This is a genomic window from Curtobacterium sp. Leaf261 (assembly GCF_001422205.1).
Lineage (GTDB): Bacteria > Actinomycetota > Actinomycetes > Actinomycetales > Microbacteriaceae > Curtobacterium.
On record NZ_LMMJ01000001.1, the window covers coordinates 746604 to 861946 of the forward strand.

A 115343-nucleotide genomic window follows, 5' to 3' on the forward strand; every position below is an offset into this window, starting at 1 on the left:
TCGAGCCCGGCGAGGAGCCGGTCCGTCGGGATCGGGATGCGGTGGTGGTCGGTGCCGAACTCCTTCGCGACGATCGAGGAGTACTCGAACTCGTCGCCGGACTCGCCACCGTGCGACTCGAACCCGATGCTGAACGTCGCGAGGTCCCGTTGGCCGAGCTCGGCGAGGAGCGCGACGACGAGTGAGGAATCGATGCCGCCGGAGAGCAGCACCCCGACCGGCACGTCAGACACCATCCGGCGCTCGACGGCGGTGCGGAGGCTGTCGATGAACGCGCGCTCCCAGTCCGTGCTGGTCCAGTCGGCCTTTGCGGGGTCGCGGGTGAACGACGGCGCCCAGTACGTGGTGTCGACGAGGTCGCCCGTCGGTTCGTACACCCGGACGGTCGCCGGCGGGAGCTTCTCGACGCCCGACAGGATCGTGCGGGGTGCCGGGACGATGGAGTGGAAGGTCATGTAGGACGCCAGCGCGGTCCGGTCGATCGACGTGTCGACGTCGTTCCCGGCTGCGCGCGAACCGTCGAGGAGCGCGGGCAGGGTGGACGCGAACCGGACGCCGCCAGGGACCGGCGACACGTACAGCGGCTTGATGCCGAGCCGATCACGGGCCAGCACCAGCCGGCCCGTGCGGTGCTCCCAGATGGCGATCGCGAACATGCCGAGGAACTTGTCGACGAAGCCCCTGCCCCACTCGGCGTAGGCCTTCAGCACGACCTCGGTGTCCGATGTGCTCTGGAAGGTGTGGCCGAGTCCGTGCAGCTCGTCGCGGAGGGCCTCGTAGTTGTAGACCATCCCGTTGAAGGCGATCGTCAGACCGAGGGCTGCGTCGACCATGGGCTGCGCGCCGGCCGTCGTGAGGTCGATGATCGCGAGGCGGCGGTGGCCGAGTGCGACGGGTCCACGCGCCCAGAGTCCGTCGCCGTCCGGACCGCGGTGCACCATGCACCCGGTCATCGTCGCCACGACGCCCACGTCGGCCGCTGCCCCGTCGAACCGGAGCTCCCCGGCGAGTCCGCACATCAGTTGCCTCCGAGTGGCGTCGCTGCCGCGGCTGCGGCCCCGATGATCCAGGTGTCCTTCGCGCCGCCACCCCGCGAGGAGTTGACGACCATGCTGCCCTCCGGCGCCACCCGGGTCAGGCCGAAGTCCGCGAGCGTGCTCTGCCCGGGCTCGGTGCCCGTCAGGTACACGAACGCGCGCAGGTCGACGTGCCGCGGCTCGAGCCCCGTCGGTGTGAGCGTCGGGTGCGACGACAGCTGCACGACCTCCTGCGCTACCCACCGGTGCGGGTCGGTGGCGATCTCGTGCCGACGCTCGGCGACCTCCGGCGCACTCGCCGCCGGTCCGATGAGGACGCCGCGGCCGCCTTCGCCGTCGACGGGCTTCGTGACGAGCTCACCGACGCGGTCGAGCACGGCGAGCCGCTCACCCTCGTCGCTCGTGCGGTAGGTGGGCACGGACTCGAGCAGGGGCTTCTCCTCGAGGTAGTACCAGATGAGGTCCGGCACTGCGACGTACATCGCCTTGTCGTCGACGAGCGCGTTGCCGGGGGCGTTGGCCAGGAAGACGTCCCCGGCCTCCGCCACGTCGAGGATGTGCGCGCCGAGGTCCGGGTCGTCGTCGGTGCCGATCTCGACGATGTTGCCGTCGGAGCGGAGGTAGAGGGCGTCGAGCCGCTGCCCGGTCCGGGAGTCCACCACCAGGTCGTCCTGGACGGCGAGGTCCGCCGTGGTCAGGAGGACGAGCCCCGCCCCGTCGGCGAGCGCCCGGTGCTCGTACCACGCGCCGGCGGTCGGGCCGTCGCTGACGAGGGCGGCGACGGGGTCCGTGACACCGCGCGCCACGGCCGGCGCGAGCAGCGTGTCGCGGAGCAGCGGGAGCGCCGACGACGGGTCGAGGAGGCCGTCGGGTCTGGGGGCGTCCGGGATGACGTCGTCGATGAGCCGGCGGACCGCCATGGCGAACGCCGCGCCGCTCGGCGAGCGGACGTTGTCCTCGAGCACCCGCCAGCCGCCGAACTCGTTCCGGACGAGGTCGAAGCCCTGGATCGGCGCGTGCACGGTCCCGGCCGGCAGCCGCTCGGCCTCGTCACGCCAGCCGGCCGCACCGACGATCTGGGACTCGGCGAGCACACCGTCGCGGACGACCCGGCGTTCGCCGTACGCGTCCTGGAGGAACGCCTCGATCGCGCGGGCCCGTTGCGTCAGTCCCGCCGCCAGCTGGGACCACTCGTACGCGCTGACGATCCGCGGGACGAGGTCGCACCCGAACGGCTGCCGCGTGCCGTCGACCACGAAGCCGAGCTCGTTCGTGCTGCTCCAGGCGTCGCGGACCCCGCACCGGTCGATCGTGTCGGCGGCGGTCCACCGCGCGAAGTAGGTCGCGAGGTCCCGGAACGCCGGCCGAGGGAACGCACCGGAGCCGACGGCCTCGTCGCCGCGGCGTACGCGGTACCCGGGGATCGCGACCCCGCGGTCGGCGGCCGATCCCGCGGTCGGGCCGGACGTCTCCTCGAGCACCTGGGTGACGACGTCGTCGAGCTCGCCGCGCTCGGCGTACGCGATGCGCTGACGGTCGGCGGAGTTCCCGCGGGCCAGGGTCTGCTCGACGAGGTCGGTGACGGTGCCCCAGTCCCCGAGGTCCTCGAGCTGGGGTCGGAGCCGGTCGACGAGCTGCCGGACGGCGAGGTGCGCCTGGACCCGCTCGGGGTGGGCTCCGAGCGCCAGGAGCTCGCCACCGAGACCGGCACGGGCGGCCTGCCACATCGCCGCGCGGTGCAGGGGCTCCTTGCGCGCGAGCGGGGGCGCTCCGGCGACGATGTCGTCCTCGGCGCGCTTCACCGCCGCGCGGAACAGCCCCGCGATGACCACGGCGTCGTCCACGACCGGGGTGGCATCGCACACGCGGAGCTCCAGGGTCGGAGCGTGGCTCGACGGACGGACGTCGAAGTACGCCATCTTCGAGTCCGCGATGACCCCGGACTCGATGAGGTCGGCGAGCAGCTGGTCGTACTCCGCCGCCGTCTCGATCCGCCCGAAGGACCCGGCGCTCGGCCACCGCTGCCAGATGATGCTCCTGATCGACGCGTACCCGGTGTCCTGGCCGTTCCAGTACGGGCTGCTGGCGCTCAGCGCGAGGAGTACCGGGAGGGCCGGGGCGACGCGCTGGGCGATCTGCACCGCGAGGTCGCGGTCGCTCACCCCGACGTGCACCTGCAGTCCGCAGATGAGCTGCTCGTCGACGAGCATCCGGTACTGCTCCTGCATCCGTCCGTAGCGGCCGGTCGTGGTCAGCTCGAAGTCCGCGAACTCGGAGCGGGGTGCCGTCCCGGCACTCGCGATCGCCAGACCGGACGGCGCGATCGCGGCGGTGAGGTCCCGGCGGAGCGCGAGGATCTCGGTGCGGAGGTCCGTCAGCGTCGTGACCACGGGCACGTTCGTCTCGATGGTCGTCCGCTGGAGCTCCGCCCCGTACCGGTCGCCCGGCAGCTTCGACAACAGCTGCGGCGCCTTGGCGGAGAGTCGCTTGGTCTCGAGGTCGATGAGGTGGAGCTCTTCCTCGGCGCCCAGCGTCAGCTCTGCCTTCATGGGTGCACCGTACGCGGAACCGTGTGACGAGCGCATTGCGGGCGTGTTTCCGGTTCGGGGCGGCACCGGCCCCGCCCCCGGCTCCGGTCGACGAGACGGTCCCCGGAGCACAAGTCGCCAGCGCGCCCTCGGCGCACAATCAGAATGACCGGAGCAGTATTGATCCGGTGTCAACGATCACAACCCGAGAGTCTGCGCGCGTCGCCGCGCAGGAGCACACTCCGTCCCCAGCTCCCGACGCCGGGAGCGCGACGCCGCAGCAGGCGCGCGCGACCCCGCCGGAGCCCGAGACCCCGGCCGGCAACGCCACGACCCGACACCGCAACGTCGCACTCCTCGCCGTGACGACCGCCATGGCAGACCGCGTGACCACCTCCGCGGACATCGAGGAGCGCCTCCACACCGTCCTCCGCCGCCTCCGACTCCCGAAGCGTCTGCTGGAACGCGTCGCCGGGGTCGTCGAGCGCCGCAACTGGGCTGACGGGCAGTCCTTCGACATCGCTGCGATCGACGCCGGCAAGCGCGCCCTCGCGCAGGCAGGGATCCGACCGGACCAGGTCGGACTCCTCATCAACACGTCCGTGACCCGGCCGCACCTCGAGCCCTCCGTCGCCGTGCGCCTGCACCACGGGATGGGACTGCCGACGTCGGCGATCAACTTCGACGTGGCGAACGCCTGCCTCGGGTTCGTGAACGCCATGAGCATCGCGGCCGGCATGATCGACTCCGGCCAGATCAAGTACGCCGTGATCATCGACGGTGAGGACGCCGACCAGGTCCAGCTCAACACCATCGACCGGCTCAACCAGGGCGGCCGCAACCGCGACGACTTCATGAGCGAGTTCGCGAGCCTGACCCTCGGGTCCGGTGCCGCGGCCGCCGTGCTCGGCCCCGCGGATCTGCACGCCGAGGGACACCGGCTGCTCGGCGGCGTCTCCCGCGCGGCGACGCAGTGGTACGGCCTCTGCGTCGGGAGCGTCGACGGCATGTTCACCGACGCCAAGGCGCTGCTCAAGGGCGGCATGGAGCTGGTCGTGGACGCGTGGAACGAGGCGCAGCGGGAGTGGAGCTGGTCCGGCATGGACCGGTACATCCTGCACCAGGTGTCCGACGTGCACACCGACGCGTTCGTGAAGGCCGTCGGGCTCGACCGCGACCGGGTCCCCACGACCTACCAGAAGTACGGCAACGTCGGCCCGGCGTCGATCCCGATCACCCTCGCAGAAGAGGTCGAGGCCGGTCACGTCAAGCGTGGTGACCGTGTGCTGCTCGCCGGTGTCGGCTCGGGGCTCAACACCTCGATGCTGGAACTCGCCTGGTGAGAGCCGTCCGCCCGGTCCGTGCTCTCCCGCGGATCGCGGCGACGACCGCGCCCGCTGCGCTGCCGCCGGCGCTCGCCGGTCTCGACCCGGCGTGGTCGCGTCTGGTCACGGTGAACGGCGACGGCCGGCCGGGAGGCACGGATCGCCTCCCCCGCACATGGCACGTCCTCGACACGGCCGGGTCCCTGGCCGCGCGCGGGACCACCCCCGTCGGCACGATCCTCTGCGTGCACGGCAACCCGACGTGGTCCTACCTTTGGCGCAGCGTCCTCACGGCCTCCCTCGCCGCGGCCGACGCCGGAGCACCCGCGTGGCGGGTCGTGGCCGTCGACCAGCTCGACATGGGCTTCTCCGAGCGGACCGGGACCACCAGGACGCTCCCCGACCGCGTCCGCGACCTCGGCGCCCTGACCGACGAGCTCGGACTCAGCGGCCCCACTGCGGGCGGACTCGGCGCGAGCGGACTCGGCGCGAGCGGCCCCGTCGTCACGCTCGGCCATGACTGGGGCGGTGTCGTGTCGATGGGCTGGGCGGTCGACCACCCGGAGGTCCTCGCGGCCGTGATGCTCTGCAACACCGCGATCCACCAGCCGTCCGACTCCCCGATCCCGGCGCCGCTCCGGCTCGCACTCGGTCCGGGGATGCTCGGCCGGTCGACGGTGATCACGCCCGCGTTCATCGAGACCACCCTCGCGATCGCCCATCCGCCCCTCGCCGCCGAGGTGAAGGACGGCTACCGAGCCCCCTACCGCGGTGCTGCCCGGCGGGGTGGTGTCGGCGGCTTCGTGGCGGACATCCCCGTGGACGACCGGCACCCGAGCACGCCGGAGCTCGACCGGATCGCCGAGGGGATCCGCACGCTCGACGTGCCGACCCTGATGCTCTGGGGGCCGCGCGACCCGATCTTCAGCGACCGGTACCTCGACGACCTGCGGGAGCGGATGCCGCACGCCGACGTGCACCGGTTCGAGGGCGCCGGGCACATGCTCACCGAGGACGTCGACGTCGCGGGGAACGTCATGGCGTGGCTCGGCGACCGGTTCGGAGCGAGCGAACCGCCCCGTCCCCCGGCACCAGCAGCAGCAGCAGCAGCAACAGCGCCCCCAGCCCCGGCAGCCGCCCCGGCGGCGCGGCCCTTCCGTCCGCTCTGGGCCGCCCTCGACGCCCTCGCCGACTCCCCCGACACCGCCCTCATCGAGATGGCCCCGACCCGGACCGCCCCGCGACACCGCTCTTCGGCCACGGCACCGCCCAGGACGGCGGTGTCGCATGCAGAGCGCGGTGCGTCAGCCGGTGCGGACCCACGCACCGTCTCGTGGCAGCTCCTCGTCAGGCGGGTCAGCGAGCTCGCCGTCGGGTTCTCCGACCTCGGCATGCGGAAGGGTGACCGCGTCTCGCTCCTCGTCACGCCGGGCGCCGACCTCACCGCCGTCCTGTACGCCGCGATCCGCATCGGCGCGATCGTCGTCGTCGCGGACGCCGGGCTCGGACTCCGGGGGCTCACGCGTGCGGTCCGCGGCGCACGCCCGGACTGGATCGTCGGAGCCCGCCCCGGCCTCGTCGCCTCCCGGGCGCTCGGCTGGCCAGGACGCCGGATCTCCACCGTGCGGCTCGCTCCCCCGGCCGCCCGGGCCCTCGGCGTCGAGCAGTCCCTGGGGAGTGTCGCCGCCCGCGGCGCCGACCTCCTGACGCACGGCACCGCGCTCCCCGAGCCCCCGGCAGCCGAGGACACCGCCGCGGTGCTGTTCACGAGCGGCTCGACCGGTCCCGCGAAGGGCGTCGTCTACACGCACGCCCAGCTCGCCGGTGTCCGCGACGTCCTGGCCGCGCAGTACGGCGTCGGCATCGGGACGGGGCTCGTCGCGGGCTTCGCGCCGTTCGCGCTCCTCGGTCCCGCGCTCGGGGCCCGCTCGGTCACCCCGGACATGGACGTCACGGCTCCAGGCACCCTCACCGCGACGGCCCTCGCGGCGGCGGTCGCGGCAGCCGAGGGCACCGTCGTCTTCCTCTCGCCCGCGGCGCTGGCGAACGTCGTGGCGACCTCGGGCACGCTGACGGACACGGACCGCGATGCCCTCGGTGGCGTCCGGCTGTTCCTGTCCGCCGGAGCCCCAGTCCCCGAACCGCTCCTCGCCGAGGCCGCCCGGCTCATGCCCGGCGCGGGTGCGCACACCCCCTACGGCATGACCGAGGGGCTGCTCATGACGGACATCGACCTCCCCGGGATCCGCGAGGCGGCGCGGTCCGGGCAGGACGGCGTCTGCGTCGGTCGCCCTGCCGCGGGGGTGACCGTCCGGATCAGCGCGCTCGACGACCTCGGTCGCGCAGTCGGCACCCCGGACGACGCGCGGGGTGTCACCGGCGAGATCGTGGTCAGCGCACCCCACGTCAAGGACCACTACGACGCGCTCTGGCGGACGACCCGCGACGCCGAGCGCGACACGACCACCGCCGACCGCTGGCACCGGACGGGCGACGTCGGCCACCTCGACGACGACGGCCGGCTCTGGGTCGAGGGGAGACTCCCCCACGTCATCACCACCGAGCACGGTGTCGTCACACCGGTCGGCCTCGAGCAGCGCGCCGAACGGGTGCGGCAGGTCCGGCGGGCGGCCGTCGTCGGGGTCGGACCCGCGGGCGACCAGCAGCTCGTCGCGATCGTCGAGACCGTCGCACCGACCGCCCACCCCGGGCTCGCCGCGGCGGCACTCACGACGTCGGTCCGGCACGCGGTGACGGACGGGACCGCCTCGATCACGCTGGCGGCGGTGTTCGCCGTGCCGCGCCTCCCGACCGATGTCCGACACAACTCCAAGATCGACCGGACGGGTCTGGCGGACTGGGCGTCCCGCATGCTCGCGGGTGCGCGCATGGTGCAGCCGTGAGGGTCCTCGTCACCGGAGCCAGCGGCTTCCTGGGTCGCGCGGTCGCGACCGCGGTGCGCGACGCCGGCCACGAGGTCCGGACCTTCCAGCGGCGACCGTCCGGACTCGTCCCGCGGGACGGACTGGAGGACCGGCTCGGCTCCGTGACGTCGCCGTCTGACGTGCAGGCGGCCGTGTCCGGCATGGACGCGGTGGTGCACCTCGCGGCGAAGGTGTCCCTGGCGGGCGATCCGCGCGAGTTCGATCGCGTGAACGTGCTCGGCACCCGGCTGCTCCTCGACGCTGCTCGGTCGGCGGGGGTCACGCGGACGGTGTTCGTCTCGTCCCCGTCGGTCGCACACGCGGGTGCGTCGATCGTCGGGGACGACGCCCTCCCTGCCTCGCCCTCCACAGCCCGCGGCGACTACGCCCGGACCAAGGCGGTCGCGGAACTCGCCGCCCTCGGCATGGACACCGACGACTTCCGGGTGGTCGCTGTCCGCCCGCACCTCGTGTGGGGTCCCGGTGACACGCAGCTCGTCGCCCGGATCGTGGACCGTGCCCGACGTCGACGGCTGCCGCTCCTCGGGGACGGTGCCGCGCTCATCGACACCACCTACGTCGACAACGCCGCGTCCGCGATGGTCGCTGCGCTCGACCGCGTGGACGACGTGCACGGCAACGCCTACGTCGTCACGAACGGCGAGCCGCGGCCGGTGGCGGAGCTCCTCGCGGGGATCTGTGGCGCTGCCCGGGTCCCCGCCCCGTCGGTCCGCGTGCCCGCGGGGCTGGCGCGGTTCGCCGGTTCGGTGCTCGAGCGGGTGTGGGCGGTCCGCCCTGGGGAGGACGAGCCGCCGATGACGCGGTTCCTCGCCGAGCAGCTCTCGACCGCGCACTGGTTCGACCAGCGGCGGACGCGGCGGGACCTCCGGTGGAGTCCGTCGGTGTCGCTCGATGAGGGCTTCCGCCGCCTGGCCGAGTCCTACCGGTAGTCGGCTCGCCCGGGCCCGGCCGCGGACTCGGTCGCAGGTCCGCTCAGCCTGGTCTCGACCTGCCCCGCCCCGCCCCGCCCTGCCCTGCCCCGCCCTGCCCTGCCCCGGTCCCGGGTCCCGTCCGCCCCGGTCCCGGTCCGCCCCACCCCGCCCCGCCCCGCCGCTCCCGACGCCGTGGCCACGTGACGCTTCATGAGCACGCATACGGCGACATCACTCCCGGATCGCGACGCCGCTTTCCGCGCGGATTGTCGCCCGATGCGCTCGCACCGGATGCGTGCACATGGAGCGACATCGTGCCCTGGAAACGACCGCGCTTTCCCGCGGACCGGTCGCCGCATGCGCGTGCATCCAGCGACGGACCCGGCCACGCCGCGCGCCTGGCCACGCCGCGCGCCCGGCTCACGCCCGCTCGGACGCCGTCACCGCCCGGAACCGCTCCGCCGCGGCCGTCGGGACCCGCGACAGCGAACCGTCGGGCTCCTCCTCGAGCCGGATGAGCCCCATCCGCCGGAGGAACGGGGTCTTCGCGCCGGAGCCGGACACAGCCTGCCGCCGGGCGTCCACCACGGCGGCATCGACCCCGAACTCCTCGACGTTCCGACCGCCCGACGCATACGACCAGTCCACGAAGTCGAACACGGGCCACCAGGTGTACCCGCGGACGTCGACCCCCTCGTCGACGAGCTCCCGCACGGTCTCCGCGGAGTCGAGCACCCAGTCGGATCGCACCTGGTCCGACCCCTCGATGCTCGTCTCCGTGATGACGATGGGCAGGCCGTACCGGTCCGCGAAGGCCCGGAGCGCCGTGCGGAGTCCGTCGGTCCAGCGGTTCGTCGCGACCTGGACGACCTCGGGCGCCGAGGTCCCGCCGTCCGACCACCCGAGCGTCCGCGGCGTCAGGTCCGGGTAGTAGTTCACGCCGAGCACGTCGAGCCGCGCGGGCGCATGCCGGAGCCGGTCGAGCCGCGCCGGGTCCGCACCGTGGTCGACGAGCCAGGAACGCATGGGGTGCTCGGACCCGACGAGACCGAGCACGAGGTCGGTCGCCACCCACCCGAGGTCGGTCAGGAGTGCCGCGTGCTCGACGAGCGCCTCGTCCGACGGGTCTGACGGGGTCGCGATGGTGCTCGCCTCGACGTGCACGATGACCGCGCCGGGGTTCGCGGCACGGATCGCCTCGACGCTCGCGACGATCCCCTCGGCGAGGGCCAGAGTGACGGTCGTCCACCCCTCCCACCCGGTGAGCGCCGGTGGCCACACCCCGCGGAGACCCGCGAACGACGCTGTCGTCAGGGGCTCGTTGAGCGGCGTGACGTGGTCGACGACCCCGCGGTACCTCGCCGCGAACGCGGCCGAGAACTCCGCGATCGCGTCGACGTACCGGGGGTCTGCGAACGAGTCGTCGAGCCACGTCGGCGTCCCGTAGTGCACGAGGTCGGCGATCACCGTCAGCCCGAGCGAGGTCGCGTACGCCAGCCGTTCGTCGAGTTCCGCCCAGTCGAACAGCCCGGGTGCCAGGTGCACGAGCGGCCACCGGACGCCGTACCGGAGCGCCGTGACCCCGAGGTCGCGGACGGCGTCGAGGTCGGCTCGCCACCGGGTCGTGTGCTCGGTGAGGTCGTGCTCGTCGAGCGGGGCCATGTCGAACCGGGCCGGCGGGACGACGGAGGTGTCCTCGATCCCGGCGATCCAGGCGAACCGCCCGGCGCCGAACTGACCGCCCATGCCGAGCCGCCCGTCGGTCGTGTCGCCCATCACTTCAGTCCACTCGTCGCGACGCCCGCCACGAAGTACTTCTGCGCGAAGAAGAACGCGACGGCGATCGGGATGAGGGAGATCGTCGCCCCGGCGAGCAGGATCGCGTGGTCGGTGACGTGCGCCCCGCCGAACAGGGTGAGCCCGGCCGGCAGGGTCAGCATGTCGCTCGAGGTCGACACCACGAGCGGCCAGAGCAGGTCGTTCCAGAGGTTCATGAAGTTCAGCACTGCGACGGTCGCGATCGCCGGTTTGGCGAGCGGCAGGATGACCTGCCAGTAGATCCGCCAGTGCCCGGCGCCGTCGATGCGCGCGGCCTCGTCGAGCTCCGTCGGGATGCTGATGAAGAACTGCCGGAACAGGAAGATGCCGAACGCGCTCGTGGCCCGCGGGATGATGAGCCCCTGGTAGGTGTTCAGCCAGCCGAGGTGGAACAGCTCGATGAACACCGGGATGAGCGTCACCTGGAACGGCACCATGAGCGTCGCCAGGACGATGAGGAACGCGATGTTCCGGCCGCGGAACTGCAGTCGCGCGAGGGCGTAGGCGCACATGGAGTCGAACAGCAGGGTCGCGGCCGTCGTCACCCCCGCGAACACGAACGTGTTGAGGACGAGGCGGAGGAACGGCAGCTGCTGCCAGATCCCGATGTACCCGTGCAGGGTGACGCTCGTCGGGAACAGGCTCGCGGGGTTGCCGAACAGGTCGCTCTCGCTCCGGAACGACCCGGACACCATCCAGATGAACGGCACGATCGCGAACACGACGCCGATCCCCAGGTAGACCCACTTGAGCACGTTCCCGACACTCGCACGGGGTCGGTCGCGGCGGTTCTGCGGGCGACCGCGTCCGTCACCGCGCTCGCGTCCGACGCGTCCGATCGGCCGGGAGGGACGGGGCAGCTGATCGGGATCGCCGGCGGACCGGGGGTGGTCACCGCCGGCACCGCGCGCGTCGCGCACCGAGGTGTCAGTCGACATCGTTGTACCTGAACAATCTGAGCTGGAGGAGCGCGATGAGCATGATGATCGCGAAGAGGACCCACGAGATCGCCGAGGCGTACCCGGTCTGGTAGTTCACGAAGCCGTCGCGGTAGAGGAGGTTGACGAGCGTGTCCGTGTGGAACACCGGGCCGCCACCGGTCATCACGTAGACGAGGTCGAACACCTGGAACGACTGGATCGTCAGGATGAGCGAGGTGAACAGCAGCGTCGGCCGGATGCTCGGCAGCGTGATGAACCAGACGAGCTTGAACCGGGCGGCACCGTCGAGTTCCGCGGCCTCGAACCGCTCCTGCGGGATGCCCTTGAGCCCCGCCACGAAGAGGATCATCGCGAAGCCGACGCTCTTCCAGACCGATACGAAGATCACGGTCGGCAGCGCGAGCGAGGTCGACTGCAGCCACGCGACGGACGGGAGTCCGAGCGCCGCGGTGAGGCCGCCGACGAGGCCGATCTGCGGGTCGAGCAGGAACTTCCAGACGAGGCCGATCGTGACGAGCGACACGATCGTGGGGAAGAAGAAGACCGACCGGACGATGCGGGTCGGGAGCCCCTCGCCCTGGAGTGCCAGTGCGGAGAGGAACCCGAAGACCAGGAGCAGCACGACCGACACGACCGTGAACTCGAGCGTGATGCCGAGGGCGTTCCGGAACTGCGGGTCCGCGAAGAGCTGCGTGTAGTTGCCGATGCCGACGAAGGTCTGCGACGACGCCCCGACGGTCCAGTCGAAGAAGCTGTAGTACAGGGACCGGACGATCGGGAACAGCACGAACACGCCGAGGATGAGCAGGCTCGGGGCCATGAAGAGCCAGGCGGGCTGGAAGCGGCGCCGGCGTGCGCGGGGCGGGCGTGCCTCCAGGCCGGTGCCGGACGTGCCGGAACCGCCGGACGTGCCGGAACCGCCGGACGTGCCGGAACCGCCGGTGGGGCCGGAACCGCCCGAGCCGGGGCGGCCCCCGCCGCGCGCACGGCGCGACGGGGACCGGTCGGTGAGCTGACTCATGACTTACTTGCTGCAGCCGGTGAGGCCGTCGATGGTCTGCCCGGCCTCCTTGGTGGCGTCCGCGACGGACGTGCCGCGCGTGATCTTGCCGAGGAGCGGCACGTAGGCGTCGGAGTCGACCTTCGTGGCGTTGTCGAGGTGCGGCAGGTACAGGCGCGAGTCCGGCACCTGGCTGGCGAACACCGACACCGTCGGGTCGGCCTTCAGCTTGCTGTCGTTCGACAGGTCCGTGCGGAGCGGCGGGAACCCGGTGGTCAGCGAGAACTTCTGCTGCACCGACTTCGAGGTCCAGTACGCCAGGAACTCCTTGGACTGCTCGGGGTACTTGGTCTTCGCCGAGATCGCGAGCGGAGCGGTCGAGCCGAGCGTGACGGACTTGCCGTCGACGCCGACCGGGATCTTCGCGATGCCGAGGTCGATGCCGGCCGACTTGTACCCGGGGGCCGCCCACGGACCGTTCATCTCCATAGCGGCCTTGCCGGCGGAGAACACCGAGTCCGCCTCGGCACCCGTCAGTCCGACCGGGCTGATCTTGTCGTTCTGGACGAGGTCGCTCCAGGTCGACAGGCCCTTCTGCGACGCGGAGGTCTGGAGCACGCTGCAGCCCTTGCTGTTGACGATGTCACCGCCCTCGAGCCACTGCAGGATCGGCCACATCTGGATCGTCTGGTTGTCGGCGAGCACGAGCCCGGAGACCCCGTTGCCGGTGAGCTTCTTGGCGTCGGTGGCCATCTCGGCGACCGTCGTCGGCGGGTTCTCGATGCCGGCGTCCGCAAAGAGCTTCTTGTTGTAGTAGAGGCTCAGCGTCGCGAAGTTCGCCGGGATCGCGTAGAGCTTGCCGTCGTAGGTGAACTCCTTGACCGTTCCTGGAGCGAGCTTCGAAGTGTTGATGTCGTCCTTGCCCGACCCGGTGTTCGTGAGCGCCATCACCGAGTTCGTCTTGACGTACTGGGCGATCGCGTTCGGGTCGGAGCTCGGCGCCGCGATGTCCGGGCCCTGGCCGGTGAGCCACGCCGACGGCAGCTTCTGCTGGATGGTGTCCCAGGGCTGCACCGTCATCTGGACCTTGATGTCGGGGTGGGACTTCTCGAAGTCCTTCACGATCTGGGTGTAGCCCGGACGGTCGCCGCCGGTGAACCCGGTCCAGACCTTGAGGGTGACGGGACCGCTCGACGAGGCCGATGACGAGGCCGAACAGCCGGACAGTGCCAGAGCCACGGTGGCTGCTCCGGCGAGGACGGCGAGTGTTGCGTGCCGCTTCTTCATGGTGAACGCTCCTTTGCGCTGCAGGTGCTTCAGGGGGTGGGGAAGGTGCTGCGGGGTGGGGAAGGTGCTACGGGGGGGTCAGTGGGGTGCGGTGCATCCGCAAGACTCGCGGACGACCAGGTCGACGTCGAGCTCGTGCCGGGACCAGCCGTCCACGCCGTCCACGAGGTCGAAGAGCCGCTCGGTCGCGATGCGGGCCATCTCCTCGGCCGGGACGCGGATGGTGGTGATCCCGGGGGTGGTCACGCGGGCGAAACCGAAGTCATCGAACCCGACGATCGACACGTCGCCCGGCACGTCGACCCCGCGCTGCTGCAGGACACGGAGTCCGCCGAGCGCCATGTCGTCGTTCGCGAACACGACCCCGTCGAAGCCCGCGCCCTCGTCGAGCAGCGCCGTCATCGCGTCGGCACCGGACTGCTCGCCGAGGTCTCCCTCGACGATGCGCGCGTCCGCGTCGAGACCGCGCGACCGGACCGCGTCGAGGAAGCCCGCGCGACGGTCGATGCCGGTCTGGTGGTCGAGCGTGCCGGTGACGTGCACGAGGCGCTGTCGACCGTGCTGGTCGAGCAGGTGCTCGGTGATATGGCGGGTCGCCGCGACGTCGTCGATGCCGACGCTGATGCCGTCGGCGAGGTACGGGAAGTTGCCGAGCAGCACCACGGGCAGCCCGGAGGCGACGAGCCGCTCGACGTTGGTGTCGTCGATCGCGGCGCTCGTGACGATCGCGCCGTCAGCAGTCCGGGAGCGCATCACCCGCTCGTAGGCGACCACACCGCGCTCGGCGTCGGCGTTCGTCGACACGATGACCTGCGCGTCGTGGGCGTTCGCGGCCTCGGACACGCCGTCGAGCACGTGCATGAAGTACAGGTGGCCGAAGACGTGCTGCGCGCTGTTCGGGACGACGAGGGCGACCGCACCGGCCTTCTGGTTGCGGAGCGCCCGGCCCGCTGAGCTCGGCACGTACCCGAGCTCGTCGGCGGCGCGTCGGACGGCAGCCCGCGTGGTGTCGCTGATGCGGTCGTGCCCGGACAGCGCCATCGACGCAGCGGCAGCGGTGACCCCGACGCGCTGCGCGACGTCCTTGAGGGTGACGGACTTGGTCACGGGGTCTCCTGCCGGATGAACGGGCGCCGGGTCGGCGACCGCCCGATGGGCGAGCGCCGGGTTGGCGAGCATCGACTGCTTTATCGATTAACTGGCATGAGCGTACCGCTGCTTTATCGATTCAGCAAGCATGGCGTGTCCCCATTCTCGGGGACACGCCATGCAGTGCGGTTGTCGGACGTACCGACGGGTCAGTTGATCGTGAACACCTGCGGCGACTGCCCGTTGCAGTCGTAGAGCTGGAGCGCCGTCTGGTTCGCCGTGTTCCCCGACGGGTCGTCGAGGCAGCGCCCGGACTGCGGGTTCAGGATCGACCCGTTCGCCTGCGGGATCCACTGCTGCCCGCCGACACCGTTGCACTGGTAGAGCTCGACGTGCGTCCCGTTCGCGGTGCCGTTGCCGTCCGCGTCGAGGCACCGTCCGAGCGACCGGATGGTGTGGTCGGACGCGGTGACGGTCCACTGCTGGTCGAGGGCCGCGGGCTGCGCGGTCTCGATCGTCAGGCAGTCGTAGAGCTGGACCTGCGACCCGTTCTGCTGCAGGTCGTCACCGGCGACGTCGACGCACTTGCCGCCGGGTCCGATGATCGGGACCGCGACGGTGAACTGCTGCGCCGCGTTGCCGTTGCAGTCGTAGAGCTGCAGGGCCGTCCCGTTCGCGGTGTTCCCCGAGGGGTCGTCGATGCAGCGGCCGGACTGCGGGTTCTTGATCGACCCGTTGCCCTGCACGATCCACTGCTGCGCGGCGTTGCCGTTGCAGTCGTAGAGCTCGAGCTTCGTGCCGTTCGCCGTGCCACCGCCGACCGCGTCGAGGCAGCGCCCGAGGGTACCCAGGGTGCCGGTGCCGTACGCGCTCCCGGACCAGTGCTGGTCCGCGGCGAGCGCCTGGCAGTCGTAGAGCTGGACCGAGGCGGTGTTCCCGCCGAGGTCGTCGCCGTACACGTCGACGCACTTGCCGCCCGGTCCGACGATCTGCGAACCCGGTCCGCCGCCGGTGCTGACGCCCTGGTAGTTCTGGGCGACGATGTTCGACTGCACGGCGTTGTCGGCCGCATCGGTCGAGTAGCCGCTCGTCATGACGCCCTCGAAGAACGACTGCGTGCCGCGGTTGGAGTTGTCACCGCCGGCTCCGAGGACGATCGAGCCCTCGAGTTTCATCGGCGTGTAGTCGCCGGCCGGCTCGGCACCCTCGTACCAGGTCGTCAGCGAGCCGGTCTGGCTGTTGCCACCCTTCAGCGCGAACCTGTTGGTGCCGTTGTTCTTGAGTTCCGCCGTGACGAACTTGCTGCTGTTGCCCTTGTTCGGCGTGTAGGTCGCCGTCCCGCCCTGGAACACCCCGTTCTCGAGGTCGGCCTGCACCCACGGGCCCTTGCCGGTGCTGCCGGGCGCGTTGAGCGTCGACAGGTTGAGGGCGTCCATGTGCCCCTGCCCGGTGTCCTTCTCCTGGGTCTCGACGTTGCCGAAGTCCGAGCAGCAGCCGTTGTTGCTGTTCGTCCCGCTCGCGACCTCGTACATCGACTCGGGGCTGGCGCCACGTGCGGTGCCCTTGGCGAGCGTGCTCGAGATCCGGTAGGCGACCTGCGGCGGCATGTACACCCCGTAGGCCTTGTGCCCGGCGACCGTGATCGGGCGCGCCGTGGCGTTCGCCGCGTGGTTCGCGCCGCCCGCGTCACCCGCGGGGGCGACGGTGATGTCGTTGTGGTTGCTGGTCTGGTCGTAGATCTTCGGGATCGTGCAGGTCGTGCCGGAGCAGAACGAGTCCTGGGCTGCGGCATTCGCGTACCCGCCGGCGGCGAGCAGTCCGATGTTCGTGGTCGCCCCGTCCGAGGCGCGCTGCACCTGGTACAGCGGACCGTTGTAGCTCGCGAACAGCGCCCGGGTGGAGCTGTACGCGGCGACGCAGGGGGTGTTCGCGCCGCCGTAGATGTCGCACGACGAGTTCGTCGCGGCGCTGGCCGTCTGCACGCCGACGGTGGCTGCGAACAGCGAACCGACGGCGAGCGCGAGTGCCCCGACCGTGGCGAGGAGTCTCCCCCGCCGTCTGGATGATGTGCCTTGCATGGTGTTCCTCTCGAGCGTCATTGCTGGAGTGGCTGATCTGCAGCGTCGGGAGTGCGGCATGGGGTCGCCGCTGCTTAATCGATTAACCGGAATCAGTCTACCTCGGGTGCCCAGATCGTGCTGGCGTCGTCGTGAACAGGACAGGGCCACCAGGAGCGCACGAGCAGGATGGACCGATGGAACCCGTCGACGCCCTGCACGAGATCGCCTTCTGGCTCGAACGCGACCTCGCGCCCACCTTCAAGGTCCAGGCGTTCCGGAAGGCGGCCGCCGCCATCGACGGGGTCGACCGATCCGGACTGGAGGCACGGCTCGCCTCCGGCGCGCTCGCCCGGACCAAGGGGGTCGGGTCGCGCAGCCTCGAGGTGATCGGCCAGGCGCTCGGGGGTGCCGTCCCGGACTACCTGCAGGCGCTGCGGGACACCGAGCGGGAGACGCTGAACGACGCGGGCGAGGCTCTGCTCGGACAGCTGCGGGGCGACCTCCATGCGCACAGCGACTGGTCGGACGGCGGCTCCCCCGTCGAGCTCATGGTCGAGACGGCGGCGCTGCTCGGGCGGGAGTACCTCGCGATCACGGACCACTCCCCGTCGCTCCGGGTCGCGCACGGGCTCGACGCCGACCGCCTGACGGAGCAGCTGGACCTGCTCGAGGCGATCCGTGCCTCCCGTCAGGCCACCGCCGGAGGCAACGCAGGAGGCAAATCCGGACGCAGCGGCACCGCCGCGATCCGGGTGCTCTCCGGGATCGAGGTGGACATCCTCGAGGACGGGACCCTCGACCAGACCCCCGAGATGCTCGACCGCCTCGACGTCGTCGTCGCGAGCGTGCACTCGAAGCTCCGCGCCGACAGCCGGACCATGACCGCACGGATGCTCGGCGGGATCCGCGACTCGCACACGAACGTCCTCGGACACTGCACCGGACGGCTCGTCCAGGGTGGTCGCGGCGAGCGTCCGCAGTCGACGTTCGACGCCCGGGCTGTGTTCGACGCGTGCGCAGCGGAGGGTGTGGCCGTCGAGATCAACGCGCGGCCGGAGCGGCAGGACCCGCCGGACGACCTCATCTCCCTAGCGCTCGAGGCCGGCTGCCTGTTCAGCATCGACACCGACGCGCACGCTCCGGGGCAGCTCGACTTCCTGCGGCTCGGCGCCGAACGGGCGGCGACGAACGGGGTCCCGGCGGAGCGGATCATCACGACGTGGCCGGTCGAGCGGCTGCTGGAGTGGACGTCCTCGCGGCGCTGACCCGGGCGGTCCCGGCGGTCCGGGCGGCCTCGGCGACCGCGGCGCTGACCCCGGCGGTCCCGGCGGTCCCGGCGGTCACGGCGGTCACGGCGGTCCGGGCGGTCCCGGCGGTCCCGTGCGCGGGCTCCGGCCGTCCCGGGCGCTGAACGGTTCTGCCCCAGCGGGCGTCAACGCGCCGAAGGACTCCCTGCCGCAATTGACGCTCGCTGGCACAGAACCGTTCCACCCGGATGGTCCTCACCGCCCTCGCCCGGAGGCCCAGGTTCGATCGCTGTGCGCGGTATGCGGCCATCGTGGGCGCGTCTCGGCGGGAATCGACCATGACCGGGCGATCTCCATGCCGCCGGGGTGACGGGCGAGCATGGTGGGCCGCGTGCCGCAGGGAGCGATCGACGTTCGCGCGGCGGCCACAGGGAAGGAAACGTCATGAGCACGTACCCACCAGAGAACGACAGCCCCCAGGACACCCCGATCTACTCCAGGGCGGTCCCGGAACCCTCCGTCGGCGGCGAGGAGCTCGACGACCTCGACCGTGACGACTTCGATCGCGACGTGCTCGACCGCGACGAGCTCGACGTGCTCGACGCGGACACCCCGAGATCGTTCCCGGGCGTGCACATCCCGGCGTTCGGGTCGGACCCCTCGGAGACGCAGGGTAGCTCCGCGGCCGCGGGCCGCTCCGGGGCAGTCGACCCCGTCGGCGCTCCCGACGCGATCGTCCCCGAGTTCGGCGAGGGTCTCGCCTCGAACCCGCTGCCGCCGATGCCGTCCGGCTCGGACGCCGACGGCTCGTTGTCGACCACCGGGTCCGGCTCGGCCGACACCTCCTCGCAGACCTCAGCCAAGGCCGACGCGGCCAAGGGCGCTGCGGCGGACGTCGCCGGGGACGCCAAGAGCGCCGCCTCCGACGTCGCCGGCACCACGAAGGACCAGGCGAAGCGTGTCGCGTCCGAGGCGACCGACCACGCGAAGCAGCTCTACGGACAGGCGTCCGCGGGGATCAAGGAGCAGGCGGGTCAGCAGCAGGAGCGTGCCGCTGGTGGGCTCCGGACCCTCAGCGACCAGCTGTCGTCGATGGCGGACAAGTCCGACGACGACGGCATCGCGCAGAAGGTCGTCCGCGACCTCTCGCACCGGGCCGGCTCGTTCGCCGGCTTCCTCGAGGGCCGCGACCCCGGGTCGCTCCTCGACGAGGTGAAGTCGTTCGCCGCGCGGAAGCCCGGCACGTTCATCGCCATCGCGGCCGGCGCCGGCATCCTGGCCGGTCGGCTCACGAAGGCCCTCGCCGCGGAGACCAAGCACGAGCACGAGCAGGACGGCGGGCCCACCGCATGAGCGACGAGACCCCGAGCCCGCAGGACCGTGCGGCCACGACACCCCTCGGGGAGCTGCTGACCGACGTCACGAAGGACATCTCGACGCTCTTCCGCCAGGAGGTCGCGCTCGCGAAGGCCGAGGTCGCCGAGTCCGCGAAGAAGGCCGGCAAGGGTGCAGGGATGCTCGGCGGCGCGGGGGTCACTGGCCTCTACGTGCTGTTCTTCATCTCCATCGCCGCGTGGTGGGCCCTCGGGTACCTCGTCGGCAACGCCTGGTCCGCGCTGATCATCGCGGGTGTCTACCTCATCGTCACCGCGATCCTGGCCATCCAGGGCCGCAAGCAGCTCAAGCAGATCACAGGGCTCCCCCAGACGGCCGACACCGTCAAGGAGATTCCGGACGCCCTGAAGCCGAACAGCACGAAGAACAGCGCGACGCCGACCGGCTCGACGCCGAACACGAGGAGCAACGCATGAGCACCCCAGACGAGATCCGCGCCGAGATCGAGGCGACCAGGGGCAACCTCGGGTCCGACGTCGACGCGCTGGCCGACAAGGTCAACCCGTCGTCCATCGCCCACCGCCAGACCGAGAAGGTCAAGGGCCGGTTCGAGTCCGTCCGCGAGAGCGTGATGAACAGCTGCGCCCGGATGACGAGCGCCATGACACCGGCGAGCAGGAAGTACAGGAACGAGNCGGGGCAACCTCGGGTCCGACGTCGACGCGCTGGCCGACAAGGTCAACCCGTCGTCCATCGCCCACCGCCAGACCGAGAAGGTCAAGGGCCGGTTCGAGTCCGTCCGCGAGAGCGTGATGGGCGCCGCCAGTTCCGCGAAGTCCAGCGTCCAGGCCGGGACCAGCAGCGCGTCCGGCTCGGCCGGTTCCGCGGCCGACTCGGCCAAGGACGCCGCGAACCGCGCCGTGGGCAAGGCCAAGGGCAACCCGCTCGCGGTCGGTCTCATCGCGTTCGGAGCCGGTTGGCTCGCATCCGCGCTCATCCCCTCGTCCGACCGGGAGGAGCATCTCGCCGGCGACCTCAAGGAGAAGGCGGCGCCGCTCGTCGACCAGGTGAAGGAGTCGGCACAGACCGTCGGCTCGGACCTGAAGGACTCGGCCCAGCAGCACGCGAGCGACCTCAAGGACACGGCGCAGGACGCCGCGCAGACGGTGAAGGACGACGCGCAGTCGTCCGCCGCCGACGTCAAGGACAGCGCCCAGCACGCCAAGGACGACGTGCAGGGAGCCTGACCAGCGCACCCGGCCTGGAGGCGCGACCCGCGTGATCGACGCGGGTCGCTGCCTCTGGCGGGCGGATGTCGCGCGCCGGACCGGTCCATTCGCCGGGCGGCGGAACGGTTCTGCCCCAGCGGGCGTCAACGCGCCGAGGGACTCCCTGCCGCAAATGACGCTCCCTGGCACAGAACCGGTCCCCCCGACCACGCACCCGGCACCCCGCACCCCACCCCTTCCCGCGTGACGGGAGGACCCGACGTGCGGCGGACGCTGTGAGCGGGCAGGATGTCGGGCATGACGACGCCGTCGAGATCCACCCGTGCCCTGCTGTTCCGCCGCAAGCCGATCTCGCAGATCGACGACGACCCGAGCGGCGAGTCGAACGGACTCTCCCGGCACCTCGGGCTCTGGCAGCTCACCGCGATCGGTGTCGGCGGGATCATCGGCGCCGGTATCTTCACCCTCGCCGGCCAGGTCGCGAACCAGATCGCCGGGCCGGCCGTGCTCCTGTCGTTCCTCGTCGCCGGCATCGCCAGCGCCGCCGCAGCCCTGAGCTACGCCGAGTTCGCCGGGATGATCCCGAAGGCCGGGAGCGCCTACACCTACGGCTACGCGGTGCTCGGCGAGATCGTCGGCTGGTTCATCGGCTGGGACCTGCTGCTCGAGTACACCGCGATCGTGGCGGTGGTCGCCATCGGCATCTCCGGGTACGTGCAGTTCCTCGCCGGACAGTTCGGGCTCGACCTGCCGCACTGGATGCTCGGCGCTCCGGGCACCGGAGACGGGCACGTGGTCGACGTGTTCGCGATCCTCCTCTGCCTGCTGACCGCGTTCGTGCTGTCGCGGGGCATCCGGAGTGCGGCACGCTTCGAGTTCGTGGCCGTCGGGATCAAGGTCGCGCTCGTCGTCCTCATCGTGGTGCTCGGGGTCTTCCACATCGACAGCGGCAACTACCACCCGTACTTCCCCTACGGCTTCGGCGGGGTGATGACCGGTGCGGCGACGGTGTTCTTCGCGGTGTTCGGGTACGACGCGATGAGCACCGCGGCCGAGGAGTCGAAGGACGCCAGGAAGCACATGCCGAAGGCGATCCTGCTGTCCCTGGCGATCGCAATGGTGCTGTACGTCCTCGCGACCCTCGTGCTGACCGGCATGCAGAAGTACTCGGACATCGCCCCGACGTCGGGGTTCGCCTCGGCGTTCGCGTCGGTCGGGCTCGGCGGGATCGCGAACGTCATCGCCATCGGGGCCATCGTCGGCATCATCACGGTGCTCCTGACGTTCCTGCTCGGCGTCTCGCGCGTGTGGTTCTCGATGAGCCGCGACGGCCTCCTGCCCAAGTGGTTCGCGAAGGTGCACCCCGTCCGGAAGGTCCCGACGCGCGTGACCTGGATCGCGGGAGGTGCGGCTGCGGTGCTCGCGGGGCTCCTGCCGATCGGCACGGTGGCGGAGCTCACGAACATCGGCATCCTGCTCGCGTTCGTCGTCGTCTGCTCCGCCGTGATCGTCCTGCGGTACAAGCGGCCCGAGCTCGACCGGCAGTTCCGCCTGCCGTTCATGCCGGTCATCCCGGTGATCGGGGTGATCGCGTCGCTCTGGCTCGTCACGTTCCTGCAGTGGGAGACGTGGGTGCGGTTCGCGGTGTGGTTCGCAATCGGCCTCGGCGTGTACTTCGGGTACTCGCGGCGGCACAGCGAGCTGGCCAAGGAGGGCGCGGAGCAGGCGTAGGCGGCCGGCCGGCGTGCCTGCGTGCCTGCCTGCCTGCCTGCCCCACCGCCGCCTGCCGCGCCGCCGCCTGCCCCACCGCCGCCTGCCGCGCCGCCGCCTGCCGCGAATCGGTCGCTGTGCCCCCAAACCGACCGATCCGCCCGAGGTTTCCGCCGATCCTGTCGCTTCCGCCGGAAACCGCTCGGGGCTCGACCCGGCTCGCGCGGGGACCCGGTCGCGGGAGGTCGGCGGTCCCTGACACCATGGACCCATGCCCGCAGCCCCGCTCGTCGATGCCGTCGACGTCATCCGGCTGGTCGGGCCGAAGGCGTTCGACCGGGCCAAGAACGAGCTGCTCGGCGGTCAGGTCACCGCGGTCGCGTGGGACGAGGACGACCGCACGGTCCGCGCCCGCGTCCAGGGCAGTTCCACGACCCCGTACGAGGTCGGCATCGACATGGTCCCGGCACGTGGAGACTTCATCCGTCCGGCCCGGAGCTCCTGCACGTGCCCGCTCGGCGGTGACTGCAAGCACGTCGCCGCGGCGCTCCTGCAGCTGAACACGGCCGGACTCGCCGCTGCGGCACCGATCGCTCCGCCGCCCACACCCGGCGCCGACCAGGAGTGGAAGCGCACCCTCGGTCGGATCGCGGGGATCGACGGACCGGAGTCGGACAGGTCGGCCGCCATGGGCCTCCAGTTCGAACTGCGCGACCTGGTGCCCGGCCGGCTCGCCGCACGCGCTGCGGCCGGTGGCGTGGGACGCGCGAGCGCGACGGCGGGTGTGGACGGTTCGGCCGGGCGTGCGGCCGCCGGTCGCAGGGGCCTTCCGGGATCGGACGGGAGGCCCGGGGCCGGGCAACGAGTCCGCCTCGGTGTGCGGCCGGTCACCCTGAGCAGGGCCGGGAACTGGGTCCGAGGGGACCTCAGCTGGACCTCGCTGCCGTACTCGATGAACCGTCTGTCGATCGACCCGGACCAGCACGCGTGGTTCGGCCAGTTCGCGGCGCTCCACCGCTCGGCGCGGAGTGCGTACACGCCGGGCGAGACCGACTGGCTGTTCCTCGACGACTTCGCCTCGCCGCTCCTCTGGCCGCTGCTCACGGAGGCCGCCCGGCTCGGGATCGCGCTCGTGGCAGCCGGTGCGAAGGGCGGGCGCGGGGCTTCGCGCGGGGCGGGTTCGTCCGGTCCTTCCGGGCCGTCCGGGCTGTCCGGGCCGTCCGGGCCGTCCGGGCCGTCCGGGCCGTCTGCCGCGTCGATCTCGATCGCGGAGCAGGCCCGGGTCACGCTCGACGCCACGCGCGACGAGGACGCCGCCCTGGCACTGACGGCGGGCGTGGTCATCGACGGCCGTCCGATCGCACCCGGCGCCTCGGGGGTGATCGGGACACACGGCGTGTACGCGTTCCGGCGAGCGCCCTCCCTCCACATCACCCTCGCCCCGACGAGTTCTCCACTGGACGAGGAGCAGCGCCGACTCCTCACCCGCGGAGAACGCATCATCGTCCCCATGGACGACATCGACGAGTTCGTGGCGGGGTACGCCACACAGCTGCGCGGGGCGGTCGACCTCGTGAGCTCCGACGGCGCGCTCGAGCTGCCCGACCGCACACCGCCGACGCTCGTGCTCACGGCGACGTTCGAGCCGGACGACCGACTGCAGCTCGTGTGGCGGTGGCACGTCGACGGCCGACGGGACATGCCGTCGATGCACGGGCCGCTCCCGGACCTCTCGGCGCTCGAGCCTCCGTCGCAGCCGGACGGGACGCCCCTGTCGTGGTTCGAGGACCTGACACTCGACGGCGCCGAGACCGCTGCGTTCGCCGCGACGACCCTGCCGGCACTGCAGGACCGGCCGGACGTACGGGTGCGCGTCGTCGGCAAGCACCCCGACTACCGCGAACTCACCGAGCCGCCGCTGCTGACGGTCACCACGATGGAGTCCGAGGACCGCGACTGGTTCGACCTCGGGATCCTCGTCACGGTCGACGGGCGGACCGTGCCGTTCACACCGCTCATCACCGCACTCGCCAAGCGGCACAAGAAGCTGAAGCTCGTCGACAACACCTACATGTCGTTGGCGCACCCGGCGTTCGACGCGCTCAAGGACCTGATCGAGCAGGCCGGCGAGCTTGACGAGTGGGAACCGGGGCGGCTCCGGATCAGTCCCTACCAGGCGGGGCTCTGGAGTGAGTTCGACCAGATCGCCGACGAGACCGTGCAGGACGACCGGTGGCGGCGGACCGTCGGGGGGCTCCTGCGGTTCCAGGACGCCACGGCGGAGAGCTCCGCGGTCGCTGAGGTCCCCGTGCCGGACACGGTGCACGCCGAGCTCCGGCCCTACCAGCGAGAGGGCTTCGCCTGGCTGACGTTCCTGCACGAGCACGGGCTCGGCGGGGTGCTCGCCGACGACATGGGGCTCGGCAAGACCCTGCAGACGCTGGCGTTCATCGAGCACGTGCGGCTCGCGGCAGCGAATGTCGGCGGTGTCGGCGCTGATGGGGCGGGCGCTGATGGGGCGGGCGCTGACGGGGTGGGCGCTGGGTGGGCCTCCCGACCGTTCCTCGTCGTGGCGCCGACGTCGGTGGTGTCGAACTGGGCCGCGGAGGCGGCACGGTTCACGCCTGACCTCACCGTCCGGACCGTCACCGCGACGAGCACGAAGCGCCGCGGCCAGATCGCCCGGGCGGCGACCGACGCCGACATCGTCGTGACGTCGTACGCGCTCTTCCGCCTCGACTTCGCGGCCTACCAGCGCGAGGACTGGGCCGGCCTGATCCTCGACGAGGCCCAGTTCGTCAAGAACGCGTCCTCGCAGGCGCATCGGTGTGCGTCCGAGCTCCGGACACCGTTCAAGCTCGCCATCACCGGGACACCGCTCGAGAACGGGCTGATGGACCTCTGGTCGCTGTTCCACGTCGTCGCACCCGGGCTGTTGTCGAGCTCGACACGCTTCACCGACGACTACGTCAAGCCCGCGGACTCTCCCGACGTCGCCGGCGAGGCCCGCACCGCGCTCATCGATCGGCTGCGGCGCCGCATCCGTCCGCTCATGCTCCGGCGGACCAAGGAGCTCGTCGCTGCAGACCTCCCCGCCAAGCAGGAGCAGGTCCTCCGCGTCGACCTCGAGCCCGCGCACCGGGCGCAGTACGACCTCGTGCTGCAGCGGGAGCGGCTGAAACTCCTCGACCTGCTCGACGACATCGACCGCCACCGGATGATCGTGTTCCGCTCCCTGACGCTGCTCCGGATGCTCGCGCTGTCACCGGCGCTCGTCGCGCGGCCGGAGTTCGACCCGGACGACCCGGTGCCGTCCGGGTCAGGTGCCGGGGCTGGGGTCGGTTCTGGGGCCGGTTCTCGGTCTGAGACCGGTTCTGGAGACGGAGCGCCGGTCGTCTCGGTGAAGCTCGACCTGCTCGTCTCCGAACTCGAGGAGCTGCATGCCGAGGGCCGTCGAGCGCTCGTGTTCAGCCAGTTCACCTCGTTCCTGCGGCTCGTCGCCGCACGCCTCGACGATTCCGGAGTCGCGTACGAGTACCTCGACGGCTCCACGACGAACCGCGCGGACGTCATCGACCGCTTCCGGACCGGCGACGCTCCCGCGTTCCTGATCTCGCTGAAGGCCGGCGGCTTCGGGCTGAACCTCACCGAGGCCGACACGGTGTTCATCCTCGATCCGTGGTGGAACCCTGCGGCAGAGGAACAGGCCATCGACCGCACGCACCGCATCGGCCAGCAGAAGCCGGTGAACGTGTACCGGCTCATCGCGAACGACACCATCGAGGAGAAGGTCCTCGCGCTCGCGGAACGGAAGGGCGAGCTCTTCGACGCGATGATCGACGACGACGCGACGTTCTCCGGAGCGCTCGCCGCCGAGGACGTCCGCGGGCTCCTCGCCGACTGACGCCGGTATTCACGAGGGACACGAGACAGTCGGGTCCGCGGACGCGGCGTTGCTACCGTCGCCGGATGACGACGAAACTCACCATCGGCAACAGCGCACCACCGCGGACACAGCCCGCTCGGCTGGCCGTCCGCAACGCCGATGACGGGCCCGTCTGGAGCGTTCCTCGCCCACCCGGCGCACTCGACCCCGAGTCCGCTCGGGCCCGCATGGAGGCCGTCCAGAGCTGCGCAGGAATTGCCACAGGCCTCTACGAAGACGGCTTCCTCCGGATGCTCCGGAACGAATGGCCAGAATGATCGTGCTCGATGCGAGCGTCCTCATCGCGCTGTGCGATTGGAACGACGTGCACCACCGGCGCGCCCTCGCGATCTTCCGTGACCATCGATCCGAGGGGATGACGATGAGCGCGTTGACCGTTGCGGAATCCCTTGTGCGCCCCGCTCGGGAGGGAACACATCACCGCGTCCTGGAGCTGCTCGGCGCCATGAGGGTGCACGTGCGACCTCTCACGGCCGACGACACGGTGCTCCTCGCGAAGCTGCGGGGGCGGTGGGGGCTCCGGATGCCTGACGCCGTCGTCCTCCATGCATCGCTCTGTACCGGCGCCGAGTTGGCGACCTTCGACGAAGCGCTCCTCGCGACGGCACGCTCCATCGGCGTGCAGACCGTGCAGGTCACCTCTGCCGAACCGGCCACCGTGTGACCGTCGCGTTCGGGGTCAGTCGATCCGTGACGAGAGCGGCTCGCCACCCCGCACGTGCTGATCGACGAACGCGAGGACCGTGTCGTTCCACACGCGGGCGTTCGATGGACTGAGCACCCAGTGGTTCTCGCTCGTGAACTGCAGGAACCGGTGTGGCATGTCCTCGGGCGGACCGTCGAAGCCCGACACCAGGTCCCACCACGCCCGGAGCGCCTCCGAGATCGGCACCCGGTAGTCCCGGTTGCCGTGCACCAGGAGCATCGGTGTCGAGATGTCCCCCGCCGTGCGGTCCGGGGAGTTCTGGGCGTACCAGTCGGGGTGCTCCGACTCGGTGTCGAAGAGCCCGTTCTTGTTCTCCGCGGCGTCGGTGGTGTCGTGCTGCTGATCGAGCGACCAGAGCCCGGCATGCGTGACGATGCAGTCGAAGCGGTCGGTGTGCCCGGCGATCCAGTTCGTCATGTACCCGCCGAAGCTCGCGCCGAGGAGCGCTGTCCGCTCGCCATCGAGTCCGAAGGAGGTGTCGGCGAGGACGGCGTCGAGCAGTGCTTCGACCTCGTTCCAGACGATGCCGGCACGGTGCGGCCAGGCCCTCGCGATCGCCTGGTACCCGTACCCGGTCGAGAGCGCAGGATCGGGCAGCAGGACCGCGTACCCGCGCTCGACCGCGAGCCACGGGTTCCAGCGCCAGCTCCACGCGTTCCAGCTCGAGAACGGCCCGCCGTGGATCCAGACCATCAGCGGAACCGGACCGGTGTCGTGACCGGCACCGGGCCTCCCGTCCGTCCCTTCGGCGCCGTGCGGCAGGCAGAGCCAGCCGGGGACCATGACGCCGTCCACCTCGGTCGCGACGCGGCGGAGCGTCCCCGGGAGTTCGGCCACGTCCCCGGGCGCGGCGAGGAACTCGGGGTCCTGGTCCTCGAGCTCGAGCTCGAGGCGAACCGGTGTGGCGGGACGGTCGATCGAGGACCGCAGTGCGAAGAGCGAGTGCCCGTCCGGGGTCGGCTGCAGGTTCGAGTAGGCCGCGTCCGACGCGAGGCGTCGGAGGATCCGCCCCGTCCACGGGTCGATCGTGAGGACCGCCCCGGCGCCGTCGAGATCGCCGCTGACGAACAGGACCGCGCCGTCCGCGGACCACACGACGTCAGTCGCGTCGACGTCGCGGAGGTCGACGGCGATCGGGTCGGGAGGGACGTCCCCCGCCGCAACGAGCGACCGGATCTCGAGACCCTCGGTATGCGGCGTGTCGTACGTGCCACGAGTCCGGCGTGCGACGACGTAGCGGGAGCCGTCCGGAGCGATCCTCGGATGCGAGAAGTCGTCGCCCGGTTCGTCGGCGATCACCGTGCGGGTCGCCGCACCGTCCACAGTGTCGCCCGCGGTCTCGATCCGGACGATCACGGTGTGCGAACGTCCGGCAGGTACGCGCTCTATCGACGCCGCGAGGACGAAGGTGCCGTCGGCGGCGAGGTCCGCGTCGGTGTTGCGGAGTGACTGTCCTGCGTCCGGCGCGAGGTCGCGGACGGCTCCGTCCGGACCGACGAGGAACAGGCGTGCCGAGGTGTCGTCGAGTTCGTGGTCCCAGTACCGGATCGGCATGCCGTCGTGCAGGATCGCCGAGATGCCGTGGTCCTTGCGCGCTGCGCGGCGTTCCTGGTCCTCGTCGGCGTCGGCGGACCCGACGAGTCGTGACCCGGAGACCAGGACGGTCGGCCGGTGCACCGCTGTGTCCGTGTCCTCGTCGGTTGCTGCTTCCGTGCCCGCGTGGCCGTTCCGCGTGGCGACAGGTGCGGAGAGACCGCCGGGTGACGAGGCGATGACGCACGCCTCTCCGACGAGCGGCAGGCGCCAGAGTGCCTTCTCGGTCGGGTCGTCAGGGTGTTGCGGATCGGGCCGGCCGGAGACGAAGAGCAGCGAGCCGTCCGCAGCGAACGCAGGTTGGGACTCGCCCTCGGTCGAGAAGGTGATGCGCACGGGCGCCCGGACGCCCGCCGGGTCGATCTCCCACAGCGCGTCGACGTACTTCGACATCGCCCGGTCGGGCGTCGACACGGTCGCGACGAGCCTCGAGCCGTCCGGGCTCAGGACGAGTCCGGTGACGCGAGGCGTGTGGAGGAACCGGTCGAGGCTGGAGAACGTGGAGTCGGACACCGAACGAGCCTATGCCGCCGTCCTGAGGGCGGGCGTCGGGCGTCGGGCGGCGGGCTTGCTGGCCGCGGGGGGCGGGCGGCGGGCGGCGGTCGCCGGGCGGCGGGCTTGCTGGCCGCGTGTCCCGGTGAGAGGTGCCTGTCTGTCGGGTCCAGCGCGCCAGCCGACACTTCGGCACCTCTCACACCGGATCGGGGTCAGGAACCCAGGGCGTCGATCGAAGCGACCTCGTCATCGGAGAGCACGACCGTCGCGCCGAGGGCGTTCGACCGGATCCGTTCGGGCTGCGACGACTTGGGGATCACCACGAACTCGTGGGCGACGTGCCACGCGACGATGACCTGCGCGGTGTCGATGCCGTGCTCCGCGGCGACGGACACCAGGGTCGGGTCCTGCAGGTTGCTCGCCTTGAAGGGGCTGTAGCCCTCGAGGACGACCCCGCGCTCGGCGAGCCCGGCGGCGAACGACGAGTCGTACTCAGCCGGGCTCCACTTGACCTGGTTCACGGCGGGTGTGACGCCGGTCGCCGCGGTGAGCTCGTCGATCTGCTGGAGGGAGTAGTTGCTCACACCGAGGTTCGCGACGAGGCCCTCCTGCTGCGCCTGGATGAACGCCTCCCACACCGAGGGGGACGCCTCGCCGTTCGGCGGCCAGTGGATGAGCCAGAGGTCGAGCTGGTCGATGCCGAGCTTCTCGAGGCTCTCGTCGAGGGTCTGGCGCTCGCGTCCCGCGTGGTCCGGCGGGAGCTTCGTCGTGACGAAGAGGTCGGAGCGTTCGACGCCGGAGGATGCGATCGCCGCACCGACCCCGCGCTCGTTCGAGTAGCCGGTCGCGGTGTCGATGTGTCGGTAGCCGGACTCGAGGGCTGCGCCGACCGCGGCGGGGGCCTCGTCGTCGGGGATCTGCCACGTGCCGAACCCGAGGAGGGGCATGCTCCCGTGCTGCACGGTGACGGCTGGTTCGCGATAGGTGTCTGCCATGAACCCTGTCTACTCGCCACCCGGACATCAGATGCGGAGGAAATGCGCCTCGATCACCAGCCGGCGAGCGCCCACACCTGCAGGGCGAGATCCTCTGGCGACGCCGACCCCACCTCGAGGACCGTGTCGTCGACCCCCGCTGACGCCAGGATGTCCGCGAGCTCACCCACCCGGTGCAGATGCCATCCGAGCTCGGCCGGCTGTCCCTCGTGCCGCCGGTGCAGTCGATGTCGGAGCGTCGCGTCGTCGGCCACGAGCCGGACGATGAGCAACCCGGTCGATGCGTGATCGGACGCGGGGTCCGCACCGAGACCGAGCGCGCTGCGGAACGACCGGACCTCGGCGGGGTCCTCGAGCACACCCGCGAGGATGAACCGCGATGCCCCAGCCGTCCGGAAGTTCCGCACCATGTCGCGGAGGTTCGCCAGGAGCATCGCGCTGTTGAACCGGTCGCCCTCCGGCGACGGCCAGCCCCGTCGGATGTGGTCGAGGTCGATCACCGCGTGCGCCACACCCCGCTCCTGCGCCAGGGTGGCGAGCGCGTCCGCGACGGTGGACTTGCCGGAGCCGACCGTCCCGTTGAGGAGGACGACCTCGACACCCGTGTCGTGCCTCCCGTCCGATCCCGCCGGACCCGCGCCGATGTCGCTCACTGCGCCGCCGACGTCCCCGGCAGGTTCAGGATGTTGTTGCTCCCCTGCGGCACGACGATGAGCGACCCGTGCTCACCCGCGCTCTTGAGCGCTTCGATCTCCCGCTGCTTGAGCGCCGCGTCGGAGAGCGGGTGCCCGTTCAGGACGTCGTTCGCGTCGGCCTGCCCCTGCGCCTCGGCGACCTGCTGCTGCGCCTGGACCTTCTTGGCGTCGAGGAGCGCCTGCTCCTTCGTGACCTGGATCTGCGCCTGCTGGGCCGCCGCGTACGAGGCCGTGACGGATTTCGGCGGCGTGATCTCCTGCAGTGAGAAGTTGTCGACGTGCACGCCGGATCCCTTCCAGCGTCGCTCGAGGGCGGTGATCATCGCCTTCTCGACCGAGCCGCGCTTGGTGATGAGCTGGATCGTCGTGAAGTCGTTCGGGACCTGCCGCACGACGCTCCGCACCGAGTTGCCGATGAACTGCGTCTTGAAGTTGTCCTCGGTCTTGTAGGAGCGGTAGATGTTCGTGACGGAACGGGCGTCGATGCTGTACTGCAGGTTGAGGCTGACGTTCGACGAGACCCCGTCCTTGTCCTGCACCGTGATGTACGGCCCCGAGCGCGTGTTGCCGTTGTTGTCCGAGTCGGACCCGCCCGTCGCGTTGATGTACGTGACGGTCTGGTTCCGGATGTTGAACGTGTGCAGCGTCGCCCACGGCGCCTTGAAGTGGAACCCGGACTCGGTGGTCTGCCCGACGATGTTCCCGGAGATGTCGACCTGCACCTTCGATTCACCGGTGTCCTGTGCGTAGACGGTGCTCGCGAGCCCGAAGCCGATGAACAGGATCCCGAATGCGATCGCGACCCAGAGCGCGACCGTGTTCGGGCGGGTGTTGACCGCTGCAGGCCGCCCCGGGTTGTTCAGGGTCGCCGGCGTGGCGGGCGTCCGGTACTCACGAGACCGGAAGTAGACCGCGACGAGCGCGAGGATCAGGAAGACAGCAGCAGCGACGAACATCGGTTCCCCCAAGGAAGGTTGGTGGGACGATTCTGCCCGAACTCGCGGTTCGCAGCGGCCGCGGCGGCCGACCTGTGGACAACTCCGGCGCGCGACGGCGCGGACACAGGCGTGCTCCGGTTGACTGTACGGACCCGCAGATCAGCGACCCCCGGCAACACCAGGAGCCCCCATGCGCGCAGCCGTCGTGTACAACCCCGTCAAGATCGACCTCGAAGCCGTTCGCGCCATCGTCCAGAAGGAGGAGTCCGCAGCCGGCTGGGACGAGACCCTCTGGTGCGAGACGAGCAAGGAGGACCCGGGCCGCGGGGCGACGCAGGAGGCGATCGACGCCGGGGTGGACCTCGTGATCGCGGCCGGCGGCGACGGCACCGTCCGGATCGTGGCGGAGACCCTCGCCGACCACGACATCACCCTCGCGCTGCTGCCGTCCGGCACCGGCAACCTCCTCGCGCGGAACATGAACCTGACGCTGGACGACGTCGAGCACTCCATCCACACCGCGTTCACGGGCGACGAGCGGGCGATCGACCTCGGGCGGATCGAGGTGCGCGAAGGATCCGGTTCGTCGTCGTCATCCGTCCGCAAGCACGCGTTCCTCGTGATGGCAGGGGTCGGACTCGACGCCAAGATGCTCGCCGCCACCGACGAGGACCTCAAGGCGAAGATCGGCTGGCTCGCCTACGTCAAGGCGATCTTCACCGCCCTCCGCGACAAGAACCAGCTGCACGTCCGCTACCAGCTCGACGACGGCGAGCCATCCTCCATCCGGGCGCACACGCTCATCGTCGGCAATTGCGGGACCCTCCAGGGCAACATCCTCCTGTTGCCCGATGCCTCGGTCGACGACGGCCTGTTCGACATCCTGCTGCTCAAGCCGAACGGCATCGGTAACTGGATCCAGATCATCACCAAGGTCGTGTTCGAGAACGGGATCATCCGCCGGACTCCGCTCGGCAAGTTCTTCAAGAACACCGAGATCGACGCGCTCAACTACGTCAAGGGCAAGCAGCTCACCGTCCGGTTCCGCCACCCGCAGGAGCTCGAGCTCGACGGGGATCCGTTCGGCGAGGCGCGCGGGTACCGCATCCGGATGGACGAGGGTGCGCTGCGGGTGAAGGTGCCGGCGGGGGCGTAGGGCTGGGCGCGGCTGGCTGCGGTCTGGCTCGGGCTAGGGCTCGGGCTCGGCGTCGCGCTCGGGCTCGGGCTCGGCGCCGAGAAGTGCCGAAGTGTCGGGTGCGCGTGGCTACCCGACACTTCGGCACGTCTCGATGTGCGCCGGGTCACCCGGGCGTCGCCGAGAGACCCGGTGACGCTCACCAGACGAGGACGAACCGCCCCCGCACGCCACCGGCTGCGAGCCGCGTGTGCGCATCCGCTGCGGATCCGGGCTCCGACGCGGGCAGGACCTCGGCGACCCGGGGCGTCAGGACGCCGTCCTCGACGTCCTGCCGGAGACGGTCGAGCTTGGCCTGCGAGTGGTACTCGTCGAACACCGCGGCCTGTTCGAACCGGATCCCGCGCTCCCCGTTGCCCTGCCAACCGCGCACCGCGAGGAACACCCCACCGTCGCGGAGGACCGGAACTGCGTCCTCGTGCAGCAGGGCCGTGTCCGCCACTGCGTCGACACCGTGCGGCGCGATGGCCTGCACGGCTGCGACGAACTCGTCCCCACGCGGCACGACGTGGTCGGCGCCAAGGGACTCCACGAGCGCCCGGTCCTTGTCCGCAGCGTCCGCGATGACGACGATGCCCTGCTGTTCGGCGAGCTGCACGACGTAGTTCCCGAGGAGCCCGGCGGCACCCGTCACGACGAGGGTCTGCCCCTGCGACAGTCCGGCCTTCTCGAGGATCTGCACCGCCGTGAGGCCGTTCATCGGGACGGTGCTGGCCTCCTCGAACGAGGTACCCGCCGGGATGCGCGCGATGGAGTCGACGGGTGCGACGAGCTGCTCGACGTAGGCGCCGCCGTGTCCCCGGAGCGGGAGTGCGATCGCCATGACCTCGTCCCCGGTGCTCCACTCGGTGACGCCTTCGCCAACCTCGTCCACGATGCCGGCAGCGTCCATGCCCGGCACGTACGGAGGCTCTCCGGCCTGGCTGAGGTCCCGCCCGCCCTCGCGGACGCCCGTGTCCGTCGGGCTCACAGCGAATGCCCTGACCTGGATGCGGACCTCGCCCGGGCCGGCGTGCGGCTCCGGGACGTCGTGGATGGCGAGGGCGTCAGGCCCTCCGAACTCGGTGACTCCGATGACCTTCATCGGTCCGGTCTACGCGGGTGGGCTGATCATGCGCTCCGGTGGTCCCTGTGGTGCGGTCGGTCTCGTGCTTGCCCCGACGTGTCGGACTGGAGGCGCGGCTGCAGTCCGGTTCGCCCCTCGCGTCGAGCGCACGAGAAGTGCCCATCTGTCGGGTGGAGACGTCAACCCGACAGTTCGGCACATCTCATTGCAGCGCGACGAGGCCGATGAACCTCGACAACAGGGACAGGCCGGCGATCGACGTCGGGAGGGACGTCGTCAGCCCGGGCGAATGCACCACGAACGCTGCCCACTTCGCCCGGGAGATCGCCACGTTCAACCGGTTGGGCATCAGCAGGAAGTCGAGCCCCCGCGGGATGTCCGCCGCGGACGAGGCCGCCAGGGACACGATCGACACGACGGCCTCGCGCCCCTGGAACAGATCTACCGTCCCGACCTGCGTCCCGCGGTAGCCGGCAGCATCGAGGGCCTCTCGGATCAGCGCCCCCTGCGCGTTGTACGGCGCGACGACGATCACGTCCTCGTCCGTGAGCGGCCGCGTCACTCCGTCGGCCGTCCACGGCAGCCCGATGACCGACGCCACGGTGGACACCACGACCGCGGCCTCCTCTGGCGACGACGTCGTGTTGCCGACGTGCGACACCGGCACCGGGTGCAGCCCCGGCGACAGCCCGTCGAGAGAACGAGCGGGCGCCCGGGACTCCAACGCCCCGTCGTACGACAGCGCCGACACGGGAGCCGTCAGCGCGGGATGCATCCGGTACGTCTGCGCCAGGAAGTACCCGAGCGACGGCGGCAACACATCGTGCCCGTCCGCCAGCCACCCGAGCGCAGACTGGTCCACCGGCTCCGGGTGCGACCCCTGACTCACCTGCGGCAACTGCTGCGGATCCCCGAGCAGCAGCAATCGCGTCGCAGCGACCGAGGACGCGATCGTCGGTGCGAGCGAGAACTGTCCCGCCTCGTCGATCACGAGCAGGTCGAGGGAACGGCGCTCGACGGCGTTGGCGTTCGCGAACGTCCACGCCGTCCCGCCGACGACTCCCCCGGTCGCGCCCGGCCCAGCGAGGAACGCGGCCAGCGCACCGTTGTTCTTGAGCGGCGTCCACGGCGCAGCCGCAACGGCCTCGGACGATGCGCCGGACTGCGGGATCTTCGCCACGCGGTCAGCCGGAACGCCCTTGCCGACGACCGCCGACAAGAAGTTCTCGACGACGGCATGCGACTGCCCGACGACACCGACCTTCCACCCGAACTCGTTCACGAGCCGTGCGACGACGTTCGACCCGACGTACGTCTTGCCCGTCCCGGGAGGCCCCTGGATCGCGAGGTACGACATGTCGAGCCCGCGCAGCGTCGCCACGACCGCAGACACCGTGTCACCGTCGACGATCGGAACCACCGGCCCGCGCGGTGGCACCCGACGGAGCAGATCGAGCGCAGGGTCCGCAGGCAATGCGGGGCCCGCCGAGAGAATGCCACGCCCCCACTCCGAGATCGCCTCCGGCTGCGGCTTCGCCCGCGGCGGCGACTGTGGCGTCAGCGCGACCGGCCGGTCCTCGTGCCCGTCCTGCCCCTGGCCGACCGTCTCGACGAGGAGCACCTCGACGCTGTCGCCGTTGGTCCCGACCTCGAGGACGGTCGACTTGCTCGACGCCCCACGCATCCCCGGCCCGAACGCGGTGATGGACATCGGAAGCGGCTCGTCGTAGACGAGGTGGGGCGCGCCTCCAGGCCGAAGCCGACTGCCGGGGGCGAGCGCGCCCAGCAACCGCAACTCCCTGGAGAACGTGCGCTTGCCGGGCAGCTTGGCCCAGTCGCGTTCGATGTGCGCCTGCTCGACCACGAACACATCGCGGGTGTCAGCCCACTCGTCGATCGGGTTGCGGAGCCGGTCGAAGTGCTCCTGCCAGAACTTCTTGCCCTCTCGGCGGTGGTAGTCGATCGCGGCGGCGGCCAGCGCGATCGCGGTCTGGTCTGGCGTGCGGTCGAGGGCGTCAATCCCGGCGATCCGGGCCTCGAGCTCGACGGCGACGGGGTCGGGCTCGCGGACGATCTCGGGGATCTCGACGTCGAGCTGGTCATCTTCGCGCACCGGGACCGGGGCAGGCGCGAACGTCAGCATCCAGTCACGCAACCGCAGGGTCGACCGGCAGTCGTACTCGTTGTAGTCGGCGACGTCGTCGAGCATCCGCTGCCCTTCGACGGCATCACCGGTCCGCAGCTCGTCGATCGCCCGGACGTAGGCGGTGATGCTGTCCGCCGCGTTCGTGACGTCGGCCTCGCGCAGGTCCTCGCCCATGTAGAGCGGCTCCAGCTTCTTGATCGAGTAGCTCTTGCTGCCGATGAGCAGCGCCTTCCGCACGATCGGGTACAGGTCGATCAGGACGTTGTCGCGGAGGAGGTCGTCGACGTCCTCCTCACCGATGCCGTGCCGCGCGGCGAGCGACAGGAGATGCGTCCGCTCGTACGCTGCGTAGTGGTAGATGTGCAGGCCGGGATGCTGCGCACGGCGCTCCCGGATGAACGCGAGGAACTGCTCGAGTGCATTCCGTTCCTCGCGGATCGTGTGCGCCCAGAACGCGGTGAACTCGGCATGCACATCGACGAGGCCGAACAGGTAGTCGATCCCCCAGTCGTGCCCGTTCTCGGTGTAGAGCGGGTCGCCCTCGAAGTCGAAGAAGACATCGCCCGCGTTGGGCTGAGGGATCGCTCGCAGCGCGCCAGCGTCGAGGACCTCGATCCGGGGTCGCTTGGTCGATCCAGGCGCGTCCCCGAGATGGTCGCGTTCCGATTCGGTCTGGAGGCGCGCCTGACGGACGAGCTTGTGGAGTGACGCCGCGCTGATGCCCGGGATCGCGCTCGCCTTGTTGGTGTTGTCCTTTGCTGCAAGTGCGTCGATGGTCGGAATGCCGGCGGCGATGAGGCGTGCGCGCTGGTCGAGGCGCATGCCGGCGACGAGGACGAGGTCGCGGTGTTCCTCGACCTGTGTCTGGCAGATCGAGCATCGGCCGCAGCTCGTGTAGCGGGGGTCGCCCCACTCCAGCGGCGCGGTCTCAGCGAGGCGCTCGGCGATGACGCGGCGGAGTTGCGCCTGCTGCGTGCGGTACACCGGGGTGATGTCGGCGAGCTCGTGGGTCGTCGTCGTGCCGTCGCCGAGGATGAGATGGACCTGCGCACCGACGGGGATGCCGCGGTCGGCGATCTTGTCGGCGTAGGCGGCGACCTGGAGCAGCGCGGAGATCTTGGCGTGGCGGGCGAGCTTGGTGTCGTAGACCTCGTACTCCCCGCGGTCGTTGCGGATGAGGAAGTCTGAGAAGCCGATGAAGTCGTCGTCGTGGAAGGTCGCCTGGTAGAGGACCTCGCGCCCGGCCAGCATCGCATCGACGGCTGCCTGCGCTGCCGCGTCGTACTGATCGGGTGTCGGTCGCTCGAACTCGACGACGTCCCTGGTCCGCCTGAGCTCGTCGAGGAACCGGCGCTCGTGTTCATCGCCGAGCCGGGCTGTGCGATCGAGCATGTCGTCCGCCACCTCGGCGATGGGCTCCGCCCGGCCCAGCTTGACGTCGAGGCGGCGGAGAAACGCCCACTCGCAGGTCGCCCAGGTGCTCAGGTCGGACGGACTCGTGACGGCGTGACCGTCGGTGTCGATGTACATGGCGCTCCCCCTCCGGCCGCTCTCGGACCCGACGATGACGGTAGCGCCAGGCGGTGACACGCAAGTGCAGCCGCAGCGCAATCTGCTTTCACCCCTAGCGAACTCGAGTGCAATGCGCTTTCATGGTCTGCATGGCACCGTCGCCCACCACACGCCCCGACCGCGCTGACGCCTTCGCCCTCGTCCGCACGCAGTCCGTCACGATGCCGACGAGCATGCGCGCGATCGCCGACAGGATGCTCGACGACCCGCACGCCACCGCGAACGGCAGCGCCGCCGAACTCGCAGCCCGCGCGGCCGTCAGCGCCGCAACGGTCTCCCGCTTCGCCCGGCACCTCGGTTTCGCGAGCTACGCCGAGCTCCAGCGCAGCATGACCCGCGCCGTCGAGCGCGGCATCCACGAGCACGCCGAGATCCACGCGGGCGTGCACGTCGACGACGACGTCGCCACCGTCATCGCGAAGGTCACCGAGGACGTCCGCGCCGTGATGACCGACACCCGCGCAGCCCTCGACCCCGCGGCCCTCGCGAGCACTGCCGACGCGATCGAACACGCCCGCCGCGTCGTCCTCTACGGCGTCGGTGCGAGCGGTCTCGTCGCGCGGGACCTGCACCTGAAACTCGAGCGCATCGGCATCGCGAGCTCGATCGCCGACGACCCGCACAACGCCCTGACCCTCGCGAGCGTCGTCGGGAGCGAGGACGTCGTCATCCTCGTCAGCCACTCCGGCACCACCACCGAGGTCCTCGAGGTCGCCCGTCAGGCCGCCGCCCAGGACGCCACGGTGGTCGCGATCACCGGCCACGCGAACGCCCCGCTCGCAAAGCAGGCCGTGCGCGTCCTCCTCGGGGTCGCCGGCGCCGAGAGCGACCTCCGCCCCGCAGCGATGGGCAGTCGGATGAGCCAGCTCGCCATCGTCGACGCCCTGTTCGTCGTCGTCGCCCAGCGCACCGACGCCCGATCCCGTCCCCTCCTGGCGCGCAGCCGCGACGCCGTCCGCACCCACCACCGGAACTGAGCCCCATGAGCCACGACCTCCGCGAGGAACTCGCGACCCTGACCACCGAGGCGACGGACGCGAGCCTCGACGACATCGATCTCGTCTCGACGCTCGAGGCCGCCCGACGCATGAACGCTGCGGACCGCAGCGTGCCTGCAGCAGTCGAGCCGTGCCTCCCGGCCATCGCCGCAGCGGCAGACCGCATCGCCGACGCCTTCAGGGCGGGCGGGCGACTCGTCTACGTCGGGGCCGGCACGCCGGGCCGACTCGGCATCCTCGATGCCAGCGAGTGCCCGCCCACCTTCGGGACCGATCCCGGCATGGTGGTCGGCGTGATCGCCGGCGGCACACCTGCCATCACGACCGCCGTCGAGGGCGCCGAGGACGACGAAGCGGCCGCGGTCCGCGACCTCGACGCACTTGGCCTGACCGACCGCGACGTCGTCGTCGGGATCAGCGCGTCCGGCCGGACGCCCTACGTGCTCGCAGCGATCCGGGAGGCACGGCGCCGCTCCGCAACGTCCGTCTCCGTCGCGTGCAATGCGGGTTCGGCCGCGGGGCAGATCGCCGACATCGCGATCGACGTCGTCGTGGGCCCCGAGTTCATCGCCGGGTCGACCAGGCTCAAGGCGGGAACGGCGCAGAAGCTCGTCCTCAACATGCTCACGACGCTCGCGATGCTCCGTCGGCACAAGACGTTCGGCAACCGCATGGTCGACGTCCGGGCGACGAACGCCAAGCTCGCTGCCCGGTCGTTCTCGCTCGTGCAGGACGTCACCGGCGCTGCGGACGCCGATGTCGACGCCGCCCTCCGCGACGCATCCGGCGAGGTGAAGACGGCCATCGCCGTGCTCCTCACCGGCCTCTCCGCGGCAGCAGCCCGCGACCGCCTAGACGCCGCCGACGGGTCCCTCCGCGCCGTCCTCTCCTGACCGTTCATCCCTCCCGAGGAGTCCCCGAATGACCGATGCCCAGCAGCTTGCACAGCAGATCCTCGACACCGTCGGCGGGTCCGCGAACATCGCCGACGTCGAGAACTGCATGACCCGACTCCGCGTCGAGGTGGTGTCCGACGAGGCCGTCGACCTGCCGTCGCTGCGGGGCACCGACGGGGTAATCGCGGCGATCGCCGCGGGATCCAACCTGCAGATCGTGCTCGGTCCGGGTCTCGTGGACCGGGTCGCCGACAGCCTGGAGGGACTGCGCACCGCCGCCCCGTCGCTCGCGACCGCAGGTGGCGGGGCGGGCGCGGGGCGTGCCTCCAGTCCGGATGGTGACGGTGGGTCTGGCGGCGCAGCTGGCGGCGGTCCTCGTGCTGCTGGCGGTGCTGGCGGTTCCCCGGCCGGGGCGACGCCCGAGGAGCTCGCGGCGCGCGGTGCCGCGATGAAGGCGTCCGCGCGTCGTCGGTCGGACGGCCGCACCATGCGCGCCGTCCGGAAGATCTCCGCGATCTTCATCCCCCTCATCCCCGCGCTCATCGCGTGCGGACTCATCGCCGGGATCAACGGCATCCTGACGAACCTCGGGTGGCTGCCCGGGATCACGCCGTTCCTCGGGGTGCTGTCGAGCGGGTTCCTGTCGCTGCTTGCGGTGTTCGTCGGGATGAACGCCGCCAAGGAGTTCGGTGGGACGCCGATCCTCGGTGGTGCCGTCGGCGGCATCATCGTGGCGGCCGGCGTCGCCAACGTCAGCGTGTTCGGCGAGACGCTCGCACCGGGGCAGGGCGGGGTGCTCGCGGCGATGGCCGGCGGGATCATCGCCGCGTACGTCGAGCGTTTCATGCGCCGGCACACGCCCGACGTCATCGCGCTCATCGTCGTGCCGCTCGTGACCGTCCTCGTGGCCGGGTCCGTGACGCTCGGCGTCCTCATGTCCGTCGCCGGTGTCGTCTCCGTCGCGATCGGTGCTGCGGCGACGTGGCTCCTCGCGAACGGCGGGGCGTTCGCCGGGTTCCTGCTCGGCGGGCTGTTCCTGCCGCTCGTGATGACCGGCATGCACCAGGCCCTCACGCCGATCCACACGACGCTCATCGACCAGACGGGGTGGACCGTGCTGCTGCCGGTACTCGCGATGGGTGGTGCCGGGCAGATCGGTGCCGCCGTCGCGCTCTGGCTGCGGTTCCGGTCGAACGCTGCCCTGACCCGGACGATCCGTGGTGCGCTGCCGGCCGGGCTCCTCGGGGTCGGCGAGCCGCTCATCTACGGTGTGACGCTCCCCCTCGGCCGGCCGTTCATCACGGCGTGCATCGGCGGGGCGTTCGGTGGTGGGGTCGTCGGGCTGTTCGACCAGCTCGGGCACTCGGTCGGGGCGATCGCCATCGGCGCGTCGGACCTGTCGCTCCTGCCCTTACTCAACGGCTCTTCGGGATACGGCTGGGCGATCCTCGGGTACGGCTCGGGGCTCGTGACCGCGTACGTGGTCGGGTTCCTGGCGACGCTGCTGTTCGGAGTGTCGGCGTCGGTGCGGGCTGACCTCGAGGCGCAGTCGGCTCCGGGGGCGCCGCTCGATGTGGTGTCGTCGGCTGTGCCGGCGGATGCCACTGAGGCGTCGGCGGGGGCGGTGGCTGGGGCTGCTGCTTCTACCGGTGCTGGTGGCTCGGCTTCCGCCGCTGGTGCCGGTGTTGCTGGCTCGGCGGCGGCTGGCGTTGCTGCTGGGTCGGCGTCTGCTGGCGCTGCCGCTGGGTCGTCGTCTGCTGGCGCTGCCGCTGGGTCGTCGTCTGCTGGTTCGTCGCGCTGATGCGGCTCGGGGCGAGCGGGTACCTGGCGCACGCCGACCTGGCAGCGTCGACGTTCTCGGCGGCCGCGGAGGCCGGGGCGACGCTCGCGTTCACCTCGTTGCACATCCCCGAGGACGATCCCGAGTCGGCGCGTGCCGTCGCCACGGCGGTGGTGGGTGCGGCGGCGGCATCGGGCCTGGCCGTGGTGGCGGACGTCTCGCCGAACACGGCGCGGCTGCTCGGTGATTCGCCGTGGGAGTTCCTGCGCTCGATCGGCATCGCTCGGGTGCGGATCGACTTCGGGTTCTCGGTCGAATCCATCCGGGCGATTGCTACGGTGCTGCCGATCGCCCTGAATGCGAGCACCCTTCGCGCTGCCGACTTTGCGCCGTTCGCTGACCTGGACATCGAACTCATCCACAACTTCTACCCACGGGAGTGGACCGGGTTGGCGCTGTCGTCGGTCGCGTCGTCGGTGGCCGTCGCCCGCTCGTTCGGATGGCGCGTCGGTGCGTTCGTCGCTGGTGACTCCGTCCGTCGAGGTCCGCTCGGCGAGGGGCTGCCGACCGTCGAGGCACATCGGAGCGCGTCTCCGTTGGCCCAGGCGGTCGCGCTCGTCGACGCCGGCGTGGACGACGTGTACGTGGGTGATCCGGCGCTGAGCTCGCACTCGTGGTCGCGGCTGGGGTCGTTCGTGAGCTCCGGTCTCATCGTGCTGGACGGCCTGGCCGCTCCGGGGCTTGATCCCCTGGTGCTGGAGGCTCTGGCGCTTCCCGATCGGAACCGGGTCGATGCTGCCGAGGCACTGATCCGGTTCGAGCAGTCACGCTCCCGGTTCGCGGGGCTGCCGTTGCCTGTCGTCGGGGGTCAGGCTCGGCCGCGCGGGTCCGTCACGATGCAGTCGGCATCGGCGGGGAGGTACTGCGGGGAGGTGGCTGTGGTGCTGCGGGATCTGCCTGGGGATGAGCGGGTAGCTGTGGTGGGGCGAGTTGACGAGGTGGTCGAGGTTTCGGGTGGCGTTGGGGTGGCGTTGCAGCTTTGATGACTGCGAGATTCGGGCCGGCCCTGGACAATGACTCGAACGCGCGGAGACCAGCCCGCATCGTGAGCGTCGGTCCGGCGCGAACGGGACGACCTGCCGTCAGACTCAGGCCGGGTGATGTCCCCATGATGGGGTGAGCCTCACCCTCTTCCAACATGACACTCACTCATGCAAGGATCGAGCCGGAACAGCAGGAAGCCGTGGGACGACCTGCCGTCTCGCTCCTCGCCGATGTCACCTCGGTCGATCGCGCCGATGTCAGACCGTCTCCATGTCCTGATCGTCTCGCTGACCATCGACCGAGAGACAGAAATGATCACGACGCAGGCAGAATTCGAGCTTCTCGAACAGGAGTGGAGGGCGCGGCTCACCGGACGTTCACTCGTCATCGAAGCCGACATCGATCCGGACGAGGCCCGCGAAGTATTCGAGATCATCGGCCGCAGCTATCCGTGGAATGATACCCCGCAGCGTCGGGCGTCATTCTTGTTTGAATTTCGTGCCACATTCGTCGCCGGTATGTGCAGCACCGCCTTCGACTACTACCTCGGCGGTATGTGGCCGTTCGTGGAGAAAGCGCTCGGGCACCGGTTGGCGCAGCCCGACCAGCAGATCTTCTCCGATGCATTTCGGAAGGCCCTCGACTCGTTCGGGCTGTCCCGCTTCAGGTTCCCTCGGCGGAACGTGGACGAGATACTGATGCACGTCGGGATTCCTGGGCAGCGGATGGACGAGTTCATCGATTTACTCTGGCGCCGTTCTGGTATGAGCGACGGACTCGATGGGCGCCAGTTCTGTCAGTGGCTTGCGCGGCTCAGTTCCAGTACGGCGACCCTGGTTCACGGACTCGACGTGCCCTCCTACCGGTTCCTCACAGAGGGTCGCGAGATCGCAGAGGACCTCGTGGACCGATGCCTAGAACTCCTCGAGGATTGGCACCACGGAGGTGCCTCCCACCTTGAGGTGAGCACCTTCCCGCGCGTCATGCAGCGCGACCTCCTCCGAAGCCTCGAGGAACTCGGGGAGAAGCGCATCGCATCGCCGAAGGCGCGAACACGTCAGGTCGACGTGGTCCCGCGTGTGCTCTTCCATGCGCTTGAGGGCGTACACATCCGGCTTCCCTCCCTGGAAGTCATCGCAGAGGAAACGATCTCGTGGACCGTCCGAAGTGATGATCTCGCGATCCGCCGCCGCGTGGACCCGCCGTGGCCGGGTGACGCCGTCACCCCCGAAACCGTCGCCGTGACCAAAGCAGTGCGAGACATCATCGTGCAAGCATCCCCCGGAGACCGTACCTGGGAACTGGCGCTGGTCGACCCCCGCGACCCACTGCTCGTGTTCGATGGCAGGACCGGAGAATTGGTGCCGCCGCGCAACACGCTCCCGAAGACCGACGTCTGGATTGCAGCGCCGAACCCGGACGGCAGGTCCATGACGGATCTCATCGAGGTCGAAGGGGGGTCCCTCCGCGACGAACCCGTCGAGAGCATACTCGGCTGGTGGAACTGGGCATTTGCGCGGATCGACCTGCGCGACCTTCGTCGTTTCCGATTTCGCGGATCAGATCAGTGGCGCTACGTGTCGACAGTCACGCGGCCGACCATCGAGTTCGAGAACATGGTTCCGAACGCGACATCAGCTGAGGGCGGTCACGTCTTCAGCACGCTGCCGCTCGTCACCATTCCTCCGGATCTCAGCCAACCGCAGGATGCCCCGCCAACCGTCGAGTGGCGCACGACAGTTCGGGACGTGAACACCCGCGCCGCCGTCGTGGAGTCGAGTATCTGGGCGAAAGCAGAACCCCAGGGCCTAGACCTTGGCGCCGTCTGCGCTGAATCACTCGCCGGCACGTTCGAAGTGGATGTGTCCGGACCACTCGGCCGAGGTGTCCGTCGGCGTTTCTCGGTCGTGAGCGGGCTGAAGCTCGATCCTGACCTACGGTTCCGGCGGATGCTCCCGAACGACGGCGGACTCGAGCCGGCGAGCATCCAGGTAGAAAGCGCGTCAGGAGTGACAGTCCCCCCGTCGATCATGCTGTCTCGCCGCCGAGCACTGGAGACACTGGAGGCCATCGATCAGACCGGCCGCACGGTGCAGATCACCGTCGCGATCCCGTCAATGTCAGTCGCGCTTGCGGGAGAAGGCTTCGAGGCGGTTCCGAGCCACGCGCCGGTGCAGGTCAACGCGGAGGACATCGGGACCCTTCGTCTCAAGGTGAACCACGGCAATCCCGACACATCTCCGCCAATCGTGGCAATGCACGGGGATTCGGCGGTACAGACGCTGATCGCCAAAGGGCGTCGCCACGGCGGCGCGTCCGAGTACAACCTCGGTGAACTTTCGGACACCCTGCAGCAGCATCACTCACTCACTCTGCACGTCAGCGTCGATGGCAGCAGGATACCCGTCGCGCGCATCCGTCCGAGAACACTTGCCGAGGCCGTGCAGCTCGTCGGAAGCCAGATTGTGGTCGTTGGGACGCGCACCGACGAGCCTCTCGAGGTCGGCATTTATCGGCGGTACGCGCCGTGGCGGCCGGCAAGCGTGTTCACGACCACCGACGGCGTGGTCGACCTCGGATCCGAACTCCTCGACGAGGGAGAACTCTGCGTCGTCATTCGGGTCGAGGACCCATGGGTGCCGTTTCGCTGGCCTACGGAGTACCCGTCCCGCGGCGTGAACGTCTTCGACGTTCAGGTGCGGCCGCTCGTCGAAACGTCCGACGAGACGGAAGCGGGTATCCGCTCCTGGCTGGCTCGCGCGGCACCGCTTCATGCCACCCGCGATTTGCTCCCGCTGGTGATGAGTCTCTACTCCGGAAACACGCTCGACAAGTTTCGCGTGCCGGGCGCACGCCTCCGGGAAGAATTGACCGATGCCGTCCGAGCGCTCCGCAGGTTTGTGCCGGTAGAGATGGATTCAGGAAAAGCGTTTGATGCGCCACTTGGGCTGCTCGTGGCCTCGGACGTCGTCACGTTGCCAGCCGGTCAGTATCGATCATCCCCAAGTATGTGGGACTTCGCGCCCGCACTGGCTTACCTGACCTCGCCGGTCGACGCCACTAGCGAGTCAACCTCCGCTGAGAGCGACGCCAGAGACCGTGCGCTCGGGGCAGCGTTCCAAGACTTCGTCGTGAACGGCGACGATCCGGAAGCGAGTGTCGGGCGGTTCAACGACACGACCCGCGCTCTGTCTCGGATGCCCGCAGCTCGCGTGGCCGAGATCTGGCGCGTCGCCAACTGCGTACCGAGTGCACTGCTCGACACCGACAGTCGCGCCGTCGCGGGGAAGGAACTCTTCGACCATCGAGTCGAAGCTTCGTACGACATCCGCGGAACTCTCCGGAAACTCGAGCTCGCGGAGCAGGTGTTGGAACGGACGTTCGGGCGTGCTGCGCTGTCTCCGATCCACAAGCGCCTCGGCGCGGATGACTGGACGAGCCTTCCCGCAGCGTCGATCGCGTTCGCGCTCATCGCACGAGCGGCCGCCCGCGGGCATGAGAACGCGACGAAGCTCCATGCGCACACCCGTCCGTCCCTCGAAACCATCGCGCGAGCGGCACCCCGCATCGTCGAACAAGACCTCGTCCTAGCGGACATCTGGACCGAACGTTGGAGTAGAGCATGACCGGCATGATCGACCCGCTGAGCGTCAGTGAAGCCGTCGCCAGCACGTACACGCGCTACCTCGGCTCACTGATCGAACCATCGGATGAGCGTTTGAACAGCGCACTGCACGGCGCGATCGAGCGCGAATCAGACGCGGGACTCACAAAAGGGCCTTACCTCCACGTGCAGGCCCCGTACGTGGCCGGTGCCTCCCCGGAACAACTGATCGATGAGGGCACACTCTCTCGGCGATTCGAACGATTCGGGGGCCGGCTCCCGCTCTCGAGACCGCTCTACCGTCACCAGGAAGACGCGATCCGAAAGGTCGCGGCCGGACGCAACGTGGTGGTCGCCACCGGCACCGGCTCCGGAAAGACGGAGAGCTTCCTGCTCCCGATTCTCGACGCCATCCAACGCGAGGCAGTAGGCGGTCGTATTGGCGCGGGCGTGCGAGCCCTTTTGCTGTACCCGATGAATGCACTCGCGAACGACCAGCTCAAGCGTCTCCGCGAGCTCCTCGCCGACACGCCAGAGGTGACGTTCGGCCGGTACACGGGCGAGACGCAGGAGACCGAGGCCCGCGCGGCCGAGCAGTTCGCCCGGCAACACCCGGGCGAGCGACACCTTCAGAACGAGATCATCAGCAGAGAGCGGATGCGGGCGAACCCACCACACCTGCTGCTGACCAATTACGCCATGCTCGAGTACCTGCTCTTGCGTCCAGCTGACATCGAACTCTTCGAGACGGAGGACGCTGCCGGTACTTGGCGGTTCATCGTGGTGGATGAAGCCCACGTCTACGACGGCGCGACCGGCGCCGAAGTCGGATTCCTGCTGCGCCGACTCCGCGAGCGTGTCGCGAAGAACCGTCCTGTTCAGTGCATCGCGACCAGCGCCACCGTCGGCTCCGATCACACGCGCGCCGCTCAGTTCGCTTCGGACCTGTTCGGCTCCGACTTCGCGTTCGATGCGGCGGTCCCCGACCATCAGGACGTCGTCACAGCTACCCGTGAGGTGTTCCCGTCACAGGTGAGCGAGAACGATGACCACGTCGCGGCGATCAGACGACTCGCGTCGGAACACCCCCGCACGCTCGACGAACTCGTGTCGCTCCTCGGGCCGTCCGTACCCGACCGGCGTGCTCTGATCGACATCGTCGCGGCGGCCAGTGCGGCGCGAGACGACAGCGCTGCCCCACCGCTGAGCGCGAAGTACCACCTGTTCGCCCGCGCCACTGAGGGTGCGTTCACCTGTTTGACGGGTGCTGGCCCGCATGTCGAGCTCGTTCGTCGTGAGCGGTGCGAGGCGTGCGCCGGCGCGATGTTCGAGTTCGCGGCCTGTCGGAACTGCGGTGGCACGTATCTGTGCGGTTCGGAGCGTGTCGCCGATGGGCAGCGTTGGTTCACCCCCAAGTCAGCAGCATCGGACAAGCTCGTTTGGCTGAGCCTCGTCGCGTCTGAACCGGAGGTCTACGACGAAGATGAAGTCCTCCTGGACGAAGCCGACGATGCGACTACAAGCCCCGTCACTGTGCGTCTCTGCCCGCGATGTGGGTGGCTCACGCAGAAGGACGAGCGATCCTGCCCTCACGATGGTTGTCATGGCGAGGCGCTCGTTGCAGCCGAACGCATCCGGACCGCCCGTCCCGGGAAGTGCCTGCACTGTGGTTCCGCGCGCCCGAACGTGATCCGGCGGTTCGAGAGCGGCAACAACGCGGCCGTCGGTGTCTTGACATCGTCGCTCTACGAGGAACTCCCACCGGCGCAGTCAGCAGACGAGGCCGTTCTCCCTGGCGGTGGCAGAAAGCTGCTGGTGTTCAGCGACAGTCGTCAGCAAGCCGCGTACTTCGCTCCGTACCTCGAAGATTCACATGAACGGTTCATTCGGCGGCGCCTCGTCCTGGCAGGTACGAAATCCGCGACTTTCGAAGACGAGCCTCCGCGGACGACGGACATCGCGTCGATCGTGCGGAAGTCCGCTTCCGATCACGGCGTGTTCGCGGTCGGTGAGACCGCGCTCGAGCGCCAAACGGTCGCTGAGACATGGGTGCAGGCGGAGTTGCTCAGCCTCGATGATCGAATGTCGTTGGAAGGTACGGGCCTCCTGACCTGGCGCATGTACGAGGGACGCGCTGAACCGATCCCTGCGATGCAGCGACTCGGCTTCGCGGACACCGAGACGAGTGATTTGCTCCAGGCGCTCGTCCGATCGCTTCGGCTGCAGGGAGCTGTAAGCCCGCTCGAGCACGTCGATCCTCGGCATCCGGTGTTCGAACCGCGACTCGGTCCGATCTTCGTGCGGGGATCTGGAGCGGACCGTCTTCGTAAGGTGATGAGCTGGCTCCCGACACGCGGAGCGAATCGCAGATCCGATTACCTCGCAAGGATCTTCCGTGCCATGTCCATCGACGCCGACGTGGCGTCGACGCTCGAAGGTCTGTGGAAAGTACTCACCGCGCCGGATGCGATGTCCCGCAAGTGGTTCACCTCTTCGAACGTCGCGGGCGTCGGTCTCGTTCATCAGCTCGACACGACGATGGTGGAGGGGCTCGTCAACACCGCAGATACGCAACTCTGGCGCTGTTCCGTGTGCCGCCGGGTCGCCGCGACGAACGTCCGCGGTGTTTGTGAGACGTACCGGTGTATCGGCGAGCTCCGAGCCTGGTGTCTCCCAGAGCCCTCCCATGATGATGATCACTACCGCGTCCTCTACCGCGAATCCGCCGTCGTGCCCCTCAGCGCTTCAGAACACACCGCACAGTGGTCGAGCGATCGCGCTGCCGAGATCCAGCAGGACTTCATCGCCGGGCGGATGAACGTGCTGTCCTGCTCGACCACATTCGAGCTCGGCGTCGACGTCGGCGAGCTGCAGTCAGTCGTGCTCCGGAACGTGCCTCCGACAGTGTCGAACTACGTACAACGGGCGGGCCGGGCAGGGCGGCGCGTTGACAGCGCAGCGCTGATCCTGACCTATGCCCAACGGAGGTCCCATGACCTTGCGATGTTCGCCGATCCGCGGCAGATGATCGCAGGCACGGTGCGACCGCCGGTCGTCCCGATCGCGAATGAGCGGATCGCAGAACGGCATGTGTTCTCTATCGTGATCAGCGCGTTCTTCCGCGAACAGGCAGCGCTTCACCACCGCCGGTACCGTACGGTGAGCGACTTCTTCGGTGCGCCTGACGCCGAGCCCGCGGCGACCGCGCTCATCCACTGGCTCGACGACCTACCGGAAACTGTCCTCGAGTCGATCGAGGTCGCGCTTGCTCACACCGTTCGTGGGTCGTACGGCCGATCCGAGGAGTGGAAGAACTCCTTGAAGGAGCTCCTCACAAACGTCGGGGAAGAATTCGCGCAGGAGACCGACTTCTACCGGGAAGCCGCCGACAAGGCGTACGCGGAGCGCAAGGGCAAGGTCGGTGATCGATACGAGTTCATGCTGAGGACGATCAACGGCCGCGAGCTCCTCGGCTTCCTCGCGAATCGGAACATCCTGCCGAAGTACGGGTTCCCGGTCGACACGGTGGAGATGCGCACCCAACTCGACTCTCCACTGACCGGGCAGCTCGAACTCTCGAGGGACCTCTCGCAGGCGATCTTCGAGTACGCGCCGGGCACACAGATCGTCGCAGGCGGCAAGCTTTGGCGATCGATCGGTCTCGGGAGGCGGCGGGAACGGGAGCTCCCGCCGGTCTACTTCAGTATCTGCAAGGGCTGCGGCCTGTACCGCGAAGGGCTCGAGCGCGATGACGCGCCGTGCGGGCGATGTGGAACTGAGCCGACCGGCGCGCCGCGCCGGTACTTCGAGCCGCGCTTCGGCTTCATCGCGGAGGGCGGGAAGGAGCGCCCCGGGGACGGTCAGCCCCGCACGAGCTGGCATGGAGAGACACAGCTCGCTTCGACGGGCAACACCGTGTCGTTGACACAGCACCGGCTACCCGGGGCGATCGTGACGGCTGAGCTCTCCGAGCGCGCTCGGATGGTGCGCATCAATGTCGGCCCGACCGAGCAGGGCTTCTGGGTGTGTGAATTCTGCGGGCGTGCCATGGGCGGTTCCGCCGAACTTCCGAAGGGTGCGCATGACCACGCGATGTCCGCGAAACCATGCACCGGCGGGTTCCGGCGGTACTCGCTGGCGCACAAGTACGAGACAGACATCGTCCGCATCTCGTTCAGCCGCCCGTGGTCCGGTGCGGACACCCGAGTGACCGCGCAGTCGACGCTGTACGCCGTCCTTCAAGCCGTGTCGAACCAGCTTGAGATCTCACGCGACAACATCGACGGCGTGACCGATGCGTTCGCGGACTCCGCGTCGATCACCCTCATCGACACCGTTCCCGGCGGTGCCGGGTACGCGCGACTGATCGCACAGAACATCGACTCTGTCCTTGCTCGCGCACTCCAGATCGCGCGGGACTGCGAGTGCGGACCGGAAACGAGCTGCTACCGCTCCCTGCGGACTTTTTCGAATCAGCGACTGCACGATGACCTGGTCCGTGAAGCTGCGTCCACGTTCCTGGACGGGCTCCAGGTTGAGGCGACTCCGCTGACGATCCCGAGTTCGACGAGCGCGGCGATCCCGACCGACTTCGCGAACCCAGCTGTGGCTGGTGTGCTGAATCTGCTCGGCGATGTCGGCCAATCGGCGATGGTTGGTCTGGATGTGGGCCCGTCGAACGAGTGGCAGGTCGAGCTGGCCTGGGTTGAATCAAGGACTGCAGTCGTCATCGACCAAGACGTTCAACGTGACGCCTGGCTCGGCGACAAGGGATGGACTGTGATCCCGGCCGGAACTGGCTGGGCAGACGAAGCCGTCGCGATGGCCGTCGCCCAGGGAGTGGGGCCTGTGGTCCTCGAATGAGCACCTCGGACTGCACGAACGTCATGGTGGCACCGGGCATGCCTGCGAAGACGGGCCAATCATCCTCAAGAATTGACGGTGCCTCATGCCATGATGTGCTCGCGCCTGTGAGTACAGCCAGGGGCGACCGTTCCACTAGCGTGATGAAACGTGCTCTGCTCCCTGGCAGTCGCACCGGGGTGAGAGGTACCACGACGTGTCCCAGAGTGAAGCCATGCCGTTGAGCGAGATCCGATCGATCCCGAATGTGGCTCCTGGCAGCGTCGTCGTGGTTCGCGATGCCGAGTGGCTCGTCCTCTCGACGGAGGCCACAGCATCCGGGCTCCTCATCACCGTGCAGGGCCTGTCCGAACTCGTTCGGGACACCACGGCCACGTTCTACAGCGACATCGACGACATCGAGGTCCTCGATCCCGCCGCAGCGCGAGTCGTCGGCGATGACTCCTCGGGCTACCGGAGAGCGAAGCTCTGGCTCGAGGCAACGCTTCGCAAGACGCCGGTGCCGCTGCACGACACGGCCATGGGCGTCTCGACACAGATGCTCGCGGACCCGCTCGAGTACCAGCGCGAGGCCGTCCGCAAGGCACTCGATCCCGCCAACCTGCGTCCGCGAATCCTCATCGCGGACGCCGTCGGCTTGGGCAAGACCATCGAGATCGGGATGATCCTCGCTGAGCTGGTTCGGCGCGGACGGGGTGAACGCATCCTCGTGGTCACTCCGAAGCACGTCCTCGAGCAGATGCAGCAGGAGATGTGGACGAAGTTCGCCCTGCCGTTCGTCCGCCTCGACTCGGTCGGCATCCAGCGCGTTCGGCAAAAGCTCCCTGCCACCCGGAACCCGTTCAGCTTCTACAAGCGAGCGATCATCTCCGTCGACACGCTCAAGCAGGACCGGTATCGCAGTCACCTCGCGAAGCAGCGATGGGATGCGGTTGTCATCGACGAGTCGCACAACGTGATGAACAATGCGACGTTGAACGGGCAGCTCGCTCGGATCCTCGCACCGAACACCGAGGCACTCATCCTCGCCTCAGCAACGCCACACAACGGCAAGAAGGAGTCCTTCGCGGAGCTCATCAGGATGCTCGAGCCCACCGCGGTGACGCCGAGTGGCGAGATCATCAAGTCCGAGCTCGATCGACTCGTGGTCCGCCGCCACCGGCACAGCGCGACGGTCGCGAAGGAGGTCGGCTCGGACTGGGCCGAACGCCAGGAGCCGAACAACGTCCTCGTGGCCGCCTCCCCCGCTGAGAACGCGATCGCGGACGAGCTGGCCCACGTCTGGTTGCATCCACACCCGGGCAGCTCCAACCCGTACTCCGGCGAGAACTCCTCGCTGTTCCCCTGGACGCTGGCCAAGGCGTTCCTGTCATCCCCGAAAGCGCTCGAGGAGTCGCTCACCGAGCGCTTGAAGCGAGTCCATCGAGGTGAGTCGTCGCCGGCCCGTGAACGCGAGATCGAGGCGCTCGAACGTCTGCTCGCCCTCACCGTGACCGCCCTCGATGCTAGATCGGCGAAGTACGAGGCGCTCCTTGCTCACGCCCGCGGGATCGGCGTCGGCCCGTCGTCGGATGACCGCCTCGTCGTGTTCTCGGAGCGCGTGCCCACGCTGCACTGGCTCCGGACGAAGCTGCGCCACGACCTCAAGCTGCGGGAGGACCAGATCGCGGTCATGCACGGCGGGCTCACGGACGAGGAGCAGCAGCGACTCGTCGACTCTTTCAAGCAATCGTCCTCGCCCATTCGCGTCCTCGTGACGGGAGACGTCGCGAGCGAGGGCGTCAATCTCCACTCGCAGTGTCACGAGCTGGTGCACTTCGACATCCCCTGGAGCCTCATCCGGATCGAGCAGCGGAACGGACGCATCGACCGCTACGGGCAGAAGCACGCGCCGCGCATCACCACGCTCCTGCTCGACCCGAGCAACGATCGCTTCGCCGGCGACGTGAGGGTGTTGAAGAACCTGCTCGAACGCGAGAACGAGGCGCATGGGGCACTCGGGGACGTTGCCTCACTCATGGGCAAGTACAGCGCGACTGCCGAAGAAGACGCCATCCGCGATGTCCTTCGCGGCAAGCAGACGCTCGATGAGACGGTTCGGACTGCAGACTCACTCCTGCATGACGATTCGAACAGCCTCGAGGCGCTGTTCGCACAGATGGACGCCGCTCCGGCCGCAACTGCGACCGGTACCACCGCGACGACGACCGGCAGCACCGCAGCGGTTGCATCCCGCGCGAGTACCTCGGGTACGGGACTCTTCCCGGACCACGTCACCTTCCTCGACACGGCGCTCGACGAGCGCTCCGAGGTCCCGACGGACCCACCGGAGCGGGGCGGCGTCTCGTGGAAGCGGAGCACCGGCATCGCACAGCTCGTCCCCCCGCGGGACCTCAAGCAGCGTCTCGACGTCTTGCCCCAGTCCTACCTGCGTGACCGGAAGGTGACGGAGAACCTGGTGCTCGCCACCACCACCCCGCAGGCCAAGCAGAGCGCCGACGACGCCATCAACAACAAGGCGCAGAATTCCACGTGGCCCGAGGCGCACTACCTCGGTCCATTGCACCCCGTGCTCGAGTGGGCGAGTGACCACGCGTTGTCGCGCCTCGGACGCAACACGGTGTTCGCGGTTCGCGGAGACGTCGAGAGCCCGATGGTCCTCGTCCACGCGACGCTGACGAACCGGCGCGGCCAGGTCGTCGCGAGTTCGTACTGCACGGTGGAGTTCCCGACACCGTCCCTGCATGCGGTGCAATCCCACCCCGATGCTCGCTCGGCCCTGACCGCGATGGCGTTCTCCGCGTCGGTGACGACCAACCCCGGCAGGGTGGCGACGAGCGACCTGCAGCGCCTGATCCCGCTCGCGGTGGATGCGACGCGGGCCACGGCGGAGCAGTTGCTCGCGGCGTCGGGCGCCGACATCCAGAACCGCATCGAGGCGTGGGCTGAGCGCGCCACGGAGTGGCAGACGAGTGCCGCTGGGCAGACGCAGCTCCCGGGTCTGACGCGCCACCGGATCACGGTCGAGAAGGAACTGCAGATGGCCGAGGAGATGTCGCCGAACCAGCATTTCGTCCGGCCGCTCCTGGTGGTCGTGCCGGCCGACGAACCGGTGGACACCGCCCCGCTGAACGAGAACGAGGTCTGACCCGTGGCGACACTGACATCCGAAGCGATCATCGTCGGCGAGGACTGGATCAGCGAGCACTACCTGACGACGGATGCGACATCGCAGTCGTTCCAGGCACGCGTGCGAGCACGTCGGTCTGCGTGGGACGAGACGGACGCGGACCACGACGAGTCCACCCGTGCTCGTTTCAGCGCCCACCGTTCCGAGCTCCTGTCCAGTGTAACGACGATCAGCCCGGAGACCGACGATGACGGCTCGGTGAGCGAAGCCGGACTGGAGGCAGTGCGCACCTTCCTGACGCACCTCCGGTCCGTCCTCGGGTACGTGGACGGCGCGTACGACATCCGTCACGCAGGTCCGCTGCGGTTCGTCGCGCTCCACGGCGTCTCTGGCGGCGCACCACTCGTGCTCCTCGACGCGAAACCGGTCGCACAGCTCGAGAGCCTGCTGGAGAAGAACGCGGAGACGCTGCTCGAACCGTGGGTCCTCGATGACGAGGCCGAGGGCGAGACCTCCGTGGTGCGCGCTCTCTCGACCGTGTTCGCGAGCGAGACGCCGCCGACGTTCGCGCTCGTCATGGCCGGGCGCTGGATGCTCGTCGCAGAACGGGATCGGTGGTTCGAGGGCCGTTACCTCGCGATCGACCTGCAGCTCGTCTGCGAGCGGAACGACACCAAGCGCGGCGGTGAGATCGACCGCATGTTGACGAGCGTCGAGGCCGCATCGCTCGCGCCTGACGCGGACGGTGAGATCTGGTGGTCAGCGACACTCGACGATGCCGTGAAGCACACCGTGGGCGTCTCAGAGGACTTGCGGGAGGGCGTCCGCGAGTCCATCGAGATCATCGCGAACGACGTGGTCACGCGCAGGGCCGCTGCCGGGCTGCCGCAGCTCCCGCCGTCCGAGGCGCAGCCCCTCGCCAAGCAATCGCTCCGCTACCTCTACCGCATCCTGTTCCTGCTCTATGCCGAGGCATCGCCCCAGCTCGAGATCCTGCCGGTCGGGTCACCGCAGTACGAGAACGGCTACAGCCTCGATCGTCTGCGGGAACTCACGCTCGTGGAACTGGCCTCGCCCGCGGCGCAGACTGGCACGCACTTCTACGCGTCGCTCGCGGTGCTGTTCCGCATGGTGCACAACGGCCACCGTCCGGAACGGGACGAGCGTGACGGAACGCAGGAGGGCCTCCCGTTCGAGAGCATCCGGGCGGATCTCTTCGAGCCGGCTGCGGTCGCGCACATCGACGCAGTGCAGCTCAGCGACGCTGCGATGCAGCAGGTGCTCGCGCGGCTCCTGCTCAGCCGCGAGAGCCGCAGCCGGGACCGTGGATACATCAGCTATGCCGACCTCGGGATCAACCAGCTCGGCGCCGTGTACGAGGGCCTCATGTCCTACACCGGCTTCTTCGCCGAGGAGGACCTGTTCGAGGTGGCGCCCGACGGCAACCCCGTGAAAGGTTCGTGGGTGCTGCCGGTCACGCAGGACAGCGACATCGAGACCCGGCACTTCCTGATGCGCACCGATGCCATCACGGGCGAACCGAAACGCGTTCGTCATGAGAAGGGATCGTTCGTCTACCGCCTCGCGGGTCGCGAGCGACAGCAGTCTGCCTCGTACTACACGCCGGAGGTCCTCACCCAGTTCACGGTTGGCCAGGCGCTCGAAGAACTCCTCGATCAGGACAACACGATCACGCCCGCCGAGGAGATCTTGACGCTGACCGTGTGCGAGCCCGCACTCGGCTCCGGAGCGTTCGCGATCGAGGCCGTGCGGCAGCTCGCTGACCAGTACCTCACGCGCCGGCAGAAGGAGCTCGGCGAGCGGGTCGACCCTGACGAGTACCCGGCCGAGCTACAGCGCGTGAAGGCGTCCATCGCCCTGCACCAGGTCTACGGCGTCGACCTCAACGCCACCGCGGTGGAGTTCGCCGAGATCACCCTGTGGCTCGACACCATGTCGAAGGGGCTGCAGGCGCCGTGGTTCGGCCTGCACCTCCGTCGCGGCAACTCGCTCATCGGCGCGCGTCGCGCCGTGTACGACCGCGCGTCCGTCGCATCGAAGGCCTGGCTCAAGACCGTTCCGAGGGTCGTTCCGTTCTTCACCCAGGAGGCACCGGAACCGGGCGCTCTGCGTGCCGACATCGACGGCACCGTGCACCACTTCCTGCTCCCCGCCGAGGGCTGGGGTAGCGCAGTCGACGCGAAGGAAGCGAAGGAACTCGCCCCGGAGGCTCTCGCCGCGCTCAAGGCATGGCGACGTCAGGTCCTCGCGAAGCCGACCAAGCAACAAACGGACACCCTCATCGCCCTCGGATACCGGGTCGAGCGGCTCTGGGACATCGCACGTCGCCGACTCGAGATCGCCGAGCACGAGATCCGCCGGGACATACCGATCTGGGGTGCTGACGACCAGCCAGACGCTGGCGGCGCCGTGTCGCGCGAGGAGATCGAGCGGAAGCTCGGCGACCCGAACGGCGCGTATCAGCGGATCCGCCGCGCGATGGACGCGTGGTGCGCGATGTGGTTCTGGCCCCTCACGGACACCCTGACGAACGGGGCGACGCCCCCAACGCTCGACGAGTGGATCGCAACGCTCCGTGAGCTCCTCGGTGAGCACACGACGGCTCGACCCGCGGCCGCGCGGCAGGGGCAGGTGACGCTGGGTGCACGGCAGAGCGGATGGGAGGCGCTCAACGACGAGGAGGCGGACGACCTCGCGTTCGCGAGTGCCACCGATCTCGACACGCTCCTCGCAGGCCGACCTTGGCTCGCCGCCGCAGAGCGAATCGCCGGACAGCAGGGCTTCTTCCACTGGGAGCTCGACTTCGCTCCCGTGTTCGCCCGGGGCGGCTTCGACCTGCAAGTCGGGAACCCGCCGTGGGTGCGTCCGGACTGGAATGAATCGGCATCGCTAGGTGAGCACGACCCCTGGTGGACGCTGGCCACGAAGCCCCCCGTTGACGAGGAGATCCGGCGGCGCGAACTCGCGTTGACTGACCCGACAGTTCGCCGCTCGTACCTCGACGACTTGACCTCGGTTATCGCGGCCCGCTCGGCTGTGGGGAACATCATTACATACCCGATGAACGCGGGACTGCGACCGGACCTCTACCGGTGCTTCATGGAGCAGACTTGGCGACATGCGAACCCGCGAGGTTCAGTCGGGTTGATTCACCCGGAGGCGCATTTCACGGACGAGAGAGCGGGGGCTTTGCGTCGGGAGACTTATCAACGTCTTCGTCGCCACTGGCAATTCATCAATGAACTCCGCCTTTTTGACATTCACAACCTGGTATCCTTTGGCGTACACGTTTATGGAAGTGACCGTTCTCCGAAATTTAGCCAAGCGACCAATCTCTATCACCCTAGCACCGCGCTCGGCTCCCTCCGACACAACGGATCGGGCGAGGAGCCGGGTCTTAAAGACCGCGACGGCAACTGGGATCTGCACCCGCACCGCGGCCGAATAGTCGAAGTGAATGAGACTGTGCTGAAAACATGGCATGCAGTGCTAGAGGACGAGGACATCCCTCTGCGGCACACGCGAATGGTATACGCCGTGAATAGCGCGTCAGCGGGCGCAATGGATAAGCTCGCGCGAAGCAAGCGTATTGGGGATCTCGATCTCGAATTTAGTCGAGGTTGGAACGAGACCACTGACCGCAAGAGGCGGATGCTGGAAGTGGAATGGGGTCCAGTCGATGCTTGGGAGGACGTAATCCTCCAGGGGCCGCATCTCTTCGTGGCCAATCCTGCCTATAAGTCGCCGAACAAGTCCATGTCTAGCAATAAGGACTGGTCACTGATTGACATCGAGGCGCTCGCTCCAGATTCGCTTCCGGTGACGGCCTACAAACCCGCGAACGCGAGGTCGGTTTACAATGCCGCTTACACGCACTGGGGTGTACGCGGGGCTGCTCGTGACCATCATCGACTCGCATGGCGCAGCATGGCTGCCAACTCAGGCGAGCGGACGCTCGTTAGCGTCATAATCCCCCCTGGGGCGGCTCATGTGCTCACCATCTATTCGACCGCCGTATTTCAAGATGAACGTGCTGACGTGCCTTCGCTCACTAGGCTCGGGGGGTTCACCATGTCGTTAATTCTCGACTTTGCCGTCCGATCTGCTCCTCGTTCGAACATCATCAACAGCACGCTCGAACGCCTACCTCTATCTTCCGGACAACTTGATGACGAGCTCCGCTACCGCTATCTACGTTTGATCGCTAATACCTCCGTCTATTCCGCGTTATGGTCTGAGAATCAGGACGCATCGGTTTTGAGAATGTCACTCCGCGACGGGCTGTCAAAAACCTGGACGCCATCTGTCCTTCTTCGAAAAGCCAGCGAACGGCGTCAAGCTCAGGTCGAGATAGATGCGATCGTTGCAATTACACTTGGCCTGACCGCCGACGAACTCTGCACCATCTACCGCACCCAGTTCGCGGTCCTCTACGGCTACGACCACAACGTCTACTTCTACGACGCGCACGGCCGCCTCGTGCCGAACGAAGTCCTGAAGGTTTGGCGGCAGAAGCAGGACGGCATCAGTGCCGAGGAACGCACGGCGACGAACGCATCCGGGAACACCTACACCTACGAGCTCCCGTTCCGGACGCTCGACCGTGAGGCCGACATGCGGCAGGCATACGCACACTTCGAGAAGCTCCTGGAGGAGCGGTCATGAGCGAGCTGCTCCCCACCCTGCAGGCCGAGGACATCCGGAAGGGGCTCCTTGACTACCTGACGACGACGTTCGCCCTCGCGGACCCGGAGACGAAGCAGTCGCTCTCCCGGTTTCTCGAGGACCCCGAGATGGGCATCTTCCGGGGCCCGTACGTGCGGCTCCGTCTGCCGTTCGAGCCAGCCGCAGCCGGTTGGGAGCACTCGCTGCAGTGGCAGCCGCCGCGCCGACCCTACGGACACCAGGCGGCCGCCTACGAACGGCTCAGCTCGCTCCCCCGCCCCGGCCACACCGAACCGCAGCCGACGCTCGTGACGACCGGCACCGGATCGGGCAAGACCGAGGCGTTCCTCCACCCGATCGTCGATCACGTACTCCGCGCGAAGCGAGACGGCGTGCAAGGCGTCAAGGCTCTGATCCTGTACCCGATGAACGCGCTCGCGAACGACCAGGCTCGCCGGATCGCCGAGCTCATCACGGGCGATCCGGCACTCGGCGGCATCCGTGCGGCGCTCTACACCGGCCAGGACGGTCCCACCCAGCGGACAGTTACGGCCGACAACCTCATCACCGAGCGCGACGAGATCCGAGCGCTCGCGCCGGACATCCTGCTCACCAACTACAAGATGCTCGACCAACTCCTCCTGCGTCCGGGCGACCGGGCATTGTGGGACCAGAGCGCGCTGAGTCTTCGGTACCTCGTCCTCGACGAGTTCCACACCTACGACGGCGCGCAGGGCACCGACGTCGCGATGCTGCTCCGGCGGCTCGGTCTCGCGCTCAAGTCCCGGTGGCCGTCCGATGCTGACGTCCCGGACGTCGCGCGGGATCGACCCCTTGGTCTGCTCACACCCGTCGCGACGTCAGCGACACTCGGTGACGGCGGTGATCCCGCCGCGATGGTCGACTTCGCGAACACCGTGTTCGGTGGCGGGTTCGATGCGGACAGTGTCGTCACGGAGACCCGGCAGACGCTCGACGACTGGGTCGACCAGTCCGAGGAACTCCTCGCCGACATCGACCTGGTCGCGGCGGAGGTGACCGACCTCCGCGTTCACGGACTGCTCGAGCTCATCGATGCAGACGCCATGACGGGGCCGCGGGATGCGGACCTCCTCACGGAGCGAGTCGTCGACTGGCTGTACGCCACACAGGACGAGCAGGACGCCGAGGATGACGGCCAACGAGCGCGTGAGCGTCTCCACCTGGCGCTCGACTCCGCACCGAATCGAGCAGATCGATTCGCCCTGCTCCTCCATCTCCTGCAGGCGCACCCGTTCGTGCAAGAGCTGGTCCGACGAGCAGCCACCTCGGTTCCGCTTTCCACACTCAGTGCGCAGGTGTTCCCGAACGAGCTCGCTGCGTCACAGACGGCGACAGATCGCGATTCCGATCGGTCTCGGGCGCTGATCGCCGTGTTCGGCGCGCTCAGCCATGTGCGGAAGGAGGCCGGCCGCGACGCTGTCTCCGTCGACCTCCACCTCTGGATCCGGGCGTTGTCGCGCGTCGATCGCTTCGCGCAGGCGTCGCCTGCGTTCGCCTGGACCGACGACGGCGATGTGCCGTCGGTCGAGCAACTCGACGCGGCTCAGGCACCCGATGCACACGCATTCCCCGCCGTGTTCTGTCGCCACTGTGGACGGAGCGGATGGGGTGTGGAGCTCGGACCGATTGGCTTCTCGCTGTCGACCGACGACGACTCGATCCGAGGCAACCACGCTGCGCGATCGAAGAAGAGTCGATTCCGCGCTTTGATCCACGCACCCAGAGAGGGTGAAGTCGCGCTCGAGGGAACGGATGAGAGCGCCGAGCAGCTGCGGTGGTTGCACGTCGAGAACCGCGAGCTCCGCATCGACCTCCCGTCGGCTGCCGAGCGTGAGGCCAATACCATCCTCCCCGTGCTCACGCTCATCGACACGGATGCCGATGAGGAGTCGGGGCGGGACACCTGCCCGAACTGTGGCAAGCGCGAGGGCATCCGCTTCCTCGGATCAGCGATCGCAACACAGCTCTCCGTGGTCGTGACGACGCTCTTCGGCGACCGAGACCTCGATCAGGGCGAGAAGAAGGCGCTCGTCTTCACCGACAGCGTGCAGGACGCAGCGCACCGGGCCGGATTCATCCAGAGCCGTGCGCACGTGTTCAACCTGCGGAACGCCGTCCGGTCGGTCGTCAACGGTCCGATGAGCCTCGACGATGTCGCCGACGCGATGATCCAGGCAGCGACGACCCCGGCTGAGCGGTACCGGCTGCTCCCCCCGGACCTCGTCGACCGCGCCGGGTTCGGCGCGTTCTGGGACCCGGACAAGAAGCCCTCCCCAGCCGTCAAGAACCGAGTCAAGGAGCGGGTCCGCTTCGACGTCGCGCTCGAGTTCGGCCTCCAGTCACGGGTCGGTCGGACGCTGGAGGAGACGGGCAGTCTGGTTGCCTCCGTCGACGCCGGCACCGCCTCCAGACTGGAGGCGATCGGTCGCGCTGCGATCGACGGGATCGAGACCGCAGGTCGACTCGATGACGACTCCGACGGCACGATCACGTCCGACGCTCTGGTGCGATGGGTCCGGGGCACGCTCGAACGGCTGCGCGAGCGCGGCGCCATCGAGCACACCTGGCTCCGTCGGTACATCGAGGAGAACGGCGAGCGGTGGTGGGTGTGGGGCGGTCGGCCCGCCAGACGACAGGGCATGCCGGCCTTCCCGAACGGCCGTGAGGCACCCGCGTTCGCGCGGTTCGGCCCGAAGGCACAGGGCGGCCGGGAGTCGAACCTCGATCAGGCATCCTCTCCCCAGAGCTGGTACGCCCGGTGGACCCGGAAGAACCTCGACGTGTCTGCGGCGGTCAGCGCCAACCTGGTTCGGCGGCTCTTCGAACGACTCGATCACGAGGAGATCGTCGTCAGCTGGCCGATCAAGGGCAGCGAGGCGCGCGCCTACGGACTCCGCCCGAGCTCGGTGATCGTCGCGCCCGCGGACGACGCCGCGCTCACGAGCGGAGACCTGATCATGGTCTGCGACACATGCGAGACCACGACCCCGGTCGCGGCAGCAGTGGCGTCGCAGCTCGTCGGCGGACCGTGCACCGCCGACCGATGCCGCGGACATCTGCTTCGCTCAGAGGGAGACGCCGACAATTACTACCGGCGCCAGTACGACACCGGCACGATGCGTCGCGTCGTCGCTCGCGAGCACACGGGTCTGCTCGATGACAAGACCCGCCTGGAGTACGAGAACGCGTTCAAGTCGTCGGACACCCGGCCCGACGCACCGAACGTCCTCGTCGCCACACCCACCCTCGAGATGGGCATCGACATCGGCGACCTGTCGACGGTGTTCCTCGCGGGCCTCCCACGCTCCGTCTCCTCGTACCTGCAGCGTGTCGGTCGTGCCGGACGCCTCACCGGGAATGCTCTCATCACGGCGTTCGTGCTCGGCCGCGGTGCCCAGCTGCCGAAGATCGGCGACCCGCTCTCGGTGATCAACGGGTCGGTCCGCCCGCCGGCTACCTACTTGAACGCGGTGGAGATCATCCGACGCCAGTACACGGCGTTCGTCGTCGACCAGCTCGCTGCAGCCGACGACCTGGGGATGGTGAAGGACGCCATGAGCGTCCTGCGGAAGACGGAGGGTACGTCGTTCATCGCCAAGGTCACCTCGACGGCGGAATCGCGGTCGGAGGAGTTCCTCGACGCGTTCCTCGGCTCGATGGACGGGGTGAGCGACGGGTCCAAGGCAGCGCTCCGCACCTGGGCGGTCATGGTCGACGACGTCGCAGGCTCGAGCGGGCTCGCGCAGACGATGGTGCGGGCCAGCACGGACTGGAACCACGACGCAGAGACCCTGCGACTCCGCAGGAAGCAGATCGAGGAATCGCTGCCGCAACTCGAGCAGCAGGCGGAGGCGTCCAAGGAGGACAGCGCCATCACCGCGCTCCGCTCCGCGCGTGCGTCGCTCCGGCTCGTGCGGAAGCAGCTCCAGGAACTGCGCGGTGAGTTCTGGATCGCCGCACTCGAACGGTTCGGTGTGCTCCCCAACTACACGCTCCTCGACGACCGCGTGCAGCTCAACGTGGGCCTGAGCTGGGTCGATCCCGAGAGCGGGGAGTTCGAGACCGACGACCGGACGTACGAGCGCGGACGCAGCATCGCGATCAGCGAACTCGCGCCGGGTAGTCGGTTCTACGCGCAAGGACTCGAGATCGACATCGATGCCGTCGACCTCGGGCAGGATGGCGAACGGATCCACACGACCGTGTTCTGCCCAGCCTGCGGATTCGCGGCCGACATCGACGGCGAACACCCCGCACCGTCGGTCTGCCCCCGCTGCGGAACGACGGCCATCGCGGACACGAATCAGCGGTACTCCACCGTCGAGATGGAGCAGGTCTCGGCGGAGGTCCGGCGAGACGAGTCGACCATCAACGATGCCGACGACGACCGCACGCGAACGCGGTTCACCCTCCAGCTCGCAGCCGACATCGACCCAGCCAGCATCCTCGAACCGTGGTTCGTCGACGAGGTCGGGCTCGGGGTCAAGTACTCCCGGTCGATGACGATCCGCTGGCTCAACCTCGGCAAGGCGAGTTCCGGCGGCAACCGCGTGATCGCCGGGTCCGAGCACGCTGCGCCGCTCTTCCGCCTGTGCCGCGCGTGCGGGAAACTCGATCGCGATGCGGGGAAGAACACGGCGAACGAGCACCGCGCGTGGTGCCCGCACCGCAAGTCTGCTGATGAACACACCGAGTCGATCGTGTTGACCCGGACGCTCCGGACCCAGGCCATCCTGCTGCGGGTCCCGACGTCCATGACGATCGGCGACAGTCTCAGTCTGCCGAGCCTGTCCGCGGCGATCCAGCTCGGTCTCCGCGAGGTCATCGGAGGCGATCCTGATCACCTGCACATCGCGACGTGCGTCGAGCCGCTGCTCGGGCACGAGGTGAACAACGAGGCGCTCCTCATCCACGACACCGTTCCCGGCGGCACCGGGTACCTCGCTGACCTCGCGGAACCGGCTCGTATCCGTGAGGTGCTCGAGCGCGCTCGCACGGTCCTCCAGGCCTGCCGATGCGCGACGGACGACCGTCGCTCCGCGTGTGATCAGTGCCTGCTCCCCTACGCGCCGGGCGGCAACGCCGACGCGGTCTCCCGCGCCAGCGCTCTGCGCAACCTCGAGAAGCTCCTGCAGGTCCGTGACGGCGAGCAGCGGGACTGGGTCGTCGACTCGGTCGACAACCCGGTCGAAGACCCGGAGTCACACCTCGAACAGTGGTTCCGGAAGGTGTTCAAGGAGCGTGTCATCACGCTGGGTGCCTCAATCAAGGAGACCGACACCGAATGGGGTTCGAAGGTGCAGGTCACACTGCCGAACCAGCACCGGACCTGGACGCTCCGCCCGCAGCCGCAGATCGGCGGCACGCAACCCGACTTCGTCCTCGAGGCGACCGGTGCTCCGCTCCCGCCGATCGCGATCTACACCGACGGGTACGCCTACCATGCATCGCCAGCGCACAACCGTCTGGCGGACGACGCGGCGAAGCGGCGCGGTCTGCGCGAGCTCGGCTACAACGTCCTCGCCATCACGTGGCAGGACATGCAGCGGGCCGTTGATGGTGGCGATGGACAGTTGCCTGCGTGGTACGACGCGTCGCGAACCGTCGGGGTCGAGGCGAAGTACCTGCTCGCGCCAGCCGCCCTCGAGATGCTCCGACGGGATCCGATGCGGCTGCTAATGGGGTGGATCGCTGACCCAGAGACGACCCACGGACATTGGCAACGTGTCGCTAGGGCGATTCCGATGCTGTCCTATGCGGCGAGTGCTCCAGAGCACCTCGAGGCGACGCCGTTCGCGCCCGTAGCATCGGAATTCGCGGATCTCGCGGAGCGAGATGGTGGCCGGTCGTGGACCTTCGCGCGACCTGGTCTCGCTTTGTTGTCGCGGAGCTCTCCCGGCGACACGCCTCCCGTTCCTGCCTGGGCCGCCGCCATGATCGACGATTCAACGGAGCGCGTCGCCCAGCACGATTTCGCCGCCATGTGGGCGGAGTGGCTCCATCTCGGGAACCTTCTCGGTGTCGGCGACGTCCGGACGCCACTCATCGGGACCACCTCGGAGCTCGAGGACCTGAACATCGTGCAGGCTCCGACGGCGGCCAGCCAGGATCCCAGCAGGGAGTCGGTACCGCTGCAGTGGCGAGAAGTGCTCGAGCTGGCCGAAACGGGCGAACAGGAGCTGCTGCTCCGGCTCGCGCTGGAAGCAGAGATCGACCGGATTCCCGAAGTCGGCGTCGAGGTGGAAGACGGCATACCGCTCTCCATCGGATGGTCGTCGATGAAGCTCGCAGTCGATTCGGCCCTGACTGGCGTCGACCGCAACGATCTCGAGGCTGCCGGTTGGAACGTGGTGCCCGCCGATTACGACGACATCGTCGAGGCATTCACCGCGCGCGCAGCCGAGACCGACGGAACAGACGCATGAGGAAGGACAGCTGATGCCACAGATCTCGTGGATGAACGCCAAGCAGAAGCTCGAGAAGCCGACGAAGGTCAAGGTCTTCAACTTCCTCGAGAAGCTGCAGGAGAACGACGCCATTCCGGGGCTGCACATCGAGCCCATACAGAACTCGGTGGATGCACGCGCACGAACCGGACGGGTGGACGGTTCGCTTCGCGCGGTGCTCTACCGGATCGAGGTCGAGCCGGGCGGTCCGCTCTACGTGTACATCGGCACGTACGAGCACGACGAGGGGATCGAGATCGCCCGCACGCGCGTCCTCCGTGTGAACCCCATCAACGGTGTGACCGAGCTCATCAACGCCGGTGCTCCGGAGCCGGTCCGCACCACGACGCCGTTCGTCGCCGAATCCGCAACCGGACCGGGTGCGGGGCATGCCAGTTCGGCCGTCGCTCTTCTGGTCGAGCACGGATACGTCGTCGAGGACCTCACACACCAGCTGGGTTTCGACGACAGAACAGCGGCGGCGCTCATGGCCGTACCGGACGAGGACGCCCTGCTGCTGCTCGGGGCGGAGCTCCCGAACCAATGGCAACAGAACGCTGTGCTCGGGCTCGCTGTGGGCGACTCGATCGAGACGATCAAGACATCGCTCGGGCTCGGCGCACCGGTCGCTGCGGAGACGTCTGGCGAGGCGCCGGTCGACGTCACCGTCGACGTGGATGACCGCGATGGCGTCAGGGCTCCGGCCACGACGCTCGAACCGACCGCGTCGCCGGATGATGCGCTCGTTGCGTCGCTGCAACGGCCAGCCTCGCGGATGCAGTTCACACTCATCGAGGACAACGCCGAGCTCCGCCGCGTCATCGACGGTGGCGACTTCGGCGCTTGGCGCGTCTTCCTGCATCCCGAGCAGCGCGCGTACGCCAGCAGGTCGTACAACGGACCGTTCCGGCTCAGTGGCGGTGCCGGAACCGGCAAGACCGTCGTGCTGCTCCACCGCGCCCGCGCACTCGAAGCCCGCTACCCCGGCTCTCGGATCGCGCTGACGACGTTCACCCGCGCCCTGTCGACAGCGCTCGACCGCGACGTCCAGCGGCTCGATCCGTCGCTGGATCGCTCGAGGCGACTCGGTGCGCCGGGAGTGCTGTCGTCTGGAGTCGATCAGCTGGCCGCAGCCGTGCGCGACAATGCTTCCAAGGACCGATGGGCGACAGCGATGAGCGCGGTACTCGGTCACTCGGTGGAAGGAAGTGTCGAGCTCGTCTCGAATGATCACGGATGGCTCGAGGCAATAGATGATGCCGATGGCGGGCTGCCCGAGGAACTCGCGACCACCTCGTTCCTCGAGGCCGAGTACCTGCAGGTCATCCTGCCGAACCGGATCACAACTGGAGACGAGTACCGCTCCGTTCGTCGAGCCGGACGCGGCATCGCGCTCGACCGCGCCAGGCGGAATGCTGTCTGGAAGGTCGTCGAGCGGTTCCGTGCAAACTCTCGCTCGCTCGGACGGCTGAGTTGGGCTGAGCTCTCCTCCGTGGCCGCAGCACACCTGGCGGCTCATCCCAGTGAGCGGCCGATCGATCACCTCCTCATCGACGAAGCGCAGGACCTGACGCCGAGTCAGTGGCAGCTCCTCCGCGAGCTCGTTCCCGAAGGCAAGGACGACCTGTTCATCGCTGAGGACGCACACCAGCGGATCTATGGGCAGCACGTCGTGCTGTCCCGCTACGGGATCAAGATCACCGGCCGCTCGAGACGACTCACGCTGAACTACCGGACGACGCAGCAGAACCTTCAGTGGGCGCTCGGCGTGCTGGAGGGCGCGTCATTCGAGGACAGTGAGGGCACCGTTGAGTCTGCTCACGGATACCGTTCAGCGCGTCGAGGACCTGCCCCGGAGCTACACGGAGCCGCGACGCCAGCGGACCAGTTCTCATTCGTTACCGATCGGGTTCGATCCTGGCTCGACGCGGGTGTCGCCCCCGAGACAATAGCCGTGCTCGTTCGCGGCAAGAAGCAGGCCAGTGCGGTCGTACAGCAGCTCTCCGCGAAGGGCGTATCCGTCAGCGACATGGACGCCCCTCGCGGGCTGCCGCAGGTCATGACGATGCACCGGGCGAAGGGCATGGAGTTCTCGCGGGTCGTGATGTTCGATGTGACCAACGGCGTCATCCCCAGCCCGTGGGCGCTCCGCGACAAGACCGGAGATGATCTCGATGACGCGATGCTGCGGGAACGATCGCTCTTGTACGTAGCTGCGAGTCGAGCGAGGGATGAGCTCGTCGTCACTTGGCGAGGAGTCCGCTCTTCGCTCATCGAAAATGTTTCGCATCTCTAGATGAAACCTGACTCAAGGAGTACCGCTTGCCGTATGAACTAGAGGACCGCCTTGTCATAGGCGTAGCCTCGAGTGCACTTTTTGACCTGAAGGAATCTGACGCAGTGTTCCGAGCCAGCGGCGAGGACGAGTACAGAAGGTATCAAGAGGAGCACCTGGACGACGCACTTCCGACCGGCATCGCGTTCCCGTTCATCAAGCGTCTACTCAGCTTGAACGATCTGGCTGATGATCCAGCCGACCCTCTCGTCGAGGTGATCGTTCTTTCTCGTAATGACCCTGAGACGGGCCTGAGGGTTATGAGGTCGATTGCCCATCACGCCCTGCCGATCACTCGTGCAGTCTTCATGCAAGGTCGCTCACCACACAAATTCATTCCTGCGTTCAGCATGTCATTGTTCTTGTCGGCGAACGCTGAAGACGTTCGTGATGCAATCGAACGCGGCCTGCCTGCAGGGCAAGTGCTTACGGGAGCTGCGGACGATGACGCTTCCGCCGATCTACGAATCGCCTTCGACTTCGATGGCGTTTTGGCGGACGACCCTTCCGAGGCCATCATGCAATCGGGCGGACTGGATGAGTTTCACGCCCATGAATCAACCCATTCCACAGAGGCGCATGAGGGCGGCCCCCTCCGCGAGCTGCTGCGTAACATAAATCGAATTCAGGACAAGGAGGAGGAACGTCGTCGTGTGGATTCGTCGTACGAGATTCGAGTCCACGTTGCGATCGTCACGGCTCGTAACGCACCATCGCATGAACGGGCGGTGAAAAGCCTCAAAGAGTGGGGTGTGCGAGTGAACGACGCGTTCTTCCTGGGGGGTATCGACAAGGGGCGGATCTTGCAAGTGCTGCAACCGCACATCTTCTTCGACGACCAGCGAAGCCATCTTGATCGCACGGCGAGTGTCGCACCGAGTGTGCACGTGCCGTTTGGCGCGATCAACCGGGCCGCGACCTCCGGCTGACCGGAGCGAGTTTCAGGCTGCCGAACCGCGTCGAGCAAGTGGCCGTCCGCCCCCCCCCCCCGAGTCAGGGTTTTTCCCGTGTTCGCGCAGTTCCGTCACTCGGGCGTCTGCACTCTCATCGGCCAGGGCGACGCGGTTTAGCACCTCCAGGGCTGACCACGTTCCAGGCCCATTTGCTGCGCCGAAGCTCCGCTATGCCGCGTCCAACGTTGTCTGTCCGGCGTGAACACTTCTCAGGCCCGCTCCTCGGGACCTCCTCTGTCTTCGGCCTTCCTCTCGCGCAGCGCTCGCTCTGCGATGTCAGCAGCAACCCGCCCAGTCGCCAGCCGCGCGCGATCAAAGGCCTCGACGCCGAACTTGCGTGCGGTGTCGACGCCGTCCGCACCGTTGTCGATGAACTGGTCTCGCACATCGATGACCGCCTCCAACCACCGCCTGGCGTCGGTCGATCTGTGCCCACCCTCGACGCCGAGCCGCTGATGAAACTCTCCGACGGCGGCCCCAACGAGGTTACTCGAACGAACCACGGCTCGAGCAGGAATCGGCTGCAGAAGAACCTTTGTGTTCGCACGCTGCGCGGCGGCATCCATCCGGGTGAGCAGATAATCCGTGTGCTCCTTGATCCGATCGACCCGGTTTTCACGCACTGCTTGCAGCTCGAGTCGTTTCCGGTTCACGTCGTCGGGTGCAGCGTCGAGCACGCGATCAAGCTCGAGGACATCGAGGGACTCTTGGAGCTGGAAGCAGTGCGCGATGACGGCGAGCCACTCGCGGACCTTCGGTTCGATCTGCTCGGTCGCATCGGCCAGCTCGCCGAGTTTCATCCTCTTCTCGAGCTTCTGGGCGAGACCGCCAAGCTGCCGCAGCGCGTACGCCTGTGTTCTGGAGATGGTCACGGATGTTCCTTGCACCTTCGACCACGTGTACTCATCCACCCGACCGGCCGATCCGCGGCTGGTCATTGCGTCCTCGACCACAAAGTCCACGCCAATCATGTCTGCGAGAACTGCATCCTTCTGGCTCCGGAGAACGTCCTCGACCTTCTCGTCGATCTCGACTAGGTACTCGGCGAGCTGGTCGATCGACTGCTGCAGAGCCATTTGCGACATCACCGCCCCTGCACTCGCGATGGTTGCGGGGTTGAACAGCGATCCGACGGATGAGAATTGCAAGATGTGCTTGATCTGGCCGCCAGAGCCCTTCGCGACGACGATCCCCATCTTCAGGCCTGTATCGCCATTCGTCATGAGGGAGAACCTGTTTGCTATCTCGGCCGACTCCTTGGTGAGCTTCACCCAGCGGCCCGAATTCTCAGCGACCCCGCCTGCCATCTGCGCAGCAGCCCCCACCGCACCTGCGGCAGTGGTGAGTCGTGCACTGATGTCTTCAGACGGGAGGCCCTCACTCTCGAGGAACTGGTCCACGGCCGAGGGCTCACCGATGACTGCGATACCGTCATCGTCACTGATGAGCTGAATCTGTTCGTCCATGGTCCACTCCTGGTTGACGCGACGCACCCAAGTGGATGACATCTTGATGATGATGCTGCTCTGACTGATTTACCGCAGTCGACGCAAACGTCCTCGCCATCACGTGCGAAAGTGAGCGCGCGCTCGGCTAGCGAGGTCCTCTTCGATCAGCCACGGGGCGCCGCGAGTGTGATCGCTTGCAACCTACCGCAGGAACGCACGGAGGCGTTTCGGATCGATTCGTAGTTCCTGTGCGAGAGCCGGGGCAGTGATTGTCATGCCAGCGCCCACTGGCCGCGTCGAACGGCGTCGACGAACCAGCGCAGCGTGTCGACGACCATTGTCAGAGAGGCGGCCGACGTCAGGGTCTCGATCGGGAACGACGGCCGCTTGTCGATCCGATCGGCTGAGAGGTCGACACCGGGAACGGCGTTCAGCCGATTCCGGAACTCGTTGCGCAGCGCGACGTCGTCGAACGGCGGGCGCGTCTTCAGATGCTGGAACACGACCTCGACGCTCCCCGAGATCGGGTAGATCGCGAACGGCCAGTGCGAGATGTTCGCATCCGCTCGACGTGGCGCGACCATGAATGCACTGCTCTCCCGAGCCGATCCGTACTCGACGCTCCCGCCCATCTCCTTCCAAGCGCGGAACAGTTTGTCCACCGCCCCCACCGTCGCAGGCGGGTTCGAGCTCGCCAGCTGACCGAAGAACGTCCCGTCGGCAACCGGATCGACGTCGGAACCTTCGTCCCCGGTCAGGTTGAGCAGCGCAGCGAGCTGCGCCGTCGTGAGGCGTGCTGCCTCATCCGCGACCCCGTTCAGCGAGAACGACAGTCCTTCCGCTTCCAGGACGTCCCGAGGATCGCTGTCGTCCGTCGGATCGATCCAGCGGAACCCGGGCGAGATCGTCCCAGTTCCCTGCAAGACCCGATGTGCACCGGGGATCTCGACGCTCCCCAGGTGGACACCGAGCGGCACGGGGTGGGTGCCGATCAGTGCCGCTAGATCTCCGTACGAAGTCCACCGTCCCGCCGGGATCGCCATGATCGCCTGGTGCGCGAGCGACCAGTCGCGGCCGGAGTCCGCAGCGGTGATGCGTTCGTTCGGTCCCATCCACTGCGCGATGATATGGTCCGCGAACCAGTCACTGCGGGCGAGAATCTGCTCCCGTCCCCACGTCGGAGCGTCGAGCACAAGTCGATTGAGCGCGGTGAAGCTGCTCCGTCGGAAGTCCTCCTGCTTGGACGGGAACGGGCGGTTGCTGAGCTCCGAGTTGTACCCGGTGAGCGTCAGGTTCCCGACCGAGTGCACGACCTGTTCATGGACGAGCTCGATGGTCTCCTGCGGCTCAATTTCCGCCCCGAGGACGTCACTCCACTCCGGCGTGAGCGTCTGCGGAAGGATGTGCTCGATCGTCGCCTTCTCGACGTCGACCTCCTCCTTCGGGTTGATGGACTGTCCAATCCACTTCAGGATGAGCTTCTGCTGAGACTTGAGGCCGCGCAGATAGAAAGGTTGTGTGCGCACAGCGTCGCGGATCTGCTCATCCGTCGAGAAGTACTTCCGCCCGGTGGAGAAGTAGTCGAGCAACACCTGATCCGCCGGACGCTCGTCGAGTTCGCCACAAGCCTGGAGGATCGTTCGGTTCAGACTCTGACTGGTCCGACCGCCGAGTGTCCTGCGGACGATGTACGACTCGATGGCGGCTAGCGCACGAGCGACCTCTTCCGTCGTGCTGAGACCGTCGGCTCGGCGTGAGAGCAGGCGCAGCGTGAGCGGAACGGTCGTCGCCGATGCCCATTCGGCGAGGTGGGTGAGATGTCCCCGGACCTCGGCGTCCGGTTCCATCGACGGGTCGCGAATGACGGCGAGATGCTCGGAGAGCCGGCCGAAGCGTTCGATCTCCGAGACGATCTGTTCGTCGTACATCTTCGACAGACGAGCCTGCTGGTAGCTGTAGATGTCGCCCTGCTTGAGCAGGGGCGCATCTGCCACGGCGTCGAGCCAGAAGATCAGTTCGAGGTCGTTGACGCTGAGCCGGCGCTGCATCGGCAACCACCACGAGGAGTAGACGGATTCACCCCGTGATCCGAGACGCATGAAGAGGTAGTTGCGCACCAGGTCGCCCTGCGTGAGGCGGAGCCCGGTGTTGTTCAGGGACTCGAAGATCCGGTAGACGTTGTCGTCGTCGCGCGCGGTGATCGACACGAAGCTCAGGCCTCCGAGCACCGCTTCGCGGATGCGCTCGATGTCGTGGAGGTCTTCTGGGTCGTCCGCCGCTTCAAGCGCCCGGCGGAAGAACGAGTAGGCGTTGCCGACGCCCGAGGTCGAGTCGGCTCCAACCGCGCCGTCGACCACCGCGCGGAAGTCATCCCGGTCCGCCTGCGTCGGAAGCAGTTTGAGGCGTGCGTCACCGGGCTTGAAGCGGTCGGCGACGTACTGCTCGTGGAGGCTCTCCGCGAGCATCGGCTGGTCCGGCTGGTGAGCCCGGAGGTAGTCACGGAGGGCACACAGCAGGATCGAGAGCGTCGTGAGGCGCTGCTGGCCGTCCACGACCAGGAACTCCATCCCCGTGGGAACGATTGCTCCGGTGGACAGGACGAGAGAACCCATGAAGTGCGTTGCCGATGGGTTCGTCCTCCGCGACTCCGCGAGCTCGAGGATGTCGGCCCAGAGCCGGTGGCGCTGCTTGACCTCCCACGCGTAGGGCCGCTGATAGAGCGGCACCAGGTATTGCTTGGGTCCTCCGAGAAGTTCCTGGAGGGTGGTCTCGCGCACGTCCATGTACTGCCTCTCGCTCGGTCCAGCAGCCCAGGGCGGCTGCCTCCTCACACCTCGACGGAAGCATGGTTGAGCCCCCAGAACGGGTACTCGTGCGACGCCTCGTCAACCGCGAGGATAGTTCAGAACCGAGCGCGATGGGGATCGCGCCCGGACGAACACCATGCGAGCCACAGGGGGCACCACCATGACGATCGCCGGCGACTCAGCACGAGTGGAAGCCCGCCGCCAACGAGGCCGGGCTCGCGAACTCCGCCTCCAGGCCGACGAGGCCGACGCCCGCGCCGGCCGCTTCGAGATCGCCCACCGCACCGAGGGCGAGACCGCGAAGATCCTCGCCCCACTCGCCGGCATCGGGTACCACCTCCTCGCCGACCGCCGCTGGCCCGGCAGCCGCACCGCCCAAGTCGACATGGTCGTCGTCGGCCGCGCCGGTGTGTTCATCGTCGACACGAAGTCCTGGCGCGAAGTCGCGGTCCACGGCGACCGCATCACCCGCGGCCAGGAGGACGTGACCGACGACGTCGCCCGCCTCGCCGACCTCGCGTACAGCGCCGAGTCAGCGCTCGCAGACATCGGGCTCCCACCGGGCGAGGTGCACGCCGTCGTCGCCCTCGCCGGGCAGAAGAAGATGCACGCGCGAGTGGCCTCGGTGGACGTGGTCGGTGTGCACGACCTCATCGGGCACATCACGAATCCGGGCGCGCGACTCTCCGCAGGGCGCGTCGAGGAAGTCGTCAAAGCTGTCATGACGCACTTCCCGGTGATCGGCGACGATCCGCTCCCACTGACGCAGATCGTGGTGCCCGCGGCGGTCCTCCCCCGCGACGCCGAACCGACGCTCTTCACCCCCGAGCTCGAGGCGCAGCTCACGGCGGGTGTCCTCGACGCCCCGATCGAGGACTGGATGGCGTTCCTCGACCCGACGCAGGCCAAGCTCGTCCGCCGCAACTTCAACGGCCCAGCACGCATCCGCGGCGCCGCCGGCACCGGCAAGACCGTCGTCGGCCTCCACCGCGCCGCCTACCTCGCCCGAGCGACCGGCGGCCGCGTCCTCTTCGCCACCTACATCAGCACCCTCCCCAAGGTGCTCAGTTCGCTCTTCGAGCGACTGGCGCCCGACATGGCCGGCCGCGTCGAGTTCACCAGCGTCCACGCGCTGGCACGCCGGGTCCTGAGCGAGCGCGGGATCCCGTTCCGGATCGCCGAACGGGAGGCGCGGCTCGCGTTCAACGACGCATGGAACGCGATCCGGGCCTCCAGTCCGCTGCGCTCCGAGCGCTTCACGCGCCGGTACTGGGAAGACGAGATCAAGCACGTCATCAAGGGGCGCGGCCTGACGCGCTTCGACCAGTACGCGGACCTGGCGCGCGTCGGGCGGAAGTACGCGCTCCCGGTGGAGGCACGGCAGGCGGTGTGGGACCTGTACGAGGCGTACTCGCGCGGGCTGCGCGAGCGGCGCGTGACGGACTGGGAGGACATCGTCCTCCTCGCACGTGACGCCATGGCCGAGGTGCCACTCGATGGCTTCGACGCGGTGATCGTCGACGAGGCGCAGGACCTGTCGTGCGCGATGGTGTCGCTCCTGCACTCGATCGTCGGTGACCGGCCGGACGGTCTGACCCTGATCGGCGACGGGCAGCAGACCATCTACCCGGGTGGGTACACGCTCGGCGAGGTCGGCATCAGCCTCGCCGGACGCGGTGTCGTGCTCGACGTCAACCACCGGAACACGGCGGAAATCCTCGACTTTGCGAAGGGCATGGTCGCCGAGGACCAGTTCGTCGACATCGAGGGCGTCGACGGCGTCGGTGACACCGTCGCCGACGTCACGAGGACCGGGCCGGAACCGGTCATCCATCGGAGCAGGTGGAGAGCGGAGCACGACGTGGCGATGCTCGCGCGGGTGACCGAGGTGCTGCGGCTGGTCGGGGTCGGGGTCGGCGACGTCGGGATCCTCACGGCGACGAACCCGCAGGCAGCGAAGGTCGCGGAGGCGCTGGCGAAGGCCGGTGTCTCTGTCGTCACGCTCGACAACTACAAGGGCAAGACGGTCGATGCGGTGAAGGTCGGCACGATCAAGCGCGCGAAGGGCCTCGAGTTCAAGCAGGTGTTGCTCGCGCACGTGCCGGGGAAGCTGCTCGACGTCGTGTCGGGTGACCCGTCGGAGGTCGAGCGGGAGCGCAGGGAGCTCGATCGGCGGGAGCTCTACGTCGGGATGACTCGGGCGCGGGACGGGCTGTGGGTCGGTGTGACGGGTGGCGGGCATGACCCGTCCTCCACCGCCTTCCGACCGTAGGATTCCCCCGTGCCCGAGCGCATCATGTACGTCCAGCTGAAGACCGGCCACGCCCTCGACGCGGGCCCGGCCTGGATCAGCCGCGTGCGATTCACGAAGTCCTGGAGGACCGCGTACTTCCAGGGCCGGACGTTGGCCCGCGAACACTCGTGGGACGCCAACTTCCGCGACGTCGATACCGACGAGTGGTTCTGGCTCTCCGGCCCGAAGCGCGACCGCACCGATGCCCGGTACGGCCACGGCGACCCGATCATCGACGACGATGCCCGCGCCGACTACGAGGCGTTTCTCGACGGCGACCCACTGCCCGGCCGCGAACACGGCTGACCTCCGGCCGATCGCGCGACACTGATCGCTGAACCATTCGTTCGACTGCAGGACCGTTCGTCATCGTCCGTGCGCCGTCCGGTACCACCGGGGTTGCAGCCAACGGGGCGCACCGCCGAGGAGGACGACGATGCCGAGGATCGCCGCGACGACGGCCACCAGTCCGACCAGCAGCGACAACACTCCCGCGACGTCGGCCAACGCAGCCGACACCCCGATCGCCAGGGCAGCGAGGCCGAACCAGAACAGCCCGAGGATCACGTTGGTCGACGTGTTCCTCGTCCAGGACCGCCACACCCCGCCGTAGGCGGCGCTACCGAGCACCACGAAGACGCCACCGAACAGGATCATGAACAGCGGGATCATCCGAACACCCTCTCGCAGGTCCCCTCGACGACATCCGATGACCACGTCCATGCCTGGTGGAAGGCGTCTTGCGCGGCGCTGCCTTCGTCGACGTTGCTCTTCAGCGTCTTCCCGAGGTCTTCGCCGAAGTCTCCCATGGCGTGGCCGACGAACGCTCCACCAGCGATGCCGCCGACCGTGGCGCTGATTCCGCCGAGGACGAGGGCGGTCCCGCCGACGATCAAGGCGGTCTCGGTGGCGCTCGCGAGGCGGCAAGAGGTGTCCCACTCCGGGTAGTCCCGCAGGTCCTTCGTCCACTGCTCGTTGCCGGCGGCGTACACGGTCACGATCCCACCGATCCATCCCAGCGCCTTGCCACCGGCCTTCGCCCACCCCGGAACGGCCCTAGGGGAGACGTCCTTGTCCGGGACGAAGAACCCATGGGACGAGGTCGCCCCATCCCCCGATCGGAGGACCCCACCCGCCGCACCAGACGATCCCCGAGCCGCGCGCTCCGGCCAGGCTGGACCCATGCCCACAGCACCCGCCGTCGAGGTCCACCACCTCCGCAAGCACTACGGCCCCAAGCACGCCATCGAGGACGTCAGCTTCACGATCACCCAGGGCGAGACCTTCGCCCTCCTCGGCCCGAACGGCGCGGGCAAGTCCACGACCGTCGAGATCCTCGAGGGCTACCGCGACCGGACGGCCGGCGAGGTCAGCGTCCTCGGCCAGGACCCCCAACACGCCAACCGCGAGCTCAAGCAGCGCATCGGCATCGTCCTCCAGACGGCGACCGACGCCGGCAACTTCACTGTCATCGAGCAGCTCCGACACTTCGCCAAGCTGTACCCGAACAGCAAGGACCCGGACCAGGTCCTCGATGCCGTCGGCCTCACCCAGCAGGCGAGCCAGCGCATCAGCCGCCTGAGCGGAGGCCAGCGCCGCCGCGTCGACGTCGCCCTCGGCGTGATCGGCAACCCCGAGGTCCTCTTCCTCGACGAGCCGACCACGGGCTTCGACCCCGAGGCCCGCCGCCAGTTCTGGGACCTCATCAAGCAGCAGCAGGCCGACGGCACGACGGTCCTCCTCACGACGCACTACCTCGACGAGGCGGCGCACCTCGCGGACCGCGCAGCGGTCATCGCGAACGGCCGCGTCCTCGCCGAGGGCACGACCGCCGAACTCGGCGGAGCCGAGGCCCGCACGCCCATCGTGCGGTGGACGGACGGACGCGACCAGAACGGCGGGCCAACCCAACGCGAGGAACGCGCGACCGATCCTGCGCGACTCGTGGCGCGCCTCCAGGCCGAACTCGGCACCGTCCACGATCTCGAGGTGATCCGCCCCAGCCTGGAGGACGTCTACCTCGACCTCATCAAGCAGAGCCAGACAACGCCGAGCCAGACAACGCCGATCCAGGAGCAGACAGCATGACCACCAGCACCCTCACCCTCGGCCGCGCCCGCATCGGCTACGAACTCCGCGGCTACTTCCGCCAGGCGGAGTCGGTGTTCTTCACCTTCCTGTTCCCGATCGTGATGCTGGCCCTGTTCTCGGTCGCGTTCAGCGCCTCCCCCGACATCCACGCCGGCCGCGGCACGCCCGGCGTCGACTTCGCGACCTACTACCTGCCGGGCCTCGTCGCGACGGGGTGGCTGCTCAGCGGCACGCAGGCCCTCGGCGTCGACATCGCCCAGGAGCGGAGCGACGGCACGCTGAAGCGGCTCGGCGGGACGCCCCTACCGGTCCTGTCGTACTTCATCGGCAAGATCGGCATGGTGGTGGTCACGGCCGCGATCCAGACGGCGCTCCTGCTGGCCGTCGCGAGCCTCGTGTTCGGCGTGGACCTGCCGGACACCGCGGACCGGTGGGGCCGCTTCGTCGGCATCGCTCTGCTGGGTGTCGCGACGAGTTGCGTCCTCGGGATCGCGATCAGCGCACTCCCCCGGGAGGGACGGCGCGCCACCGCCACGATCGTCCCGGTGGTGCTGGTGCTCCAGTTCATCTCCGGGGTGTACCTGCCCTTCATGCAGCTCCCGACGTGGCTGCAGAACGTCGCGAGCGTGTTCCCCCTGCGGTGGATGGCGTCCGGGATGCGGTCGGTGTTCCTGCCGTCGTCGTTCGATGCCGGGGAGCCGTCCGGATCGTGGCAGCTCGGGCTGGGGACGCTGGTCCTCGTGGCGTGGTTCGTGGTCGGGCTGGTGGCGTGCGCGCTGACGTTCCGGTGGAACCGCAGGGACGCATGAGGACGTGCGGCCTCAGTTCTCCACAGATCGCGGACCGCGCCCCCACACGCTGGACCCCGGTGGGATGCTGATCGCATGAAGCGGAACCGCTGGCTGCATGCCTTCTTCGCCGCGACCATGGTCTTCGTCATCGTGCTCGCGGCCGTCACCTGGTCGCCCTCGACGCACTCGTGGGTGGCCTACCTCATCGTGGGTGCACTGACGGCGGCGTACGCGGCGTTCGGCTGGCGCGGGTTCGAGGACGCCCGGGTCGCCGCGGTGTTCGTCCCGCTGATGATCGTCGCGACGTTCGGCCTCGTCGCGGTGTCGCCGAGCACCGCGTTCGTGCAGTGCATCGTCTACCCGGTCCTGTGGACGCAGATCGAACGGACACGGACGGCGGTCGTCGCGTGCGTGCTGGTCGGCGTCGCGGCGTCGTTCGGGTTCATCGTGAGCCTCGGCGCGACGCCCGACACGTACGCGCAGATCGCGATCATCGAGGGGGCGAGCGTCGTCGGGGCCTGCGCGCTCGGGGTGTGGATCTCGAACATCCACGCCCTGTCGGACTCCCGGCAGCAGCTCCTGGACGAGCTGCAGGCGACGCAGGAGTCCCTCGCCGCGGCGAACCGTGCAGCCGGGGTGTCGAGCGAGCGGGAGCGGATGGCGCGCGAGCTGCACGACACGATCGCCCAGAACCTGGCGGGGATCGTGATGCTCTCGCAGCGGTCACGGCGCGACCTGGCTGCCGGCCGCCTCGATGACGACCGTCTGGCGCTCATCGAGGACTCCGCCAAGGACGCCCTCGAGGAGTCCCGCACCCTCGTGGCAGCCGGAGCCGCTGGACTCGCGGCCGGCGGACTGGGCGCAGCACTCCACCGACTCGGCGAGCGCTTCGGTCGCGAGACCGGCATCGTCGTCACGGTGGAGGCCTGCGGCGACGACATGGACCGCGACGCGCAGGTGGTCCTGCTGCGCGTCGCCCAGGAGGCACTGGCCAACGTCCGTGCGCACGCGGACGCCACGACGGTGCAGGTGACGCTGGAACAGCGCCCGCAGACGCCGGACGCGCATCGCTCGCAAGCGTGGGACGAACAGCGCCCGCAGACGCACGACGGGCATCGCCCGCAGGCGCGGGACGCGGACCGGCCTGGAGGCACGGGGTTGCGCATCGCGGACGACGGTCACGGTTTCGACACACGGGCTCCCGCACCGGGCTTCGGACTCCGTGGGCTCCGCGAACGGCTCGCCCTGGCCGGCGGCACGTTCGACGTGTCGAGCACACCCGGCGGCGGGACCGTCGTCACGGCATCCGTCGGACCGGTCGCAGCAGAACGACGACTCGTGGAGGTGACCCGATGATCCGCGTCGTCGTGGCCGACGACCACCCGATCGTGCGAGCCGGACTGGTGGCGCTCCTGCAGGACGCCGACGACGTCGAGGTGGTGGGCCAGGCGTCGGACGGCCCCGGCGCGGTGTCCACCGCGCTGGCCGAGCTGCCCGACGTCGTGCTCATGGACCTGCGGATGCCGGGCCTCGACGGCGATGCGGCGACGGCACGGATCCTCGCCAAGGCCCCGCAGATCCGCGTGCTCATCCTCACCACGTACGAGTCCGACGGGGCGATCCTCGCCGCGATCGAGGCCGGTGCCACGGGCTACCTGCTGAAGGCGGCCCCGGAGTCGGAGATCCTCGCGGGTGTCCGTGCCACGGCACGGGGCGAGACGGCCCTCGCGCCGTCGGCAGCCGCGGCGCTGGTGCGGCGGGCGACCGGGTCTCCCCCTGGCGCGGATGTGGTGGGTGCCCCGCGGTTGTCGGCGCGGGAGCGGCAGGTGCTCGCCCTCGTCGCGCAGGGCAACAGCAACCCCGCGATCGGCCGCGAGCTCTACCTCAGCGAGACGACGGTCAAGACGCACCTCGGGCACGTCTTCGAGAAGCTCGGGGTGAACGACCGGACCCGTGCGGTCACCCGTGCCCTGGAGCTCGGCATCCTCCCGAGCCCGTAGGGCGGCTCTGACTCTGGCGTCGGAATGCTCACGGCCGACCACAGCGCCGAAAGCCGCTTGTCCCGTGGAACGTCCGCGACAGGGCCGCTGGAGCAGTTCATGGAATTTGTATCGAAAAGCGATCAAAAAACGCTACCCTGGTATGAATTTCGACCAGAGGAGCCATCATGGTGCAGCGACGTTCTCCCCGTCGGCAACGTCTGCAGGAGGAGCTCGGGGAGAACATACGGCGATGGCGTCGCGTGAACGGGATGTCGGCGTCTGAACTCGCGGAGCGTGCCGCAGTCTCACGCGTCACGTTGCGGAACATCGAGACCGGCGTCACGTCAGCTCGGGTCGACTCGCTCCTCGCGATCCTGACCGCGCTCGGCGTCGTCGACCGCGTCATCGAGTCGACGGACCCGTACCGCAACGACGCAGCACGGGTCCGTATCGACGAGATCCTCGGTGCTGGCGGGTCGCTGTGATCCCCGCGACATCGGTCGAGGTCTGGGTCGACGGCCTCGAGGATGAGCCCGTTCAGGTCGGCGTCCTCAGCGCATCGTTCCAGGGCGCGCGGAACCTCGCGTCGAGTGCGTTCGAGTACGACTCGACGTTCCTCGCCCGAGTCGACAGGTACCCGCTCTCGCCCGATCTCCCGCTCTCGTCAGGTCGCCAGTACGCGGCAGAGAACCGGACGTTGTTCGGGGCCTTCGCCGATGCGGCGCCGGACGAATGGGGTCAGACGATCATCGAGGCGAACCACGCAGCGCTGCGTCAGCACGACCAGACGCTGCCCGGGCGCATCGGCGAGTTCGACTTCCTCACGGGTGTGTCCGACTTCACCCGAGCAGGCGCGCTCCGTCTCCGCTCCACCGCGGGTGGGGGCTGGCTCTCAGCAGACGACGGCGTCGCGAACCTCCACGACCTCGAACGCATCCTCGCAGTCGCTGGACGGTACGAGGCCGACGAGGCGAGCGCGGAGGACGTCGCCTACCTCAACGACGTCGCGACGTCACCGGGAGGTGCTCGGCCGAAAGCGAACGTCCTCACCGGACGAGGCGCGCTCGCGCTTGCGAAGCTCCCGCATTCGAAAGACGGCACGATCGACGTCGAGGCGTGGGAGGGCGTCGCACTGACGCTCGCCAGCAACGTCGGGATCGTCACACCGAGATGGACGCACCGCTCGGTGTCGGGCGACCGGTCGGTACTCGTCGTCGACCGCTTCGACCGAGACGCAGGGGTCGGACGCATCGGGTACATCTCGGCTGCATCCGCACTCGAGGTCGGCCGGTACGACAACTCACGGGTCACATACGAGCAGTTCTCGGACACGATCGACACGATCAGCTGCACGCCCCGCGTCGACCTCCGCGAGATGTTCACCAGGATCGCCCTCACGATCCTCGTGAACAACGTCGATGATCACTGGCGCAACCACGGATTCCTCCGGACGCCGGCCGGATGGAGACTGTCACCGGTCTTCGATGTGAATCCGTCACCGCGGCGCGGATCGGTGACTGCCCGCCCCGTCAACGACGACGACGACCCCCGTGACCGCGATGTGCGGAACCTCGTTCGTGTCGCAGACGCCTTCCGACTCACGGGTGACACGGCGCGTGACATCGTGCGGGGCGTCGCGGCGGAGGTGCGCCAGTGGCCGTCGGTCGCGACCGCACTCGACATCCCGACGTCGCAACAGGAGCGCATGCGCCCGGCGTTCAGCGAGCGGCAACTGGAGTACGCGGAGCGCTGAAGCACGTCTCCCGTGGCACGCTGGAGCCAGGAGGCGCTCCATGTCAGACCCCGCACCCCGCTTCTTCCGGCGCGACGGCGCCGCGAGGAGCCTCCAGCACTACCGCGTCGTCGGCCTCGCCATCGAGCAGCACTGGCTCGACCGAGGCGTCTGGCGCGAGGTCGGCACGGGCCCCGGGACGTACAAGGCCGATCCGCACTGGTGGCTCATCACCGGCGACAGCGACCTCCACGAGATCCCGTTCGAAGAACTCCCGGCCGGGACCCCGTGGGACGTCGACCCCGTCGAGGCGGCACGCCCCGGGCCGCCGAGCGTCCGCGAGGCACTCGACCTCGCCCGACGCCTCCACGACGGCCAGCTCGACAAGACCGGCGCGCCGTACTTCGAGCATCCGCGAGAGGTCGCACGTCGGCTCACGACGACGAACGAGCAGATCGTCGGACTCCTGCACGACGTCGTCGAGGACACTCCGTGCACCCTTGACGACCTGCGGGCCGAGGGGTTCGAGGAGATCGTCGTGACGGCGGTCGATGCCGTCACGAAGCGCGCGGGCGAGTCACTCGAGGCATCGATGGCCAGGGTGCTCGCGGAGCCGTCGGGCCTCGCGCTCCGCGTGAAGCGGGCCGACCTCAGCCACAACGCCGACCCCACACGGCTTGCACGACTCGACGCGGGGACGCGCACACGCCTGCTGGACAAGTACGCCCGATCGGCCGAGCTGCTCGGGACGACGGTCCCCGCGGTCCTCGTCGAGTTCGGGGTCGAGGCAACGCCGGAACCAGCCTGAAAGCACTCAGCGCCCGCGGATGACCCGGTACCACCGCGGCAGCATCCACCGCGGCATCCCGATGATGATCGTCCCGACGAACACCGCGCCCGCGAGGATGCCGACGAGCAGCACGATCACTGCGAACCCGGCGAGCGCCGTGTCCGCCAGCGCGCCGAACACCCCGCCGCAGATCGCCGCGACCCCGAGGTACAGCCACGGGAAGATGATGTTCGGCCGCGTGGTCTCTGCCCACGACCGCCAGAGTCCGAGGTAGGGGACGAGCCCGAGCACTGTGAACGCGGCCCCGATGAGCAGCAGGGCGACGATCGTCGACACGGTAGCCCCTTCCGGTCGCACGGCAGCACAGCCGTCGATCGACCTGCACCAACGCTACCGAACGCAGAACCGGACGGGTCTCGTCGACGCGCACCGTCCCTCCAGGCCGACCCGTGACCCGTCGTCGAAGTCCCGCGAAACGCAAACTTGGCCGCTTCTCGCAGAGATGTTCCTCTGCGAGAAGCGGCCAAGTTGGTGTTTTGCGGATGCCGGGCGGCAGGGTCAGCTCCGGCGCGGCCCCGGCTCTGCCTCGCCGTCGTTCCGGCGACGCCGGATCACGACGCCGAGCCCGATGACCGCCAGCGCGACCAGTGCCAGCCAGAGGAGCGATGCCCCACCGGTGTAGGCGAGCACACCACCGACGTGCGCGGCCTGCGTCGGGTACGTGACCGTGATCGTGGCGGAGACGGTCACACCGTCACCGTCCGTCACCCGGTAGTCGATCGACGCCGCCCCGGTGAACCCGGTCGCCGGCTCGAAGCGCACCGTGCCGTCGACGACCGTCCAGGTGCCCTGTCCGTTGACGGTGACGCTCGTCGCGAGCCCGCCGCCGTTCGGGTTCACCAGGACGATCGATCCCGGCAGGAACAGCGCCTGCTGGGTCGGCACGTCATTCGCGAGCACGTCGATCGTGGCGGGCTGTCCGAACACGCCGTTCACCGAGTCGTCCGCGGCGGTCGCGGCTGCCGCGACGACGAGGTTCACGGTGGCGGAGGTGGTGCGTCCCGCGCCGTCGGTGGCGGTGTACTCGAACGAGTCGGGTCCCGAGTAGCCCTTGTTCGGCGTGTAGACGAACGAGCCGTCGGCTGCGAGCGTCACGGTGCCGTGCTGCGCCTGCGTCGTCAGCGCGACCCGGAGGTCCGTGCCGTCGTCGTCACCCGTGACGCCCTTGCCGACGGACACCTTGAGCGGCTGGCCGCCGATCGCGGAGTACGTGTCGTTCTTGGCGACGGGCTTGACCCCGACGTACACCGTCGCGGTGGCGGTGCTGCCGATGACGTCGGTGATCGTGTAGGTGAACTGGTCGTTGCCGGAGAAGCCCTTGGCCGGGGTGTAGACGAGCGTGCCGTTCGGCGTGATCGTCGCGGTGCCGTGCGCGGGGTCCGACAGGGTGACGGAGCCGGTGGGCGAGCCGGTGCCCGTGCCGCGCCCGACCGTCGCCACCTTGAGGCCCCGCCCGACGTCGTTCGTCAGCGGCCCGGGGGCGGCCACCGTGACGGCCTTGCCGGCGGAGGTCATGATCCGGTCGTCGACGGCCTTCGGGAGCACCGTGATCGTCACGATGCCGGTGCTGGTGGTCCCGTTGGTGTCCTTCGCGGTGTACGTGAACCGGTCACGGCCCGAGTACCCGTCGACCGGCGTGTAGACGTAGGTACCGTCCGGGTGGAGCACCACGCCGCCGTGCATCGGCGCGAGGTCGATCGTCGCGACGAGCCCGGTGCCCTTGTCGTTGCGGAGTACGGACCCCTCCGGCCCGACGGTCAGTACCGTGTCGGCCGTGGTGACCCCGGCGTCCGCGGTCGCTGCGGCGCCGACGATCACGAACACGGTCGTCGTCGAGGTCTGGCCGGCCCCGTCGGTGAGCGTGTAGCTGAACGTGTCGGTGCCGGAGAACCCGTCGACCGGCGTGTACGTGTACGAGCCGTCCGTCTGGATGGTGAGCGCACCGTGGGTCGGCTCGGTGTGGGCAGTGACCGTGAGGCCGACGCCGAGGTCGTTGGCGAGGACACCGGTCGCTGCCGTCGTCGTGAGCGTGGACCCTGCCGGGACGCCGACCTCGTCGTGCACGGCACGCGGGGTGACGGTGATCGTGACGGTCGCGGTGGCGGTGCCGCCGGTCTTGTCGACGATCGTGTAGGTGAACGTGTCGGTGCCGGAGAACCCGCTGGTCGACACGTACTGCAGGGTGCCGTCCGGCGCGACGCTGGCGTCACCGTGTCCGGGCTTCGTGACCGACCGGACCGAGATCCCGGTGCCGTCGTCGTTCGCGAGCACGGCGGGCGCGTCGATGTCGAGCGTGTGCCCGGACGCGACGGTCGCGGTGTCACCGACCGCCTTCGGCAGCACCGTGATGGTCACGGTGTCCGTCTTCGAGGCGGTGCCGTCGGTCGCCGTGTAGGTGAACGAGTCCGGGCCGGAGTACCCGGCGTCCGGCGTGTACGTGTACGAGCCGTCCTTCGCGAGGGCGAGGTCGCCGTGCTTCGGTCCGGTCGCGACGGTCGTGGTCAGTGAGGCGCCGCGGTCGTTCGCGAGCACGCCCGTGCCGACCGGCACCACGGAGGTGGTGTCCGTCGTCGCGGACAGGGCGTCCGGCTGCGTGACGATGCCGACGGTGACCGTGACGGTGGCCGTCGCGGTCTGCCCGGTGCGGTCCGTGACCGTGTACCCGAAGGTGTCCGTCCCGGAGAACCGGTCGTCCGGTGAGTACGTGAACGATCCGTTCGGTGCGGTGGTGACCGTGCCGTGGCCCGGCTTGGTCGCGCTGGTCACGGTGACGGAGTCACCGTGCGAATCGGTCAGGAGGCCCGGGGCCGGGACCGACAGGTCGGTTCCGGACATCGTGGCGTACGCGTGCGGTGCGGCCGCAGGCTGGACCGTGACCGTGACCGTGATGGTCGTGGTCTGGCCGGAGCGATCGGTCACCGTGACGGTGAACGTGTCCGGGCCGGAGTACCCGTCGGTCGGCGTGTACGTGTACGTGCCGTCGGTGCCGAGCTCGAGGCTGCCGTGGCCCGGTCCGGTGCCGACCGTGGTGGTCAGCGAGTCACCGGCGGACCCGTCGAGCAGGTTGCCGCTCTTCGACGAGCCGTCCGCGATGCTGATGCTCGGGCTCTTCGCCGTCGGGGTCACCGACAGCGACACCGTCGTGGTGGCGCTGACGCCGTCGGGGTCGGTGGCGGAGTACGTGAACGAGTCCGGCCCGGAGTACCCGTCGAGCGGCGTGTAGACGTACGAGCCGTCGCCCTTCAGCGTGACGTCGCCGTGCTTCGGGCCCGTGACGACAGCGGCCGTCAGGGTCGAGCCCTGGTCGTTCGACAGGACGCCGCGCGCGGTGTCGACCGTCAGCGTGGTGTTCGCCGTCGTGGTGCCGGAGTCCGGCTTCGCGACGACCCCGACGACGATCCGCACGGTGGCGGTCGTGGTCTGGCCGGCGGTGTCCCGCACCGTGTAGGTGAACGAGGTCTTGCCCGAGAAGCCGTCGTCCGGGGTGAACGTCGCGGCGCCGTCGGTGCCGATCGTCAGGTCCCCGTGCTTCGGCACCGTGTGCTCGATGATCGTGAGGTCGGAGCCGTGGTCGTTGGCGAGCAGGTCTGTGCTGCCAGCAGTCCCGACCGCGGTCATGATCGTGTCGTCACCAGCGGCCGGCGTGACGGTGATCGCGACGGTCGCGGTCGAGGTGTTCCCGGACGAATCAGTGATCGTGTACGTGAACTGGTCCGGTCCGGAGAACGCGTCGGTCGGCGTGTAGGTGTAGCTGCCGTTGCCCTGCAGGTCGAGCGTGCCGTGCGACGGACTGGAGGTCGCGCCGTTCGTCGAGCCGCTCGGCGGGGTGACGAGGATCGCGGTGCCGTGGTCGTTGCCGAGCACGTTGCCCGTGGTGCTCGACCCGGCCACGACCGAGGCGGTGTCCGCCACGGCGTTCGGCAGGACGGTGATCGTGACGGTCGCGGTGTCGGTCTGCCCGGCCTTGTCGGTCGCCGTGTAGGTGAACGAGTCCTTGCCGGAGAACTGCGGGTCGGTCGGCGTGTAGGAGAACGATCCGTCGGTGTTCAGGTCGAGGTCGCCCCGGGTCGGCTTCTGGGCCACGGTGGCGGTGAGGTCCTGGCCCCGGTCGTTCGCGAGCACGCCGTGGTCGCGGTCGACGGTGGTCGTGACGCCCGCGAGCACGTCGACGGTGTCCGGCGTGGCGGCCACCCCGACGGTGATGGTGACCGTGGTGGGGGCGGTCGACTGTCCGCTGCCGTCCTTCGCCGTGTACGTGAAGGAGTCCTGCCCCGCGTAGCCGGCGTCCGGCGCGTAGGTGTAGCCGCCGTCGGGCTGCAGCGTGAGCGAGCCGTGCGAGGGCTGGGTGGCGACGACCGCGGTCAGGTCGGAGCCGGTGTCGTTCGCGAGCACGCCGGTCGGGGTGCCGGCCGCGTCCTTCGCGGGGACCGTGACGGTGGCGCCCGGCGTGGTCTTGACGGTGTCGGGCTTCGCCGTCGGCGTGACCGTGATGTCGACCCGTGCCGGTGCGGTCTGCCCGCTGCCGTCCTTCAGGACGTAGGTGAAGGAGTCCGGCCCGGAGTACCCGGTCGACGGGACGTACGTGTAGGTCCCGTCGGCGGCGAGCGTCACGGCGCCGTGCGTGGCCTGCAGGTCGAGCGCGGCGGTGGTGTTCGAGCCGTGGTCGTTCGCGAGCACCGATGCGGAGCTCGTCAGCGTCGTGTCCGCAGGGGTGGTCCCGGTGTCGTTCGTCGTGGTCGGCGCGACGGTGATCGTCACGGTCGCGGTCGTCGACTGGGTCGGCTGGTCGGACGAGTCCGTGGCGGTGTAGGTGAAGGAGTCGGTGCCGGAGAAGTCCTTGCCCGGCTTGTAGGCGTAGGAGCCGTCCGCGTTCACGGTGACCGAGCCGTTCGTCGGCGGGGTCTTCAGAGCGGCCGACAGCTCGGTGCCGTCGTCGTTCTTGAGGACACCCGGCGCGGCGACGTCGAGCTCGATGTTCGCGGTGGTCGAACCGGTGTCGTCCTTCGCACCGGAGTGCACGGCGACGAGCGCGTTCGTGAACGTGCAGACGACGTCGGTACCGGCGTTCTGGCCGGTCTCGGCCGCCGGGAAGGTGAAGGCACCGGAGTTGCCGTCGCCGTGCGCGATGACCTTCTTGGCCGGGTCGTTCGCGTTCGTGCAGGACCAGGTCGTCGAGTAGTGGTCGAGCGCCGTCGTCTTGTTCCCAGGGCCCTGGGTGATCGCGTACTGGCGACCCGGGAGTGCGAGGACCGAGCCGGCCCGCTCCGCCTGGATGCCGTTGGCCTTGCCGGTCGTGATGTTCGAGACGTTCTGGGTGGTGTCCGGCGAGGTCGAGGCGAGCGAGACCTGGAACTGGTCCGTCGTCGACCAGCGCTGCGCCACGTCCACCTGCGTCGCAGCGGTGTCCGGGTAGTTGCAGGTCGCGAGGTCGAGCGGGGCGTACGCGGTGTCGCTGAGGGCGGTCTTGGCGACCTGCTCACCGGTCGCGGGGTTGATCTTGATGAGCGACACGGGGGCGGTCGCGGTGTTCGTGACGTAGAGGTACCCGTCGGTGGTGAACGCGATGCCGGGGCTGTTCACGGCGGTGCCGTTCGCGTCCGGGTTGAGCGTGGCGACGAGCGACGACGGCAGCGACGGGGTGCCCGAGACGGCGGGGACCGTGTCGACGCGGCGGATCTGGTTGCCGACCGCCAGGAACAGGGTGCCGCTCGTGCTGAACGACAGGTCGCCGTTCCCGGTGGTGCCGGTCGTGACCGGCATGCCGGTGATGGTGCCGACCTGGCCGTACTTCGTGCCCGTCTTCGGGTCGTACGCACCGAGGCGGATCGTCGACCCGGTCTTGTCCGCGGTGGTCACGTTGTTCGACGCGTAGTAGTAGAAGCCGTTCACCGGGTTGACCGCACCGCGGATGACCGTCTGGTTCGTGCCGGCCGGGTCGGCTGCCGCGACCGTGGCGGTGGTGTTCGCCGTGGCGTTGTACACCGCGATCGCGTTCGCCCCGCTCTGGAACCCGTACGCGAACCCGCCGTCCGCGCTGATGCCGAGGCCGTTCGTCGCCGGGCTCATCGAGCCGACGGAGGTGACGGTGCCGTTCGAGGCGTCGATCGACTCGAGCTTGCCGTTCGTGTCGACGCCGTAGAGCGTGTTCTGGTCGCAGAGCAGCGCCGTCGCGGCGCGCGCAGTCGAGGTGGCGACGAACTGGATCGCGAAGGTCGCTCCGAGGAGGACCACGAGGCCGAAGGCGATCGCGATGACGAGGCGGCGCGTGGCGAGGGAACGCCATCCGGTGAGGGCATGCATGTGGGCGGTGACTCCAGGGGTCGAACATCAGCTGCCCACGGTTCGGGGGCGTGTCCTGATCGTCCTGCAAGTGTCTCGACCGTCGAGGTATCGACGCGCCCCCCAGTCCGGGCCCCACCCGAACGGGGTCAGAACCGGTCTCCACCCCCGGACGGGGGCCGTGCCCGACGGCTCAGGAGGCCGGCAGCACCCGGGCGAAGTGGTGCGCGGCCGAGAACATCGGGATGATGTCGACCGGCTCACCGGGGTGCGGTGCCTGCAGCACGAGGCCGTCGCCGAGGAACAGCCCGACGTGGTCCTCGTTGTCGTACACGACGAGGTCACCGGGCTGCGCCTCGCTCTCCGGGATCGTCGTCGCTGCGGCGTCCTGCGTCGGTACGTAGTGCACGAGCGGGATCCCGACCGAGGCGTAGGCGACCATCGTCAGCCCCGAGCAGTCGATGCCGGAGTGGGACGATCCGCCCTCCACGTACCGGTCGCCGAGGTACGCCAGGGCGGTCTGGACGACCTGAGCACGCTGACCGCCCGCTGAGAGGACGGTGCCGATGGCAGACTCCGCATCGGACTCCGAGGCGCCGCCGCTCACGACGACGGCCGGGTAGGACACCACCGTCGTGGTCCCGTTGTCGACGACCGGGACCTGGACGTCCTTGGACACCGTGAAGGTCTGGTTCCGGTGCGGAGCCGTCGCCGGAGCGACCGAGCTCGACGCCGTCGCCGCGGAGGTGCCGGCGATGGTCGCGGCGTTCGCGGGCATCGCGAAGGTGACGCAGGACGTCATCGCGATCACCGGCGCGACGATGAGTGCGAGCCGCTGCGCACGCGCGGTACGGCGGACGTGTCCGGCATCCGGGCGGGCCGTGTCGACGCGCGAGACGAGGGGGCGCGGCAGGGGCGCGCGGGTCACGGCGCGCGGGTGGCCGGTGACGACCGGACGGGAGGCACGGTTCGGCCTGGCAACGCTCCGTTGCGTCTCGACGGCGCGGGCGGCGCTGCCGCGGGGATGCTCGTCCTCGACCGGGAGGACGACGGGCGCGGGGACCACGGGTGCGGGGGCGACCGGCGCGGGAACGACGGGTGCTGGGACGACCGGCGTGGCTGCTCGTCGTCCGCGTGGCGGGGTGGCTGTCTGGTCGTCAGGACGCTCTGCGTTCCCGTTGGACCGACGGCCGCGGCGCGTCTCCTCGGGGAGCGAGTGTCGTCCTGCCATGTCGTTCCTTCCGCCTGCGCGATGGCCCTCGGGACCGGGCCGGGTGCCACTCCGGGAGCGACACAAGAAGATAACGTATTGGTCACGGACTGGGTTCTGTCCCCCGGCACCCGGGCACAACCTGCGGGTCGTCACAGCCCTGGACCGGTGCTCGAACGTTGACGTCGACCTGCCTCCGGGCAGTCCGGCCACTACAGTGTCGACCAGGGACACGGGGCGGCGTCACCCGGCACGACGCCTCCACCGGACGTATCGAGGCGCACATCGGTGCCGTCCTCCAGGCAGCCGCGTCCGCCACGGCGGCCTTCGTCGTCGGTGACGAGGAGATGGCGGAGAACGCCGCCCGTGCTGCAGCGGACCCGGTGCCGCCGAGCGTCCGCGGAGACCGGGGATGAGCGCGACCGTCCACGGTGCAGTGTCGGTCGCCGACGTGCCCAGGATCGAGGTGGACACGACGGCACTCGATGGTGCGGCGTCGAGCATCCGCGCCGCGGGTCGCACCGTGACGCAGTCGGCCGAGCAGATCTCATGGAACTGGTCGACGACCATCCCGTACGTCCTCGAGTCACCGGGCGTGCTCGACGAGCTGTCCATCGCGATGGCTCGACCCGCCGACGCGGCCACCTCCCTCGCGACCGACACCGAGGGGGCAGCCACCGCACTCGCGGGCTTCGCGAGCGTGACGAACGTCCTCCAGCAGCGCCGCCAACTGCTCGTCGAGGACATCGCGGCGTTCCGGGCGAGCGCCACCGCGGCAGAGTCGGAGGCCGCGTCCGACCCTGATGCCGAACCGGTGTCCTGGACCGACGACAGCGGACTCGTGTCCCGGAACGGCGATCTCGCAGACCGCATCGCGCGCCTCCGACGCGACTGGCAGTCCGCGCGCGAGGACTGCGTCGACGCACTCGGCAAGCTCCGCAACACGGACTCGACGGACGGGCTCTTCCCCGGTCGGGCACCCCTCGGTCCGGCGCAGTACGGCTTCGACGTCGGGAGCGCCGGGGCCGCGTTCGACCAGAGCATCTCCGACCGCCAGATCCGTCTGCTCGCCGACCTCGCGACGATGTCGAAGCCCGAGCTCGAACAGTGGCGGGCGGCGCATCCCGACCAGTACGAGGGGTTCATCGATCAACCGCCGGACCCCGCCGCCGTCGATCGATGGTGGCGCACGCTCGGGAACGACCCGCACGACCTGTCCGCGGCCCAGATCGCCCTCGCGACGGGTGTCCCGGTGCTCGTGGGGAACCTCCAGGGCGTCTTCTACTCCGCCCGGGACCTCGCGAACCGCACCTTCGTGACGGAGTACCGGGCGTCCGGGGACGACACCGACCTCGATCGCACCGTCAGCAAGATCCGACAGCAGATGCGCCTCGCCGACAGCACCGGCACGACGCTGCAGATCACCACGCTCGACCCGCGGGCCGTCCCCCGCGCAGCGTTCTCGGTCGGCGACCTCGACACCGCCGACGACGTCACCTACCTCGTGCCCGGCATCAAGTCATGGACAGCAGGGTCGGACGCGGTGCCCCAGTGGGTGAACTCCGCATCGGCACTCGCCGACGAGCAGGACCGGATGGACCTCCACCGCACGCATGCGGTCGTCGCCTGGATCGGGTACGACGCTCCGTCGGAGCTGACCGAACCGTCGGTCGCCCAGGCGGAGAAGGGCGGCACGTACCTCGCCGGGGAGTTCGGCGGACTCCGGGCCACCCGTGGGACCGACCCGACGCTGAACCTCGTCGGTCACTCCTACGGCACCACCGTCTCCTCGGTCGCGCTCCAGACCGCTCCCGTCGACCGCTTCGTCACGCTCGCGTCCGCCGGGCTCGCCGTCGACCACCGGAGCGACCTCGAGGTCCCGAAGGGCGAGATGTACTCCGCGGAGGCGCACGGTGACTCGATCGCGGACATCGGCCGTTCCTGGTGGACCGGTTCGCAGCACCAGACGAAGCCCACGGCCGCGTTCGGTACGAAGCTCTTCGACGTCGGGCCGGACGGCGACCTCGCAGGGAGCCACAGCCACGACTCTAACCCGGGTACGCTCGGCGCCGACGGTTCGTGGGACAGCGCGGGCGACGGCTACCTCTCTCCCGGCAGCCACTCCCTCGACAGCGTGGGGCTGATCACGACCGGGCGCGGCGACGAGATCGAACGGACGGACTATGACGGCTAGGAGCACGCGCCGGACGGCCCTGTTCGCCGTCCTCGCTGGCGCGATCGCCGTCGTCGGCATCGCCGGCTGCGCAGCGATCCAAGAAGGCCCCGCCCGGAACAACGACCCAACGACCCCCGGGAGCACGATGTCAGACAGTTCCAGCCCGCAGTCCTCCGACGGTGTGGCGATGACCGCCGAGACCGCGAACGACGAGCAGCTCGCCCTCATCGCCGCGCTCGAGTCCGCAGTCCCGAGCGCGTGGGCCGACCCGCAGGTCAAGCGGTTCCGGACGTGCACGACCCCGGACGGCGCAGCGGGCGTGCAGATCACGCGTGAGGTCCGGGGTGACGGCACCACCGACCCCTCCGCTGCCGCGACCGCGTTCCACGCCGTGCTCGACGCCCGCGGGTTCGACGCCGAAGTCCGTCGCGACACCGAGGTCGTCGGGACGGGCCCATCGAACCGGTACGCCGCGTTCAACGCCGACGAGTCGGCAGCGATCATCCAGGTGTACAGCGCCTGCTACGCGTTCGACTCCGAGCAGGGCACCCCGACGGTGCCGCCGACACCGGCGTCCTGACCGGGCCGGTCCCCGCCGACACCGGCACCAGCGCCGGTACCGACATTCGTCAGCGCCAGCTCCGCCACCGGCACGGGCACCGACGGCGTCAGTGCAGGGTGCCGAGCGTCGCCCAGACGATGACCAGGACCGTCAGGACCACGGCGGCACCACGGGCGATCCACCGTGCGCCGGCCGACGGCACACCCGGCAGCGTCCGAGGGAAGACCAGGACCGCGAGCACCCAGAGCAGCGGGCAGACGACGGCCGTCGCGATCGCCGTGACGAGCGCGACGAGCCACGAGACGGTGTAGAAGCCGGAACCCTGCATCCACCCGCGTGCCACGCCGGCTGGTTCGGCCGCGCCGACGTCAGGCAGGATCCGGAACACGAACAGCAGCACGAACGCCGTGGCCGGCACCATCAGTCCACCGGTGGCGATGATGCGGACGACCCACTGCAGCTGCTCGAACGGATCGTCGACGTGCCACGGTGCGCGTCGTTCCCGAGACCGCGGATCGCTGACGACGACGGGATCGTCGGTCGCAGGTCCGGTCCCGGCCCCGCCCACCGCGGCCTCGCCGTGCTGATCACTCGTCGTCATGTCGTTCCCCGTCCCCCGTGGACCGCCCTCGTGCACCACGACGGCGATCCGCCCAGGGTACCGGGACCGCCGCCGGGATCGGCGACCGCCGCGTCATGCTCGGTGGCCGGTCGATCAGGCCAGGTGCTCGCGACCGCGACGCACCTCCTGCATCACCGGTCCGAAGTCGACGGCTCGGCCGTCGAGCTCGTACCGGTACCGCCCGGTCCGCCGCACCGACGGGGCGGACCGGAGGAACGCCTCCAGTCCGTCTCGTTCGTCGTCGGCGAGCCAGGCGACCGGGTCCGACGTCGAGCGGAACCCGGCGACGGAGGCGACGTCGCGGATCAGGGCGCGCTGCGCCGGCGTCGTGGCGGCGTCCCCGGACCGGAACGACACGACGTCCGGGTCCACCTGGAACAGCGACGACATCCACATCCGCTCGACGGCGGCACTCAGCGCGTTCAACCCGCCCTCGTAGCTCGGGTCCTCGACGCTGCCCGGCAGGAACCACTCTGCGGCGGTGTCCGGACCGACGCGGAGTCCGTCGAACACGCCGACGGACGGCAGGACCGGTGCACCGCACCCGAGCAGGTACACGTCGGGGCCGACGACGGCGCGGATGCGCTGCACGGCATCGCGGTAGACGCGCTCCCGCGGGATGTCCTCCGAGCGGACACCGACCATCGCCGCCGCGGAGAGGAAGTCGAGCTTGAGGTACCGGAACCCCCAGTCGGCGACGCGGCGGAACACCTCGTCGAGATGCTCCTGCACCGCCGGCAGGGTGGTGTCGAGCGCGTGGTAGTGGGTGTCCCAGTTCCACCCGGCTTCGAGCGGACCGCCGGCCGGGTCCTGGACGAGCCAGTCGGGGTGCTCGGTGGCGACGACGGAACCGGGCAGGCAGATGAAGGGCGCCAACCAGAGTCCCGGGCGGGAACCGCGTGCGTGCACCCGCGCGGCGACCTCCGCCATGCCGGACGGGAACCCGGCGTTCGGCACCCAGTCCCCCACCATGCGCTCCCAGCCGTCGTCGAGCTGCACGACGTCGAACGGCAGGTCGCCGAGGTCCGTCACGGCCTCCAGGAAGCGACGTTCGTCGACGTCCTCGAAGAACGAGTACCAGCTGCACCAGAGGGTGCTCACGCGCGGTGCGGTCGGCCTCCCCAGCCGCTCGCGAAGGAGCTCGGCGTAGGCGCTGAACACCGTGTCCTCGGGTCCGATCGCGACGAACCACTCGTCACCGTCGGCGTCGCTCCGGCCCGTCAGCTCGGTGTCCGTGGCGCGGACCCGCGGGCTGCCGAGACCGAGCGCCCCGAGCAGGAGCACCCGTCCGTCGCCGAGGTCGAGTGCGCCGAGGCCGCTGCCCTCGTGGTGGTCCGGCTGGTCGAGCGCCGCGTCGTCGGCCGTGATCGTCCGGCGGGGGTCGCCGTGGATGCGCATCGGGCTCTCGTCGAGTGGTGACCACCCCGTCGGCGACCAGGACGTCCAGCCCTGTCGGTGGAAGAGCGTCGCACCGAGCCCGTGTCGGATGGTGACGTCACCCGGGGGGAACAGCATCCCGCCGGCCACGGACCGACCCTCGTCGAGGTCCCCGGAGAGCGTCCTGCCGTCGGGGTCGAGTTCCAGGATCACACGCACACCTCTCGTCGGTCGCCGCGGCACCGCACCGCGCCTCGCCTCGCCTCGCCTCGCCTCGCGAAGCGTAGTGCACCGTCGGGGCGCGGGCGGCTCCCCCGGCCTGGCAGGCTTGGACGGTGACATCTCCCATGCGTCAGCACGTCAGCACGCGGGAGACCTCGTGACCACCACGGACGTCGACCCCGCCGGGCCGACCACGCTGCCCCCGCTCACCGACGGCCCGCACCGGAAGCGTCTCGGTGTCGTCGCCCTCGTCGCGACGTTCGGTGGACTCCTCTTCGGGTACGACACCTCCGTCGTCAACGGCGCCATCAGCCCGATGGCGGACGAGCTCCACCTGACCGCGGTCACCGAGGGATGGGTGACGAGCGCACTGCTCTTCGGCGCCGCGGTCGGCGCCGTCGCGGGCGGCCGGCTCTCGGACGTCCGGGGTCGGCGCTGGTCGATCATGCTCATGGCGGTGCTGTTCCTCGTCGGCACCGTCGTCTGCGTCGCCGCGCCGACCTTCGGTTGGATGGTGGTCGGTCGCGCGGTCCTCGGCCTCGCGGTCGGCGGGGCCTCGACGATCGTGCCCGTGTACCTCGCAGAGCTCGCACCGTTCGAGGTCCGTGGCTCGATCGCCGGCCGAAACGAGCTCGCGATCGTGGCGGGACAGCTCGCGGCGTTCGTCGTCAACGCGGTCATCGGGAGTGTCTGGGGCGACATCGTCGGCGTCTGGCGCATCATGCTCGCGGTCGAGGCGCTCCCCGCGATTGCCCTGTTCGTCGGCATGGTCCGGATGCCCGAGTCGCCGCGCTGGCTGGTCGTCGAGGGCCGGGTCGCCGAAGCGGTCGCCGTCCTCCACAGCATCCGCTCCCCGGAACGCGCGGAGGCCGAGGTCGCGCAGGTGGTCGAGGCCACCGGCGGGGCGGTCGGCCCGGGCAGTTCCACGTGGACCGAGATCCTCCGGAACCGGTGGCTCGTCCGGATCCTGCTCGTCGGCATCGGCCTCGGTGTCGCCCAGCAGCTGACCGGGATCAACGCGATCATGTACTACGGGCAGATCGTCCTCACCGAGTCCGGGTTCTCGGCGAGCGCCGCACTCATCGCGAACGTCGGGCCCGGCGTGATCGCCGTCATCGGGGCGGTCATCGCGCTCCGCATGATCGACCGCTGCAGCCGCCGCCGGACGTTCGTCACCGGGTTCACCCTGACCACCGTCTCGCACCTGCTCATCGGCATCGGCTCGCTCGCGCTCCCGGAGGGCGACCCGGCCCGACCGTGGGTCATCCTGTTCCTGGTGGTCCTGTTCGTCGGCTCGATGCAGACGTTCCTCAGCGTGGCCGTCTGGGTGACGCTGTCCGAGATCTTCCCGCTCCGGATGCGCGCGTTCGGCATGGGCGTCTCGGTCTTCTGCCTCTGGATCGCCAACGCGCTGCTCGGACTGTCGTTCCCGTCGGTCCTCGCCACCCTCGGCATCACCGGCTCGTTCTTCGGGTTCGCGGTCCTGAACGCACTCGCCCTGTGGTTCGTCTGGCGGGCCGTGCCCGAGACCCGCGGCCGCACCCTCGAGCAGCTCGAGCAGGACGTCGCAGCCGGCGCGATCCACCAGGTCCGCGGGCACTGACGCCGCATGCCAGGACGGGCCCTGCCGACACACTCGGCAGGCCCGTCGTGGTGCGGGCCTACCGGGCGTCGAGCAGCGCGAGCACGTCGGCCGTCGTCCCGACCTCGCCGATCTTCGGGAACTGCAGCGTGACCGATGCCTCGTGGGCCTCGGCACTGTCGCTCATCGCGTCGGTGACGAGCGCCACGTGGTACCCGAGCTCGTGCGCGGCCCGGGCGGTGGACTCCACCCCCGAGGAGGTCGCGATGCCGACCACGACGACCTGCGTCGCGCCTGCCGCCCGGAGCTGCACGTCGAGGTCCGTCCCGGTGAACGCCCCGAACGTGCGCTTCGTGACCGTGATGTCGGTCGCCTGTTGGTCGAGCTCGGGCACGATCGCGGTCGCGGACGGATCGATCGCCCGCGGCGCAGCGGCCCCGCTCGTCTTGCTGCGCTCGGTCCGACCGGGCGCCCGACCGTCGACGTTGACGAGCGCGACGGGCAGTCCGTGCGCCCGGAACGCGGTGGCGAGTGCGGCGGCGTTCCCGACGACCAGCTCCTTCGGGTGCGCGGTCGGGTACTGCATCACGCCGACCTGCAGGTCGACGACGACGAGGGCCGGTGTCTGCTCGAGTTCGATGGTCATGGGTCTCCTTGCCGACAGGGTGCCCGGTGGGGGCGGATCGTGTCTACCACGTCGCCCCCGGCGGGCGGTCGGCGGGTCGGACGGGAGGCACGGTGCGGGCTGGCACCGTCCCTCCAGTCCGGAGCGCGGTCGTGACCGCCTGCTCGGCCCGTCCGACCTGCTCGACTAGAGGATCCCGGTCAGCACGCCGCCGTCGGCGCGGACCGCGGCGCCGTTCGTGGCCGATGCCAACGGGCTCGCGAGCCAGACGACCGTGTTCGCGATCTCCTCGGGCGTGATGAAGCGCTCGAGCAACGTCGTCCGGTTCTGGCCGATGATGCCGCGCTGCATGTCCTCGACGGGGGTGTCCTGTGCCGCAGCGACCTCGGCGATGGTCCCGGCGACACCGTCGGACAGGGTGGGTCCCCCGAGCACCGTGTTGACGGTGACGGCGGTGCCGCGGGTGCGCTTGGCGAGGCCGTTGCCGAGTGCGAGCATCGCCGCCTTGGTGACGCCGTAGTGCACCATGTCGGCGGGGACGTTCACGCCGGACTCGCTGCTGACGAAGACGATGCGACCCCGACCACGCTCGAGCATCCCGCCGAGCAGGTGCCGCGAGAGTCGCACGCCGCTCATCAGGTTGACGTCGAGGTACCGCTGCCATGCGTCGTCGTCGATGTCCTCGAACGCACGGAGTCCGAACACGCCGACGTTGTTGACGAGGACGTCGATCGCCCCCAGGGCGTCGAGTTCCCGGAGGAGCCGGCGGACGTCGTCGGCGTCCGCGAAGTCCGCGACGATCCCCGCGACCGCCACGTCGGGGTGGTCCGCCCGGAGCCGTTCGCACGCCGTGTCGAGGCGAGCGGCGTCGCGGCCGTTCAGCACGACGTCCATCCCCTCTCCGGCGAGCGCGGCAGCCACCGCGAACCCGATGCCCTGGGTCGATCCGCTGATGAACGCTCGTCCGCCTCGGAGGTGCAGGTCCATGGTGCCGCTCGCTTCCCGGTGTCGTCCGACCCCGATCGATGACTTGCTCAGGCAAGTCAATCTACCGGCCCCGACTTGCCTGGGCAAGTCGTCAGCCGGACGTGCGGCGTAGGCTGCCGTCATGTCCGAACCGTCCGGTGCCGCCGCCCGCCTCGAGGTGTGGGCGTCCCTCGCGACGCTCCTCGAGCGACTGCCGGCCGCCCTCGACGCACAGTTGCAGCGGGACAGTGGCCTCACCCACTTCGAGTTCGGCGTGCTCTACGCCCTCGACACCGCGCCCGACCGGACGCTGCGCATGAGCACCCTCGCCGGGTACGCGAGCTGCACGCTGTCCCGACTGTCCCGGGCGATCGGACGGCTCGAGGCACGGGGCTGGGCCAGGCGGCAGGTCGACGCGTCCGACGGCCGCTTCACCCTGGCCGTCCTGACCGAGTCCGGCCACGAGCTGGTCGCGCAGGCGGCACCGGGACACGAGGCGCTCGTCGACCGGCTCGTGTTCGACGCACTGACGACGGCGCAGACACGACAGCTCGGCGTGATCGCCCGGCGGATCGCGGCGGCGGTCGATCCGGAGCCGGCGTGGCGGGCGCCGTCGGGTCGCTGACGCCGCGGACGGCATCGGCAGGTCATGATGAGCACGGAGAGGATCGACGATGACGACACCGGCGCGCCCACCGGCGATCAGTGACGTCGCGCGTCGTGCCGGTGTCTCCGTCGGCACGGTCTCACGGGTCCTCAACGGCTCGAGCCAGGTCAGCGAGCGCCGACGGGCAGCGACCGTCCGCGCGATCGAGGAGCTCGGCTACCGCCCGAACCAGACGGCCAGGGCGCTCGCGTCCGGTCGGCACCGCCTCGTCGGGATCCTCACCGGCGACACCACCGAGTACGGCTTCGCATCGACGATCCGCGGGATCGAGGACGCCGCGGCGGCCGTCGGCATGCTCGCGACCGTCGCACGCCCGCGATCACGGAGCGACACCGACGTGCGCGCGGTCGTCGACCTGCTGCTGAACCAACCGCTCGCCGGTGTCATCGGGATCGAGTTCGACGAGCAGGTGAGCCGTGGGCTCGCGCTGTTCCCGGCGTCGATGCCGTCGGTCTCCGCCTCCCTCGTCGGCACGCACCACTCCGGCCTGCCGGACGCGCACATCGACGACGAGCTCGGCGGCCGTCTCGCGACGGACCACCTGCTGGACCTCGGGCACCGGACGGTGCACCACATCGCGGTCGACTACCCGTCCGAGTCCGGCACCGGACGGTCCTACGGGTACCGGGCCGCACTGGAGGCACGGGGCATCCCCGTCCCACCGATCCGGTCATCGACGTGGGAACCAGCCGCTGCTCGCGTGGCCACGCTCGCGCTCCTCGACGACGACCCGACCGTCACGGCACTCTTCTGCTTCAACGACGACCTGGCGATGGGGGCGTACCGGGCACTCCACGAGCGAGGGCTCCGCGCGCCGGAGGACGTCAGCATCATCGGGTTCGACGACGCGCCCCTGTCCTCGACAGTCTCCCCCACGCTGAGCACCGTGCGGATGGACTTCGGGTCGCTCGGGTCGTCGGCGTTCGACCTGCTGGCGGGGATGCTCGGGGAGACGGCCGGTCCCCCGATGACCGACGTCGAGCTGCCGCCGGTGCTCGTCGCCCGCGAGAGCTCCGGGCCACCGCGCGCCTGACTCCTCACCGTGGCGCGCGGGACACCGCCCTCCGCACACGACACCGCCGAGGAGAGCGGTGTTCCGTGCGGAGGGCGGTGTGCTGGAGCCGCCGGCCAGAGCTACTCGCTCGTCAGGCGGTACATCCGCGCACCGGCGACGGCCTCGTCGGGTGACACGATCGTCAGGCCGCCGGCGGAGCGCGTCAGCTGCCAGTCCGCGCCGATGCCCGCGGGCGGGAACACCTGCTCGATCGTCACGTCGGCGCCACCCAGGTGCTGCAGCGCGAGCTCGGCCGTCGGGTCCGCCCACGCCTGCCGCCACGCGATGACGAGCGTCTCGGCAGGGGCGCCCCCGGTCGCGGGAGCGTCGAACGCCACCGTCACCCAGCCGTCGTCGTACGACGGCAGCCCGGTCGGGAACCGCGGTGTCGAGCGTGCGATCGCGTGCCGGGTCGCCCGGTGCGCCTCGACCCCGGCTGCCACCAGGTCGAGCCGGTGCTGGTCCATCCCACTGAGCACCCCGGCCTGATACAGCCGGCCGGCGAGCCCCGTGCAGGTCGTGAACACGATCATCTCGTCCGACATGTCGGGCTGCGGGTACGACCAGTTGCCGGCCTGCTCCGGGAGCACGTGCACGAGCGCCCCGACCGCGATCACGGGGTAGAGCAACGGGTCCTGCTGGTCCGACGTCGACTGCATCTGGAGCGTGCCGAGCATGCCGAAGTCGCTCCGCATGGCCCCGGACCCGCAGTTCTCGAGCACGAGGTCGGGATGCCGGTCGAGGACACCGTTCAGCCACGCGAGCAGCGCCCGGTTGTGGTCGAGGAGTCCTGCGCCCACCGAGGGTGCGTCGAGGTCGGTCCCGGCGCCCGGCGTGACGTTGTAGTCGAGCTTGAAGAACCCGACACCGAGCTCGCCGACGAGTCGGTCGACGGTCTCGTCGAGGTGCGCGCGGGCGTCCGGGGAGCGGAGGTCGAGCAGGAACCGCTCGTGCTCAAGGACCCGCACACCGCCGCGCTGGAGGAACGCGGAGTCCGGCAACGACGACGCCGCTGCCGAGGTCACCCCGACGACCTCGGGCTCGAGCCAGAGCCCCGGGACCATGCCGCGCGTCCGGATGTGGTCGAGCACGGAGGCCAGTCCGGACGGGAACCGCAGCGTCGACGGCATCCAGTCACCCACGCTCGCCCACCACCCGGCAGTGTCGTCGTACCACCCGGCGTCGATGCAGAAGTACTCGGCGCCGACGCCGGCCGCGGCGTCGATGAGCGGCAGCAGCTTCGACTCGGTCGGGTCGCCCTCGAGCGTGTTCATGTAGTCGTTGAAGACCACGGGCAGCGCGGTGTCCTGCGGGTGCGGGCGGCGGGTGGCACGGCGGCCCGCGGCGAGGTTGCCGAAGGCGTCGTCGAACGAGGGTCCGACGGTGAACGACACCGGCACGGTCGTGAAGGGGTTCGTGCCGTCGAGCACGACCGACCACTGGTGCAGCGTGTCCGTCGGACCGAGCACGGCCACGTACGCGCCGTCCTCGGAGTGGTCGCCGCGCGGGGGCCCGAACGGCACGTCACTCCGCAGCCGGTCCGACAGCGGGACACCCCCGGCACCCCAGTGCGGGCTCTCTCCGAGCTCGAACGTCCACGCCCCGTTGTGCTCGATCTGCCACGCGAGCGTCTCGCCCGTGCTCCGGTTCTGCGCCGCGCCCGCGGGGTTCGCGATCCCGGAGGACCAGGTGCTGAGGCTCGCGACCGACAGGCGGTTCCGGCTCGTCTCCCCGCGCGCGCTGCCGTCGGTGCGGACGAGCCCCGGCGAGCGCAGCGGGCGCTTCGTCCAGCGGTTCTCCGCCGACCACGCGGTGTCGGCGTGCCAGAGGTCGACGTCGTTCGGCGCCGCGGACACCAGGGCTCCGGTCGCCAGGGAGGTCACGGCCCACACCGGGAGCGGGTCGCTGTCGGCCTCGACGGTGATGGTCGTGGTGGTCCGGACGGCGGCGACACCCCGGACCGCCTCGAACACGGTGGTCGCGACGAGGCCGGAGTCGGGGTGGGCCTGCACGATCTCGAGCCACAGGACCTCCCCCCGGCTCCCGGTGTCCGACGACCGGAAGCGGAGCGCCGCACCCAGCGCGGTCTCGTCGTACCGGTAGCTGTTGTTGCTCCGTCCCCACGCCGGCGAGAGCACCTCGACGAGCGGCTGCGTGACCGGCTTCGACGATCCGTCGCTGTCGCCCGTGTCCGAGGTCGCAGCCGCGTCCTGCCGGGCGTCGGCGATCTCGACCAGCCGCACCGGGCCTCCAGGATCATGGTCGAACCGCAGGCGGATCCGATCGTTGTCCCAGTCGATGGTGGACACGCCGACGGCGTCGAGAACGGTCACGATGAGCTTCCTTGCTGATGGTGGTGGACGTCTTCCCGGGACTCTAACCGGTTCGCTGCCGAAACTGGAAGCGGTTCCATTCGTTATCGAGCCGTGACATTCGAAAGCTGCCAGGAAGGGGGCATCCGGGCACAGAATGACCCAACACGGTGACGTGGGTCCGACGACGATGTCGGGACCGTTCGACGAAGGAGTCAGGATGGCACTGTCCGACAGCGTGCGCGCCACGCCCCGAACCCCGGAGCGCAGCAGGCCGGCGTCGCAACGCATCGGGAGCAACGGCTCCCCGACACCACGCAAGCGACGACCCGACGACACGAAGCTGGCGGTGCTGTTCCTCATCCCGGCCGTCATCGGCCTCGTCGTCTTCTACTTCTGGCCGCTCGTCCGCGGCATCGCGCTGAGCTTCACCTCGTGGGACCTGCTCTCCCCGGAGGAGTTCGTCGGCATCGCGAACTACCAGCGGATGCTCGCCGACCCGATCTTCTGGAACGCCGCCCGGGTCACCGTGTACTACGTCATCCTCAACATCGGGATCCAGACGGTCGTCGCCCTCGCCATCGCGGTGCTCATGCAGCGGCTGACGCAGTCGGTGCTCGTGCGCGGGATCCTGCTCGCGCCGTACCTGGTGTCGAACGTCGTCGCGGCCCTGGTGTTCCTCTGGATCCTCGACTACCAGCTGGGCATCGGCAACCAGGTCCTCGAGTGGATGCACCTCGACCGCATCGGGTTCTTCACCACCGAGAACTGGGTGATCCCGACCATCGCGCTCGTCAACGTCTGGCGGCACATGGGCTACACCGCGCTGCTCATCTTCGCCGGGCTCCAGGCGATCCCCGCGAACTTCTACGAGGCGGCGAGGGTGGACGGTGCGAGCGAGCTCCGGATGTTCCGCCAGATCACCCTGCCACTCCTCCGCCCGATCCTCGGACTCGTGCTGATCATCTCGGTGATCGGGTCGTTCCAGGTGTTCGACACCGTGTCGGTGACGACGAACGGCGGCCCGGTGGACTCCAGCCGGCTGCTGCAGGTCTACATCTACCAGAAGGGGTTCGCCGAGTTCGACTTCGGGTACGCGTCCACCCTGAGCGTCGCCATGCTCGTGATCCTCGTGATCGTCACCTTCTTCCAGTACCGCATCACGCGGGCCGGCCAGACCGACCTGAACTGAGGACGCCATGACCACCCAGACCCAGCCCGCCGCCGCTCGCCCGACCCGCGTCCCCGACACGGCCGGCGCCACCGGCACCGCCGCGCGGACCGAGGCCCGCCGCCGGAAGAAGCCCGTCCCGTGGGGACGCATCATCGCCTGGACGGTGATGGGGATCCTCCTCCTCATCACAGTGTTCCCGTTCTACTGGATCCTCCGGACCGCACTGTCCTCGAACGGTGCCCTGTACGCCAACGCGACCTCGCTCCTCCCGGCCGACTTCACGTTCAACGGGTTCGCGCGGGTGTTCGGCGCGCAGAGCGTGCAGGACGCCATCGCCGACGGCGGGTCCGGCGCGAAGCTCGACTTCTGGAAGTACCTCGGCAACTCGGTGATCGTCTCCACCGGCATCACGGTGTGCCAGGTGTTCTTCTCGTCGATGGCCGCGTACGCGTTCTCGCGGCTGAAGTGGCGCGGCCGCGACTTCGTGTTCGGGTTCTTCTTGCTCTCGCTCATGGTCCCGGTGATCTTCACGCTGCTGCCGAACTTCCTGCTCATCAAGGAGCTCGGCCTCATCGACACCCTGTTCGGGATCATGCTGCCGTCGCTGTTCATGACGCCGTTCGCGATCTTCTTCCTGCGGCAGTTCTTCCTGAACGTGCCGCTCGAGATCGAGGAGGCCGCACTCGTCGACGGCGCGAGCAAGATCCGCGTGTTCTTCCGGGTCATCATCCCGATGTCCGCCGCGCCGATCGCCACCGTCGCGATCCTGACGTACATGACGAGCTGGAACGACTACTTCTGGCCGCTCATGGTCTCGTACACCGACGACTCCCGGGTCCTCACCACCGCACTCGGCGCCTTCAAGTCGCAGAGCCCGCAGGGTGGCCCGGACTGGTCCGGGCTCATGGCGGCCACGCTCGTCGCCGCACTGCCGATGATCATCCTGTTCGGCGCGTTCGCCAAGCGGATCGTCAACAACATCGGCTTCAACGGAATCAAGTGAGGCACCCCATGACCATGCGAACCCGTTCCACCCGCGCCGCGCGGCTCGTCCGCATCATCGCCGCAGCCGTCACCGCGACGCTGTTCGGCACCCTCACCGGCTGCGCCACCGTCTCCCCCGCCGCGGCGGGCCAGACGAACATCGACTACTGGCTGTGGGAGTCCCTGCAGCTCCCGGGCTACCAGGCGTGCGCCACCGCCTTCGAGAAGGAGAACCCGGACGTCCATGTCCGGATCACCCAGTACGGCTGGGCGGACTACTGGCAGAAGCTCACCGCGGGCCTCGTCGCCGGTGCCGGCCCCGACGTGTTCACCGACCACCTCACCAAGTACCCGGAGTTCGTCACCCGCGGAGTGATCCTGCCGCTCGACGACTTCTCGGCGACCAAGGACCTGAAGGCCGCGGACTACCAGGCCGGGCTCGCCGACCTCTGGAAGGGCCAGGACGGCAAGCAGTACGGCTCCCCGAAGGACTTCGACACCATCGCGCTGTTCTACGACCAGAAGATGCTCGCCAAGGCCGACATGACGCCGGAGGACCTCCAGGGACTCACCTGGAACCCCGACGACGGTGGCACGTTCGAGAAGGTCATCGCGCACCTCTCCGTCGACAAGAAGGGCGTCCGCGGCGACGAGCCCGGGTTCGACCCGAAGAACGTCGCGACCTACGGGCTCGGCTCGAACGGCGCCGGCGACACGAACGGGCAGACCCAGTGGTCGTGGCTCGCTGCCGCCATGGGCTGGGACTTCACGAACAAGGACGTCTGGGGCACCGAGTACAACTACGACGACCCGAAGTTCCAGGCCGCGATCTCGTGGCTGTTCGGCCTCGTCAAGAAGGGGTACCTGCCCTCGTACGAGCGCGTCGGGACGTCCCCGAACCTCGTGCAGCAGCTCGGATCGCACCAGGCGGCGCTCACGGCCGACGGCTCGTGGACGATCTCGAGCTACGCACGGCTCCAGGGCGTGAAGCTCGGCATCGCGAGCATCCCCTCCGGTCCGATCGGGCATCCGGTGTCGATGTACAACGGCCTCGGTGACTCGATCAGCGCGCAGACCGACCACCCGCAGGCCGCGGCGAAGTGGGTGCACTTCCTCGGGTCGGACGCCTGCCAGGAGCTCGTCGGCCAGCAGGGCGTCGTGTTCCCCGCCAGGCCAGCCGGCACCGAGGCCGCCGTGAAGGCGTTCGCGGACAAGGGCATCGACGTCGAGCCGTTCACGGACCTCGTCGAGAACAAGTACACGGTGCTCTTCCCGGTGACGAACAACTCCTCGCAGATCCTGTCGATCATGAAGCCCGTGATGGACAGCATCTACATCGGGTCGAAGCCGGTGTCGTCCCTCGACGAGGCGAACAAGCGGGTGAACGCGCTGTTCAGCAAGTAGGTCGGGTCCGGCATGCAGGTGCCGGACAGACGGACGGGAGGCACGGTGCCGGTTGGCAGCGTGCCTCCCGTCCGTCACCACTGCACTCCGATGCCTCGACGCACCAGACACAGAAGAGCCCCGACGGGAGGTTTGTCCTGTCAGGGCTCTTCAATTTGGTGGGCTGTCTTAAGAACTCGCCAAGGCCTGAAGTGGTGCGGCTCACGGCTGGCGGCCGAGGGGCCCTATCCTCTCGCGACGTCGGGCTATCCTCTGGCGACGGACGGTGCGGTGTGAATACAACCGCTGACCAGCGGTTTCTACTTCTCGGTCTAGTCGCGCGGGTCCGCGAACGGACGCTTCCGACCGATACTGAGACGGAGCCCGCGATGAGAGCGTGATCCTCGACGACGACGCCCTCACCGGAAGGGTCGGCGGACTTTTGAATCAGTATATCAACGAGCTCGCGGCAACTGCATCGAGAAGCCCCACGTCTGAGTCGCAACTCACAGAATTCCGCGCATCAGCTGAATGAGCACAGGCATCGCACTCGACGGGTCCGGGCCCCTCCTGTTGGCAGCAAGATGCGGATCGGCGCTGCATGCGTTAGTCACAGCGCGGTCGACGCCGTCGAACGGGAACTCCTGAGCGAGGTGCTTCTCCTTCTGGAAGAGCGCGTGCTTTTTCAGAAGCGCGTCGAGCTCACTCGATGTCTTGGCTCCGAGGCTATCGCTGACGTGCCAGAGAAGCCAGACCTCGAACTTCAGGTTTGTGACGATGAGCTGGATGCCGTGCGCCCGGGCCAAAGTAATCGCGTCGTCAAGATGTGCATGGGTGTCCACATCCACGAGGCACACACAATGATCGAAAGGTTCTCGCTTGGACTCCTTCTCTAGGTCGCGCTCGTCGATGCATTTCTGAACGACCGAGACCGGATCAGATGACCCATGCACCGCTATAACGGACACGTTGACGCCCTTCGAGCGCAAGACCTGACTCAGGCGCTGGACGTACTGCTTCTCGGTGATCTCACCTTCACTTGCGACGAGGATCCTGCGGTACATCCGCCGCTTCGGTCTACTCGAGCGCCCGTATGTGCTCGACCCTCTTGACCCTGCTGCCTTGGCCCTGCCCGCCACTTCAGGCTTCCCCAGTCACGAGGAGCGACGCCAACATGCTCGGCGCTAACCTCGGTGTGCCACCATAGCGGCCGGCCAGGTAGCGCTTCGCAACATTCGCATCCGCATGCTGCGAGAAGTCGGCGAGGCACGTGAGCTCCGTCACTCCGTCGTAGCTCTTGTCGGTGAGCCAGACCTGCTCCGGCGCGAGTCGCGTATCGCTCAGAGGCGAGAGCACGTACGTCTCATGGCTGGTGAATAGCAACTGTGCATGGTTTCTATTCAGCGCTGGATCCGTGAAGAGGCCCAGAACGACGTCGAGTAGGTGCGGGTGCAGGCTGGAGTCGAGTTCGTCGACGAGCAGCAGGCCACCGTTCCGGAGTGTGTCGATGACCGGAACCATGAGTGCGAGCCATGCGATCGTCCCGTCGCTCTCACTCGCCACCGAGAACGGCTTCACGTCGGCAGACTCGCCACGGTGCGTGAACAGCAGGTTCCGGACGATCTGCTTCGAGTCCTCCTCGTCTAGCTCGCCCGAGTCGATAACGGGCCGTTCCGTTTCATCTTCGGATGGATCTGGCTCATCGGCGCCATCGCCAGCATCGTTCTCCGGCTCGACCTTGAGAGCGCGCCTGAACTGCGTTAACGCCTTCCGGACGTTGGCCGGCAGATCGTTCTCTTCGACTGTGACCTTTTGGATCCCGATATCGGCGACCTGCAGCAAGGTCTCGATGTCGAGCGGCGACACGGAGCCGTCAACTAGCGACTCGGCGATGCTCCGCAGCCGGCTCTCGCGGTGCACATCCTTGACCGAGACGATGTCGAACGAATCGGTTAGGTCGCGAGCAATCGGTGCAAGAACGTCATCCCCGATCACGAGCGCGCGGCTGAGGGCGAGCTCTCTGTCACTGACGCTACCGAGCGCCAGGAGCGCACGTTGGGTTTTGACTGGCTTCTCGCCGCGGTGACGCTCAAGTAGAGTCCGCCACCGGAGCGGCGCCTCGCGGAGCCATTCACTCGCTACGCCCTTGGCGTCGACCTCAAAGCCGTACTCGTACCGATGTTCTCGGTGAACGAACTGGAATACGTAGAAGCTCGACGCCTGCCCCGAGTGAGCATCGAGCTTGAACGGCTCTCTCGTGAACGTTGGCCGGGCTTGCCATGCGGTGGACGAGTACTTTACGGCGGCGATCGCATAGTGGAAGGCATCCAGCACCGCGGACTTGCCGGAGGCGTTCGGTCCGAAGATTCCCACGAGTGGGTACGTGTAGTCGGCCCAGGTCCCTTCCTTCAGCGCGAGAGTGCGTAAAGAAGACTTCATGAAATCGATGGTGACCTCGTCGCGGATGCTCTTGTGGTTGCGCACCGTGAAGCTCAGAAGGATCATGAGCCCATCCTAGAGTCCTGAGCTCAACTCTCGGCGCGTTTTTCGCCGTGAGCGCGCACGCCAGGAGTCAGAAGTGGGCTCTTGCGGGATCCGGACCCACTCCGCAGGGTGTGGGCGAGTACGGGCGACGCACCTCCCAAAGGCTTTCAGCGGAGTGCAGCCCTGCAGCGCCCGCCAGGCCGTCTCCTACGAAAGGATCTTCCGAGCCCACGACGAACTGAGTATCAACATCCTTCCAGCGAGCACACATGCCGCGGACATGAAGAGCAACCCCTTGGTTGACGGGATGTTCGTCTTCGCCTCGGCGACACCCGAGACGACCTCCTCGGCGAGGAGCGCCGCGTCGGGCCGCTACCGCTCGGCGTCCCCGCGTGTGCCGTTCACTGGTCACGCTCCGCTTCGCGAGCGGCCTGTGTAGGCGGCCGCCACTCCTTCGCCTCGGCACTCATCGCCTTGCGCGCCACTGTAAGCCGGGCGAGCTTCCGCGGGTTCTTGTCGATGTTCATCACCGGCGTGAAGTGCCGGATGAGGGCAGTCTCGACGTCAACGAGCTTCGCGCTCAGCTGCACCGGTGCCGCCCAGACCGCGAGCGAGAGGTGCTCGTGCATCCACGCCGTGAGCTGTGCGTCGCCATCGCCCGCCAGCGAGTACATAGAGAAGTACCTCGGGTTGTCCAAGTTCCGCGGAACGGCACAAAGCTCAAGTTGACCCCGCAGCAGCGCAGCAAACGACCTCCGCACAGTGGATCCGCCCGTGCGTGCTGTGCTGCCCGATACCGCAGCGAAGTGGTCTTTCAGATCGCGCTCTACGAAGCTCGCCTCGGCCTTGCCAACGTAGAGCGGGAGTTCCGGCGCGCTGCGGACCTCGGCGTCCTCGAGGAGCCCCAACTCTCGGTGCGCCTGCTCGTCGCCGTAGATCGCGTAGAGGCCTGGTCTCGCTGGCACGTGTGCCGGCGCATCGGTGATCGACCAGCGGGTGCCGGTCAGTGCGGCGATCGCATCCGCAGCGAGGTCAAAGACCGTCACGTTTGTGGACTCGTTGGTTTGGGCCGCGAGTGCGACCGATCGGTTGACAGCGTCACGAGGTTCTCCGAGATAGGGGTCGTACTCGATGTCTCCGGGAATGGACCGAGCTCAGCGGATTCAGGACTCATCGGCATACTTCAATAGCGCGTTGTACGGAGGCGAGTCCTCACGCCAGTAGGCGTTCGCGCCGTAAGGCTTCGTACGGCGACGAGCCGTGGTGAGCACCAGTTCGTCCTTGGCTCGCGAGATTGCGACGAAGAATTCCGACTTCACGTCGTTGTCATCGCCCCAGAAGAACTGAGGCTCGACTCCGAAGACGACGACCTTCTCGAACTCCAACCCCTTGCACTTGTACACCGTCAGGATCCGGATGCTGTCCTCTTCTGATAGCCGGTCGAGTGCCGCAATCGGATCGCCGTCGAACGTTAGCTCGCGCTTGAAAGCGCCGGCGGCCTCCTTGATCACGTCGTTCAGCCGGTCCCCCTGTTGATACGACGGAGACAGCGCATTGAGCGATGGGCGAGTCACGAACTTCAGGAACGAAGTGATGAGTGGGGTCCATGACGAGAACTTGGCGGCGTCGAAGCCTGCTGCGCGCACGGTAAGGCGGGCGTCGCGAAGGAGCGCGCGGAGCGTGCTGTCCAGTACCCCGTCCACCTCTTCGATTCCGCCGTGGGTTACGACGCGCACGAGTTCGGTGTAGGCCGCTGGTCGCCCGTCGTCCGCAACGACGCGAAGGTAGTTGAAGATCAGTGCCGCGACGGGCTCCGTTGTCAGGTCTTGCGACTGCTGCTCGTTGCGATACGGGATGCCGGCGGTGCTGAGATGCTCGCTAAGGACGCTCGTGATGAGGTGGGGCTGCTGCCGCGCCAGCACGGCGATCTCCCGCGGTGGCACACCGGCCTCGAGCCATCCTTTGATCATCGCCGTAACTGCGGCCGCTTCGTCCTCGTTGTTGTCGAAGCGCAGCACTTGAACTTCGCCCTCTTCCCCAACGAGGTCAGCGTCGGGACTCGCGGCGCCCGGGTCCATCTCGAGAATCATGCGATTCTGCATCCGGCGCAGGCGTGGCTTCGACCGGAAGTTTTGATAGAGCTGGAGGTCGATCGCGCTGAAGTCTGTAGCGAACGTTGCCATGACTCCTTCGAGCGCGCCTGCGAAGCGCATGATGCGCTGCTTGGTGTCGCCGACGCCGATGAGATGTACGCCGGTTCCTTCGAACGCCTTCTTCAGGAAGGCGTACTGCGCGGTCGTGGCGTCCTGGAACTCATCCATGAAGACGTGGCTGTAGGTCTGCCGAAGCGCGCCACGTGCGTACTCGTTCTTCTCGAGGATCTCGAGGGCGAGCGGCACAAGGTCGTCGAAGGTGATCTGCTCATTCTGAATCCGAGTGCTCGCGTCGAGCCGGTACATTGGCTTGAGGGCATTCTGGCCGGTAAGCACCGGACGAAAGTTATCGACTAGTCGCTTGGCGAAGGCGTGGAAGGTGAAGCTGTCGAACCGAGCCGCGTACTGCGACCCGGATCGCAGACGAACGCGAGACTGTAGGTTGCGTGCCGCATCGACCTTGAATGATATTGCGAGGATCCGCTTGGGATAGGGACTCGCGCCTGTTCGGAAGAGGAAGTCTGCGCGCTGCGCCAGCAGCTCGGTCTTGCCCGCACCAGGGCCGGCGGTGACAACGAGGTTCGCGCCGGTTTCGCGCACGGCCTTCAGTGCGTTCGGTTCGAGGTCCAGTCCGCCGACGGGATGCCAGTCATCGGGATGGATCACTCGGGAAGCGCCCCAAGCTTTGCGCGCACGTCAATAACGAGCCGCTCGAGTACCTCCGGAAGGTCTTCGAGTAGCTCCTCGTCGGTCAGCGCCGCCATCGCGCGAAGGTGCGACGCGGGCTTGCTCTTCAGATCGAACAGCCGGTGATAGTCATCGAAGAGCTCGAGGGTGTGTGTTGGGAGGCGATCCTCGCTCGCGTGAGACTTGCCGAGCACCGCGGCGATGGTCTGGTCGTCCGGCGTACCGACCGATTCGACTCCGTAGGCGTCGGGGAACGCCTCGAGCATCATGAGGTCAAGGTCGACGGGGTGGGAGAAGTAAACGCCCTTAGCCTCGAGGGCGTTAACAGGACCCACGCCGCCAACGATCGTCGGATCTACGAGTTCCGGGAAGTCGATGGTGTCGTTCCACTTCGGGAGACCATCGATGAGCGCAGTAGCAAAGGTGTCCGGATTCAGCTTATTGAACTGCTTCAGCGCGTTCCGAACGCGACCCCAACCGCCCTGGTGCCGTCCTGAGTCCAGGTCGAGGAGCGTGACGTGCGGGATCTCAAGCTCCTTCAAGAGGCGCCAGAAGTGATTGACGTGACGCCCACCAAGCGGAACCACTGACACCGAGGCGTCATCCTCGGCAATGCCGGCCGCCGCGAGGACACGTGGCAGCACGATCTGCTCGCTGTCTCCCTCGCCGAAAACGACCAAGCGCGAGAAGTAGAGCTCCGGGAATGCGAGCACGGCTTCGCGCACGTACTTCGCCGTCTCGTCGCTCGTCGTTGGCAGGAGGATGCGCCGAACCTGGGACTGGCGGCTGCTGTCGAGGCGCAGGAAGCAGATTGACTCTGGATCGACCCGGCGGAGTAGGGCAGGCGAGTGTGTCGCGATGAGAGACTGCGAGTCGCCAGGCTCCGCAGCCTTTCGGAGCTGCCGGATGATGCGGCCAAGGTACTGCGGAGCCAGGCTGTTCTCCGGCTCCTCGAGCGCGATGACGGTGTGCACCGGAGGGCGCAGGCGGTGCTGATCGAACGAGGTCTCTGTGCCACCAAGCACTTCCCGCGCGAGAGCTTGCCAGGCCAGGACCAAAGAGATGTAGAGCAGCGACTTCTGCCCGTCACTGAGTCGTTCGAACGGAAGCGAGGAGTCAGCTGGGGACGGTGCGAACGAGATAGTGAGCTGGCGGAGCACGCTCTCGAGATCGCCGCTGCCGAACGCGATGGAGGGGTCGGTGAAGAAGGAGCCTGAGTGAAGCCCCTTCCATTCCCCCGCGAGCTGAACGCCGATGCTCTTGACGGCGTCGTTGTCGGCAAGTGCCTCGGTGAGGTTCTTCGAAAGCATTTCGAGCGTCCTACGCTCGGTCGTCCAGTCTGCGGCACGAAGCGCCCGCCCGACGAGCGATGCGGTCGTGTAAGAAATGTGCTCGGCCGGATCGCGGCGCGCAGGCAAGTAGTGCACCTCGACATTGGCGCGATCGAAGCGCGACATGTCAGCTCGCTGCAGCGGCTCGCCTTCCGCATCCGCTTCGAGGATGTACTCGAGCTTCTCCTCGATCACGTTGTCGGCAGCGATGGTGGCGGTGAGGCGCACGCGGATGCGCGGGATGCCGTCCTCTGTGGCTATGCGCATGTGCGCAAAGTTGGGCGGTATCGAGGCGTGGTCGCCTGAAGCACCCGACTCTGGAAACTCGATATCCACCTCGATCCACATCACGGGTCCAGCGGCCTGCACCTCGGCTGCCGTCTGTCGGTTCGGGATATGGAAGTCCGAGTGACGAACTCGGCGCTGCACCGGCAGCGGGCTGAAGAGCCGCGAGAGCGCCTCGAGCACGGCCGTCTTGCCAGAACCATTGGGGCCCAGGACGTAGGTGACGTCCCGCAGCGCGATCTCCTTCCTGTCCGGGCCAAACGACTGGAAGCCGGAGATTCGAAGGTGGGTGATCTGCATCAGGCGTCCTCGTCTCGATGCGCGCGCGAAGAGGCTCCCCAGGCCAGGCGGACAGTCGATTTAGTGCGATTGGGTTACACCGGGTTGGTGCTCAGAGTGCACAACTGTGCTTTGCTCATTCTCCTCTGGGCGCTTGGTTGTGACGCATCAGACGCGCCGTGCCTATGGGCCGGAGATTCTGCGAGTTCGGTTGACTCCCGATTTGTGAGGGTTTGACTCTCGCTGGAAGGATGGTCGTCACGCCGAAGCCGTATTCGGAGGAGTTCGCGGAGACGTGAACGGGTCGCGCGTCGTGGCGGCGCGACGATCCGGCCGAACCCTCAGCAGGCCCATGTTCAGCACGTCTCGTCGCCAACTCGACACAGTCTGCAGTAGAGCGCTCAGTCCGAATCACCTAGCCATCACGCTCGGTCAGCGCTCTCGATCGCACGGTCGACCCCGTACCCTCCGAGCTCCACGAGCCTGTCCAAAATGTCCAGCAAGCTCGATACGCGCTTCGCGTCGCTAGCCTGCGCCAATCCCCGTACGACGAGGTCCGCGATGTAGTGCGCATCGGCAGCCGCTCCAGTGCGGATGTCCGAGACTTCCTCCCGATGCACGTCGAGGAAGGCGTGCGCGGCTTTGTCGACCAGGTCATCGACCTTGTCCTTCGCGTTCTGGAGAACGATCAGCAATTGGGGTGTGGCGTGGGTGTAGCTCGGCAAATCGATGAGAGCCCGAAGCAGTTGCCGCAGCGGTTGCAAGGGTTGGTCGCGAAGCTCGCGGACGACCTCGCTGACGGCCTTCCTGACCGGCTCATCCGGGTCGTTACTGAGCCTTGTCAACGCCGAGATCAAGGGGGCTGAGTCGGAGGCGCGGGATACGCGGGCTGCGCACAGTGATGCTGCTCCGGCGCGGACTTCTGATTCGGAGTCGAAGATGCGCTGCATGAATTCAGGACGTTGCCACTCTGTTGCTGCGAACGCTCCGAGCTCGCCTCCCGACTTCCGAGTGTCAGGATCGGTCGAGCTGATCATTCGATCGATGACCGGATCGATGAGTTCAGGGTCAACGTTGCCGATGTAAATCATGAGTCGTTGAACGGGGGCCGTCGCTAGAAGGAGGTCGTCCGTCTCGATGAGCGCGCCGAACGCTCCGTACGCGGCGGGGCGGTTGTGACGCAGACACGCCGCGATGGTGTGGGCGACGCAGGTACGAACTCCGAGATCAGGGTCGTGGGCGAGCGTCTTTAGATGCGGAGTGACGACTGCGGTGCGGGAACCGTCGCGATCGTGAACGAGGAGGTCGCCGAGGGTCTCTGCAAGGCTTCCCCGTGCGGTGTTGATGCCGTGATGTTGGAGCCCGCGGAGCGACCATTCGTCACTGGACACCTGGCTGGGCTGCTCTGTTTCGACCGCGCGCCGACAGAGGATCTCGACGATGTCCGGTGGGGTGCTGTCGAGCAGGTTTCGGAGTGACCATCCGAGCCAACGATCGGTGTCGGGAAAGTGCAGTTGCGCGATGTGCCGGATGGTCTCGAATACAGCACTGCGGGTGTTGGACGCAACGGCGGCATCCCCCAGCCCGAGCAGGACCGCGCTCGGGTACGCGGCGTTCGTCGTCGGCCCAAAGGAGATCGCGAGGTGGCAGAAGCGGGTGGGGTCCGCTGCGGTTCGCCGTCTGAGCACCTGGGCAAGTTCCGACGCGCCTCCAACGGATGGTTCGGCCCGGTCTCGTTCATCGTTGTCGTACTTCGCGATGGCGCGGAGCCACTGCTGATCGGACATGTGCTCGGCCGCGGCGTCGTCGATAGGTGACCCAACCGAGTAGCTGGTGATCCCAGTCGCCGGCTCGGGCTCGGTTCTCTCGAACTTGCGCTGGTACTCGGCGAGTCTGCGTTTCCCGGTCGATGAGAGCCGCTCGGCATCGAGTGCCGTCAGGAATTTGAAGGCCGTGTAGCCGAAGGATCGGCGCTGTTCGTGTGGGTTTCGGAGATCCCGGAGTAGGCCTTCGAGCGCCGTGTGTGTGCTGTCTGGTACGAGTGGCGCGATCGCGCGGACGAGTTCTCGCGAGAGCCAGTGGCTGTCCGAGGCGTAGCCAACATTCAGTCGGTTTCCCCCTTCGAGGATCAGCTGAGCCGCCCAGTCCACGAACGGTTCGGGCGCTGACGTGATCGTCCGGAAGAGCAGCGCCTGTGCCGCGTGGTGGTCGTCGTCCGCGAGCGCTTGCAAAACAGGCTGCAGCATGCCTGACTGGCTCCGAGCCAGGGTCGCGAGCGCCCTAGCGGCGGACTCGTAGAGCACGTCACCGACATCATCCTCGTGCGTTCCCGGCCAGCGGAGTCCGTAG

General features: G+C 68.7%; 73 protein-coding genes and 1 pseudogene (2 of these 74 cut by a window edge). 42 read left to right on the forward strand and 32 right to left on the reverse strand.

What is annotated here, in order from left to right:
- Positions 1–1019 carry the 5' portion of an N-acetylglutaminylglutamine amidotransferase gene (locus tag ASF23_RS03255; protein WP_055948708.1) on the reverse strand. It extends 781 nt beyond the left edge of the window, so only the first 1019 of its 1800 coding nucleotides appear in the window; its start codon is at positions 1017–1019; the stop codon falls past the left edge of the window.
- Positions 1019–3586 carry a carboxylate--amine ligase/circularly permuted type 2 ATP-grasp protein gene (locus tag ASF23_RS03260; protein WP_055949234.1) on the reverse strand — a complete coding sequence of 856 codons (2568 nt, stop codon included), beginning with the start codon at positions 3584–3586 and terminating at the stop codon, positions 1019–1021. The genes ASF23_RS03255 and ASF23_RS03260 overlap by 1 nt, the downstream gene beginning before the upstream one ends.
- Before the next feature lie 353 nt (positions 3587–3939).
- Between ASF23_RS03260 and ASF23_RS03265 the strand changes: the two genes are divergently transcribed.
- From ASF23_RS03265 to ASF23_RS03275, 3 genes are read left to right on the forward strand one after another with little or no spacing between them, the layout of a single operon-like run.
- Positions 3940–4908 (forward strand): 3-oxoacyl-ACP synthase III, encoded by a 969-nt coding sequence (locus ASF23_RS03265; protein WP_082473786.1) that lies wholly within the window; start codon positions 3940–3942, stop codon positions 4906–4908.
- Positions 4905–7793, forward strand: a complete 2889-nt coding sequence (locus ASF23_RS03270) for an alpha/beta fold hydrolase (protein WP_082473747.1) — start codon at positions 4905–4907, stop codon at positions 7791–7793. The genes ASF23_RS03265 and ASF23_RS03270 overlap by 4 nt, the downstream gene beginning before the upstream one ends.
- A complete protein-coding gene (locus tag ASF23_RS03275) occupies positions 7790–8764 on the forward strand; it encodes an NAD-dependent epimerase/dehydratase family protein (protein WP_055948711.1) in 975 nt (324 codons plus the stop codon). Before ASF23_RS03270 ends, ASF23_RS03275 begins: the two co-directional genes overlap by 4 nt.
- A 402-nt stretch (positions 8765–9166) precedes the next feature.
- Here the strand turns inward: ASF23_RS03275 and ASF23_RS03280 are convergent, their stop codons facing one another.
- From ASF23_RS03280 to ASF23_RS03305, 6 genes are all read right to left on the reverse strand, one after another.
- On the reverse strand, positions 9167–10522 hold the full coding sequence (locus ASF23_RS03280; RefSeq protein ID WP_055948714.1) for a family 1 glycosylhydrolase: 1356 nt from the start codon (positions 10520–10522) through the stop codon (positions 9167–9169).
- On the reverse strand, positions 10522–11502 hold the full coding sequence (locus tag ASF23_RS03285; protein ID WP_200919284.1) for a carbohydrate ABC transporter permease: 981 nt from the start codon (positions 11500–11502) through the stop codon (positions 10522–10524). Before ASF23_RS03285 ends, ASF23_RS03280 begins: the two co-directional genes overlap by 1 nt.
- Entirely contained in the window at positions 11492–12526 is a 1035-nt protein-coding gene (locus ASF23_RS03290; protein ID WP_200919285.1) for a carbohydrate ABC transporter permease, read from the reverse strand. Before ASF23_RS03290 ends, ASF23_RS03285 begins: the two co-directional genes overlap by 11 nt.
- 3 nt (positions 12527–12529) lie before the next feature.
- Complete coding sequence (locus ASF23_RS03295; RefSeq protein WP_055948717.1) at positions 12530–13792, reverse strand: sugar ABC transporter substrate-binding protein; 1263 nt, start codon at positions 13790–13792, stop codon at positions 12530–12532.
- Between the two features lie 78 nt (positions 13793–13870).
- Positions 13871–14899, reverse strand: a complete 1029-nt coding sequence (locus ASF23_RS03300; protein WP_162236683.1) for a LacI family DNA-binding transcriptional regulator — start codon at positions 14897–14899, stop codon at positions 13871–13873.
- Between the two features lie 191 nt (positions 14900–15090).
- The gene (locus ASF23_RS03305) at positions 15091–16959 is read right to left on the reverse strand and encodes an arabinofuranosidase catalytic domain-containing protein (protein ID WP_082473787.1); all 1869 of its coding nucleotides are present in this window, start codon (positions 16957–16959) and stop codon (positions 15091–15093) included.
- Positions 16960–17135: 176 nt separating this feature from the next.
- On the opposite strand from ASF23_RS03305, the gene ASF23_RS03310 reads away from it, so the two are divergent.
- The 9 genes and pseudogenes from ASF23_RS03310 (at position 17136) to ASF23_RS03340 (ending at position 27072) form a co-directional block, all read left to right on the forward strand.
- Positions 17136–18206 carry a PHP domain-containing protein gene (locus ASF23_RS03310; protein WP_055948724.1) on the forward strand — a complete coding sequence of 357 codons (1071 nt, stop codon included), beginning with the start codon at positions 17136–17138 and terminating at the stop codon, positions 18204–18206.
- 426 nt (positions 18207–18632) lie between these two features.
- A complete protein-coding gene (locus ASF23_RS03315; RefSeq protein ID WP_055948727.1) occupies positions 18633–19541 on the forward strand; it encodes a hypothetical protein in 909 nt (302 codons plus the stop codon).
- On the forward strand, positions 19538–19999 hold the full coding sequence (locus ASF23_RS03320) for a phage holin family protein (protein WP_055948730.1): 462 nt from the start codon (positions 19538–19540) through the stop codon (positions 19997–19999). The genes ASF23_RS03315 and ASF23_RS03320 overlap by 4 nt, the downstream gene beginning before the upstream one ends.
- The coding region (locus ASF23_RS17670) for a DUF3618 domain-containing protein (protein WP_156364145.1) at positions 19996–20217 on the forward strand (222 nt) is incomplete at its 3' end. The genes ASF23_RS03320 and ASF23_RS17670, both read left to right, overlap by 4 nt.
- 1 nt (position 20218) lies before the next feature.
- Positions 20219–20770: pseudogene (locus ASF23_RS03325) on the forward strand (DUF3618 domain-containing protein); the annotation flags it as partial.
- 279 nt (positions 20771–21049) lie between these two features.
- Positions 21050–22483, forward strand: a complete 1434-nt coding sequence (locus ASF23_RS03330; RefSeq protein WP_055948732.1) for an amino acid permease — start codon at positions 21050–21052, stop codon at positions 22481–22483.
- Between the two features lie 250 nt (positions 22484–22733).
- Complete coding sequence (locus ASF23_RS03335) at positions 22734–26366, forward strand: DEAD/DEAH box helicase (RefSeq protein ID WP_055948736.1); 3633 nt, start codon at positions 22734–22736, stop codon at positions 26364–26366.
- 65 nt (positions 26367–26431) lie between these two features.
- Positions 26432–26665: a hypothetical protein gene (locus ASF23_RS18120; RefSeq protein ID WP_156364085.1), complete on the forward strand. Its 234-nt coding sequence runs from the start codon at positions 26432–26434 to the stop codon at positions 26663–26665.
- Positions 26662–27072 (forward strand): type II toxin-antitoxin system VapC family toxin, encoded by a 411-nt coding sequence (locus ASF23_RS03340; protein ID WP_055948739.1) that lies wholly within the window; start codon positions 26662–26664, stop codon positions 27070–27072. Before ASF23_RS18120 ends, ASF23_RS03340 begins: the two co-directional genes overlap by 4 nt.
- A 15-nt stretch (positions 27073–27087) precedes the next feature.
- On the opposite strand, the gene ASF23_RS03345 is transcribed toward ASF23_RS03340, so the two are convergent.
- The 4 genes from ASF23_RS03345 to ASF23_RS03360 all read right to left on the reverse strand — a co-directional run bounded on the left by ASF23_RS03345 (position 27088) and on the right by ASF23_RS03360 (position 31848).
- Complete coding sequence (locus ASF23_RS03345; RefSeq protein WP_055948742.1) at positions 27088–29220, reverse strand: prolyl oligopeptidase family serine peptidase; 2133 nt, start codon at positions 29218–29220, stop codon at positions 27088–27090.
- A gap of 194 nt (positions 29221–29414) precedes the next feature.
- Positions 29415–30197: an aldo/keto reductase gene (locus ASF23_RS03350; RefSeq protein ID WP_055948745.1), complete on the reverse strand. Its 783-nt coding sequence runs from the start codon at positions 30195–30197 to the stop codon at positions 29415–29417.
- Between the two features lie 53 nt (positions 30198–30250).
- Positions 30251–30850: an AAA family ATPase gene (locus ASF23_RS03355; protein WP_055948750.1), complete on the reverse strand. Its 600-nt coding sequence runs from the start codon at positions 30848–30850 to the stop codon at positions 30251–30253.
- The gene (locus tag ASF23_RS03360; protein WP_055948753.1) at positions 30847–31848 is read right to left on the reverse strand and encodes an SPFH domain-containing protein; all 1002 of its coding nucleotides are present in this window, start codon (positions 31846–31848) and stop codon (positions 30847–30849) included. Before ASF23_RS03360 ends, ASF23_RS03355 begins: the two co-directional genes overlap by 4 nt.
- Positions 31849–32020: 172 nt before the next feature.
- On the opposite strand from ASF23_RS03360, the gene ASF23_RS03365 reads away from it, so the two are divergent.
- Complete coding sequence (locus ASF23_RS03365) at positions 32021–32986, forward strand: diacylglycerol/lipid kinase family protein (protein ID WP_055948756.1); 966 nt, start codon at positions 32021–32023, stop codon at positions 32984–32986.
- 178 nt (positions 32987–33164) lie between these two features.
- Here the strand turns inward: ASF23_RS03365 and ASF23_RS03370 are convergent, their stop codons facing one another.
- Positions 33165–34109 carry an NADP-dependent oxidoreductase gene (locus tag ASF23_RS03370; RefSeq protein ID WP_055948759.1) on the reverse strand — a complete coding sequence of 315 codons (945 nt, stop codon included), beginning with the start codon at positions 34107–34109 and terminating at the stop codon, positions 33165–33167.
- 184 nt (positions 34110–34293) lie between these two features.
- Entirely contained in the window at positions 34294–37767 is a 3474-nt protein-coding gene (locus tag ASF23_RS03375; protein ID WP_055948762.1) for a TM0106 family RecB-like putative nuclease, read from the reverse strand.
- Between the two features lie 131 nt (positions 37768–37898).
- On the opposite strand from ASF23_RS03375, the gene ASF23_RS03380 reads away from it, so the two are divergent.
- From ASF23_RS03380 to ASF23_RS03430, 11 genes are all read left to right on the forward strand, one after another.
- Positions 37899–38786 carry a MurR/RpiR family transcriptional regulator gene (locus tag ASF23_RS03380; protein WP_055948765.1) on the forward strand — a complete coding sequence of 296 codons (888 nt, stop codon included), beginning with the start codon at positions 37899–37901 and terminating at the stop codon, positions 38784–38786.
- Between the two features lie 5 nt (positions 38787–38791).
- Positions 38792–39700 (forward strand): N-acetylmuramic acid 6-phosphate etherase, encoded by a 909-nt coding sequence (gene murQ, locus ASF23_RS03385; protein WP_055948769.1) that lies wholly within the window; start codon positions 38792–38794, stop codon positions 39698–39700.
- Positions 39701–39728: 28 nt separating this feature from the next.
- Positions 39729–41504, forward strand: coding sequence for a PTS transporter subunit EIIC (locus ASF23_RS03390; protein WP_082473752.1), 1776 nt, complete (start codon positions 39729–39731; stop codon positions 41502–41504).
- On the forward strand, positions 41504–42526 hold the full coding sequence (locus ASF23_RS03395; RefSeq protein WP_055948772.1) for a MupG family TIM beta-alpha barrel fold protein: 1023 nt from the start codon (positions 41504–41506) through the stop codon (positions 42524–42526). The genes ASF23_RS03390 and ASF23_RS03395 overlap by 1 nt, the downstream gene beginning before the upstream one ends.
- Before the next feature lie 255 nt (positions 42527–42781).
- On the forward strand, positions 42782–46153 hold the full coding sequence (locus tag ASF23_RS03400; protein WP_055948774.1) for a hypothetical protein: 3372 nt from the start codon (positions 42782–42784) through the stop codon (positions 46151–46153).
- Positions 46150–50994 carry a DEAD/DEAH box helicase gene (locus tag ASF23_RS03405; protein ID WP_055948775.1) on the forward strand — a complete coding sequence of 1615 codons (4845 nt, stop codon included), beginning with the start codon at positions 46150–46152 and terminating at the stop codon, positions 50992–50994. Before ASF23_RS03400 ends, ASF23_RS03405 begins: the two co-directional genes overlap by 4 nt.
- A 247-nt stretch (positions 50995–51241) precedes the next feature.
- On the forward strand, positions 51242–54142 hold the full coding sequence (locus tag ASF23_RS03410) for a helicase-related protein (protein ID WP_235510753.1): 2901 nt from the start codon (positions 51242–51244) through the stop codon (positions 54140–54142).
- Positions 54143–54145: 3 nt separating this feature from the next.
- Complete coding sequence (locus ASF23_RS03415) at positions 54146–58810, forward strand: Eco57I restriction-modification methylase domain-containing protein (RefSeq protein ID WP_235510754.1); 4665 nt, start codon at positions 54146–54148, stop codon at positions 58808–58810.
- Positions 58807–65277: a DEAD/DEAH box helicase gene (locus ASF23_RS03420; RefSeq protein ID WP_055948777.1), complete on the forward strand. Its 6471-nt coding sequence runs from the start codon at positions 58807–58809 to the stop codon at positions 65275–65277. The genes ASF23_RS03415 and ASF23_RS03420 overlap by 4 nt, the downstream gene beginning before the upstream one ends.
- A gap of 13 nt (positions 65278–65290) precedes the next feature.
- Positions 65291–67594 carry a 3'-5' exonuclease gene (locus ASF23_RS03425; RefSeq protein ID WP_055948779.1) on the forward strand — a complete coding sequence of 768 codons (2304 nt, stop codon included), beginning with the start codon at positions 65291–65293 and terminating at the stop codon, positions 67592–67594.
- A gap of 26 nt (positions 67595–67620) precedes the next feature.
- Positions 67621–68562 (forward strand): 5'-nucleotidase, encoded by a 942-nt coding sequence (locus ASF23_RS03430; RefSeq protein ID WP_055948782.1) that lies wholly within the window; start codon positions 67621–67623, stop codon positions 68560–68562.
- A 233-nt stretch (positions 68563–68795) separates the two neighbouring features.
- Here the strand turns inward: ASF23_RS03430 and ASF23_RS03435 are convergent, their stop codons facing one another.
- Together ASF23_RS03435 and ASF23_RS03440 are read right to left on the reverse strand one after the other, a co-directional pair.
- Positions 68796–70052 (reverse strand): hypothetical protein, encoded by a 1257-nt coding sequence (locus ASF23_RS03435; protein ID WP_055948785.1) that lies wholly within the window; start codon positions 70050–70052, stop codon positions 68796–68798.
- A gap of 254 nt (positions 70053–70306) precedes the next feature.
- Positions 70307–72817 (reverse strand): GmrSD restriction endonuclease domain-containing protein, encoded by a 2511-nt coding sequence (locus ASF23_RS03440; RefSeq protein WP_082473753.1) that lies wholly within the window; start codon positions 72815–72817, stop codon positions 70307–70309.
- A gap of 160 nt (positions 72818–72977) precedes the next feature.
- Between ASF23_RS03440 and ASF23_RS03445 the strand changes: the two genes are divergently transcribed.
- Together ASF23_RS03445 and ASF23_RS03450 are read left to right on the forward strand one after the other, a co-directional pair.
- Positions 72978–75113, forward strand: coding sequence for a 3'-5' exonuclease (locus ASF23_RS03445; RefSeq protein ID WP_200919287.1), 2136 nt, complete (start codon positions 72978–72980; stop codon positions 75111–75113).
- A gap of 9 nt (positions 75114–75122) precedes the next feature.
- Complete coding sequence (locus tag ASF23_RS03450; protein ID WP_156364089.1) at positions 75123–75440, forward strand: hypothetical protein; 318 nt, start codon at positions 75123–75125, stop codon at positions 75438–75440.
- Between the two features lie 60 nt (positions 75441–75500).
- Here ASF23_RS03450 and ASF23_RS03455 read toward each other — a convergent pair whose 3' ends face one another.
- A complete protein-coding gene (locus tag ASF23_RS03455; protein ID WP_055948794.1) occupies positions 75501–75806 on the reverse strand; it encodes a hypothetical protein in 306 nt (101 codons plus the stop codon).
- Positions 75803–76126 (reverse strand): hypothetical protein, encoded by a 324-nt coding sequence (locus ASF23_RS03460; RefSeq protein WP_156364091.1) that lies wholly within the window; start codon positions 76124–76126, stop codon positions 75803–75805. The genes ASF23_RS03455 and ASF23_RS03460 overlap by 4 nt, the downstream gene beginning before the upstream one ends.
- Positions 76127–76316: 190 nt before the next feature.
- Between ASF23_RS03460 and ASF23_RS03465 the strand changes: the two genes are divergently transcribed.
- The 7 genes from ASF23_RS03465 to ASF23_RS03495 all read left to right on the forward strand — a co-directional run bounded on the left by ASF23_RS03465 (position 76317) and on the right by ASF23_RS03495 (position 82538).
- A complete protein-coding gene (locus ASF23_RS03465) occupies positions 76317–77222 on the forward strand; it encodes an ABC transporter ATP-binding protein (protein ID WP_055948798.1) in 906 nt (301 codons plus the stop codon).
- Entirely contained in the window at positions 77219–78034 is an 816-nt protein-coding gene (locus tag ASF23_RS03470) for an ABC transporter permease (protein ID WP_055948800.1), read from the forward strand. Before ASF23_RS03465 ends, ASF23_RS03470 begins: the two co-directional genes overlap by 4 nt.
- Before the next feature lie 75 nt (positions 78035–78109).
- Entirely contained in the window at positions 78110–79372 is a 1263-nt protein-coding gene (locus tag ASF23_RS03475) for a sensor histidine kinase (protein WP_055948803.1), read from the forward strand.
- Positions 79369–80016: a response regulator transcription factor gene (locus ASF23_RS03480; protein ID WP_055948806.1), complete on the forward strand. Its 648-nt coding sequence runs from the start codon at positions 79369–79371 to the stop codon at positions 80014–80016. Before ASF23_RS03475 ends, ASF23_RS03480 begins: the two co-directional genes overlap by 4 nt.
- 167 nt (positions 80017–80183) lie before the next feature.
- Positions 80184–80483, forward strand: a complete 300-nt coding sequence (locus ASF23_RS03485; RefSeq protein ID WP_082473754.1) for a helix-turn-helix domain-containing protein — start codon at positions 80184–80186, stop codon at positions 80481–80483.
- Complete coding sequence (locus ASF23_RS03490) at positions 80480–81751, forward strand: type II toxin-antitoxin system HipA family toxin (protein ID WP_055948812.1); 1272 nt, start codon at positions 80480–80482, stop codon at positions 81749–81751. The genes ASF23_RS03485 and ASF23_RS03490 overlap by 4 nt, the downstream gene beginning before the upstream one ends.
- Positions 81752–81791: 40 nt before the next feature.
- Complete coding sequence (locus ASF23_RS03495) at positions 81792–82538, forward strand: HD domain-containing protein (protein ID WP_082473755.1); 747 nt, start codon at positions 81792–81794, stop codon at positions 82536–82538.
- Between the two features lie 6 nt (positions 82539–82544).
- Here the strand turns inward: ASF23_RS03495 and ASF23_RS03500 are convergent, their stop codons facing one another.
- From ASF23_RS03500 to ASF23_RS03510, 3 genes are all read right to left on the reverse strand, one after another.
- Entirely contained in the window at positions 82545–82856 is a 312-nt protein-coding gene (locus tag ASF23_RS03500; protein WP_055948815.1) for a hypothetical protein, read from the reverse strand.
- Positions 82857–83078: 222 nt separating this feature from the next.
- Positions 83079–88880: an Ig-like domain-containing protein gene (locus ASF23_RS03505; protein ID WP_055948818.1), complete on the reverse strand. Its 5802-nt coding sequence runs from the start codon at positions 88878–88880 to the stop codon at positions 83079–83081.
- A gap of 172 nt (positions 88881–89052) precedes the next feature.
- Entirely contained in the window at positions 89053–90090 is a 1038-nt protein-coding gene (locus tag ASF23_RS03510; RefSeq protein ID WP_156364093.1) for a C40 family peptidase, read from the reverse strand.
- A 158-nt stretch (positions 90091–90248) separates the two neighbouring features.
- On the opposite strand from ASF23_RS03510, the gene ASF23_RS19055 reads away from it, so the two are divergent.
- Genes ASF23_RS19055 through ASF23_RS03520 form a run of 3 tightly spaced genes read left to right on the forward strand, consistent with a single transcriptional unit; the run spans position 90249 to position 92825 of the window.
- Positions 90249–90485 carry a DUF6507 family protein gene (locus ASF23_RS19055; protein WP_442855000.1) on the forward strand — a complete coding sequence of 79 codons (237 nt, stop codon included), beginning with the start codon at positions 90249–90251 and terminating at the stop codon, positions 90483–90485.
- Positions 90482–92263 (forward strand): alpha/beta hydrolase, encoded by a 1782-nt coding sequence (locus ASF23_RS03515; protein ID WP_055948827.1) that lies wholly within the window; start codon positions 90482–90484, stop codon positions 92261–92263. Before ASF23_RS19055 ends, ASF23_RS03515 begins: the two co-directional genes overlap by 4 nt.
- Positions 92253–92825: a hypothetical protein gene (locus tag ASF23_RS03520; protein ID WP_055948830.1), complete on the forward strand. Its 573-nt coding sequence runs from the start codon at positions 92253–92255 to the stop codon at positions 92823–92825. Before ASF23_RS03515 ends, ASF23_RS03520 begins: the two co-directional genes overlap by 11 nt.
- A gap of 88 nt (positions 92826–92913) precedes the next feature.
- On the opposite strand, the gene ASF23_RS03525 is transcribed toward ASF23_RS03520, so the two are convergent.
- Together ASF23_RS03525 and ASF23_RS03530 are read right to left on the reverse strand one after the other, a co-directional pair.
- A complete protein-coding gene (locus ASF23_RS03525) occupies positions 92914–93408 on the reverse strand; it encodes a hypothetical protein (protein ID WP_156364095.1) in 495 nt (164 codons plus the stop codon).
- 114 nt (positions 93409–93522) lie between these two features.
- Positions 93523–95019 carry a glycoside hydrolase family 36 protein gene (locus ASF23_RS03530; protein ID WP_055949263.1) on the reverse strand — a complete coding sequence of 499 codons (1497 nt, stop codon included), beginning with the start codon at positions 95017–95019 and terminating at the stop codon, positions 93523–93525.
- Positions 95020–95185: 166 nt separating this feature from the next.
- Here ASF23_RS03530 and ASF23_RS03535 point away from each other — a divergent pair, with 166 nt between their 5' ends.
- A complete protein-coding gene (locus tag ASF23_RS03535; protein ID WP_055948835.1) occupies positions 95186–96631 on the forward strand; it encodes a sugar porter family MFS transporter in 1446 nt (481 codons plus the stop codon).
- A 58-nt stretch (positions 96632–96689) separates the two neighbouring features.
- On the opposite strand, the gene ASF23_RS03540 is transcribed toward ASF23_RS03535, so the two are convergent.
- Together ASF23_RS03540 and ASF23_RS03545 are read right to left on the reverse strand one after the other, a co-directional pair.
- Positions 96690–97256 (reverse strand): isochorismatase family protein, encoded by a 567-nt coding sequence (locus ASF23_RS03540; RefSeq protein ID WP_055948838.1) that lies wholly within the window; start codon positions 97254–97256, stop codon positions 96690–96692.
- A gap of 165 nt (positions 97257–97421) precedes the next feature.
- Entirely contained in the window at positions 97422–98222 is an 801-nt protein-coding gene (locus ASF23_RS03545) for an SDR family NAD(P)-dependent oxidoreductase (protein WP_055948841.1), read from the reverse strand.
- Positions 98223–98343: 121 nt separating this feature from the next.
- Here ASF23_RS03545 and ASF23_RS03550 point away from each other — a divergent pair, with 121 nt between their 5' ends.
- Positions 98344–98826: a MarR family winged helix-turn-helix transcriptional regulator gene (locus ASF23_RS03550; RefSeq protein ID WP_055948844.1), complete on the forward strand. Its 483-nt coding sequence runs from the start codon at positions 98344–98346 to the stop codon at positions 98824–98826.
- Positions 98827–98875: 49 nt separating this feature from the next.
- Positions 98876–99901 (forward strand): LacI family DNA-binding transcriptional regulator, encoded by a 1026-nt coding sequence (locus ASF23_RS03555; RefSeq protein WP_055948847.1) that lies wholly within the window; start codon positions 98876–98878, stop codon positions 99899–99901.
- Positions 99902–100002: 101 nt separating this feature from the next.
- Here the strand turns inward: ASF23_RS03555 and ASF23_RS03560 are convergent, their stop codons facing one another.
- A complete protein-coding gene (locus ASF23_RS03560; RefSeq protein WP_055948850.1) occupies positions 100003–102255 on the reverse strand; it encodes a glycoside hydrolase family 36 protein in 2253 nt (750 codons plus the stop codon).
- Between the two features lie 199 nt (positions 102256–102454).
- On the opposite strand from ASF23_RS03560, the gene ASF23_RS03565 reads away from it, so the two are divergent.
- Genes ASF23_RS03565 through ASF23_RS03575 form a run of 3 tightly spaced genes read left to right on the forward strand, consistent with a single transcriptional unit; the run spans position 102455 to position 105796 of the window.
- The gene (locus ASF23_RS03565; protein ID WP_055949268.1) at positions 102455–103426 is read left to right on the forward strand and encodes a carbohydrate ABC transporter permease; all 972 of its coding nucleotides are present in this window, start codon (positions 102455–102457) and stop codon (positions 103424–103426) included.
- A 7-nt stretch (positions 103427–103433) separates the two neighbouring features.
- Positions 103434–104411 carry a carbohydrate ABC transporter permease gene (locus tag ASF23_RS03570; RefSeq protein ID WP_055948853.1) on the forward strand — a complete coding sequence of 326 codons (978 nt, stop codon included), beginning with the start codon at positions 103434–103436 and terminating at the stop codon, positions 104409–104411.
- A gap of 8 nt (positions 104412–104419) precedes the next feature.
- Positions 104420–105796 carry an ABC transporter substrate-binding protein gene (locus ASF23_RS03575; protein WP_055948856.1) on the forward strand — a complete coding sequence of 459 codons (1377 nt, stop codon included), beginning with the start codon at positions 104420–104422 and terminating at the stop codon, positions 105794–105796.
- Between the two features lie 485 nt (positions 105797–106281).
- On the opposite strand, the gene ASF23_RS03580 is transcribed toward ASF23_RS03575, so the two are convergent.
- From ASF23_RS03580 to ASF23_RS03605, 6 genes are all read right to left on the reverse strand, one after another.
- Positions 106282–106839, reverse strand: coding sequence for an RloB family protein (locus tag ASF23_RS03580; protein WP_055948859.1), 558 nt, complete (start codon positions 106837–106839; stop codon positions 106282–106284).
- 76 nt (positions 106840–106915) lie between these two features.
- The gene (locus tag ASF23_RS03585; RefSeq protein ID WP_055948862.1) at positions 106916–108280 is read right to left on the reverse strand and encodes an AAA family ATPase; all 1365 of its coding nucleotides are present in this window, start codon (positions 108278–108280) and stop codon (positions 106916–106918) included.
- Between the two features lie 380 nt (positions 108281–108660).
- On the reverse strand, positions 108661–109305 hold the full coding sequence (locus ASF23_RS03590; protein WP_055948864.1) for a GIY-YIG nuclease family protein: 645 nt from the start codon (positions 109303–109305) through the stop codon (positions 108661–108663).
- A 117-nt stretch (positions 109306–109422) separates the two neighbouring features.
- On the reverse strand, positions 109423–111078 hold the full coding sequence (locus ASF23_RS03595; protein ID WP_055948866.1) for a UvrD-helicase domain-containing protein: 1656 nt from the start codon (positions 111076–111078) through the stop codon (positions 109423–109425).
- Complete coding sequence (locus ASF23_RS03600) at positions 111075–113015, reverse strand: ATP-dependent nuclease (protein ID WP_055948869.1); 1941 nt, start codon at positions 113013–113015, stop codon at positions 111075–111077. The genes ASF23_RS03595 and ASF23_RS03600 overlap by 4 nt, the downstream gene beginning before the upstream one ends.
- 401 nt (positions 113016–113416) lie before the next feature.
- Positions 113417–115343: the final stretch of an nSTAND1 domain-containing NTPase gene (locus tag ASF23_RS03605; protein ID WP_162236686.1), read on the reverse strand. Its footprint extends 2321 nt past the window's final position; the window shows 1927 of its 4248 coding nt (coding positions 2322–4248); the start codon falls outside the window, past its right edge — the gene reads right to left on this strand; its stop codon occupies positions 113417–113419.

Bases quoted from the DNA above. Each gene is read 5' to 3' on its own strand.
- ASF23_RS03375 (WP_055948762.1), bottom strand. From the start codon at position 37,767: ATGTACATCGACACCGACGGTCACGCCGTCACGAGTCCGTCCGACCTG.
- ASF23_RS03360 (WP_055948753.1), bottom strand. From the start codon at position 31,848: ATGTTCGTCGCTGCTGCTGTCTTCCTGATCCTCGCGCTCGTCGCGGTC.
- ASF23_RS03515 (WP_055948827.1), top strand. From the start codon at position 90,482: ATGAGCGCGACCGTCCACGGTGCAGTGTCGGTCGCCGACGTGCCCAGG.
- ASF23_RS03315 (WP_055948727.1), top strand. From the start codon at position 18,633: ATGAGCACGTACCCACCAGAGAACGACAGCCCCCAGGACACCCCGATC.
- ASF23_RS03470 (WP_055948800.1), top strand. From the start codon at position 77,219: ATGACCACCAGCACCCTCACCCTCGGCCGCGCCCGCATCGGCTACGAA.
- ASF23_RS03400 (WP_055948774.1), top strand. From the start codon at position 42,782: ATGTCAGACCGTCTCCATGTCCTGATCGTCTCGCTGACCATCGACCGA.
- ASF23_RS03335 (WP_055948736.1), top strand. From the start codon at position 22,734: ATGCCCGCAGCCCCGCTCGTCGATGCCGTCGACGTCATCCGGCTGGTC.
- ASF23_RS03280 (WP_055948714.1), bottom strand. From the start codon at position 10,522: ATGGGCGACACGACCGACGGGCGGCTCGGCATGGGCGGTCAGTTCGGC.
- ASF23_RS03290 (WP_200919285.1), bottom strand. From the start codon at position 12,526: ATGAGTCAGCTCACCGACCGGTCCCCGTCGCGCCGTGCGCGCGGCGGG.
- ASF23_RS03340 (WP_055948739.1), top strand. From the start codon at position 26,662: ATGATCGTGCTCGATGCGAGCGTCCTCATCGCGCTGTGCGATTGGAAC.
- ASF23_RS03365 (WP_055948756.1), top strand. From the start codon at position 32,021: ATGCGCGCAGCCGTCGTGTACAACCCCGTCAAGATCGACCTCGAAGCC.
- ASF23_RS03425 (WP_055948779.1), top strand. From the start codon at position 65,291: ATGCCACAGATCTCGTGGATGAACGCCAAGCAGAAGCTCGAGAAGCCG.
- ASF23_RS03495 (WP_082473755.1), top strand. From the start codon at position 81,792: ATGTCAGACCCCGCACCCCGCTTCTTCCGGCGCGACGGCGCCGCGAGG.
- ASF23_RS18120 (WP_156364085.1), top strand. From the start codon at position 26,432: ATGACGACGAAACTCACCATCGGCAACAGCGCACCACCGCGGACACAG.
- ASF23_RS03545 (WP_055948841.1), bottom strand. From the start codon at position 98,222: ATGGACCTGCACCTCCGAGGCGGACGAGCGTTCATCAGCGGATCGACC.
- ASF23_RS03475 (WP_055948803.1), top strand. From the start codon at position 78,110: ATGAAGCGGAACCGCTGGCTGCATGCCTTCTTCGCCGCGACCATGGTC.
- ASF23_RS03600 (WP_055948869.1), bottom strand. From the start codon at position 113,015: ATGCAGATCACCCACCTTCGAATCTCCGGCTTCCAGTCGTTTGGCCCG.
- ASF23_RS03305 (WP_082473787.1), bottom strand. From the start codon at position 16,959: ATGCAAGGCACATCATCCAGACGGCGGGGGAGACTCCTCGCCACGGTC.
- ASF23_RS03440 (WP_082473753.1), bottom strand. From the start codon at position 72,817: ATGGACGTGCGCGAGACCACCCTCCAGGAACTTCTCGGAGGACCCAAG.
- ASF23_RS03480 (WP_055948806.1), top strand. From the start codon at position 79,369: ATGATCCGCGTCGTCGTGGCCGACGACCACCCGATCGTGCGAGCCGGA.
- ASF23_RS03330 (WP_055948732.1), top strand. From the start codon at position 21,050: ATGACGACGCCGTCGAGATCCACCCGTGCCCTGCTGTTCCGCCGCAAG.
- ASF23_RS03445 (WP_200919287.1), top strand. From the start codon at position 72,978: ATGCGAGCCACAGGGGGCACCACCATGACGATCGCCGGCGACTCAGCA.
- ASF23_RS03455 (WP_055948794.1), bottom strand. From the start codon at position 75,806: ATGATCCCGCTGTTCATGATCCTGTTCGGTGGCGTCTTCGTGGTGCTC.
- ASF23_RS03580 (WP_055948859.1), bottom strand. From the start codon at position 106,839: ATGTACCGCAGGATCCTCGTCGCAAGTGAAGGTGAGATCACCGAGAAG.
- ASF23_RS03350 (WP_055948745.1), bottom strand. From the start codon at position 30,197: ATGGCAGACACCTATCGCGAACCAGCCGTCACCGTGCAGCACGGGAGC.
- ASF23_RS03550 (WP_055948844.1), top strand. From the start codon at position 98,344: ATGTCCGAACCGTCCGGTGCCGCCGCCCGCCTCGAGGTGTGGGCGTCC.
- ASF23_RS03465 (WP_055948798.1), top strand. From the start codon at position 76,317: ATGCCCACAGCACCCGCCGTCGAGGTCCACCACCTCCGCAAGCACTAC.
- ASF23_RS03420 (WP_055948777.1), top strand. From the start codon at position 58,807: ATGAGCGAGCTGCTCCCCACCCTGCAGGCCGAGGACATCCGGAAGGGG.
- ASF23_RS03555 (WP_055948847.1), top strand. From the start codon at position 98,876: ATGACGACACCGGCGCGCCCACCGGCGATCAGTGACGTCGCGCGTCGT.
- ASF23_RS03380 (WP_055948765.1), top strand. From the start codon at position 37,899: ATGGCACCGTCGCCCACCACACGCCCCGACCGCGCTGACGCCTTCGCC.
- murQ (WP_055948769.1), top strand. From the start codon at position 38,792: ATGAGCCACGACCTCCGCGAGGAACTCGCGACCCTGACCACCGAGGCG.
- ASF23_RS03510 (WP_156364093.1), bottom strand. From the start codon at position 90,090: ATGGCAGGACGACACTCGCTCCCCGAGGAGACGCGCCGCGGCCGTCGG.
- ASF23_RS03395 (WP_055948772.1), top strand. From the start codon at position 41,504: ATGCGGCTCGGGGCGAGCGGGTACCTGGCGCACGCCGACCTGGCAGCG.
- ASF23_RS03295 (WP_055948717.1), bottom strand. From the start codon at position 13,792: ATGAAGAAGCGGCACGCAACACTCGCCGTCCTCGCCGGAGCAGCCACC.
- ASF23_RS03310 (WP_055948724.1), top strand. From the start codon at position 17,136: ATGGAACCCGTCGACGCCCTGCACGAGATCGCCTTCTGGCTCGAACGC.
- ASF23_RS03485 (WP_082473754.1), top strand. From the start codon at position 80,184: ATGGTGCAGCGACGTTCTCCCCGTCGGCAACGTCTGCAGGAGGAGCTC.
- ASF23_RS03585 (WP_055948862.1), bottom strand. From the start codon at position 108,280: ATGATCCTTCTGAGCTTCACGGTGCGCAACCACAAGAGCATCCGCGAC.
- ASF23_RS03565 (WP_055949268.1), top strand. From the start codon at position 102,455: ATGGCACTGTCCGACAGCGTGCGCGCCACGCCCCGAACCCCGGAGCGC.
- ASF23_RS03540 (WP_055948838.1), bottom strand. From the start codon at position 97,256: ATGACCATCGAACTCGAGCAGACACCGGCCCTCGTCGTCGTCGACCTG.
- ASF23_RS03260 (WP_055949234.1), bottom strand. From the start codon at position 3,586: ATGAAGGCAGAGCTGACGCTGGGCGCCGAGGAAGAGCTCCACCTCATC.
- ASF23_RS03390 (WP_082473752.1), top strand. From the start codon at position 39,729: ATGACCGATGCCCAGCAGCTTGCACAGCAGATCCTCGACACCGTCGGC.
- ASF23_RS03525 (WP_156364095.1), bottom strand. From the start codon at position 93,408: ATGACGACGAGTGATCAGCACGGCGAGGCCGCGGTGGGCGGGGCCGGG.
- ASF23_RS03405 (WP_055948775.1), top strand. From the start codon at position 46,150: ATGACCGGCATGATCGACCCGCTGAGCGTCAGTGAAGCCGTCGCCAGC.
- ASF23_RS03265 (WP_082473786.1), top strand. From the start codon at position 3,940: ATGGCAGACCGCGTGACCACCTCCGCGGACATCGAGGAGCGCCTCCAC.
- ASF23_RS03505 (WP_055948818.1), bottom strand. From the start codon at position 88,880: ATGCATGCCCTCACCGGATGGCGTTCCCTCGCCACGCGCCGCCTCGTC.
- ASF23_RS03370 (WP_055948759.1), bottom strand. From the start codon at position 34,109: ATGAAGGTCATCGGAGTCACCGAGTTCGGAGGGCCTGACGCCCTCGCC.
- ASF23_RS03285 (WP_200919284.1), bottom strand. From the start codon at position 11,502: ATGTCGACTGACACCTCGGTGCGCGACGCGCGCGGTGCCGGCGGTGAC.
- ASF23_RS03570 (WP_055948853.1), top strand. From the start codon at position 103,434: ATGACCACCCAGACCCAGCCCGCCGCCGCTCGCCCGACCCGCGTCCCC.
- ASF23_RS03435 (WP_055948785.1), bottom strand. From the start codon at position 70,052: ATGGACGAACAGATTCAGCTCATCAGTGACGATGACGGTATCGCAGTC.
- ASF23_RS03575 (WP_055948856.1), top strand. From the start codon at position 104,420: ATGACCATGCGAACCCGTTCCACCCGCGCCGCGCGGCTCGTCCGCATC.
- ASF23_RS03520 (WP_055948830.1), top strand. From the start codon at position 92,253: ATGACGGCTAGGAGCACGCGCCGGACGGCCCTGTTCGCCGTCCTCGCT.
- ASF23_RS03320 (WP_055948730.1), top strand. From the start codon at position 19,538: ATGAGCGACGAGACCCCGAGCCCGCAGGACCGTGCGGCCACGACACCC.